The organism is Pseudooceanicola sp. NS-SX8 (assembly GCF_057380755.1).
The window spans coordinates 3,663,258-3,776,159 of the sequence record NZ_CM170819.1; the positions used below are offsets into that span (position 1 = coordinate 3,663,258).

Below are 112,902 nucleotides of genomic sequence, written 5' to 3' on the forward strand. Positions count from 1 at the left end.
CTTGCCGGTGGCCTGATGGCCTCGATGGACCCACTGGCAGGTGCAGAGCGGATGCAATGGACCGCCTCGGGCGAGGTCGTCCTGATGACGATCCTCGGCGGCGCGGGCACCCTGATCGGCCCGGTGCTGGGTGCGGGCTTCATCAAGTACTTCGAGAACATTTTCTCCAAGATCAACGAACAGGTCCTGCACTCCTGGTTCCACGCCCTGCCCGACGGGATCGAAAACGCGATCGTCTGGGTGGCGGAACACTTCGTCGGCTCCGGCTGGCACCTGACGCTCGGCCTGCTGTTCATGCTGGTCGTCACCTTCCTGCCCGGCGGCCTTGTCGAAGGCGGGCAGAGGATCGGCCGATTGCTCCGACGCAAACCCTCGGAGAAGACCGCCACGCAATCCACCCCGGCCGAGTAAGGAGGCGACGATGGGTATCCTTGAAGTCAAGAATGTCGGCAAGCGCTTCGGCGGCCTCCAGGCCCTGGGTGACGTGAACCTCTCCGTGCAGGAGAACACCGTCCACGCCATCATCGGCCCCAACGGCGCGGGAAAGTCGACCCTGCTGAACTGCCTGGTGGGCAAGCTGATCCCCGACACCGGGTCGGTCATGTTCGACGGCCAGTCGGTGCTGGGCCGCACGCCCTATGAGATCAACCAGATGGGCATTTCCCGCGTCTTCCAGACGCCGGAGATCTTCGGCGACCTCACGGTGATGGAGAACATGATGATCCCCTGCTTCGCCAAGCGCGACGGGATCTTCAAGCTGAACGCGCTCAGCTCCGTCGAAAGCCAGAAGGACATCCGTGAAAAGGCCGAGGCGATGCTGGAAGACATGAACATGATCGACAAGCGCCACATGCACACCGCCTCCATGTCGCGGGGCGACAAGCGGCGGCTGGAAATCGGCATGTGCCTGGCGCAGGAACCGCGCCTGCTGCTGCTGGATGAACCCACCGCAGGCATGGCGCGGGCAGACACCAACAACACCATCGACCTGCTGAAGCAGATCAAGGCCGAACGCGACATCACCATCGCCATCATCGAACACGACATGCACGTCGTCTTCAGCCTCGCCGACCGGATCACCGTGCTGGCCCAGGGCACCCCCCTGGTCGAGGACGTGCCGGAAAACATCAAGGGCAATCCCAAGGTGCGCGAAGCCTACCTTGGCGAAAGCGCAGCGGCGTAAGGAGGTCTTCCCATGAACGTCAAACCCGACTTCTCCAAGGGCCACAACCTGGCCGAAACCGCCCCCGCCTTCCTCTCCGTCTGGAACATGGAGAGCTACTACGGCGAGAGCTACATCGTGCAGAACATCTCCTTCAACGTCCACGAAGGGGAGATCCTGGCCCTGCTGGGCCGCAATGGCGCAGGCAAGACCTCTACCCTGCGCTCCATCGCGCGGATGAACGCGCCCCAGGTCACCCACGGGGAAATCTGGCTGGATCACCAGCCGCTGCACAAGATGACCAGCTACCAGGCCGCCCAGGCGGGCATCGGGCTGGTGCCTGAAGACCGCTCGATCATCCCCGGCCTGACGGTGGAGGAAAACATCCAGCTCGCCCAGATCGCCCCGCCCATCGGCTGGTCGGCGGAGCGGCTCTACGATCTCTTCCCCCGCCTCGGCGAGCGGCGGAAGCAGGAGGGCGTGACCCTATCGGGCGGCGAACAGCAGATGCTGGCCATCGCCCGGGCGCTGGCCCGCGACATCAAGGTGCTGCTGCTCGACGAACCCTACGAAGGGCTGGCTCCCGTCATCGTCGACGAGATCGAAAAGACCCTCCGCATCATCAAGGAACAGGGCATCACAACCGTCATCGTCGAACAGAACGCCGTGCGCGCGCTGGAACTCGCGGACCGCTCCGTCATCCTCGACACCGGCTCCATCGTCTTCGACGGCTCGGCCGCCGAGGTGCTGGGGAACGAGGAGCTGCGCGCGGAATATCTCGCGATCTGACTCGCTTCTGAGCCACTCTCCGCCGGGCATCGCTTGCAGCTTCCCCGGCGGAAGTCCTAGAACTGTCCGTGAAACTATCACGCGATGAGGAGCACGTGATGACCGAGACGACCTATCCCCCTTCCGCCGATTTCATCGCTGGTGCCCATGTGGACGCCAAGGGATACGCGGCGAAATACAAGGCATCGGTGGAGGATCCCGATGCCTTCTGGGGCGCCGAAGCGCGCGAAAGGCTGGACTGGATCGAACCCTTCACCCGGGTGAAGGACACCGATTTCACCCTCGGCAAGGTGAAGATCAAGTGGTTCGAGGACGGCGTGATCAACGTTGCCCACAACTGCATCGACCGGCACCTGCCCGCGCGGGCCAACCAGACCGCAATCATCTTCGAACCCGATAACCCGGAGGACCCCGCGCAGCACATCACCTACCGGGAGCTGCACGAGAAGGTCTGCCGCATGGCCAACGTCCTGCTGGCCCAGGGCGTGATGCGCGGCGACCGGGTGGTGATCTACCTGCCGATGATCCCCGAAGCCGCGGTGACCATGCTCGCCTGCGCCCGCATCGGCGCGATCCATTCCGTCGTCTTCGCGGGCTTCTCGCCCGATGCGCTCGCCAACCGGATCAACGATTGCCAGGCCAAGGTCGTCGTGACCGCCGACAGCGCGCCCCGGGGCGGCAGGCGAACGCCGCTGAAATCCAACACCGACGCCGCCCTGCTGCACTGCTCCGACAAGGTGCGCTGCCTCGTGGTGAAGCATACCGGCGACCAGACCACCTGGATCCAGGACCGCGACGTCGACGTGAAGGCGATGATGGAGCAGGTCGCCCCCGATTGCCCGATCCGCCCGATGAATGCCGAAGATCCGCTCTTCATCCTCTATACCTCCGGCTCCACCGGGAAGCCCAAGGGCGTGGTGCACAGCTCCGCCGGCTACCTGCTCTATGCCGCGATGACCCAGCAGATCACCTTCGACTACCACGATGGCGACATCTACTGGTGCTCCGCTGACGTGGGCTGGGTGACCGGGCACACCTACATCGTCTACGGCCCGCTCGCCAACGGCGGCACCACGCTGATGTTCGAAGGCGTGCCGACCTGGCCCGATGCCTCCCGTTTCTGGCAGGTCTGCGAGAAGCACAAGGTCAACCAGTTCTACACCGCCCCCACCGCCATCCGCGCGCTGATGGGCCAGGGTGACCAGTTCGTCGAGGGCATCGACCTTTCGGACCTCAAGGTGCTGGGCACCGTGGGCGAACCGATCAACCCCGAGGCCTGGAACTGGTACAACGACAAGATCGGCAAGGGGAAGCTGCCCATCGTCGACACCTGGTGGCAGACGGAAACCGGCGGCCACATGATCACCCCCCTGCCCGGCGCCACGCCCACCAAGCCCGGCTCGGCCACCACGCCCTTCTTCGGCGTGCAGCCCGTCGTGCTCGACCCGACCGCGGGCACCATCATCGAGGACACCGCCTGCGAAGGCGTCCTGGCCATCGCCGACAGCTGGCCCGGCCAGATGCGCACCGTCTGGGGCGATCACGAGCGGTTCGAGAAGACCTATTTCTCCGACTACAAGGGCTACTACTTCGCAGGCGACGGCTGCCGCCGCGATGCCGACGGCTACTACTGGATCACCGGCCGCGTCGATGACGTCATCAACGTCTCCGGTCACCGCATGGGCACGGCGGAGGTCGAGTCGGCCCTCGTCGCCCATGCCAAGGTGGCCGAGGCCGCCGTCGTGGGCTACCCGCACGCGGTCAAGGGCCAGGGCATCTACGCCTATGTCACCCTGATGAACGACCAGACGCCGTCGGACGAACTGCGCAAGGAACTGGAAGCCTGGGTCAGGAACGAGATCGGCCCGATCGCGAAACCCGACCTGATCCAGTGGGCACCGGGCCTTCCCAAGACCCGTTCGGGCAAGATCATGCGCCGGATCCTGCGCAAGATCGCGGAAAACGACTACGGCGCGCTCGGCGACACCTCCACCCTTGCGGATCCTTCCGTGGTGGATGAGCTGATCGAGAACCGGATGAACCGCGCCTAAACCGCTGCGAGCGCCCGTTTTTCAACGGCCCCCGGGGTGACCTGCGGGGCCGTTTCACGTTCCAGCGCTTTGGTTCCAAACATTTTTTCAGGAACCCCCGGCAGGGGCACCCGGTTGTGTCGGCAGGAAACGGAATGACGGAAAAGGAGATCCGACATGACCAATATCAAGACCCTCATGACCGGCGTTGCAGCCATCGCACTTGCCACCGCCACCCCCGTTCTGGCGCAGACCGCCGACACCGAAGCAGACAGCCAGGTCGTCATCACCGACGGCAACAGCGAAGCAACGGCGAATGCCGACGTGGATGCAGGTATCGACCTGGACAACGACGGTCAGAACCTGACAGACGAGGTCGCAGACGCTGCTGAAAGCACCGGCGAGTTCGTCTCCGACACCGCCTCCGACGTGGCCGAAAACGTCGAGGACACGGTGGACGGCATGACCCCTTCCACCATGACCGCAGGCGCGCTGGTGGGCTATGACGTTGCCGCTGACGACGGCGAAGTCATCGGCGAAGTCGACAGCGTGGTGCTGGTGAACGGTGAAGAGATGGCCGTTGTCGGCATCGGTGGCTTCCTGGGCCTTGGCGAACATGACGTCGCCCTGCCGCTGGCCGATCTGTCGACCGCCTCTGCCGACGAGGACATGCTGAACGCCGACGGCTACACCAAGGCACAGCTGGAAGCCATGGCCGAGTTTGACCCCGAGGCCGCCGAAGAAGTCGGCGCCGACGAACCGGTCATGCTGGGTGCCTCCTGACAGGTTTACCAAATCCGCATGCCCGGGCATGCGATCGAAGCCGCCCCTTCCGGGGCGGCTTTTGACGTAGCCGTGACCGCTAGCGTTAGCACAGGGTGATTTCCACGGCTTTCCTCTCCCCCTCCCTTTCTCTATAGAGAGTGCAATATGGGCTTCCGGAGGACCGGGGCCGGCAGATCCGACCGAGGGTGCAATGACCGAAAAGACGCATGATGCAGACGTGGCCTTCATCAAGGCGCTGGCAGAACTGCTGCGTGAGAATGACCTCACCGAACTGGAAGTGAAGCGCGAGTACAGCCAGGATGACCAGCTGAACGTCCGCGTGAGCCGTAAAGTGGAAGTGGCGCCTGCGCCCGTGACCTACGCGGCCCCTGCCGCGCCGGCAGCCCCCGTGGCCGCCCCGGCCGCAGCCGCGCCTGCCGCGGCCCCCGCCGCTTCCGAAGATCCCGCAGATCATCCGGGCGCCGTGACCTCCCCCATGGTCGGCACCATCTACATGCAGCCCGAACCCGGTGCACCGTCCTTCGTGAAGGTCGGCGACCAGGTGTCCGAAGGCGACACGCTCCTCATCGTCGAGGCGATGAAGACCATGAACCACATCCCCGCGCCGCGCTCCGGCACCGTCAAGCGCATCCTGGTCGAGGACAAGGCCGCCGTCGAATACGGTGCCCCGCTCATGATCATCGAGTGAGGCACAGATGTTCGACAAGATTCTCATCGCGAACCGGGGTGAAATCGCCCTTCGCGTGATCCGCGCGGCGCAGGAGATGGGCATCAAGTCCGTCGCCGTGCACTCGACCGCCGACGCCGACGCGATGCACGTGCGCATGGCCGACGAAAGCGTCTGCATCGGCCCGCCCTCTTCCACCGACAGCTACCTGTCGATCCCGGCCATCATCGCGGCCTGCGAAGTGACCGGCGCCCAGGCGATCCACCCGGGCTACGGCTTCCTGTCGGAAAACGCAGGCTTCGTTCAGATCGTCGAAGACCACGGCATCACCTTCATCGGCCCCCGGGCAGAGCACATCCGGGTGATGGGCGACAAGATCACCGCCAAGGACACCATGAAGAAGCTGGGCGTGCCCTGCGTTCCCGGCTCCGATGGTGGCGTGCCGACCCTCGACGCGGCGAAGAAGCTGGGCGATGAGATGGGCTACCCCGTCATCATCAAGGCCACCGCCGGCGGCGGCGGGCGCGGCATGCAGGTCGCCCACACCGCAGCAGAGATGGAGCGCGCCTTCCAGACCGCCCGGTCGGAAGCAAAGGCCGCCTTCGGCAACGATGAAGTCTACATCGAGAAATACCTGACCACGCCTCGCCACATCGAGATCCAGGTCTTCGGCGACGGCAAGGGCAACGCCGTGCACCTGGGCGAGCGTGACTGCTCTCTCCAGCGGCGTCACCAGAAGGTGCTGGAAGAGGCCCCGGGCCCCTGCATCACCGAAGAAGAGCGTGCCCGAATCGGCAAGGTTTGCGCGGACGCCGTCGCGGCCATCAACTATGCCGGCGCCGGCACCATCGAATTCCTCTACGAAAAGGGCGAATTCTACTTCATCGAGATGAACACGCGCCTGCAGGTGGAACACCCGGTGACCGAAGCGATCTTCGGCGTCGATCTCGTGCGGGAACAGATCCGCGTGGCCGAAGGCCTGCCACTGTCCTTCTCCCAGGACGATCTGCAGATCAACGGGCATGCCATCGAAGTGCGGATCAACGCAGAGACGGTTCCCGGCTTTGCACCGCGTCCCGGCACCATCACCGCCTACCACGCCCCCGGCGGGCTGGGCGTGCGGATGGATAGCGCTCTCTATGACGGCTACAAGATCCCGCCCTATTACGACAGCCTCATCGGCAAGCTGATCGTACATGGCCGTGACCGGCGCGAAGCCCTGGCACGCCTTGATCGCGCCCTGGGGGAGTTGATCGTCGACGGGGTCGAGAACACCGTTCCACTGTTCGAGATGCTGCTGGGGGAGGAAGAGATCCTCACCGGCGACTACAACATTCACTGGCTGGAAGCATGGCTGGAGCGCACCTTCCATTCGTGATCTCCCATAAGGCCATTCAGGCTTTGCGCGGGGCCGCCCAGGTGGCCCCGCCCCCCCTTCTGCCCTACCGGAGCCTCGGTGCATGAAAGATGCGGAGGAAGGCATATCGGCAGAACTGCTCTTGCAGGCCTACATGTCCGGTATTTTTCCCATGGCAGAAAGCCGCGATGATCCAGAACTATTCTGGGTCGATCCACGCCGACGCGGCATCTTCCCCCTGGATCACTTTCACATCTCCCGGTCTCTGCGACGCACGCTGCGGCGGATGGACTACCGTGTCAGCGTCAACGAGGATTTCATCGGCGTGCTCGAAGGCTGCGCCGACCGGCCCGAGACATGGATCAACGACGAAATCGCGGCGCTGTATCTTGAGCTTCATGATCGGGGCAACGCCCACTCGCTGGAGGTGCTCTCCCTCGACGGAGAGCTGATAGGCGGCGTCTACGGCGTCAGCCTGGGGGCGGCCTACTTCGGCGAAAGCATGTTCTCGCGACGGGACGATGCCTCGAAAATTGCGCTCGCCTGGCTCATCGACCGGCTGAACCTGGCAGGTTTCAGTCTTTTCGATACGCAGTTCATCACCACCCACCTGGCATCGCTCGGCGCGGTAGAGATCACCCGGGCGGACTACCATTCTCGCCTGGCATCAGCGCTGCGTCAGGGCGCCGATTTCATGGCGCCCGGCCCGCAGGACGTAGAGGGTTTGCTTGCCCGTCACGACGCCCGTCAGAAGACGGGCTGAACGGATCAGTCGACCGGCCGATCCGGGTCCAGCGGTACATCCGCCTGCGGCTCTGCCGGGGCTTCCGTGGTCGGCGCTACACCCTCGGGCAGGTCGCAGCGCAACACCCAGATATCGTAGCGGAAATGGTCCAGCGCATTCAGCGCCGGAGAAGAGGCGATCATCCAGCCAGAGAAAATCGGCCCCGCATCGCCGTCGGCCCGCGTGTCGCGGATCGTCAGGAAGGCGTAGGCATCGCCAGACGGGTTGTCGATCGGGTACCGGCAATCTTCCAGCGTCACCGTGAGGGAGCCGACCTGGCCAGTCGCACCGATCGGCAGATCCAGATCCTGGGTTTCTGCATTGATCTTGTCGAGGCCACGCAGCAGCGCGCCCGCACCAGAGGCGACGTTCTCCTGCGCAACGGCCGAGGTGGTGGTCGCGATCAGGACCGCGGCCAGGGTATTCAAAGTGGTAAGGCGCATTATTGCTCCCCGTCGCCCGAGACGAACTTCAGCAGCAGAGAGATCAGGCTTACAGCCCCTTGGGTATCCAGGATCTCGTCTCCCGCATCGTAGTTGAAGGCGGACCCGCCCGGAAGGATCTCGACGAAGTTGCCGCCCAGAAGCCCTTCGGACGAAATCGCCACCTGGCTGTCGTCGGGGATTTCGATCCCCTGCTTCAGGGTAAACTCCGCCTTGGCCCGAAAGGTTGCAGGGTCCAGCGCGACATTCGTCACGGTGCCGACGCGAACCCCGGCAAGGCGCACATCCGTACCGACGCTGATCCCTTCGGCAGAGCGGAACGAGGCGCTAAGGTCGTAGCTGCCGCCACCAGTGCCACCGAAATCGACGATACGTGCGCCATAGGCCAGGAAACCGGCTGCAACCAGCAGCACCAGGAAACCGGCGGCAATCTCTGTCCTGTTTTCCGTCATTCTAGGCGGGCCTTTCCATTCTGGAGCCCGCGACAGCCCGGGCAGGCCGCGCAGGGCCCGTATCGCCCCGGCTCAGGCGCCGGGGTGTCCTGACGCGTTCGGCGTGTGGCCGATCACTCGGGGCTCCAGGCCTCGTAGTCCTGGCGCGGGGCGGCTTCGGCCCGGCGAATGGACCCAGCGGGTGCATAGGCCTGTGCGGTGCCGGTCAGGTTTTCATGATGGGGCTTTTCCCACGGCTTGTGCTGCAGCGGCTTCTTGTCCGGCGTTTCATCGTAGGTGTGATGCAGCCAGCCATGCCAGTTCGGATCGATACGGCTTGCCTCGGCTTCGCCGTTGAAGATCACCCAGCGGCGCTTGCCGTCAGCCGTTTGATAGAAAGCATTGCCCTGGTCGTCCTCGCCCACCTTCTGCCCCTTGCGTCGGGTATAGATCTGGAAGTTCAGCGTGGAACCGTTCCACCAGGTGGCGGCGCGCAGAAGCGAGTTCAGAATGCTCATCAAAGCCTCCGGTCTGAGTCATCCATGTGTATGCCGTGGTTCAGGCAAAAGGTCCAGTCCGCCGAGCGCCAGAGGCGCGGCGCCTCGCCTAGAATTGTCCGCACCCCTGATCTAGCCCGGCAGCAAGGCCGTCACTTCGATCTCGATCCGGAATTTCCGGTCGATCAGCCCGCATTCCAGCATGGTCGCGGCCGGGGGATTGGCGCCGAAGGTTTCCGCGAGGATCGGCATGCAGGCCTCGAATTCGGAGGCGTCCGGCAGGTAGTAGTGCACGCGCATCACATCCGCGAAGCCTGCGCCGGCCTCTTCCAGGGCCTTGCCGATAACCACCAGTGCGGAACGACATTGCTCTTCGACGGTGGCGCCCTCCCCCACGGTTCCGGAGACATGGACAAATCCGCCCCCCACGGTGGCCCGGCAATAGCCGACCTTCGCCTCGTAGGGACCGCCGGATGAAATACGCCTGATCGTCATCTGATACTCCGTCGCCAAGTTGGGTCATCGTATCTCTGCGCCGCAAACCGGGACCGCGCAACGTTTCAACGCGCGCAGCGATGCGGATCCGGGTCTGCCGGCTGCGCCAAAATGCAAACGGCCGGCCCAAAAGGGCCGGCCGCTCGACTTCGGATCAGGGAAGTTCAACTCGCGTTGGCTTCTTCCTTGCTGGCTTCCGCATAGATCATCAGGGGCGCTGCGTCAGAGGACACCGCCTCTTCGTTCACGACCACCTCGGTGACGTTGTCCATGCCCGGCAGATCGAACATCGTGTCGAGCAGGATGTCTTCCAGGATGGAGCGCAGACCACGGGCGCCGGTCTTCCGCTCGATCGCGCGCTTGGCGATGGCGGTCAGCGCGTCGTCGGTGAAGGTCAGCTGCACGTCTTCAAGCTCGAACAGGCGCTGGTACTGCTTGACCAGGGCGTTCTTCGGCTCCGTCAGGATGGTGACCAGCGCATCATTGTCGAGGTCTTCCAGCGTCGCCAGAACCGGCAGACGACCGACGAATTCCGGGATCAGGCCGAACTTCAGCAGGTCTTCCGGCTCAAGATCCTGGAAGATCTCGCCCACGCCGCGTTCGTCATTGTCACGCACATCGGCGCCGAAGCCCATGGCAGAGCCCTTGCCGCGTGCCGCGATGATCCGGTCAAGACCGGCGAAGGCGCCACCGCAGATGAACAGGATGTTCGTCGTGTCCACCTGCAGGAATTCCTGCTGCGGATGCTTCCGGCCGCCCTGCGGCGGAACGGAGGCGACGGTGCCTTCCATCAGCTTCAGCAGGGCCTGCTGCACGCCCTCGCCCGACACGTCGCGGGTGATCGAGGGGTTCTCGGACTTGCGGGTGATCTTGTCGACCTCGTCAATGTAGACGATGCCGCGCTGCGCCTTCTCGACGTTGTATTCAGATGCCTGAAGCAGCTTGAGGATGATGTTTTCCACGTCCTCGCCCACGTAACCAGCTTCGGTCAGCGTGGTCGCATCGGCCATGGTGAAGGGCACATCGAGGATCCGGGCCAGCGTCTGAGCCAGCAGGGTCTTGCCGCAGCCGGTCGGACCGATCAGCAGGATGTTGGACTTCGCCAGTTCGATATCGCCGCCCTTGGCCGAATGGTTCAGGCGCTTGTAGTGGTTGTGCACGGCGACGGACAGCACGCGCTTGGCCGTTGCCTGGCCGATCACGTAGTCGTCCAGAACGCCGCAGATCTCTTTCGGAGTGGGCACACCTTCGGAAGATTTCAGCCCGGTGGACTTCGTCTCTTCGCGGATGATGTCCATGCAGAGCTCGACACACTCATCACAGATGAACACGGTCGGGCCTGCGATCAGCTTGCGCACTTCGTGTTGGCTCTTGCCGCAGAAGCTGCAGTAGAGCGTATTCTTGCTGTCTCCGCCGGAATTCGTGGCCATGTTATTTACCTTTCGCCCGTCCGGGCCCTGATGCGTTCACCAGTCTTGCCCCCTCATGTTGTACCAGCCTAGGCCAGCACCCGCGGGGCGACAACACTCAAGTTGAACGCAGGCCCCGTCCCGATCACGGATCGGGGCCGAGGCCGATTTACTCGGCAGTCTCATCCTTGCCAGCGCGGCTCTCGACGATCTCGTCGATCAGGCCCCAGTCCTTGGCCTCCTGCGCGCTCATGAAATTGTCGCGCTCCAGCGCGTCGACGACGTTCTCGTAGCTCTGACCGGTGTGCTTCACGTAGATCCGGTTCAGGCGTTCCTTCAGCTTCTCGGTGTGGCGGGCATGGATCAGGATATCCGTCGCCTGGCCCTGGTAGCCACCGGAGGGCTGGTGCACCATCACCTCGGAGTTGGGCAGAGCAAAGCGCATGCCAGCTTCGCCACCGGCCAGCAGCAGCGAGCCCATGGAGGCCGCCTGCCCCACCACCAGGGTGGAAACCTTCGGCTTGATGTATTGCATCGTGTCGTAGATCGACAGGCCGGAGGTCACGACGCCGCCCGGGCTGTTGATGTACATGGAGATTTCCTTGGACGGGTTCTCCGCCTCAAGGTGCAGCAGCTGCGCCACGATGAGGGAGGACATCCCGTCATGCACCGGCCCGGACAGGAAGATGATCCGTTCCTTCAGCAGGCGCGAGAAGATGTCGTATGCCCGTTCGCCGCGGCTGGTCTGTTCGACCACCATCGGCACGAGGTTGTTCATGTAAAATTCAACCGGATCTTTCATCTTCGCGCCCTGCCCTGATGCTCACTTCTGTGGTCTTTTCGATCCCTAGTGATCGAACCCTAACAGAGTCTTAGTGATCGTCCGGATCGGCTGCAAGAGCACCCGCCGAAATTGCGCCGTCAGCCTTAACGTGCCAAGTCAGCGGCGCGGCATCCGCAGCCATCGTCATTCCCTCGTCATCCGCCTTGCTGTAAGAGGAGCGGCACGACCGCGGAGGACCTTATGACGGAATTCAGCCGATACGCCATTTACTACATTCCCGAGCCCGGCCCGCTGGCCGATTTCGGGGCGCACTGGCTGGGATGGGACGTCCAGGCCGGCACGGAAAGGCCGCATCCGGAACTGCCGGATCTGCCCCGCCCCCTGTCGGAAATCACCGCGACACCACGCAAGTACGGCTTCCACGGCACGATCAAGCCACCCTTCCGACTGGCCGCCGATCACGATGCCCGGGGCCTGGAACGCGCAGCGGAGCTTCTGGCCTCACGTCTGGAACCTGTCACGCTGGACGGCCTCAAGCTGACCCGCATCGGCAGCTTCCTGGCCCTGACGCCCGCAGCCGACAAGTCTCAGCTGGCGGCGCTGACCGCCCTCGCCTCGGAATGCGTTCAGGGGCTCGATGCCTTCCGCGCGCCCGCACCGCAAAGTGAACTGGACCGGCGCCGAAAGGCCGGGCTGAGCCCGCGTCAGGATGCTCTGCTGCAGCAATGGGGCTACCCCTACGTGATGGAGGAATTCCGCTTCCACCTGACGCTTTCGGGCAAGCTGTCCGCGATTGACGCCCCCCGGATCGAGGACGCGCTGAAGCCGCTGGTCACGCCGATCCTGCCTGCGCCCTTCGTGATCAACTCCCTTGGTCTTTGTGGCGAAGATGCCGACGGTCGGTTCCACCTCGTACGCCGCCTGCCCCTGGGCGGCTGAGTTGCAGCGGGCGCCGGCTCAGGTGCCCGCGTCCGGGAACCGCATCATCCCTTCCTGCGCGACCGAGGCGACCAGCCGGCGATCCCGTGTGTAGATCTGCCCGAAGGCAAGTCCGCGGGCGCTGCCGGTCCATGGGCTGACAAGCTTGTACAAAAGCCAGTCATCCATGCGGAAATCGCCATGGATCCAGAGCGCATGGTCGAGAGAGGCAACCCGCGCCCCTTCCTCCAGCCAGGTGCGCCCATGCGCCGTCAGCGCACAGTGGATCGGCCCGAGGTCGGAGGTATAGGCAAGCGCTGCGCGATGCAGGACGGGATCATCCCCCAGCGGATAGCAACTGCGGACCCAGCGATATTGCGTTTCGGGGCGCGGCGTCATGTCGAAGGGAGGCGTCAGGCCGACGGGACGGACCTCGATCGGCCGGTTCAGGCGCAGGTACGCCAGGACCTCTTCCGACACGGCTCCGGGATTAGCCTCCGCGATCTGCAACTCGTTCGGCAGGTCTTCCGGATCCGGCACACCGTCCGGAAACGCCTCCTGCAGGTCCAGACCCTGCGCGGGCACCTGGAAAGACGCGGCGAGGTTCAGGATCGGCTTGCCGTTCTGGATCGCCACCACGCGTCGGTTGGAAAAGCTGCGCCCGTCCATGTCCCGCTCCACCTGGTAGAGCACCGGCTCCACCGCCCTGCCGGGCCGCAGGAAGTAAGCGTGCAGTGAGTGGTTGGCCCGATCAGGCTCGACCGTGCGGTTGGCCGCCATCAGGGCCTGGGCAATCACCTGCCCGCCGAAACTGCGCCCGCGCCCACCAGGGGTCGCGATCCCTCGGTAGAAATCCTCTTCGATCCGTTCGACATCGAGGATCGGCGTCAGGATGTCGGACGGCGTTGCGGGAATTTCGGGCGAAGTGGTCATGGCGACGGTCCGGAAACGAAAAGGGGATGGTTCGATCCCGAACCATCCCCAAAGACCGGCAGAATGCAAGGCCGAGGTCAGCCCGCAGCCATGCTCGTCCGGCGCGGCTGCGCGTCAAAAGCGGTCACCGCCAGGACGACCAGCCCCGCGAATGCCAGCCCTGCGCCCACCAGTCCAACCGAGGGCCAGCCCGCCCCGGCGGCCAGCGCCATGCCGCCCAGCCAGGGGCCAATGGCGTTGGCAAGATTGAAGGCCGAGTGGTTGAGTGCCGCAGGCAGGGTCGGCGCATCGCCCGCAAGGGTCATCAGGCGCGCCTGCAAGACAGAGCTCAGCGCACCGGTCGCCCCGAGCACCAGGAGAACGGGCGCGATCAGCCAGACATTTCCGGCCACGGCCCAGAACAGGATCATCATGGCCACGGCAATGGACAAGGCCGTCGCGGCCGCGCCCATCTGGGACTTGTCGGCAAGCCAGCCGAAAATGAATTGCCCGCAGGTCATCCCGATCCCGAAGATCATCAGCAGCAGGGGCACGACCGTCTCCGGCTCACCCGCGTATTCTATGACGACAGACGCCAGGTAGGTGTAGATGCAGAACATCCCACCGGTACCGATCGCACCCACCGCAAGGGTGAGCCAGATCTGGCGGCTGCGCAGCGTCGCCAGTTCGCGCATCGGGCTTGCATCCGCCGTCGCAGCGATCCGGGGCGCAAGGATCTGCACGAAGAAGGCACAGGCGGCGGCAAGCGGCACGACAAAGGCAAAGGTCCACCGCCAGCCGAGTTGCGAGCCGAAGAGGTTCGCGAAGGGCACGCCCACGACATTGGCCACCGTCAAACCTGTCAGAACGGAGGCGACGGCCCTGGCCCGCCTTTCCGGCGGCACGAGAGACGCGGCCATGAGGCCCGCGACGCCGAAGAAGGCACCATGAGGCAGACCGGCGATGAACCGGGATGCGACGAACAGGTCCCAGTTGGGCGCGATTGCCGTCAGGCCGTTGCCGATGGCGTAGATCGTCATCAGCAGCACCAGCAGCGCACGACGAGAGGCCCGGGCAGCCCCGAGAGCGATCAGCGGCGCACCGACGCAGACGCCGATCGCATATGCGGAAATGGCCCGGCCGGCCATGGCCTCCGACACGCCGAACTCTTCCGAGAAATAGGGCAGGATGGACATGGTGGCGAATTCCGCGACACCGATGGCGAAGCCACCCAGTGCGAGCGCTAACGTCACCAGCTTCGGATGAGCCGAGTATTCCTGTTGGATCATTGCAGGGTCTCCCGCAGCGGGCGCGGACCAGTACGTCGCCTCCCGGTCGGCCTGTCAGGGTCGGTAGTCCGGTCGGCGGCGCGGGGCCAGCGGTGATTTCGGATGGTTTCCACTAGGCTTTGCGGCCATGGGATCGCTCCCTTTTCCCTTGCTGCACCGCCGCACGCAAGTCCCCGCATCTGCCAAATCCGCATTTCCGGCATGCATTTGCCGCCCGCCCCGTCCGGACAGGCCACAACGCTCATCGCAGAAGCATAGTCCCCGCCGCCCCCTGGGACAGCAGACCGGCGAGTTCCGCCTTGTCGCGGACGCCAAGCTTTCGATAGGCCTCACGCAGGTAGTGGCGCACGGTGGTCGGGGACAGATCCATGCGCCGTGCGACGTCCTTGTAGGACAGGCCCGCCCCATAGAGCGCTGCCACGCCACGTTCCCTCGGGCTGAGGCTCTCCAGCGGGGACTTTCGACGGGCCTCCAGCAACCAGAGCCCGGACAACGGCGCGCAGCGCACCCTGTGCCCGGGAAGGTCGATCTCGTGCGGCCCGTCCGCGTCCAGACCTTGCCGAAAGATCGTTGGCAGGACCTGTCCGTCTACGGCGGTGCCGCCGGGAACGACCGCCTCGAAGCCCTCGTCGGCCTGGTGCACGTAGCCGTAGGCATCGCAAATCGCGCGCCCGCTGACAGGATGCCCCCCCTGCCGGATCTGGCGCGACCGGTTCAATTCCTGCGCAGCAGTCAGATGCGGTATCGCCAGTTCCATCCGCCGCGCCTCCCGCGAGGTGAAGGGCCGGTCGGGATCCTCACGGTAGATGGACAGAAAGGTGGTCAGCCCGAACTGCCGGTCGCAGGCACTGATCCGCAGCAGGGAGGCCAGGCCGAATCGCGCGGCCCAGGCACGAAATTCGGCAGCAATCGCGGGGTCACTGGCCGATGTCACCATCGCGCGCCCATGTTCATGACACCCCGGGTCCGACAGGGGATCGCAATGCCGGACGTCTTTCCACTGCGTGAAGAAGGAAAGCGGCTGACGATAGAGAAAGCTGTTGTGCGTGATCGGCCCGTCTGATGCCACCAGAGCGCCGCCGATCCAGGCGCTGTCGAAAGACACATAGGCCTGCAGCCGGGTCAGCGCCGCCAGCTCGAACTGTCCGATCTCCGTCTGCCCCGCCAGATCGTAGAGATCGAGAAGCAGCGCCCCCAGATCGCCTGCATCGGACCGCCCGGCAGGGCACAGCCCCGGAAAATCGGCCCGGCGCGATGGAGGAAGCGACCAACTTCCCGGGCTGAGCAGAATCGGGTCCGGCACCTCGTCTATCCGCCACCCCCGGGGATGGAGGCGGGCAATCAGGCCCTCCTGCAGGTCATGCGGCTGTTCCGTCCGCTGCCTCATATCGCGCCCTCCGCCAAGACGTCCAGCCCTCACTAGGCGCCCGATGACCAAGTTCGGCAAGTCCGCAGCGCCCGATCCGCAGAGGCGCCACGCTCAGGACGCCGGCATGCCGAAGCTTTCGGCAAGTTCATCGATAAGACCGCGCTGGAACGCCCGGAAACGGGGCTCCGGTTGCCAGGCCCGGGACCACTCCACCATGGGATCGACCACCTCGGTCCGGTGCCCGGACAGGGTTTCAAGGACCGCGAGCCCGCAGAAGGGAACGTAAGTCTCGGAATAGCCGCCTTCGTGAACGACCAGCAGCCGGCCATCGCAGAGCGCCGCCGCCTCTTCCATCAGGCGCCGGGTCAGTTCCCGGTAGCTTTCACTGTAGAGCTGCATCCGCGCCAAAGGGTCCACGACATTGGCATCAAGACCCGAAGCCACAACGATGAGGTCCGGCTTGAAAGCGCGCAATGCGGGAATGACGATCCTGTCGAAGGCGTGGAAATAGCCATCCTCCCCCCCGCCGGGCTGCATCGGGATGTTGATGTTCGCGCCGAGCCCGGGCCCTGCCCCGCGATCTTCGGCCCCGCTGTAGCCGATCGGGTAGCAGAATTCCTGGTGAAGCGAGATCGTCAGCGTGTCCGGATCCTCGTAGAAGATCGTCTGCGTCCCGTTGCCGTGATGCACGTCCCAATCCACCACGGCCACACGCCCCAGCCCGTGCTTTTCCCGCATCGCCCGGATGGCAACCGGGATATTCGCCAGCAGACAGAACCCCATGGGAAAATCGGGAAGGCAGTGGTGGCCCGGCGGACGGGAGAGCGAAAAGGCATTGTCCGCCTGCCCCGTCAGCACGGCTTCCATCGCGTTGCGGGTCAGCCCGGCAGACAGTTTGGCAATCTCGTAACTGCCCTTGCCGAAGGGTGCGGATTCACCGATCTCTCCGCCGCCCCCATCGCTCATCTCCTTGAATTTCGTCAGATAGCTCTGGGGATGCACCAGTTGCAGTTCTTCTTCGGTCGCAGGTTCGGCGCTGCGAAAATCAAGCTTCGCTGCCAGCCCGGAGACCTGGACCAGTGACAGCAGGCGCCGCTTGGAATCAGGCGACTCCGCATGCCCTGCGCCACTCGGGGGTTGCACCCAGTCTCCGACCGGCAGGAACAGCGATTGCATCCCTCCGCTGTGCCAGAAGGTTCTTTCATCCGTGAAGAAGGCTGTTCCGGACATGCTGCTTGCTCCCTTTCGGCCAGGCCAAAACCATGTCGGGAAGCATGCGCGTCAAAACCCGCGCGCGCGAGCCGTTCAAATGAACGGGGGGAGATCGGCGGTGATCGCCGAACGCGAGAAAGCTCGCTCCCCGCAAGGGGACGAGCATCAGACGACATTGATGTTCGGAAATCTGGTGCGGTCGAGAAGACTCGAACTTCCACGGGTGTTACCCCACAGCGACCTCAACGCTGCGCGTCTACCAATTCCGCCACGACCGCACGTGATCAGGTAGGTAGCGGGCGTATAACGAGGCGCGCGGATGATGTGAAGAGCAAAATCATCCTACCCGACCAATTTTCTCGCGCCCGCGGGCGGCACCCCATCAACCCTTGGAAAAGGCGACAAAATTCATGGCGGCCGATCCATGCCGCCCCAAAGCCCGACGTGCTGCGCCATAACGGTCAGGGCCGCCCCTGTAGGCGGCCCTGGCCGGCGTTGGTGCGCTCAGGCACCTACTCCGAAATCGTGAAGCTCGGCAAAGCAGTCGGGACAGAGGTCGCCCCCCCGAGGCTTTGCGCCGGGTTGGGGGCACCGAGAGCCGCCGCGCGCAACAGCTCCACGCGGTTTGCCATGGCGCTTCCGAAGACCGGCGGTGCGCCGGCCTCTCGTGCCTCGATCGCGACGCGGTACCATTCGCTCGCCGCCATCGGATTCGCGGTAACCCCGAACCCTTCCTTAAGGTGATGGGCGACCAGTTCTGCATAGGGTTTCTGCCCCAGCCCCGCCATCAGGAGCGCAGATCCAAGCGCCACCGGCATGTTGTCGTCATGATAGCCCGAGAACATGCAGATCTTGGCGGTAGAGGCGAGCTGATCCGCCGTCATCCCGGAAACGGCCACGTACTGCGCGACATTGGCCATGACCTGTGCCGCGGGCGTGGTTCCAAGGCTCTGGATATAGGGCGCCAGAACGGGTTCGAAACCTGCGCATTGCTGCGCAGCGACCGCCGGGGTCAGACCGGGAACGCGCTGCATCAGCTGCTCCCCTTCCGCCTTCGAATAGGTCCGGGCAAAACAGAACTGCTCCCCCAGGGCGACCTGGGGATCGGTCATCGTCGCCAGCGTCACGTATCCCCCGTTGGAACTGGTCAGCAGGCTGACCTTTTCGCAATAGCTCGCCAGGGACGGTGCCGCGGGCTGTGGGACCGGCAGGTTGAAGCTGGGCAGGGCCGAAGGTGCCGGGGCCGCCGCATATTGCGGCGCGGCCGGCTGCGGTGCCGCAGGTGCGGGTGCTGCGGCAGCTGCGGGGGCAGCCAACGGGTCGTTCATGCGACAACCGGTGTGATCGCAGGCAAAGTAGCTGACCTGCACCGTGTTGCTGCGCTGCGGGTTGAGGAGGTACTGGAACTGCCGCCGCTGGTAACCGTCATAAGACGACACGAAGAGCATGGTCGTGCACTGAGATGCGCCACACCAGAAGGTCGATCCCGTGACCGAGGTATCGAGGATGTAGTCGTTCTGGCCGTCGCCGTTGAGGTCGGTCGTCTGGATGAACCCGGCCCGCTGCAGCAGCTGTTCGGCAGAGGGTTCCGCGCTTTCCGCGATTTCGTCGACCGCGTCCGAAACTTCGATCGGCAGGCCTGCATAGCCCATGCCGCCGTGGCCCGAACCACCGCCACCGTCGCGGAAGGCGATCAGCAGCCCGCGCATGCCATCATTGGACCTGTTCAGCGCACGGGTGACATCCGGACCACCGATCACGGCGCGATTGTAGGTCCCGACAAGGTAGTCACGCTCATACTGCAGCAGGTTCCCCGTGGCCGGATACTGCATATAGGCCTGATACTGCATGATGGCCGTACGCGACCGCGACCCCATCACCCCATCCGGCGTGCCCGCGTTGAACCCGAAGTAGTTCAACGCTGTCTGGGTCTCCCGATTGTAGGCGCGGGTGGAGGAGCTGGGACCGGTGTAACGGGGCTTGGGCTTTGCCGCACCATTCATGATCGCGCCGCCGATAATGCCGCCGACAATGGCCGCGCCAAGATCGTTCGCCATGGTGGAAACGGGCGCGGATACGAGTAATGCCGCCGCAACTGTGCTGCGCAGAGCCTTCGAGTACATGGATCAATCTCCCCGATGATCGTAAATGGACTTCAACAAATGATTCCATGCTAACCCTGCCAGCACGTAACGGAGAAGTGCTTTTGTCCGGTCCAGCCCCCGTTTCTTCCGAAAACTCGATCGAGTCGCCCGAGTGGATCATTTCCCCGGGGCTAGTCGACTACGAAGATGCCCTCGCCTGGATGGAGGAACGCGTTGCCGCGATTGCCGAGGGGCGCGCACCCGAAGCGATCTGGCTGCTGGAACACCCGCCGCTCTACACCGCCGGCACGTCTGCGCGGCGGGAGGATCTCGTCGATCCGGAGCGCTTCCCGGTCTACGACGCCCGCCGTGGCGGTCAGTATACCTACCATGGCCCTGGACAGCGCGTGGTCTACGTCCTGCTCGACCTCAACCGGCGCGGGCGGGACATCCGACAGTTCGTCGCCGCACTAGAGGGGTGGGTCATCGCGACCCTCCAGGATTTCGGCATCAGCGGAGAGATCCGCGACGGCCGCGTCGGCGTCTGGGTGTCCCGTCCCGACAAACCATTGCTCGCGGACGGCCGAACGAGGGAAGACAAGATCGCCGCGATCGGCATCCGCGTCAGGAAATGGGTCAGCTTCCACGGCATTTCCATCAACGTCGAACCCGATCTGGAACACTTCTCGGGAATCGTCCCCTGCGGGATCAGCGACTTCGGCGTCACCAGCCTGGTCGACCTTGGTCTGCCCGTGACCATGGAAGACCTCGACAGCGCCCTGATGGCCAGTTTCGACGCAGCCTTCCCACCTCGGGGCTGATCCTGCCACGGCGGGCGGGGTGCGACTGCAGGTTTTGCCGGACTGCAGGTTTTCATGTCACCCGAATGTCAGACCGCGGAAAAACCGTTCTGCGACAATCCGTCAGAGGGTTTTCCCCTGTGGCTGGGCCGCCGCTTGCCCTATGGAGGTGGAAGGGAACGCAGCAACCCCGGTTCGGAGGACAGCAAATGACCCGGTTTCTAACCTCGGCAGCAACTATTCTTGCCCTGGCCACCCCAGCCCTCGCCGATGCCGGCGACCCGGCAGTGGGAGAAAAGGAGTTCAGGAAGTGCAAGGCCTGCCACTCCATCGCCTCTGCCGATGAGGTCTTCGTGAAGGGCGGCAAGACCGGCCCGAACCTCTACGGCGTGATCGGCCGTACGGCGGGCACCTTCGAAGGCTTCCGCTATGGCGACTCGATCGTGGCGGCCGGTGAAGCCGGCCTGGTCTGGGATGTCGACAACATCCAGACCTACATGACCGACCCGAACGCCTTCCTGAAGGACATGCTGGACGGCAGCGCGCGGTCCAAGATGACCTTCAAGATGAAATCGGATCAGGCAGATGTCGCCGCCTACCTGGCGACCTTCTCCGACGCGGCCGAGTGACCCGCCCTGCCAAAGCGCTTCAGCAGAGCGTTTCATGACCTGACGAGGCCCGCCAATGGCGGGCCTTTTCGTACCGGCGCCACGCGTCACCCGGGGCGGGACGGACCTCCCGCGATCAAGGGTGCGACACAAAATCTTGATCCAAATCAAACACGGGCATTGTCGGAACCCCGGGCGGCTTATAAAAACAGGACATATGCGCGCCACGTGTCCTGTACCGCGTGGCTTCCGACCAGTCTATGAGGAGGCAAGATATGGCCGACGCAGCACTACAGGACCACGGGCATGAGGATACCCGAGGGTTCTTCACACGCTGGTTCATGTCCACCAACCACAAGGACATCGGGATCCTGTACCTAGTCGTCGCTGCGGTGACTGGTCTGATTTCGGTGCTTTTCACCGTCTACATGCGGATGGAGCTGATGCATCCCGGCGTGCAGTTCATGTGCCTGGAGGGGGCACGGTTCTTCCCGTCGTCCGCGGAATGCACGCCCAACGGCCACCTCTGGAACGTGATGATCACCTATCATGGGGTGCTGATGATGTTCTTCGTCGTCATCCCGGCCCTGTTCGGCGGTTTCGGCAATTACTTCATGCCACTGCAGATCGGCGCGCCCGACATGGCCTTCCCGCGGCTGAACAACCTCAGCTTCTGGATGTATGTCGCGGGCGTCTGCCTTGGCGTTGCCTCGCTTCTGGCGCCAGGCGGCAATGACCAGCTGGGGTCCGGCGTGGGATGGGTGCTCTACCCGCCGTTGTCGACGAACGAAGGCGGATACTCGATGGACCTGGCGATCTTCGCGGTCCACGTGTCCGGCGCCTCGTCGATCCTGGGGGCGATCAACATAATCACCACCTTCCTGAACATGCGCACGCCGGGCATGACCCTGTTCAAGGTGCCGCTGTTTGCCTGGTCGGTTTTCGTCACCGCATGGCTGATCCTGCTGTCCCTGCCCGTCCTTGCAGGCGCCATCACCATGCTGCTGACCGACCGCAACTTCGGCACCACGTTCTTCCAGCCGTCAGGCGGCGGGGATCCGGTGCTTTACCAGCACATCCTGTGGTTCTTCGGTCACCCCGAGGTCTACATCATCGTGCTGCCCGGCTTCGGCATCATCAGCCACGTGATTTCGACCTTCGCGCGCAAGCCCATCTTCGGCTATCTGCCGATGGTCCTGGCGATCATCATGATCGGCGTTCTGGGCTTCGTCGTCTGGGCGCACCACATGTACACCGTGGGCCTCAGCCTGACCCAGCAAAGCTACTTCATGCTGGCCACGATGGTCATCGCGGTGCCCACGGGCGTGAAGGTCTTCAGCTGGATCGCGACGATGTGGCAGGGCTCGGTGGAGTTCAAGACACCGATGCTCTGGGCCTTCGGCTTCCTGTTCCTGTTCACCGTGGGCGGCGTGACCGGCCTCGTCTTGTCGCAGGCGCCCGTCGACCGGGCCTTCCACGATACCTACTACGTGGTCGCGCACTTCCACTACGTGATGTCACTCGGCGCCGTCTTTGCCATCTTCGCGGGGATCTACTTTTACTTCGGGAAGATGACCGGGCGGCAGTACCCGGAATGGGCCGGGAAGCTGCACTTCTGGATGATGTTCATCGGGGCCAACCTGACCTTCTTCCCGCAGCACTTCCTGGGCCGTCAGGGGATGCCGCGCCGCTACATCGATTACCCCGAAGGTTTCGCCCTGTGGAACTTCTGGTCCTCGATCGGGGCCTTCATCTCCTTCGCGTCGTTCCTGTTCTTCTTCGGCATCGTCTTCTACTCGCTCTTCCGCGGGGCAAAGGTGACCAAGGCGAACTACTGGAACGAATACGCCGACACCCTGGAATGGACCCTGCCCTCGCCGCCGCCCGAACACACGTTCGAGCAGCTGCCGAAGCAGGAGGACTGGGACAAGGGCCACGCGCACTGAGCCGCTGGCGCAAGAGATCGAAGGGGCGCCCGACCGGCGCCCCTTCTTCGTGGAGCCCATATGCCCTACCGCTGGACATCAGAGACGGAGCTGGTGCTGTCGCCGCACCGCTCCCTGCCCCCGAAGGGCTTTGCGGTCGTGATCGGCCTGTTCTTCCTGCTGGTCACCATTCCCATATCGGCCTTCCTGGGAACCTCCGCCCTTTGGGGCCTCCTGGCCTTCGCCATGCTTGCGCTCTGGGGCTTGTGGTGGGGGCTGCGGCGCTCCTACGCGGACGGGGCCATCACCGAACGGCTTCGCATCACGCCCGAGGAATGCCACCTGCTCCGGCTCGGCCCCCGGGGCCTGCACCGCGACTGGAGCTGCAACCCCTACTGGGCCCGCGTTTCCTGCCATGTCACCGGCGGCCCGGTGCCCAACTACATCACCCTCTCCGGCAATGGCCGAGAGGTGGAGATCGGCGCCTTCCTGTCGGAAGAGGAACGGCTTCTGCTTTTCCCCGATCTTCAGGATGCCCTGAACGAGGCCCGGGCCGCATCCGCGCCCGAGCCCGAGTGATCCGCCCGAGTGATCCGGTCACGGCCCCGGCTCGTACCTCCCCTGACTCTAGCCAAAGGAGACAGACATGCCTCGCCGACTGATCACTTCCCTCCTGCTTCCCCTGCTTGCCGCCGCGCCGGCCCTGGCCAGCGAAGGCGCGATGCCGTTTGAGCCGCTTTCGGCGGATCGCGCCGATCTGTCCGACATGCGCTGGCAGAAACGCCCGGTACTTGTCTTTGCCCCCTCCGACAGCGACCCGGCCCTGCTGCGGCAACGCGCGCTCTTCGAAGATGCCGCAACCGGGCTGGAGGATCGCGACATCGTCGTGCTGACCGACACCGATCCGGCCGCGGCAGGCCGCCTGCGACGCGAACTCGGGGCCGAGGGCTTCATGGTTTTCCTTGTTGGCAAGGACGGCGGCGTGAAGCTTGAAAGCGACAGCCCGATGACCGTGGAAACGCTGTTCTCCACCATCGACCGCATGCCGATGCGGCAGCGCGAGGTCAGCCAGTAAGCCAAGACAGCCAGTACATGCAAAGGGCCCCCTGCCGGCAAGACAGGGGGCCCTTTGAATTGCGCGAACGGAATGGGCGATCAGGACGCCAGGCGCGCCTTGACCTTTGCCCCGACGGAGCCGAAGTCCATCTGCCCGGTATAGCGGGATTTCAGATGACCCATGATCTTGCCCATGTCGCGGATGGAGTTCGCGCCCGTGGCACTTACGGCCTCGTCCACGGCGGTGTCCACCTCGTCATCCGACAGCTGGCGCGGCAGGAATTCCTCGATCACGCCGATCTCGTCCAGCTCCTGCTGTGCCAGGTCGATGCGGCCGCCTTCTTCGTAGACGCGGGCACTTTCCTGACGCTGCTTGACCATCTTGCCGAGGATCGCGAGAACTTCGTCCTCGCCCACGCCCTCGTCGCTGCCTTCGCCACGCAGGGCGATGTCCCGGTCCTTGATCGCGGCGTTGATCAGTCGAAGGGTACAGAGCCTGTCCCCGGCCCGGTCCTTCATCGCCTGTTTCAGGGCGGTGTTGACCCGTTCCCTCAATTGCATCTCGCTACTACCCTCGCGTTGATTGCAGATGCCCACCATATAGAAACCGCCTGCCAGCGACAAGGTTTCCCGCTTGCCACGATCCGTCACGTCACCGTGCTCCCCGGCGCGCCGCAAATCATGGCGAAAACCTTGCCCGCTGCCCCGCTTTGCAGCGGTACAGGCACTTGACCTTGCCCTCCGCCACCCCTAGCTATGCGCCAATTTGTCCCCAGCTGAAGAGTCGACCCATGCCCCTTTCCCAAGGACCGAAACCGACCGCCTGCCTCGCGCTTGCCGATGGGACGATCTTCTACGGGCGCGGCTTCGGCGCGACCGGCGTGACCGAAGCGGAATTGTGCTTCAACACCGCCATGACCGGCTACCAGGAGATCATGACCGATCCTTCCTACGCCGGACAGATCGTCACCTTCACTTTCCCCCATGTCGGCAACGTCGGCGTGAACCCCGAAGATGACGAAACCGCAGATCCCGTCGCCGCCGGCATGGTGGTGAAGTGGGATCCGACCGAACCTTCCAACTGGCGTTCCGCCGGCGAACTGGGCGACTGGCTGGCCGCCCGCGGCCGCATCGCCATCGGCGGTATCGACACCCGTCGCCTGACCCGGGCCATCCGGGCCCGCGGCGCCCCCCATGCCGCCCTGGCCCACGATCCCGAAGGCAACTTCGACGTCGAAGCCCTGGTCGCGCGCGCGCGTGGTTTCAAGGGCCTGGTCGGTCTCGACCTGGCCAAGGACGTGACCTGCGCCCAGTCCTACCGCTGGGACGAGATGAGATGGGCCTGGCCCGACGGCTTCCCCAAGCAGGAAAACGCCCGTCACAAGGTCGTGGCCGTCGACTATGGCGCCAAGCGCAACATCCTGCGCTGCCTGGCTTCCGCAGGCTGCGACGTCACCGTCCTGCCCGCCACCGCCACCGCGGACGAAGTGCTGGCGCATAATCCCGACGGCCTTTTCCTGTCGAACGGCCCTGGCGACCCCGCCGCCACCGGCGCCTATGCCGTGCCGATGATTCAGGACGTGCTGAAACGCTCCGACATGCCAGTATTCGGCATCTGCCTCGGCCACCAGATGCTGGCCCTGGCCCTTGGCGCGACCACGGTGAAGATGAACCACGGCCACCACGGCGCGAACCACCCGGTGAAGGACCTCGAAACCGGCAAGGTCGAGATCACCTCGATGAACCACGGTTTTGCCGTCGACAGCCAGTCCCTGCCGGAAGGCGTGAAGGAGACCCATGTCAGCCTCTTCGACGGTTCGAACTGCGGCATCCGCATGACCGATCGCCCGGTCTTCTCGGTCCAGTATCACCCGGAGGCCAGCCCGGGCCCGCAGGACAGCTTCTACCTGTTCGAGCGCTTCGTCGCCTCGATGGAAAAGGTCGCCTAAGCCGGCAACGCCCTCTCAGGACCCACTCAAAACCAGAGCCGCCACGCGCACAACGCCGTGGCGGCTCTTTGCTTTTGCCACTTCCCCCCAAATTCTTTCCGCCCCGAAAGGTAATTAACAGCCCATTAACTTTGTGCTGCGAAACAGATTGGCGTTGTTTTCAGGGGTTCCGCACAGATGTCATCGAACCTGCGAAATCTGATCGCGCAGAGCTCGATGTCCCGCGGCGGACCGGGTTCTGAAGGGTTTGGCCCGGACGCCCAGGCGGAACACCTGCCCGGCAAGCCGGGTGGTTTCGCAGAGATGTCGGCGGCCTTCCTGCCCCTGGATGCCCCGCGATCCTGCGCGGTCAGCGGCTTGCGGGCGGAATGCGCCAGCGATGCCCTGGACGAAGGCCACATGCTGGACCTCATGGCGCAGACCTATGGGCTGGAGCGCGTGGACCTTTCCAAGTCCCCGCCGGATCCTGCCCTTCAGGCGCTCGTCGATCCGCAGTTCTGCCTGCACCACCAGATCATCCCATGGCGCTACCATGACGGGCTGCTGATCTGCGCCACGGCCCTGCCGGAACATTACATGGAAGTCGTCAGCAAGCTGGCCTATCGCCTGAGGACGGAAATGCGGCTTGGCCTGCGCCCCGTCGTTGCCACGAGGGAAGAGGTCCAGATGGCGGTTGCCGCTTCCAACCGGGATGCGCTGACACGCAGAATGGCGGCCCGTGTTCCCGCTTCCGAAAGCTGCCGCACCTGGTCTGCCACGCTGGGGCGGCTGCGTGCGACCGCGCTGATCCTTGCCGCCCTCTGCACGTTGATCCTGTTGCAGCCAGCCTGGGCCCTCGCCGTACTAACAGGCTGGGGTGTCGTGACCCTGGCCATCGCGATGGTGCTGAAGGGCGCGGCCGCGACGATGTTCCTCCTGACCCGCCCCCGTAGAGGCCTGCGCGCCGGCCTTCGCACTGGCGCACGCCCCCCACCAGCATCCGACCTGCCTGCCATCTCGGTCCTGGTGCCGCTGTTCCGCGAACGCCGGATCGCCTCGACACTACTCAAGCGGCTGGAAAAGCTGGAATATCCGCGTGACAAGCTGGAAATCGTCCTGGTCCTGGAAGAAACGGACGAGATCACCAGGGATGCCGTCACGCAACAACCGCTGCCCGCCTGGTTCCGCGTGGTGATCGTGCCCTCCGGCGCCCCCCAGACCAAGCCGCGCGCGATGAACTATGCGCTCGACTTCTGCCGGGGAGAGATCATCGGGATCTACGATGCAGAGGACGCGCCGGACCCAGATCAACTGATGAAGGTCGCGCACCGCTTTGATGCCGCCTCGCCGCGCCTTGCCTGTCTGCAGGGGGCGCTGGATTACTACAATCCACGCCAGAACTGGCTATCGCGCTGTTTTACCGTGGAATATTGCACCTGGTTCCGCCTCGTCCTGCCCGGCATGGCCGCGCTCGGCTTTCCTATTCCACTTGGGGGCACCACGCTCTTCATCCGCCGGAACGTGCTCGAAATTCTTGGCGGATGGGACGCCCATAACGTGACCGAAGACGCGGACCTGGGCATGCGGATCGCCCGGCATGGCTTCCGGACTGAGCTTCTGGACACCACCACGCGTGAAGAAGCGAACTGCGTCGCCCTGCCCTGGGTCAAACAACGTTCGCGCTGGCTGAAAGGGTATCTGGTCACCTATCTGGTTCACCTGCGTCAGCCCCGGCGCCTGCATCGGCAACTGGGGCCATGGCGCAGCCTCGGGTTCCACGCCCATTTCCTGACAGCGATCTCCCAGTTCATCCTCGCCCCGCTGCTCTGGAGCTTCTGGCTCATGCTGATCGGACTGCCGCACCCGCTGCTGCATCTTGTCCCCGGTGGCCTTCTGACCACCTGCGCCGTCCTTTTCTTCCTGGCGGAGCTGCAGAATATCGCGCTCGGCCTGATCGCGACGCGCCGGGCCGATCATCGCCACCTTTGGCCCTGGGTGCCGACGATGCACCTCTATTATCCGCTCGGCGTGCTCGCCATCTACAAGGCCCTGTGGGAACTGGTGGTCAACCCGTTCTACTGGGACAAGACCCAGCACGGGCATTCCCTGTCCGAAGATACGACAGAGCAGAGCCGGCCGGAGGCGGGTTAGACCCGATCCTCGTTCCGCTCCGCGTCCAGCTTCAGCCGGGTGACGAAGGCCTTGGAAATATGCTCGCGCAGGGCCGACGTGGCCAGTTGCTCATCCCGCGCGGCGATTGCGCGAACGATGGCCTCATGCTCCGCCAGCGCCAGCTCCCCCCGGCCTTCCGCCGCAAGGGAGGTCGTGGCCAGAAGCGCCATCGACCGATGCACCAGGTCCAGCTGCTGCACCAGGAAACGGTTGTGCGACGCAAGGTGGATCTGGTGGTGGAAACGCTTGTTCGCCCGCGCCAGGGCCGCCGGATCCCCGAGCAGCTGCTTGTCGTGGGCGACCATGTCCTGCAGCACGCGCACCTCTTCCGCGGTGGCATGGCGCGCGGCCAGCCCTGCGGCCAGACCTTCCAGCTCCGCCCGCACGACGTAAAGCTCCGCCAGCTGGTTGTGATCCAGCGAGGCCACGATCAGGGACCGGCCATCGCGGGTCAGCAGGCTCTGTGTCTCAAGCCGTTGCAATGCCTCGCGGATCGGGGTCCGGGACACGCCGAAGCGTTCAGCGAGTTCGCTTTCCACGAGGCGGTCGCCGGGCCTGTAGACGCCCACGTCGATTGCCTCAAGGATCAGCGAATATGCGTCGCCCTGCGGGGGTTTGCTGGCCATGTCTGCGAGTTCCTTTCGTGATCCGGTCACATTAGGCAATGCGAGGCCGGGGTTGCAAGAGCACCCCCCTGCGGCGCTTGTACTCGGGGCGCGACAGGACTAGCTTCGCGCCCATGCCAAAGGCCTCTTTCGAACACGTCACCACCTGGGTCTTCGACCTCGACAACACGCTCTATCCGCCGGAGGCGCGCCTTTTCGACCAGATCGAAAAGCGCATGACCGCCTGGGTGATGGAGGCCCTTCAGGTCGAGGCGGAGGAAGCCGATCACCTGCGCTCCGAGTACTGGCGCGATCACGGCACCACGCTTGCGGGTCTCATGCGACTGCACGATGTGGACCCCGGCCCCTACCTGACCCATGTCCACGACATCGACATGACCCACCTGGAACGCGACCCGGCCCTGGCGGCCAACATCGCCGCCTTGCCCGGCCGGAAGATCGTCTTCACCAACGGCTCCGCCCCCTACGCCGAGAAGGTGCTGGAGGCGCGCGGCCTGGACGGCCTCTTTGACGCCATCTATGGCATTGAAAACGCGGATTTTCACCCCAAGCCGGATCGCGCCGCCTATGACGTGGTCTTCGGGGCTGACGGGCTGGACCCGACCAGAAGTGCCATGTTCGAGGATGACCCCCGCAACCTGGCGCAACCGCATGCCATGGGCCTTGCCTGTGTCCATGTCGCCCCCGCCCCCGTCGAGGCAGAGCATGTGCACTTCCACACCGACGACCTGAGCGCATTCCTGGGTAAACTTCTGTGAGCGACCGCATGTCGCTTTGCCTGAGGCGGGTTTTGCCCCCATCTGTGCCCCAGAGGTAATGCGAGGACACCACATGACGGACACGACCGCCCCGGCGCCCCGACGCGCCTACCATCTCATCCCCCTGCTCGGCTGGATCCTGCGTGATCTTGAGCGGGATTTCCGCGGCAACATCGGCTACGCCCTGGTCATCGTCTTCACCCTTCTGGTGCTGGCGATCAAGACCTGGGGCCTCGTGGCCCTGAGCATGACCGCCCTGGCCTGCGTGCCGGTGATGTTCGCGATCCTGATCCTGATCTCCCGGGGGTGATCCCCGCCGGTCAGGTGCATTTCGGCGAAGGAGGCCGGACCATGGAAGAGCGCTACGATATCGTCATCTCCGGCGGGGGCGTCGCGGGCCTGAGCGCGGCCGCGGTCTTCGGCTCCGACGGGTTCCGCGTGCTCTGCCTCGATCCGGCGCCGCCCGTGACCGACGGCGGGGCCGAGGGCGCCGACCTGCGTACCACGGCCTTCCTGCAGCCCGCCCAGTCCCTGCTGGAAGAAGCGGGCCTGTGGCAGAAGCTCTCCCCCTTCGCGGCGCCTCTGCGGATCATGCGGATTGTCGACGCCGGCGGACCGGAGCCGGAAGCCCGCGTCGTCCGCGACTTCGACTCGACCGAGATTTCGGACCGTCCCTTTGGCTGGAACCTTCCCAACTGGCTGCTGCGGCGGGAAATGGTCGCCCGGCTGCAAGAGCTTGATACGGTTGAATTCCGTCCCGGCACGGGCACCAAGTCCCTGTTCACCCGGGAAGCGGAGGCCATGGTTGGCCTGACGGACGGCACCCGCGTGCGGGCACGGCTGGTCCTTGCGGCGGACGGGCGCAATTCGCCCATGCGTCAAGCCGCCGGGATCGGCGTCACCACCCGGCGCTACGGGCAGAAGGCCCTGGCCTTCTCGGTTTCGCACCCTGTCCCGCACGAGAATATCTCGACCGAAATCCACCGCTCCGGCGGCCCCTTCACCCTGGTCCCGCTTCCGGACCTCGACGGCACGCCCTGCTCTGCCGTGGTCTGGATGGAAGACGGGCCGCGCGTGAAGGAACTGGCGGAGATGGAAGTCGCTGATTTCGAAGCGGAAATGCTGCGCCGAAGCTGTGGCATCCTGGGCCCGTTGACCCTGCGGACACGGCGGTCCGTCTGGCCCATCATCACCCAGGTTGCCGAACGCATGTCGGGCGAAAGGCTTGCCCTGATGGCAGAGGCCGCCCACGTGGTGCCGCCCATCGGCGCTCAGGGGCTGAACATGTCGCTTGGCGACCTGCGGGCGCTGCGGGACCTTGCCCTGGCCGCGCCGGACCGGCTGGGTGATGCGCGCATGATGGAAGACTACCACCACGCCCGCCACCGAGAGGTCCAGATCCGCGCCGCAGGCATCGACGCGCTGAACCGCGCGAGCCAGATTTCTTCCCAGCCTCTCAGGGACTTGCGGGCCGCAGGGCTGAACGCGCTCTACTCCGCCGCGCCCGTGCGCAAGGTCCTGATGCAGATGGGCCTGGGCGCGCGGGGCTGAGCTATCCCAGGGGACCGGGAAGGCGCTCTTCGGAGAGCATGACATTGGCATCGACGCTGCCCACGCCGGGCAGCGTCATGATGCGACGTCGCAGCACACGTTCGAAGTCGGGAATGTCCCGCGCACTGACCCGCAGGCGGTAATCATAGACGCCAAGGATGTGTTCGATCGTCTGCACTTCCGGGATAGCGGAGACGGCGCGTTCGAAATCATCCAATGATGCCCGCCCCTTAGTCGCCAGCTTGATGCCAAGGAAGACGGTCACGCCGAAGCCCAGCCGGGCGAGATCAAGGTCGAGGCGGCGGGCGGCGAGGACGCCTTCGTCCTGCAGGCGGCGAATGCGGCGCCATGTGGCCGGCTGGGACAGACCGAGGCGCCGACCAAGGGCGCCCGCGCTCTGACTGGCGTCCTCGGCCAGGGCACGCAGCAGGGCGCGATCTATATTATCCAGCGAAATCATAGCGGTACAGATTCGTCATACTTGACGCGGGCGACGTGCATCAGGGCGTCGATGTCGGTGATGTGGGGGAGGGTCAGGATCTTTTCGCGGTAAAGCTCACGATAATGGGTCAGATCACGGGCTATAACCCCGAGGCGCGCATCGACCTGACCAAGAAATGTCTGGATTTCAAGGACTTCCGGAATCAGCCGCGCCTGGGCCGCGAACTCTTCGAAGGCACGCGGCTGGCTCTTGTCCAGGGTGATCCGAAGCGAGACTTCGACCTCGTATCCGAGCGCATGCCAGTCGATCACGGCGCGGACTCCGCGAATGATTCCAGAGGCTTGCATCCTCTCGATCCGCCGCCAGCAGGTGGCGGAGGTGAGGCCCGCGCGGTCGGCGATCTGGGCGGTGGAGGCGGCGGGGTCGGCCTGATACTGGCGCAGAATGCGCCGATCCGTGTCATCCAGCATGAAATTTGCAACCATCACAAACTGACGAATAGATTTCTCAGATAATCGCAAATGATCGAGGTTTTTGCAACGCAAACCCCGTCACGCCGGGCGTATGTTGCAGGCATAACAGGGCCGAAACAATGGCCCGGCTGGAAGGAGACTCCGATATGCGCGTTTACTACGACCGCGATTGCGACATCAATCTGATCAAAGACAAGAAAGTGGCCATCCTGGGCTACGGTTCCCAGGGCCATGCCCACGCGCTGAACCTGCGCGACTCGGGCGCCAAGAACCTGGCCGTCGCCCTGCGCGAAGGCTCCGCCTCTGCCAAGAAGGCCGAAGCCGAGGGCCTGACCGTCATGGGCATCGCCGAAGCGGCCGCCTGGTGCGACGTCATCATGTTCACCATGCCCGACGAACTTCAGGCAGAGACCTACAACAAGTACGTCAAGGACAACCTCAAGCCCGGCGCGGCCATCGCCTTTGCCCACGGCCTGAACGTGCACTTCGGCCTGATCGAAGCCCCCAAGGGCGTCGACGTCATCATGATGGCCCCCAAGGGCCCCGGCCACACCGTGCGCGGCGAATACACCAAGGGCGGCGGCGTGCCCTGCCTGGTCGCGGTTGAAAACGACGCCTCCGGCAAGGCCCTGGAAATCGGCCTGTCCTACTGCTCCGCCATCGGTGGCGGCCGTTCGGGCATCATCGAAACCACCTTCCGCGAAGAATGCGAAACCGATCTTTTCGGTGAGCAGGCAGTGCTTTGCGGCGGCCTGGTCGAGCTGATCCGCGCCGGTTTCGAAACCCTGGTCGAAGCCGGTTACGCGCCGGAAATGGCCTACTTCGAATGCCTGCACGAAGTGAAGCTGATCGTCGACCTGATCTACGAAGGCGGCATCGCGAACATGAACTACTCCATCTCCAACACCGCGGAATACGGCGAGTACGTCTCCGGCCCGCGCGTCCTGCCCTACGAGCAGACCAAGAAGGCGATGAAGGAAGTCCTGACCGACATCCAGACCGGCAAGTTCGTGCGTGACTTCATGCAGGAAAACGCCGTCGGCCAGCCGTTCTTCAAGGGCACCCGCCGCCTGAACGACGAGCACCTGATCGAGCAGACCGGCGAGAAGCTGCGCGCCATGATGCCCTGGATCACTGCCGGCAAGATGGTCGACAAGACCAAGAACTGATCCGGGAGGAGGCCGCGGCGCCCCCAAGACCGCCGCAGGTTCCAGATGGACGGAAGGCCCCGCTTTGGCGGGGCCTTTTCTTTTGATCAGATCGGCCAATCGGGCCGCAGTCAGCCCTGCGAAAAGCCACGATTTTTTGATCACAAGGCGCGCCGATACGTGCCTTGAGTTGTTTTTCCAAGCCCTTGGGACGCCCCGAAAAAAACGTCGGTATTACGTCGGTATCGCGTCGGTAACGCATCGGTGCGAAATTTGCGCAAAAGAGCGCGCCGGAACGGATGGATCATGCGCGGCCGGAGGCGCCGGGAGCCTGCCCTGCCCCGCCTTATGCCCCGCCCTATGATCGGGCGTCAGCGTTCGGCGAGGTTGACGATACCGGCGCGCAGCCCGTCGGGCAGTTCGGCCACCAGGCCGAACATCTCTATCACCGAGGCGACATCGAGCTTTTCGAGGATACGCGCGCGGTGGTGATCCACGGTGCGCGGGCTGATGTCGAGGTGGCGCCCGATGTCCTTGGAGGAGATCTCTGCCGGGTGGCGCAGCATGTGTTCGACGATCTCCGCCTCCCGCCGGGTGAGGCGACCGAAGCGTTCGACCAGCTCTGCCTCATGCGCCTGGGCGGCAACCATGGCCAGCGCCGCCGCATGGGCATCCTTGATCCGTTCGATCAGCGTGCCCTGGCGGAAGGGTTTTTCCAGGAAGTCGATGGCCCCGCCCCGGATCGCCTGCACCGCTTCGGTCACGCCGCCATGGCCGGTGATGAAGATGATCGGCACCGGCATGCGTTCGCGCAGCACGTGGTCCTGCAGGTCCAGGCCCGACATGCCGGGCAGGCCGTAATCGAGGATCAGGCAGCCGAGCTCCCCCGGTTCGTAGGCTTCCAGGAAGCTTTCGGCGGTTTCGAAGGTGCGCACGGGCAGCCCGCGGATGGAAATGGCCCGCGACAGAGCGCGGCGCACATCCGGGTCGTCATCCACCAGGAAGACGGTAAAACTGGCCTGGTCTTCGTTCATTGCCCGCCCTCTCCGTTCGGTTTAAACGCCCGGCCGGCCCATTGCGGCACCGGCCCGCCGCCCGCCGCCGGGCTGCCCGGCGGGGCCTCTGCCGAGGGCAGCAGCATCAGGAAGCGCGCGCCGCCTTCGGGCCCCGGTTCATACCAGAGCTTGCCGCCATTGGCGCGCACGATGCTCTGACAGATCGAGAGGCCGAGGCCAAGGCCATCGGGCTTGGTCGTCTGGAACTGGGTGAAGAGCGAGATGGAGCTGTCGACCCCCGGGCCGTTGTCGGCCACGGTCACCAGCCAGTCTCCCTGCAGCCGGATGGCGGAGACTACGATGACGCGGTTGTTGGAGCGCACCTGGGTCAGCGCCTCGATCGCGTTGCGCATGAGGTTGACGAGGACCTGGGCGATCTGCACGCGGTTGCCCAGCAGCCAGGTATCGGCGGGGCAGTCGGTGCGCAGGCTGACGCCGGCCTCTTCCGCTTCGTGCAGGACGAGGCGCTGGACCTTCTCGATCAGCTCGCAGAGGTCGAAGGGGGTGATCTTGCTTTCGTCCTTGTGGACGAGGCCGCGCAGGGCGTTGATGATCTCCCCCGCGCGCAGGGCCTGTTCCTCCACCTCCTGCAGGGTTTCGATCAGGTCGCCGTCGGCGCCGGAGCTTTGCAGCATGTAGAGGGCGGTGCCGGCGTTCTGGGCGATGGCGGCGAGCGGCTGGTTGAGTTCATGGGCCAGGCCCGAGGCGAGCTGCCCCATGGTGTTGTCGCGGGCCAGCGCGGACATTTCGCGGTTGAGGGCGTCGATCTCCGTTTCCTTGTCGTGCGCCTCGGTGACGTCTTCGACGGTGAGGACGGAGTGCAGCGGGCGGCCTGCGGCATCGCGGATCATGATGGCATTGAGCCGGACCCAGGCGATGGCGCCATCGGCACGGCGGATGCGCAGGTCGCGGTCGGTGGAGAAATCGGCGATCTGTTCGCGGCCCAGGAGCTGCACCGCGGTGCGGTCGGCCGGCAGGACCAGTTCGCGCAGGCTGCGTTGGGTGAGCAGGTCCGCCGGCAGGCCGATGATGTCGCACAGGCGGGTGTTGACGCGCAGGAAGCGGCCCGAGACCGGGTCGAGCTGGGCCATGCCGCGCGAGGACATCTCGAAGGTGCGGCCGTATTCGTATTCGGCGGCGCGGCGGGCGGCGATCTGCTGCGTCAGGGCGGTATTGGCGGCCTCGAGCTCCCTGTAGGTGCGGGGCGCGGGGGCGTCGGGGTCGACCTCCCCCTGGGAGATGAGGGCGGAGCGCACGGCAAGCGCGCGGACGGGGCGGTAGATGGCGCGGGCGAGGACGAGGCCGATCAGCCCGGTGCCGAGGGCCACGGCAACCGCGATCCAGATGTTGATGCTGCGGTTTTGCTTGATCTCGGCGATGAAGTCGTCTTCGGGGGCGTAGACGCCGATTGTCCAGGGCAGCTGTTCGGAGAGGATGGGCATGGCCAGGGCGACGTAGCGGCGCCCGTCGTGGGACAGCGTGGAGGCATGTTCGGTCGTGACTTCCGGCTGGCCCGGCGCGAAGAGCCCGGCAAAGGCCGCGCGGGCGATGGGATCGCCGTATTCGTCGATGCGGGTGAAGCGCAGGGAGCCATCACCGGCCGTGGTCTTGAGCAGTTCGGGGTTTTGCCCGGCGATGACATCGCCGTTGCGGTTGATGATCAGCGCCCGCCCCGTCCGGCCGATCTGCAGACGGGAGAGGAAGTTGGAAATCTCCGATATCTCGATATCCACACCGATGACCCCGGCGACCTGCCCCTGCGGAGACAGGACCGGCGCGGCCAGGGTGATGCCCGGCTGGCGGGAGGAGAAGAAGATGTAGGGATCGGCCCAGATCGTTTCCCCCGCCGCCGCCGCGCCCCGGTACCAGGGCCGCTGCCGCGGATCGTAGGTGTCGCCCGGGTCTTCCTCCTGCCGGACGATGTTGAAATCCGCATCCCGCCAGATCAGCACCGTATGCCGCCCCTCCGCATCGCGGGTGATGAACTTGGTCCGGAACAGCTCTGACCCGGTGGAGCCATCCTCGTTCCATTCCCGGGAGGCGGCGTGATCGCGCATGACGAAGACGAAACTGCCGTCTTCGCGGCCCAGGTACATGCCCGAGGCCTGGGTCGCCAGTTGCAGCTGCTGGAACAGAAGCTGTTCCAGGACCTGCGGATCGTCGGAGGCAACGATGCGGTTCTGCGCCAGCCGCACCGCCAGTTCGGCCGAGTCATGCGCCGGCTTCAGGAAACCGCGCGAATGTTCCATCGAGTTGAGCCCGACATTGCGCAGCAGGGCGCGCGCATGGAAGATCAGCACCTTTTCCGAGGTCACGTAGGAGGAAAAGACGATGGCCAGCACCGCCACGAGCTGTAGCCCGGCAAGCCCCAGAAAGAGCGGCAATCCCAATGACTTCTTCACGTCGACCCCCGGGGTAGCATGTTCTTCGGCCAGTCGCGGCCAGGGCCGCGAACCGGTTCGATCAGGCGGGCCGGCCCCCCTATCTGCCATTCGCGGCCCCCCGGAGACCATAGGCAAATCTACCTAGGCAATGATACGCATTTTGCCCTGGCGCGACTCGGGATAGGGTTGAAACATCGTCGACGATTGCCCCTGAACGGCCAACATCCCCAATCTGGTCGTGGCAAAAAGAGTGGAGCAGAGCTTTCGGGCCCGCAACACCTCGGTTACCGGCACTCGGGAAGTCCCGCCCGAGTGCCGGTTTTACCATGCCTGCATGTCAGGAAATGGGGGCAGTTTCACCAGTATCGCGTCATGCGCAGGGTCCTTCGGGGCCCTTTTTCGTGTTTCGGGCAGGCGGATCGGGGCGGTCTGTGCGGGCACGCTGAAAGGGCAAGGTTGATAGGGGGGCGAGCTGCCCCGGGCGATGCACCCGTGGTGGGCGGGGCGGATGGATATTTGGGGCCAGAAAATGGGAGGAGCGCGGCGCGCCGGGGGCGGCGGACCGGGATTCGGGTTCGGGTGGCGAGAGCGCGCGGGCCAGGTCTTGTCACGGCGTCTTGCCACGGCGTCTTGTCATGAGGGGCCACGGCGGCCATCATCCAGCCATTCTACGGCCCCTTTGCACGGCCCCAATGACTTCACCGCGCAGTTTCCTGCGAAAGCCCCGCATTCATCCGGGGCTTCCCCGAATATTGAACCCGGTAATTGAACCAAGTGATTTAACCAGGAGATCATGAATGACCCAGAGGAGCCCCGCGATCGCGCCCGGCATGAAGTTCATCGTCATGGATACGATCAGGAACACCAGGAAGAACGGCCTGGCCGCCGGCAAGGACTGCTTCATCCGCTATGTCGATGGGGCCTTCATCTCGATCTACTTCACCCAGATTGGCCAGATGGATCTGAAGGTGCCGCGCGCGCTCTTCGGGACCAACTTCCAGGCGGATCCTTACAGCCCGAAGATGACGAATTACGTGCTGAAGGAGCATGCCCAGGCGGAGTACAAGTAGGGCGGGATTTATCCCGCCATCCCCCAAGCCATAGCCCGCGCCAGCCCTTACGCCTGCCCCTGCACCACCGCCTGCCAGAGGCGGATCGCCTGCACGGTTTCGGCCACGTCGTGGACGCGGACCATCTGCACCCCCTGGGCGATGCCCGCCAGGGCCACGGCGATGGAGCCGGGCGCGCGGTCCCGGGCCTCTGCCGCGCCGCCGATGGATCCGATGAAACGCTTGCGCGAGACACCCAGCAGGATAGGGCAGCCGTGGCCGTGGAAGAGCGACAGCCGGTTGAGCAGTTCGACGTTGTGCTGCGCGGTCTTGGCAAAGCCGATGCCGGGATCGGCTAGGATGCGGGCGCGCGGGATACCAGCCGCCTCGACCGCGGCGATGCGCGCCTCCAGCTCGTCGTAGACGTCCAGCAGCACGTCGTCGTAGTGCGGATCGAGGTGCATGTCGGCGGGGGCCTTGCGCATGTGCATGACGCAGACCGGCAGGCCGAAAGTGGCGGCGACATCGGCCAGCGCCGGGTCATGGGCAAAACCCGAGACATCGTTGATCAGCCCTGCGCCCGCTTCGGCCGCGGCGCGGCCCACCGGCGCCTTGCGGGTGTCGATGGAGATCGGCAGGCCGAGGGCGGCCATGGCGCGGATCACCGGGGCAGTGCGGTCGATCTCTTCGGGCACGGGCACATCGGCGGCGCCGGGGCGGGTGGATTCGCCGCCCACGTCGATCATGTCGGCGCCGGCCTCGGCCATGGCGCGGGCATGGGCGAGCGCCGCTTCGGGCGCATCGTGGCGGCCCCCGTCGGAGAAGCTGTCGGGGGTGGTGTTGAGGATGCCCATGACCGTGGGCCGGTCCATCGGCAGCCCCGCCAGCGCGGGCCGGGGGCGGCAGAGGCGGCGCTGCCAGTCCTCCGGCAGGTCGGCGGCCGGGGCGTAGCGGGGGGGTGTGCCGCGTTCCAGCACCTCCACCCGATCGAACCAGAGCGGGCCGCCGGCCAGCGGCAGGGCGCCTTCGGGGCGGGGGCCGGATTGCGGCACGGGACGGTAGTAGAGGGTCATCGGATCACTCCGGCAGTGGGGGCAGCGGCAGCGGATGGGTGATGTCGCAGGCGGTGATGCGCAGGACACCCGTGGCGGCGGGCGCGGGCGCGCCGAGGAGCAGCAGGTCGGAGGCCGACATCTGTTCGGCAAACCACAGCGCCAGACCGGTGCCGTCGCCCACGGCATCGGGCCGGTCGCCCACGGCATCCAGCACGATCTTCGACGGCGCCCAGAGGGAGACCTGGCCGTGCTTCATCGCCCAGTCGAGCTCGGTCCGGGTGTTGACGACGACGCAGCGGCGGTCGCGGGCGGCCAGCACCCAGGCGGCCTGTTCGATGGCCAGCAGGTCGATCCGCCGCTGGGTCTGTGGCAGGGCGGTGACGGGACGTTCCCAGAGGCCCGGACCGCAGGTGAGGATCACCGGGCGCCCGGTCCCTTCGAGCTGGTCCAGCCAGGCCGGCAGCAGGTCGGAGCGCGTGGCGGGTTCGGACAGGAAGACCACCAGCGGATGCGGCGTGGCGGAGGCCGGATCGCGCAGCGGGCGGGCGGCGGCACCGTCTTCGCCCTTGGCGCGGACGATCTCCACCCCGAGCGCGCCGGGGCCGCGATCCAGCTTCTCGATCCGGGTGAAGACCTTCAGCGCCAGCGGTTCGGCCAGGATGCGCAGGGACACGCGCTCGGCCAGGGTTTCCAGCAGGTTCAGCCGTTCGGCCGCCAGCTCCGCCGCGATCGCCTCGGTGATCGTGTCGTAGGAGAGGATGCGGTCGACGTCATCTTCGACCGGGTCGTCGTCGTGCCGCACCTCGACCACGATGTTGAAGCGCAGGCGCTGCACGCGGCCGCGTTCCTGCTGGAATGCGCCGATTTCCACCTCCGTGAGGTAGTCGCGCAGGGAAATGCGGTCGGCAGGCGTGTCGCCGGACAGGGCGACGGAACGGGCCAGCGGATGGCCGAATGCCTGGGTGATCTGATCGGACATGGGGCCCCCGGGGTAATCGTGTCGCCTTCATGTCAGAGACTGCAGGGAAAGGCAAAGCAACGCCCCGCGGAAAGCGGCGCATCGGTCGACCCATGCGGCACCCGTTCGATCAGCGCGCGCGGCCCCTGTGGTTTCAACCCGCCGGAAATACTCCGGGGGAGGCTCCGGTACGGAGACGGGGGCAGAGCCCCTGCCCGGCTGGCCCCTGCGCCCGTGGCGGACGGGGCAAGTGAGTATTTGGGGCGGGTTGAAGACAGGGAGCAGCGCGTGGGAGGCGCCGGGGCACGGGGGACCGTGCGTGGCAGGTGCCCCCTTGCGAAAGTCCTGCGCGGAAGGGCCGGATGCGGGGCTGTTTGGCGAGCCGTGAGCCGGGCGCCGGGATCGCAGGCGGAAAGGGCTGGCGTCGGGGACGGGCTTCGCGCTGGATCTTCCGAGGCTGCGGCCAGGCGGCCGCAGGCGGGATCAGTTCTGCGTCAGGCGGGTCGGCATGCGGTAGAACTGGTGCACGCCGATGGTCGCCGTGCGGTCGAACTTGCGCGACCATTTCGGCGAGACGTGGAGGGTGTGGTAGAAGGTGGCGCCATCGGTCAGGGGACGCGGCGCGTCATCCTTGAGCATGATCGCCGCGATCTTGGCCACGCGCGCATAGGCGGAGGGTTCGTGGATCGCCTCGGTCCGGCCATCGCAGGTATAGGTGAACTGGCAGGCGAACTTGCGCCCGGTGCCCTGGTGCACCACGCCGCAGACGGTGCCCGGGAAGCTGGGGCTGTCGACGCGGTTCAGGATCACCTCTGCCACGGCGAACTGACCCTTCACGCTTTCCCCGCGTGCTTCGAAGTAGAGCGCTTCGGCCAGGCACTGGAACTGGTCGCCCCCGGCGCCCGCCGGCTGTTTGGCCAGCCATTCGCGGGAATATTCCACACCTGCCGCCACCGGTTTTGCCGGACGCTTGAGGAAGGCGGCAAGACGCCCCCCGGGAACCGACTTCAGCCCCTGTGCCTCTGCCTCCATCGCGTCCGCCATGGGGTTTGCCCGCGCGGAGGTACCGGCCCCGAAGGCCAGGAGAACTGCAACGGCAGCAAGGGTCAGAGAGGTCGCAATGCGCATCGGGTATACCTTTTGTGGCACGCCCGCAGGCGCCGCAAGGCCGGTTCCGTAACGAAAAGCTGAGGAACCGTCCAGTCCGTAGCGAATTGAACCCGAAAACCTTACCGTGACCTTGCGTGCGAGCCATGTCGCCCGGTCATGACAACCCCCTGTAATCAGGAGGTTTTGAAGGCCCGTGCCGGCAGGGTCGGCCGGATGCGCAATTGTGCCGCAGCCAGCCGTGCAACCGGCACACGAAACGGCGAACAGGACACGTAGTCGAAGCCGGCGTCGCGACAGAAGGCAATTGATTCGGCGTTACCGCCGTGTTCACCACAGATCGACAGGATGAGGTCCGGGCGGGCAGCACGCCCCCGTTCTGCCCCGATCATGAGCAGTTCGCCCACGCCTTCGGTGTCCAGGGTGTGGAAAGGATCCTCCCGGAACACTCCCTGCTTGACATAGTCGGACATGAACTTCCCGGCGTCGTCGCGCGACAGGCCGTAGGTCATCTGCGTCAGGTCGTTGGTGCCGAAGGAGAGGAAGGCGGCGTGGGGCGCGATCTCGCCCGCCTTGAGCGCGGCGCGGGGCGTTTCGACCATGACGCCGAGCCGGTAGGTGAAGGTCTTGCCGGTCTCGTTGCGCACCGCCGCCGCCACGGCGTCGATGCGGGTGCGGACCATTTCGACCTCGCGCTTGGCGGAAACGAGGGGGATCATGATCTCGGGCACCACGGGGGCGCCTTCGCGGGAAGCCTCTATCGTCGCCTCGAAGATGGCGCGGGCCTGCATCTCGTAGATTTCGGGGATGGTGATGCCGAGGCGCACCCCGCGCATGCCGAGCATGGGGTTGTATTCGCTGAGCGATTCCACCCGGCGGGTGACATCGGACAGCGGCAGGGAGAGCGCTTCGGCCAGTTCGCGCAGGCCTGCCCGGTCAGAGGGCAGGAATTCGTGCAGCGGCGGGTCGAAGAGGCGGATGCAGACCGGCTTGCCCTGCATGATGCGGAAGAGCTCGATGAAGTCGGCGCGCTGCATGGGCAGCAGCCGGTCGAGCGCGGTGCGGCGGTCGGCGGGGGCGTCGGCGAAGATCATTTCGCGCATCACCGTCAGGCGACCGGGATCGAAGAACATGTGTTCGGTGCGGCAGAGGCCGATGCCTTCGGCGTCGAAGCGGCGGGCGACCTCCGCATCGGCGGGGGTGTCGGCATTGGCGCGGATGCCGATGTCGCAATATTCATGCGCCCAGGTCATCATCGCCTGGAAGGCATCGTCGCGGGCGCTCTCGATCAGCGGCGCCTCTCCGGCCAGGATGGTGCCGTTGGTGCCGTCCACCGTCACCACGTCGCCCGCGCGCAGGGTGCGGCCGTCGGAGGTCTTCAGCCGTTCGGCCTTCATGTCGAAGGCGAGGCCCGAGCAGGAGACGACGCAGGGCAGGCCCAGGCCGCGGCCGATGACGGCGGCGTGGGAGGTGATCCCGCCGCGTTCGGTCATCACGGCGGCGGCGGCATGCATGCCGCGGATGTCCTCGGGCCCGGTTTCGCGGCGCACCAGGATCGTCGCCTCGCCCCGCGCCTTGGCGGCCTGGGCGGCGGCGGCGGAGAAGACGAGCTTGCCTGTGGCCGCCCCCGGGGAGGCGGCGATGCCGGAGCCCAGCACGTCGCGTTCCGCCTTGGGATCGACCTGCTGGTGCAGCATTTCGTTGAGCGCGCGGCTGTCGACCCGGCAGAGCGCCTCGTCCCGGGGGATCACGCCGTCTTCGGCCAGGGCCACGGCGATGCGGACGGCCGCGCGGGAGGAGCGGGAGACGCGCAGGGCATCGAGGACATGGACATTGCCGTTCTCGATGGTGAATTCGGTCTGCATCTCCTCCCGCAGGCGGAAGCGCATGAGTTCGCAGTATTCCACCAGCCGGTCATAGGCCTCGGGCGCCAGTTCCTGCAGCGAGGGGCCGCGGTCGTCGCGGGCGAGGTAGAGGGCGGAGGAGCCTTCGCGCAGCGCCTCGCGGTGCTGCGACTGGGAGAGGTAGCGGCCGGTGATCCGTGGCAGGCCGGTGGTGGAGGAGACGAGTTGCATCACCCCCGAGCCGCATTCGCCGGACCGCCCGAGGCCGAGCGCCATTTCCTGCACCACCAGGCCCAGCCCGGCATCGGCGGGCGCGCCCTTGGCCTGGCGCAGCAGCCGCGCGGTGGTGCCGCGCCAGGCGCGGGCCATGGATTTCAGCACCGCCGCCAGTTGCACCCCGGCGTCCTGGGGAAACTCCTCCTCCGTCTCCTCGCGATAGGCGCGGAGCATTTCCGTCAGGGCCTGGGGGCCGGAGGCGGGCAGATCCTCGAACATGTCGGGATCGAGGCGTTCGACATGCACCGAGTAGGTGCGCACGAAGCTGCGGTAGAGGGCACAGGCGGCCTCTTCGCCGATCTGCTCGGCCAGGCGGGCGCGGGTGGCGTCGTTCATGCCGATGTTGAGCACGGCGGAGGGACCGCCCCAGTCCGGGTCCTCGGACGAGGGACGGACGCAGAGCAGGGGATTGTCGCCGAAGGGGCTGAGCAGGTCGGACATCGAGGGCAGGCGCCCTTCGGCGATGTCGTTCACGGCCTTGAAGGAGAGCGCGACGGTCTGGGGTACGGGCAGTTGCAGGCGCACGAGGCGCTGCAGGCACTTGGCCCGGCCGCCATGGGTCTGGGTCGCCACGGGCGCGGTTTCCGTGATGCGCGTGATATGCGGATTGTCGTCTTGCACCGCAGCCCCCCCCGATATGGTCCGGGCAGCATAGCGGCGGGGGGATTCGGGGCAAGGGGATTTCCGGGGTGGAATTGGGGGGATGGGGGTTGGGGGCGCTGCCCCCGTCGCCGTGCCGGCGCCTCCCCCGGAGTATTTCCGGCGGGTTGAAGATGGGGGGCGGTCCCCGGAAGGGCGGCCTGCTTTCGGGCTTCGCGGCTGCACGCTCTCCATGCAAAAGGAGGGCGCCCTGCCGGGACCGCCCTCCTCTCTTCAACCCGCGAAAAATACTCCCGCCGGAGGCATCGCGCGCGGCAGGCGTGCGACCATGGCGATCAGCCGTCGATCTGCGTGAGGTCCGCGACCTTGAGCACCGTCGTGCGGATGGTCGAGAGCAGGTTCAGCCGGTTGCGGCGGACGACATCGTTGTCGGTGTTGACCTGGACCGCCTCGAAGAAGGCGTCGATGGGCGCGCGCAGGGCTGCCAGCACTTCCATGGCGGTCGCGAAATCTTCGGCCGCGGTGGCGGTGTCGAGCTTCGGCCTGGCCGCTTCCAGCGCGTCGAAGAGCGCGGTTTCCTCGGGCGCCTCGGCGAACTTGGGATCGGCGCCGAATTCATAGGCCACGCCGTCCTTTTCCTCCGCCTGGGTGAGGATGTTGTTGGCGCGCTTGAAGCCCTGGACGAGGTTGGTGCCGTCTTCGGTCGCCAGCACAGCCTGCAGGGCGCGGGCGCGGGCCACCAGCGAGACGAGATCGTCGTTGCCGGGCATGGCGAGGCAGGCGTCGATGACGTCATGCCGGATGCCTTCGTCGCGCAGGTGCACCTTCAGCCGGTCGTGGAAGAAGGACAGCAGGTCGGCCGCGACCTCGGCCGAGAGGCCGTGGCAGGCGGTGAAGACCGGGGTCAGCGGCAGGGTGGTGCCATGGGTCAGCAGGATGCGGATCACGCCCAGTGCCGCGCGGCGCAGCGCGAAGGGGTCCTTGGAGCCGGTGGGCTTTTCGTCGATGGCCCAGAAACCCGTCAGCGTGTCCAGCTTGTCCGAGAGGGCCACGGTGGCGGAGACCGGTGCCGTCGGCACGTCATCGGTCGGGCCGAGCGGCGAGTAGTGATCCTGGCAGGCTGCCGCCACTTCGGGGGCGAACCCGGCGGCTTCGGCGTAGTAGCGGCCCATCAGGCCCTGAAGTTCGGGGAATTCGTAGACCATTTCCGACGACAGGTCGGCCTTGGCGATGCGGGCGGCTTCTGCCGCCAGGGCGGCATCGGCGCCCAGCGCGGGCGCGATGGTTTCGGCCAGCGAGGCGATACGGTCGATCCGTTCCGCCTGGCTGCCCAGCTTGGCGTGGAAAGTCACATGGGCCAGCTGGTCGCGCCAGGGCTGCATCTTTTCCTTCTGCGCGATGCGCAGGTCGTTTTCCCAGAAGAACTTGGCATCCGACAGCCGGGCCGAGAGCACCTTCTGGTTCCCCGCGAGGATGGTCGCGCCGTTGTCGGCGGTTTCGCGGTTGGCCACAGTGACGAAACGTTCGATGCGGCCCGTCTTCGGGTTCTTCACCGAGAAGAACTTCTGGTGCTCCTTCATCGAGGTCTGCAGGACCTCGGGCGGGAGGTGCAGGAAATCTGCGCCGATCTCGCCCATCAGCACGACGGGCCATTCGACGAGGCCTGCGACCTCGGCCAGCAGGCCGCGATCCTCAACCACTTCAAGGCCCAGGGCGAAGGCCTGGTTGGTGGCCTCGTGCCAGATGGCATCGGCGCGTTCGGCCGCATCGAGCAGGACGAAGCGGGATTTCAGCTGTGCCTGGTAGTCTTCGAAGCTGCGCACCTTCACCTGGCCGGGCGCCATGAAGCGGTGGCCTTCGGTGGTGTCGGAGGCCTGGATGCCGTCGATGTCGAGGGGCACCACGGAGGCGCCTTCCTCTGTCGTCAGGATGCAGAGGATGGAATGCAGCGGGCGCACCCAGCGCAGGGAGCCCGCGCCCCAGCGCATGGACTTGGGCCAGGGGAAGTTGCGGATGATCTTTTCGAGCTCTTCGGCCACGATATCGGCCGCCGGGCGGCCCGGCTTTTCGATCACGGCGTAGAAGACGCGGCCCTTCTTCTCTTCCCGTTCTTCCAGCTGGTCGCGGGTGAGCCCGGCGCCGCGCAGGAAGCCTTCGATCGCCTTTTCGGGCGCATCGACCCGGGGGCCCTTGCGCTCTTCCTTCAGGGTAGGGCTTTCGGCAAGCAGGTCGTGGATGGTCAGCGTCAGGCGGCGCGGCGTGTGGAAGGCGCCGGCGCCTGCGTAGGTCAGACCTGCCTCTACCAGCGCATCGGTCATGCGCTTTTTCAGGTCTTCCGCGGCACGGGCCTGCATCCGTGCGGGAATTTCCTCGGAAAAGAGTTCGATCAGGAGATCGGGCATGTCGGGTCCATCCGGTGCTTGGCGCGCCAGCCCACTGGCAGACGCGCAGGTTGCCGGGAGGGAATAGCGAAGGGGGACGGGGGCGTCCAGAGGGGGAAGGGCCCGAAGCGCCCGGGAGGAGCCTGCAGGGGCAGCTCGGGCACGGGGGGCGAGACACGGGCGATGCGGCAGGCAGCGGCATGGGCGCCGATCCGATCCGTTCCGATCCGGACCGCGCGCCCGATGGTGCGGAGGGGGTGGTTGGCAAGAGAGATGACGTTAGGTAAATTTATTTCGGAACCTTTCCGCCGATGGCGGGTTGGGTTCCTGCCGCATCTCTGCGCTGCGGCGTTAACGGAAACAACATAACAGGTTTCATGACCCTTGCCAGTGAACCCGGCTTCGGCAGCCGGAACATAAAGTCTCCCTCCCCCTCCCCTTCCCCCCGACATCTGCGCAATGCCATTCCACCGGCTGCCCGCCACGTGCGCGGCTGGCGCTATTTCGCGGGGCTGTTCGGCGGCGAACATATCGCGGCCACCGAATTCATCATCGGCGTGACCTTCGTGACCATGGGTGTCGGCACCCGGGAAGTTCTGCTGGGCCTTCTGATGGGCAATCTGATGGCCGTGCTGAGCTGGACCCTTGTCACCGCGCCGATCGCGGTGGAAACGCGGCGGTCGCTGTTTGCCTACCTCGAACAGATCGCCGGGCCCTACTTCAGCAAGATCTACAACCTGGCGATCCTGCTGTTCTACGGCTCGCTTGCGGCGGCGATGATCACCGTCTCGGCCTATGCGCTGCGCTTCGCGCTTGGCATCCCGGTGCAGCTGGAATGGTATCCGACCTCGGCCAGCTTCGTGCTGGTGACGCTGGTGCTGGCGGCCGTGGTGGTCGTGGTGGCCGCCAACGGGTTCGAGATGATGGCGAATTTCGCGACGATCTGCGCGCCCTGGATGCTGGCCTGCTTCATCTGCGGGGCGGCGGTGGCGCTGCCGGTGCTGGCGATCGGGGCGACCGGGTCCACGGGCTTTGGCGGCTGGGCCGGGTTCCTGGACGCGGCGGACCGGACGATCTGGACCGGGGTGACGCCTGCGGGCGATCCAGGCATTTCCGTCTGGGAGGTCGCGGCCTTTGCCTGGGCCAATGGCGCCATGGTGCACCTCGGCCTGATCGACATGGCGATCTTCCGCTTCGCACGGAAGAAGGCCTACGGGCTCTTCTCCGGCGTGGGGATGTTCCTTGGCCACTACGTGGGCTGGATCGCGGCCGGGCTGATGGGTGCGGGTGCCGCGCTGCTGGTGGGTGTGCCGCTGGCCGGGCTGGACAGTGCCGACGTGGCCTTCGCCACCCTGGGCTACGTGGGCGTGATCGTGGTGATCTGCGCCGGCTGGACCACGGCGAACGCCTGTCTCTACCGGGCGGGTCTGGCGGCGAGCACGCTGATGCCGTCGATGTCGCGCGGCAAGGTGACGGCCATCGTCGGCGTGATCATCGCCGTCGGCGCCTGCTTCCCCTTCGTGGCACGTTCGGTCATGCCGCTGACGGTCTATGGCGCCATGCTGCTGTCGCCGGTGGGCGCCATCGTCCTGGCGGAGCACTACCTGATGCCGAAGCTGGGGATGACCCGCTACTGGTCGCGCTACCACGGCCATAACGTGAACCCGGCAGCCCTGCTGACCTGGGGCATCGCCCTGGCCTTTGCCATCGCGAGCCATACCAGCGGCCTGATCAGCTTCTACGTGGTCTTCCTGCCGGAATACCTGCTGGCCTTCGCGCTTTATCCGGCGCTGGCCTGGGTGATGGGCGCGCAGAAGAACTGGCCCAAGCGGGAGGCCCAGCAGGCCGAACGCGAAGAGGCGCTGGAAGCCTTCGAGGAACGCCGGGAGGCCAAGGAAGCCGCCGCGCAGGAAGAAGCCGAGGAGGAAGACGATCCTTCGGCAGAACATACGGCGCGGCTGGCCAAGTGGCTTCTGGGCGGGGCGGCGGTGATGCTGTTCACCATGATCGCCATGGCGGTGCGCCTGGCCTGGCTGACCCCCACCGAGGAAACGCTGGTCGCCCTGCGCGAAAGCTTCCAGGTGATCGCGATGGCCTGCACCCTGTGCTACTTCGTGCTGGCGGTGCTGGCCATGCGGGTGACCGACGCCAACGAGGGCTGAGCCACACCGGGCAAACCCGAGATCTGGGGCAGAACGCCCCCGACAGAAACGAGAGACGGCGGACCCGGAAAGGTCCGCCGTCTTTCTTTTGGCGGTGGTCTTCTTTTGCCAGTGATCTTCTTTTGCCGGTGGTCCCGGTGCGGCGCTGCGTGCCCTGCCCGGCACCTCTTGCACCACAAAGGGCGCCCTGCCCCTTGGCCGGGTCGGACGGCGGGGCGGCAGGCTGCGGACCGGGGGATATCGCCGCCCGGTGTTCTGGTGCGTTCTGGTGGGTGAATTGGTGGCCCGAGGTTTCCGGCCCGTGCCCAGGGGCCAGCGCTTACTGGCGGGCGATGCCTTCGGGCGGGGGTGGGCAGCCTTCGGGGGCGGGGTGACCGTCGAAGACCTCTGCCCCGCAGGCGTTGATCTGGTGCCAGACCCAGCCGCGCCCGTCGCGGTCGATGGCGACCACGCGGTCGATGCCGTAGCGGATGTTCTTCACCGACAGGAAGGCCTGCGCCCGGCCGCTTTCAAGCTCTGCCCCGATTTCATCCGCGTCATAGCAACGGAACCAGCGCGGCCCTTCCAGCGGTTCGGCATCCGGATAGGGTTCGTAGGCGGACATGTCGGGGGTGGCTGCGGCGTTGAAGAAGCAGGCCCGGTAGCGGATGGGCGAACTGTCGGCGTCGATCGCCTCTATCCCCGTGGCGGGGAAGGAGGTTTCCATGCCCGCCGTGGTGGTGAGGGAGACGCTCGCCCCCTCTACCCGGTCGTAATAGGCATATTCCTGAAGATAGTAGATGGCCCCGCCCGCCACCACGGCGGTGAGCAGAAGCCCCACGATCAGGACGCGCGCCAGCATCCGCGTCAGGCCGCCGTTTCGGCGCTGTCGGCCGTCCAGCCGCCCGCTTCGGTCTGCACGAAGGCATCGGCGCATTGCTTGGCCAGCGCCCGGACACGACCGATGTAGGCCTGGCGTTCGGTGACGGAGATCACGCCGCGCGCATCCAGCAGGTTGAAGAGGTGGGACGCCTTGATGCACTGGTCATAGGCCGGGTGGGCCATGACGATGCGCTTGCCGGTCTTGGGATCGTCATGCGCCTGGCTCAGGATCGCCTCGCATTCGGCCTCTGCCTCTTCGAAGTGCTTCAGCAGCATTTCGGTATTGGCGACGTCGAAGTTCCAGCGGGAGTATTCCTGCTCGGTCTGACGGAAGACATCGCCGTAGGTCAGCGCGATCGGGGCCTGCGGATCGTTGAAGGGCATGTCCATCACGTGGTCGATGCCCAGCACGTACATGGCGAGCCGTTCCAGCCCGTAGGTCAGTTCGCCCGAGACGGGGTGGCAGTCGTGGCCGCCAACCTGCTGGAAGTAGGTGAACTGCGACACTTCCATGCCGTCGCACCAGACTTCCCAGCCCAGGCCCCAGGCGCCGAGCGTGGGGGATTCCCAGTCGTCCTCGACGAAGCGGATGTCGTGCAGCTCCATGTCGATGCCGATGGCTTCGAGGGAGCCGAGGTAGAGGTCCTGCAGGTTCGGCGGGCTGGGTTTGATCAGCACCTGGTACTGGTAGTAGTGCTGCAGGCGGTTGGGGTTTTCGCCGTAGCGGCCATCCGTCGGGCGGCGCGAGGGCTGCACGTAGGCGGCGGCCCAGGGCTTGGACCCGAGGGAGCGCAGGGTGGTGGCCGGGTGGAAGGTGCCCGCCCCCACTTCCATGTCGTAGGGCTGCATCATGGCGCAGCCCTTGGACGTCCAGTAGGTCTGCAGGCGCAGGATGATCTCCTGGAAGGAGCGGGGTTTCTCGATGCGGGTCGCGGACATGTCCATCCCTTTCGCGGCAACGGCAATGGCGCGCCCGGAGCGGCACGCGCAGGTCAGGGGACTGATTACGGGCGGCGACCCGCAGGGTCAATGGTGTGTCACCACCGCGCCCTGCCCGCGCGGCGCCGGGGCCCGGGTTCGGGGTCGGGTTCGGGAGGGGCGGTGCCGGACGGGGCGCAAGCAACTGCGGGTTGCGCGGGTGTCGGCCCGGGCGTGCCGGAACGGCCGGTTCACTTGTCCGGGGGCAACAGTTTGGCCTGCTGGCACGGGCGCCGCCCTCAAACCCCTTGCGGACGGGGGGGCCGCAGGCGGTAGAAGGGGCCTGAGACCCTTTCCCGAGAGGCCATTACATGTCCCGTTTCCTGTTCGCGCCGCTGCTTGCGCTTGTTCTTCTGCTTGCCGCGCCGCCCCTGCCCGTCAGCGCCCAGACCTCGGGGCAGACCTCGGGGCAGGTCTACGTGCAGATCGAATCCCAGCCGAGCCAGCCGCAGATGCAGGAGTCGATCAGCTATTACCAGGGCTACCTGTCCGACGTGAACGGCTTCTCCCTTGGCAACGGGTACTACGCCATCGCGCTTGGACCCTATTCGCGTGCCGATGCGGGCGAGGTTCTGCGGGTGCTGCGATCCGAGGGGCGGATCCCGCCGGACAGCTACATCGCCTATCCCAACTGGTTCGCCGAGCAGGTCTATCCGGCCGCCGGCGCCACCCCGGCGCCCGAGGGCGCGCAGGGCGACGACCTGGCACAGGATGATGCCGCGGGGCAAACTGCGGCGGATGAGGCCGAGAGCGGCCTGGCGGCGGCCCTGGGCGCGGGCCTGCCGGACGAGACCCCGGCGGAGGCACGGCGCAGCGAATCCCTGCTGAACCGGGCGGAACGGGACCAGCTGCAGATCGCGCTGCAGTGGGCGGGCTTTTACAACGGCGCCATCGACGGCGCCTTTGGCCGCGGCACCCGCAATTCCATGGCCAGCTGGCAGCAGGCCAACGGCTATGACGTGACGGGCATCCTGACCACGGCGCAGCGCGCTGCCCTGCTGGGACAGTACAATGCCGTGCTGGACGGGCTGGGCCTGGCCTCCAAGACCGATACCAGCGCGGGCATCCGCATGGACATGCCGCTTGGCGCCGTGGCCTTCGACCGCTACCAGGCGCCCTTCGCCTTCTACGCCGCCACCGGCGAGCTGGACGCGCAGGTGATCCTGATCAGCCAGGCGGGCGACCAGGACACGCTTTACGGCCTCTACGACATCCTGCAGACCCTGGCGATCATCCCCGAGGATGGCCCGCGCCAGCGTGGCAGCGCCAGCTTCGAGATCGAGGGCCGCAGTTCCCGCGTCGTCAGCCATGCCGAGGCCAGCCTGCAGGACGGGCAGATCAAGGGCTTCATCCTGACCTGGCCCGCCGGCGACGAGGAGCGGCGCACGCGGCTGCTGGAAGCCATGCAGGCGAGCTTTACCCGCGTGGCCGGTGTCCTGCCGCATGACGCGGGCGCGGCCCAGGGCCAGAGCGTGGACCTGATTTCCGGCCTGGAGGTGCGCAAGCCCGTCCGGGGCCGCTCCGGCGTCTATGTCAGTGACCGGGGGGCCGTGCTGACGCTGGCCTCCGCCGTGGAAAGCTGCGGTCGGGTGACCATCGGCAACGGCGCGCAGGACGGCGTGGAGGCGACGGTCACGGCCAGCGATCCGGCCAGCGGCCTGGCCCTGCTGACCCCCTCGGTCGCCACGGTGCCCATGTCGGTGGCCCGTCTGGCCATGGCCAGCCCGCGCATCGGGTCGGAAGTCGCGGTCGCAGGGTTCAGCTACGAAGGCCTGCTGGGGGCGCCCAGCGTGACCTGGGGCAGCCTTGCCGACGTGCGCGGCCTGGACGGCCAGGACGACGTGACCCGGCTGGACATGAAGACGCTGGCAGGCGACGCGGGCGGCCCGGTCTTCGACCGCAGCGGTGCGCTGATCGGTCTGGCGGCGGATCCCGACGCGGGCGAGCGCCGCCTGCCCGAGGGCGTCAGCTTTGCCGTGCCCGCGCTGACCCTGGCGGACATGATGAGCGCCAACGGCCTGTCCCCCACCGGCGCCACCGGCGCGCCGGAGATGACCCCCGAGGCCCTGACCCGCATGGCCGAAGAGGTCACGGTGCTGGTGGAGTGCTGGGAGTAGCACCCGGATCTCACCGGGGCCGGATGCAATCCCGGCCGGCCCCTGCCCGGCAGCAACCCTGCGCCTGACAGGCCAGATCGAGAAACAGGCCAGATTGAGAACAAGGCAAAAGCGCCCCTTTCGGGGCGCTTTTTCATGCCGTGCGTTTCCGTGCGGTGAACGCGACCGGCGCGATACCGATCTCTACCCCCAACTCTGCCCCCAACTCTGGCCCGACCTGCGCGAGGCTCTTGTCGTGGCGGACCATGAGGATGGCGGGGTTGGCGATGCCCTCCTGCGCGATGGTCTCCGCCAGGGTGGCCAGCTCCGCCTCGGCCCGGCGTTCGCGGGGCGTGGAGGCGTTGGAGACGATCTCCACCCGGGCCCGGGGCGGCACGCCCGCCGCGATCAGGCCCGAGGCGATTTCGCCCGCGCGGGCGACGCCCATGTAGATGCAGAGCGTGGTGCCGGGCCGGGCGAGGCCGGTCCAGTCGGGCGCCGGATCGCCGGGGCGGCAGGTGCCGGTGACGAAGACGCAGGCATCGCTTTGCCCGCGTTCGGTCAGCGGACGGGTCAGCGCGGCGGCCGCGGCGGAGGCGGCGGTGACGCCCGGCACGATTTCAACCGGGATGCCTTCGGCCCGGGCGGCGTCGATTTCCTCTGTCGCGCGACCGAAGACCGAAGGGTCGCCGGACTTGAGCCGCACCACGCGGCGGCCCTTCTTCGCCTCGGCCACGATGACGGCGTCGATGCGATCCTGTGGCCAGGCGCAGGCGCCGACCTCCTTGCCGACGAAAACGCGATCGGCGTCGCGGCGGGCCAGTTCGAGGATGTCGGGATCAACGAGGCGGTCGTAGAAGATCACGTCGGCCTCCTGCAGGTGGCGGACGGCGCGGAGGGTCAGCAAGTCGCGGGCGCCGGGGCCTGCGCCGACCAGCGCGATGCGACCGCCACCTGCGGGCGCCTGCCCTGCGGCGATGGCAGTTTTCAGCATGTCGGCGGCGGCATGTTCATCGCCCGCACGGTGTTTCGCGAAGGCGGGGCCGGTATAGACCCATTCCCAGAAGCGGCGGCGCGCATCGGGGGCGATCCTTTCGGCCACGGCATCGCGCAGGCGGCCCGCGAGGGCGGCGAAGCTGCCCAGGCGGGGATGCAGCATCACCTCGATCTCCGTCTTGATGGAGCGGCCAAGGACGGGCGCGGTGCCTTCGGTGCCGATGGCCACGACGACCGGGTCGCGGTCGACGATGGAGGGGGTCCAGGCGTCGCAGTGTTCGGGCCGGTCGACCACGTTGACCACGGCGCCGGCGGCGCGGGCGTGGCGGGCCAGCATCAGTTCCTCGTCCTCGTCGCCGGTGGCGATGAAGGCCAGGACACAGTTGTCGAAGGTGCCGGCGCTGGCGGCGGGCTGATGCAGCGCGCGCCCCGACGCCACGAGGCCCGCCAGTTCTGGATCGAGCTCGGGGGCGACCAGCAGGATCTCTGCCTCTGTCTTCAGGACAAGGCGGGCCTTGCGGGCGGCTTCGGCCCCGCCACCGCAGATCACCACGCGGCGGCCGGACATCTTCAGGAACATGGGGAAGCTTTTCATCTGCTCACTCCGATCGAAACGCGAAAAAGGTCGCTGCCGGGCGCGTGAGGCGCGCCGGGGAAGCAACCCTGCCAGGGATCCCAATCGTCGGGAGGAGAGCGGCGCCGTTGCCGCTATGGGGGAACTATGGCGCAGGTGGCGGATTCGGGCAAGTTTTACTTGTCGCCGCGGTTTTCCCCTGCGCCGCCCCATCCCCCCTTCGGCGGCCGGGGCGCGAGGCTCGTAGGGCGGGGTTCACCCCGCCTTTGGCGGACGGAAGCACAACACCCGTAGGGCGGGGTTCACCCCGCCGTCGGCGAACGCAAGCGCAACACCCGTAGGGCGGGAGCCATCCCGCCTTTGGCCGCCGTCGGCCGCCCGAGGCGGGGTGAACCCCGCCCTACCCGCGCCAGAAGCGCAGGGTGAGCATGGCGTAGACCACCATCAGCTCCAGCCGCCCGCAAAGCATGCCGATGATCAGCACCCATTTCGCGGTGTCGTTGAGCGGGCCGAAGTTGCCCGCCGGCCCGATGATGGGCCCCAGTCCCGGGCCGATGTTGGCCAGCGCCGTGGCCGCCCCCGAGAGCGAGGTGATGAAGTCGAGCCCGGTCAGCGCCAGCGCCACCGAGAAGACCCCAACGGAGACGGTGAAGAAGACGAAGAAGGACATGACGGAGGCCAGCACGTCCTCGTCCAGGCGCTTGCCGTCGTAGCGCAGGGAGAACACCCCGTGGGGGGAGTGGATGCGGCGGATCTGCGCCTTGATGGAGGCGATCAGGATCTGGTAGCGGAAGATTTTCACCGAGCAGGCCGTGGAGCCGGCGCAGCCGCCGATCAGGCCGATGAAGAAGAACAGCGTGATCAGGAACGGCCCCCACTGCATGTAATCGACCGAGGCATAGCCGGTGCCCGAGATGATCGAGACGATGTTGAAGAGGCTTTCGCGGAAGGCCTGTTCCCAGTGGTGGGGGAAGATCGACAGGAGCACCCCGGAGGAGACCAGCACCAGCGTCAGGATCGTATAGATGAAGCCGCGCACCTGGCTGTCGCGGAACAGCGCGATGCGGTTGCCGTTGAGCATCTGCACGTAGCGCACGAAGGGCAGCGCGGCGGCGATCATGTAGAAGGAGGCGGCGTATTCCATCGGCCCCTGGAAGGCGCCGAAGCTGGCATCCGAGGTGGAAAAGCCCCCGGTGGAGAGCGTGGTCAGCGCATGGACCGTCGCGTTGTAGGGATCCATCCCCAGCAGCAGGTAGGTGATCATGCAGGCCACCGTCAGCCCGACGTAGATGACCGAGATCTGCCCCGCGATGGCGGAGGCCTTGGGCAGGATCTTCCCCATCGTCTCGAAGGCTTCGGAGCGGAAGACCTGCATGCCGCCGACGCGCAGTTCGGGCAGGAAGACCATGGCCACGACGATGATGCCGATACCGCCCAGCCATTGCAGGATCCCGCGCCATAGGTTCAGCCCGCGCGGCAGGTCCTGCAGGTTGGTGAAGACCGTCGATCCGGTGGTGGTCATGCCCGACATCGCCTCGAAATAGGCGTCGGTGAAGGAGGCTTCGGTCGCGCCCAGCATGAAGGGCAGCGCGCCAAAGAGCGGCAGCATGGCCCAGAGCCCGGTCGTCAGGATGAAGGTCTGCTGCAGGGTCAGCCCTTCGCGGGCGCCGTTCTGGCAGGCCAGGCAGGTCAGCCCGCCGATGGTGAAGCTGACCAGGAAGCTTTCGAAGAAGACCGGCCAGTGCCCGTTGCCATCGGCAAGGTCCACCGCCATGGGCACCAGCATGGTGACCGCCAGAACCGTGACCAGCATGCCGACGACATAGCCCACGGGGCGGAAGTCGATCAGCGTCAGGCTTTGCCCCCGGGGCAGATCCCAGTTGCGCATCAGGCGGGCACGGCCAGGCCGCCGATCTCGGCCAGCAGGTCGAGGATGCGGGGCAGGCCTTCACCGGTCTTGAGGTTGGTGAAGACGAAGGGCCGCGCGCCGCGCTGCGCCTTCGCATCGCGTTCCATCACCGACAGGTCGGCGCCGACGTAGGGCGCGAGGTCGGTCTTGTTGATCACAAGGATGTCGGAGCGGGTGACGGCGGGGCCACCCTTGCGGGGGATCTCCTCCCCCCCGGCGACGTCGATCACGTAGATCGTCACATCCGCCAGTTCGGGGGAGAAGGTGGCCGAGAGGTTGTCGCCGCCCGATTCGATGAAGACGGCGTCGAGATCGGGGAAGGCCTTCGTCAGATCGTCGATGGCGGCGAGGTTGATCGAGGCATCCTCGCGGATCGCGGTATGGGGGCAGCCGCCGGTTTCCACGCCGCGGATGCGGTCGGAGGTCAGCGCCTGCATGCGCACCAGCGCCTCGGCATCTTCCTGGGTGTAGATGTCATTGGTGACCACGGCGATGGAGAGGTGATCGCGCAGAGCCCGGCACAGGGACGCCGTGAGCGAGGTCTTTCCGGCGCCGACCGGGCCGCCGAGGCCGATCCGGAGCGGGCCGTGGGGGGAGCTGGTCATGGGGTCACCTCTTTCTTGGTCTTCCCGCGAATGATCTTCCGGGGTGTCAACTTCCGGGGCGCGGTCGTCAGGAGCGGAACAGGCGGGTCGTCAGGACTTCCTGCCGCATCGCCGCAATGTCGGACATTACAGCAGAAGACCCCAGCGCGTCGAGGTCACCCGGTGCCGCCTGCACCGCCAGCGCCTCCAGCCGGGGTTCGAGCGCTGAAAGCAGGCGCTGGCCGTCGGTCTGACCCAGCGGCACCAGCCGGATCGCGGCGGAGGTCAGGTTGGAGGCGAAGGCCAGCAGGAAGAGCCGGAGCGTCATGTCGAGGGGCAGCGACAGGAGCCGCGCCGCCCGGCCAAGCGCCACCGGATAGGGCGCGGGGGCCAGGTCGATGCCCTGCACCGCCGCCGTCGTGCGCGCGAAGGCGGCGCCCTGTGCCTCTGTCTCCAGCCGGCGGCCCGAGGAGGGGGCGAGCGCGGAGGCCAGCTCCGCAAGCTCCGCCACGGCCGGGGCGTCGGGGGCCCGCCATGCGGCGGCCAGCAGGATGGCATCATTGCGCCCTGCCCCATGCTCCATCACGCCGGTGATCCAGCGCACGGCAGAGGGCGTGTCGGTCACCTGCCCCTCGGCCACGGCGGCCTCTATCCCGTGGGAATAGGCGAAGGCACCCACCGGATAGGAGGGCGAGAGCCAGCGATGCAGGATCATCGCCGGGTCGCGCGGGGCGTCGGGGCCGGTTTCGAGGCCGGTTTCGGGGCCAGTTTCGGGGCCAGTTTCAGAGGGTGTCACGCGGGCCTCAGTGGTCGCGGTCATCGTCACCGAAGGGGCCGTGGCCCTTCTGCCGGGGCTGGCCTTCGTCATCCACGCCTTCGGTCAGGGCGCCGAAATCATCGTGGGAGGAATGGTGATGGGTGTGCCCGTGATCATGCCCCCGCCGGTGGGTCAGCGCATGGCGCGCCGCCTCGTCTTCGACCAGCGCATCGGCGTCATCGTGGGAGGAATGGTGGTGCAGGTGCCCGTGATCGTGCACGTGCCCATGATCATGCTCGTGATCGTGGTGCCCGTGATCATGATGATGGTGGTGATCATGCCCGTGATGGTCGTGGGAATGGTCATGCGAGTGACCATGCCCCGCCCCGTCGTGCAGCGTGGCGCCGTGTTCGTGGGAATGGGTGCGGCCATGGCCGTAGGCGCCGCCTTCGGGCAGGAAGGGCGCGGAGACGGAGGCGAAATCGGCGCCGAGGTGGCGCAGCATTTCGGCGATCACACGGTCGTCGCGGATCAGCAGCGCCTCTGCCGTGATCTGGCAGGGCGTGTGCCGGTTGCCGATATGCCAGGCGAGCCGCGGCAGATCGGGGCCGGTGATGCGGATAAGCGGTTCGGCAGCGGCACGGATACCCACCAGCCGGCCATCTTCCAGCTGCAGGGCATCGCCGTCATCGAGCGACAGGGTCTGGGCCAGATCGGCGAGGACACGTTCCCCGCCATCGGTCACCAGCCCCTTGCGGCGCAGGAAACGCTCTTCGTAGTCGAGCGTGACCCAGTCGGCGAAACGGGATGCGTCCGTTTCGGCGGATCTCAGGGCTGTCAGAGCTCTCATAACCGGGGCGCGATCAGACATGACGCGCCTCCTTCACTGGGAAACATTCCCCGACAGCTGCCCGTCCGGGCCGGTACGCGGATGCGGCGCCGGCCGGAGGGAGGGCAATCAGACGTAGAAGAGGTCGCGGAAGACGTAGGCCGGGATCTCGTCGCGGGTGATGCCCAGCTTGGAGAGTTCGGCATCCGACTTGGCGTTCAGCGCCGCGATCTGGTCGGAGCGGGTGCGGCGTTCCATGTAGGCGGCCATTGCATTTACGAAGCTGTCGGCGATCGCGGACAGTTTGCCGGAGAAGCCGGTGGAAGCGGGAATGTGGCTGGAAACGGTAGCCATGGGAGACCTCGTTATGTTCGGTGATGTGCTTTGCTTGACACCGACAATAAGTCAGTTCCTGCGCCCTTACCAATTTCAATCCGGAAGGACTGCCATGCGCATGCCGCAACGCAGAAAGCCTTGTTTTTAAGGCTCGCGCAGACCCCATTTGCGCCAGGCGCATAGCTCCGATCACGGGATTGCTGCGACGCAGCGGTGCCGTCAGGGCCAAAGTACCTTTGAAACAAGGCCCGGGCCGCGGCGCGGTTGTTTTCGGGATCACAAGACTTTTCAAGGATCGCCCCTCAGTTGCCCCATTCCGCCAGAAGGTCGGGGTATGTTGTCATCTTTTCGGTGAAATCCGACTCGTCTTCCGGCGCAAGGGTACGCCGGACGTCGGGAAAGGCCACGCCAAGGACGGGGATGTAGAGCATCTCCAGCCTCTGGGTGCCGAAGGTCCCGCTCTCGGTCGAGATGTCGTAGGGCAGCACGACGTAGTCGCAGCCCCCTATGGTGCGGTCCTCGTCCTCTCCGAAGGTGTAGGTCTGCACCTCCTCCACGGTGTCGTCGCCACGCGCGAGCACCGCGTCGACCTGCCAGTTCACGCCGGGGGCGGGTTCGGGGAAGGCCGACTGCGGCACGGCGTAGTGATAGGAGACGGTCAGCAGCGGGTCGCTGGTGATCGCCGTGAGGGAGAGGGGGTAGACCCCCTTCAGCATCAGGAACTGCTTGGTCAGCCCGTAGTCCCCGAGCTCGTAGTAGGAGGCGAGGTAGGAGGTGGTGCCATAGGCCACGTTGATGCTTTCGCTGCCCTTGAGCGTATTGGCGTAGACGATCCCGTTGGAGATGTCGTCGGAGGTGGGGCAACGGGCCAGCGCCGAGACCGGCGCCAGCAGCAGGAAAGCGAGGAGAGGGCGCATCAGAAGAGGAAGTAGCGCTGCGCCATGGGCAGGACCTCTGCCGGTTCGCAGGTCAAAAGCTTCCCGTCGGCGCGGACCTCGTAGGTTTCGGGGTTCACCTCGACATGGGGCATGGCATCGTTGAGCTTCAGGTCCTTCTTGCCGATGTTGCGGGTGTTGAGGACCGCGATGGTTTCCTTGCCCAGCCCCAGGGTGTTGCGGATCCCTTCGGCCTGGGCGGCGGCGGAGACGAAGGTCACGGCGGAATTTTCCACGGCCTTGCCGAAGGCGCCGAACATCGGGCGGGAATAGACCGGCTGCGGCGTGGGGATGGAGGCGTTCGGGTCGCCCATCTGCGCCGCGACGATGGTGCCGCCGATCAGGACCATTTCCGGTTTCACGCCGAAGAAGGCGGGGTTCCAGAGCACGAGGTCGGCGCGCTTGCCTTCCTCGATGGAGCCGACCTGATGCGACAGCCCATGCGCGATGGCCGGGTTGATGGTGTACTTGGCGATGTAGCGGCGGACGCGGAAGTTGTCGTTGTCACCGGTTTCCTCGGCCAGCTGGCCGCGCTGCTTCTTCATCTTGTCGGCGGTCTGCCAGGTGCGGATCAGCACCTCTCCCACCCGGCCCATGGCCTGGCTGTCGGAGGCGATGATCGAAAACGCACCCATGTCGTGCAGAATGTCTTCGGCGGCGATGGTTTCGCGCCGGATGCGGCTTTCGGCGAAGGCGACGTCTTCGGGGATGGCCTTGTCCAGGTGGTGGCAGACCATCAGCATGTCGAGGTGTTCATCCACCGTGTTGCGCGTGAAGGGGCGCGTGGGGTTGGTGGAGGAAGGCAGCACATGCGCCTCGCCGCAGATCTTGATGATGTCGGGGGCGTGGCCGCCGCCCGCGCCTTCGGTGTGGAAGGCGTGGATGGTGCGGCCCTTCATGGCCTTCACCGTGTTTTCGACGAAGCCCGACTCGTTCAGCGTGTCGGTGTGGATCATCACCTGCACGTCCATGGCATCGGCCACCGAGAGGCAGCAGTCGATCGCGCCGGGGGTGGTGCCCCAGTCCTCGTGCAGCTTGAGGCAGGAGGCGCCGCCGCGCACCTGCTCTTCCAGCGCGGCGGGCAGGGAGGCGTTGCCCTTGCCTGCGAAGGCCAGGTTCATCGGGAAGGCATCCGCGGCCTGCAGCATGCGGGCCATGTGCCAGGGGCCGGGGGTGACGGTGGTGGCCAGCGTGCCATGGGCCGGGCCGGTGCCGCCGCCGATCATGGTGGTCAGGCCGGAATGCAGCGCATCTTCGATCTGCTGCGGGCAGATGAAGTGGATGTGGCTGTCGATGCCACCTGCGGTCAGGATGCGGCCCTCGCCCGCGATGGCCTCGGTCCCGGGGCCGACGATGATATCGACGCCGGGCTGGGTATCGGGGTTGCCCGCCTTGCCGATCTTGGCGATGCGGCCGTCCTTCAGGCCGACGTCGGCCTTGTAGACACCCGTCCAGTCGACGATCAGCGCATTGGTGATGACGGTGTCGACGGCCCCTTCCGCGCGCGTCGTCTGGGCCTGACCCATGCCGTCACGGATCACCTTGCCGCCGCCGAACTTCACCTCTTCGCCGTAACGCGGGCCATTGGCCGAGCTGCCCAGGGCGGCCCGTTCGGCGGTCAGGTCACGCTCGACCTCGATGATCAGGTCCGTGTCGGCAAGGCGGAGACGGTCGCCGGTCGTGGGGCCGAACATCGCGGCATAGTCGGCACGGGAGATCTGGGTGGGCATTCGTGGCTCCTGGAAGTGAAGTCGAGCGTTGGGGGCGGGCCCCGACGCTCAGTCGTCCTTGCGGTCGGGCATGGCCGGCGGCGTGGAGGGCTGGCGCGGGCGCTTGGCCTCTGCCTTTGATTCAGCGGGCTTTGTTTCAGCGGGCTTGGCTTCTGCGGCCTTTGCCTCGGCAGGCTTGGCTGCTGCGGGCTTGGCTGCTGCAGGCTGGGGCGCGGGGGCTGCCGCCGGTTCCGCCTTGGCGGCGGGCTTGGGCGCTTCGGCCTTGGCGGTGGCGCTGGCGGCCGGTTTTGCGGCAGGCTTGGGCGCGGCGCGGCGCGTCGGCGCCTTGCGCGCGGTGGTCTTGCGCGTCGTCGCGGGCTTGCGCGTGGCGGGCTTGGCCGCCGGCTTGGACGCGGGCGCGGCCTCTGCCTTGGTTGCAGGCTTCGTTTCGGGCTTGGCTTCCGCCTTGGCGGTAGCCGGTGCAGCGGCTCCTGCCGGTTTGGCGGCGGGCTTGGGCGCGGCAGGTTTGGGGGCGGCGGCCGGGGTCGCAGCGGGCTTGGGCGCCTCTGCCTTGGCCGCAGGTTTCGGCGCGGCTTTCGCGGCGGGCTTGGCTGCTGGCTTGGGGGCCGCTTTCGCGGCGGGTTTCGGGGCTGCCTTCGCTGCCGGTTTGGCGGCAGGCTTGGCTGCGGGGGCCGGATGCGGCGACACATCCGGCAAGGGGTCATCCAGCATCGCCTTCAGCATGGCCTGCCCGAAACGCATCTGCCATTCGGCGATACGGGCGGTGCCAACGACCATGCCCTGTACGAAGCTGGCCTGGCGGATCATCAGTTCGGTCGCATTCATCATGGGTCAGTCCCTTCTCTGCGTCCTGTTTCCTGGAGCTGCGGACAGGCGCCGCCCCGCGGCACCCCGCCCGCCATGATCCGGCGAGGCAGGGCCCCGCCGCCTTTGATGCACCGGGCGGCCTGCCGCCCGCCACGAAGAGGGCCCGTCAGAGCGCGCCCATGACCTTCTGGTTGAAGCCGTAGATCTTGCGTTCGCCGCCGATCGGGATCAGCTGCACTTCGCGCCGCTGGCCCGGTTCGAAGCGCACCGCCGTGCCCGCCGCGATGTCGAGCCGCAGGCCCATGGCCGCGGCGCGGTCGAAATCGAGCGCCTCGTTCGCTTCGGCGAAATGGTAATGGCTGCCGACCTGCACGGGACGGTCACCGGTGTTGGCCACCATCAGGGTGATCGCCTCTGCCCCTTCGTTGAGGGTCAGGGATCCGTCTGCCGGAAAGAGTTCCCCGGGGATCATCAGCGGCGTTCCCACGGCGCGGGCCGGGGTTTGTCCACGCGCACCGGGATCGGCTGCGGTTGTGCCTTGGGCCCCAGAAGGGCCAGGAGTTTGTCGAGAAAGCTCATGTGCTTGCACTCCTTCGTTCAGGTTCGCTTCGACGGTCCCGGCGGGGACGGCTCAGCGGATCGGGTTGTGGACGGTCACCAGTTTGGTGCCATCCGGAAATGTTGCTTCGACCTGCACTTCGTGGATCATCTCCGGGATGCCTTCCATGCATTGGGCGCGGGTGATGACCTGGGCGCCGGCCTCCATCATCTCGGCCACGGAGCGGCCGTCGCGGGCCCCTTCCACCACGGCATCGGTGATCAGCGCGATGGCTTCCGGGTGGTTCAGCTTCACGCCGCGGGCAAGGCGCTTGCGCGCCACTTCCGCCGCAAGGGCCACCAGGAGTTTGTCTTTTTCGCGGGGGGTCAGCTGCATGTCTTAAAGCGTCCAAGTCTTGGGAATGTCCTGGCCCGAAAGCCGGGTGATGGCCGGGATGAGTCGCTGCCGAAGCATGTAGCCATCTTCGGCGACGATCCGGGCAAAGAGAAGGTCTTCCGCGACGAGACTTGCACCGCCGAGGGGCCCGAGCGCGGCACGCAGGGGGGCCAGCAGGGCCTCGGCCCCCGGCGCGGCATAGAGGATCGCGGCCAGGGCGCGGTTGCCGCCGGTGACCGCAGGCTCCGCAAGCTGCGCCTCGATATCGCCGGAAAGGCGGAAGTTGTCGGCAAAGACCAGCCGCCCGTCGCGGCGCAGGCGCCAGCGGTCGGAGACCATGCCGGAGGTGACGTATTCACCCATAGCCAGCCGCCCCGAGAGCAGCGGTTCCACGGCGAGGAAACGGGCATCGGGGGCCAGATCGACGGAGAAGTCACGGGCCACCCGGGCGCCGTCGAAGAGGATGGTTTCCTGCGGCAGCCAGTCGAGCCGCCCGCCCGCGCCGACGCGCAGGGAGATTTCCATCCGGCCGGTTTCATCGGGCTGGGCCTTGTAGAGCCGTTCGGCGGCCTGGGAGGTCAGCATGAGCTGCGCCCCCTCCTCCGCCTCGGCCTCGATCGAGAACCGGTCGCCGCCGGTGACGCCGCCGGAGGTGTTGAGGAAGACCGCGTTCAGCGTCTGCTGGCGTGAGGCCGGGAAAAGCGCCTTGAGCGAACCGGACTGGTGCAGCCGGCCGATGCGGGCGCCGGGACGGGCGGAAAGACGCAAAACGCCGACGGACCGCGGCTGGCGCGGTGTCAGGGGCCCTTCGGTCGGGCGCAGGTCCTGAACCTCGGCGTTGATGTCCTTCTCCCTTCGTTTGGGGCGAGACTAGCAAGCCCTGAGGGGAGTGTAAGCCGAAATCTCGGGGCGAGCCACAGCCTGCTGCTTCCCGCGTCAATCCGCCCAAGGATTGGGCGCTGCGGTGCAGAAAACCCCTCCGTACACGGAGGGGTTCGGGATCATCCGGCGTGGTGCAGCGTGGCGAAGAAACGCGGGTCCAGGCTGGCTGCGCGGAAGGTGTCGCCCTCCGTCAGGACGGAGACCGCATCATGGGAATGCAGGCTTTCCTGGTGGGAGGCCGCGACGCGGAAGTCACCGATGCGGGCATCCGCCTGCAGCTCTTCGCAGAAGAGGCGCGCGGCGTCTTCGACGAAGATCGGGTTGGCCGCGTTCAGCTCTGCAAAGGCCTGTTCATCCTCGCGTTTCACCATGACCTGCGTCTCTGTCGGCACGGCGGTGCGGGCCATGTCGATCAGGTCTTCGAACCACAGGCAGGCGCCCGGCTGCACCTGGGCGGAAATGCGGGCGACCGAGCGCTGCGAATGCGGCGTGGCCAGCTGGCCGCGTTCACGGCGGGCATGTTCCGACAGTTCCAGCGAACAGGGGCAGGTCGAGGAATAGACGTAGTCGAGGTGGATGATGCGGGTGCGCTGCCCCTCCTCGTCCACCACTTCCAGCGCGATGTCGTAATACTGGTAACCCGAGAGGCCGGAGCGCAGGCTGTCGCGCTTCACCGGGTAGGAGAAGCGCATCATGATGCGGGCATCCAGGCTTTCGAGGTCGGACTTGTAGTCATCCAGCGCGGCCTCGATCACCTCGAAGGAGAAGCGCTTCTCGGCATGGCCGTAGAAGCTGCGCATGATGCGCGACATGTTGATGCCCTTCTTGTCGGCCTCCAGGCTGACGGTGCCGGTGACGGAGCTTTCGAGCATCTGCTCGCCCCCCGCACGGGTGCGGAAGCGGATCGGCAGGCGGAAGTTGGAAATGCCCACGTGCTGGATCTGGGCACGGGCGCCACGGATCAGCGAGGCCGGGCCGTTCTGCAGGTCGGGCAGCGTGGCACGATAGGCGGCATCGACGGCGAAGTCGGCCGGGTAGTCGCGCGACAGCAGAGGGTAGCCCCCCTGCCCCGGCAGCAGCTGGGCGACGGCGGGATCAAGCGCGTTGATCTCTGCATCCGTGGCCTTGGCGGCCCAGTCGCGCAGCAGCGCGAGGGCATCGCGGACGTCGTCCGCCTCTGGTTTCAGATCGTTCGGGTGGATATTCATGCACCGCCCCCCTTTAACATCGCCCGCAGTCGGACGCCCGCGTAACATAGGCGCCTATAGCACGGATTTCCAATCGCACGACGTTTACGCAGTGATAATGATAACGGATCATTAAATCTTTTCGGATGCGAAAAACGGCGCCCCGTCAGGCCGGAGCGCCGTTCCCGCAGGTATCAGCCCCTGCGAGGATCGCTTACGCCTGGTCCAGCGCGGCCAGCCAGTCGGTGATCAGATCTTCCGGATCCTCAAGCCCGACGGAAATCCGCACGAGGCCCCGGGTGATGCCCAGGCCCTGGCGGGCTTCCTCGGTCAGGGAGGAGTGGGTGGTGGTCGCCGGGTGGGTCAGGATCGACTTGGCGTCGCCCAGGTTGTTGGAGATCACCCCGACATTCACCGCGTTGAGGAAGCGGAAGGCCGCCTCCTGCCCGCCTTCCAGGTCGATGGCGATGACGGTACCGCCCTTGCCGGTCTGGCGCTGCACCAGGTCATACTGCGCGTGACTGGGGTGGCCCGGGTAGATCATGCGCGCCAGCTTGGGGTGCTGGTAGAGCGCCTCGGCAATCTTTTCCGACGCCTCGGTCTGGGCGCGGACGCGGAGGTCCATCGTTTCCAGGCCCTTCAGCATCAGCCAGGCGTTGAACGGAGAGATCGAGGCCCCGGTATGCTTGGAGTAGTTGAAGAAATCGCCCTTGATGAACTCCTGCGAGCCGAGGACGACACCGCCGAGTGCCCGGCCCTGGCCGTCGATATGCTTGGTCGCGGAATAGACCACCACGTCGGCGCCCAATTCGATGGCCTTGGAATAGACCGGGGTGGCGAAGACGTTGTCGCAGACCACCAGCGCCCCGACCGCATGGGCCAGTTCGGCCACGGCCTTGATGTCGACCACTTCCAGCGTCGGGTTGGAGGTGGTTTCGAAGAAGACCAGTTTCGTGTCGGGGCGGATCGCCGCCTTCCACTGTTCCAGATCGGTGCCGTCGACCAGCGTCACCTCGACCCCGAAGCGGCCGAGCACGTTGTTGAGGATGAAGAGGCAGGAGCCGAAGAGTGCGCGGGCGGCGACGACGTGGTCACCGGCCTTGACCTGGCTGACCAGCGCGTTGTTGACGGCGGCCATGCCAGAGGCGGTGGCAAAGGCCGCTTCGGCCCCTTCCAGCTGCGCGATGCGGTCCTCGAACATGGCGACGGTCGGGTTGCCGTAGCGGGCATAGATGAATTCGTCCGGGCCGCTTTCCTTGAAGCGTGCCTCTGCCTGCTCGGCATTGTCGTAGACGAAGCCCTGGGTCATGAAGATCGCTTCGGAGACTTCGTTGTACTGCGAGCGGCGGGTGCCGCCGTGGACAAGCTTGGTGCGCGGTTTGTAGTCGTTCGTCATCATCTCACCTCCGGCCGCGGGGGCCGCGCGGCCATGAAAAAACCCCTGACGCGGTCAAGCGAAAGGGGTCTCCTTACCTCGACCTCTTTAGCGGAATGTTTAACGTGGCCCGCAATCCGGTATACAAAGCGCCACTTCGCCCGATTACGCCCCGGCGCGCCCTGGGTCAAGCGGCATTGCGTTACGCCGCCGTCACACCGTCTTCACCGGGTCTTTGCACCTTTCTGATAGCCCTGTTGCGAGGTGAGCAGAGGGCTGCGGCGATGGCCTTGATCAGGATAGACGCGAGCGGGCGCGGCCCGGTCGTGCATGGCAGCGAGACGCCGGCGGAGGCGGCTCTGGCCCGGGCGCTGCGCCGCCCCGGAAAGGGGCCGGTCATCGTGATGGTCCATGGCTACCGCTTCCTGCCGGGTGATCCGGTGCATTGCCCCCACCGGCACATTCTTTCGGATCATGAAAGCCACCCCTGCCGCAGGGCCGTCAGTTGGCCCCGGGGCATGGGCATCGGCCGGGACGACCGGCTTGGCATCGCCTTCGGCTGGCCCGCGCGCGGATCCATCTGGGAGGCCTATGAGGCCGCCCGCCGGGCCGGGCGCTGCCTGGCGCGGGTGATCGAAGCGGTGCAGGCCCTGGCACCGGAGCGGGAGATCCACGCCATCGGCCATTCCCTGGGCGCGCGGGTGCTGCTGACCATGCTGGCGGAGCTGGAGGCCCCCGCCCCCGGCCGGGTGATCCTGCTGGCAGCCGCCGACCATCGGAGCCACCTGGATGCAGCGCTGGCAAGCCCCGCCGGCCGCGCCGCGCGGCTGCTGCATGTCACCAGCGGGGAGAACCGGCTTTTCGACCTCGGCCTGGGCGCCTTCGTCGGGTCCGGCCGGCGGGGCGATCCGGTGCTGGGGCAGCAGGGCCACCCCGGGCTGCCGCAACTGCGGCTGGACGATGTGCGGCAGATCGCGGCCCTGGCCGACATGGGCTTTGCCATCGAGGGCAGGTCGCAGCGCGTCTGCCACTGGTCGAGCTACCTGCGCGAGGGGACCTTCCCGTTCTACCATGCGCTGACCGGGCCGCGCGGGGCTGCGCTTCACGCAGAGGTGACCCGCCGGATCGCGCCAACTCCCCCCGCCGTGGCCCCGGGCTGGCTGCCGGCCTTGCCATGGGGCGCCAATGCGTCATCATGACCGCCGACGAGGCCCGACTGACCCGGGACCCGAGGAGGACATGACATGACCGCTCCCATCGAGCTTTACTACTGGCCCACCCCCAACGGCTGGAAAATCTCCATCGCGCTGGAGGAAATGGGCCTGCCCTACAACGTGAACCTGGTGAACATCGGCGCCGGCGACCAGTTCGCGCCGGAGTTCCTGAAGATTTCCCCCAACAACCGGATGCCCGCGATCATCGATCCCGAGGGGCCGGACGGCGCGCCGATCTCCATCTTCGAGAGCGGGGCGATCCTGCAGTACCTGGCACGCAAGACCGGGCAGTTCTGCGGCCCCACGCAGCGGGACCGGATCGCGGTCGACCAGTGGCTGATGTGGCAGATGGGCGGGCTGGGCCCGATGGCCGGACAGGCGCACCACTTCCTGAAATACGCCCCCCAGATGGGCCACGACCTGCCCTATGCGCAGGACCGCTACCGCAACGAGGTGAACCGGCTGCACCGGGTCCTGGACAAGCAGCTGAGCGAAAATGAATACGTCGCGGGCGATTTCTACTCCATCGCCGACATGGCGATCTGGCCCTGGGCCTGCCTTTGGGAAGGCCAGCAGCAGGACATCAGCGACAAGCCGCATTTCGCCCGCTGGCTGGAGCTTGTGGGCGCGCGCGAGGCGGTGCAGCGGGGGAAAGCCCTGGCGGCGGACAGGCGTGGCGGCACCCGGTCCGAAGAGGAACAGAAGGTCCTGTTCGGCCAGAAGTGAGACCCCGCGCACAACGGCTGCGCTAAGGCAAACAGGCCAGGTGCTTGCCCGGACGGGGGCAGAATGACTAGCTGTGCCTCAACAGGACGGGCGGGCTCGGCCCCTGCCGGGCTGCCCGATCCGCAGGAGACATGACATGAAATCAATCGGATTCCTGTCCTTTGGACATTGGTCGCCGCAACGCGGTTCGGCTACGCGAACCGCATCCGACGCACTGCTGCAAGCCATCGACCTGTCCGTCGCGGCAGAGGATCTGGGCGCCGACGGCGCCTATTTCCGCGTGCACCACTTCGCCCGCCAGCATGCCAGCCCCTTCCCCCTGCTGGCCGCCGTCGGCGCCAAGACCTCGAAGATCGAGATCGGCACCGGCGTGATCGACATGCGCTATGAAAACCCGCTCTACATGGCCGAGGATGCCAGCGCGGCCGACCTGATTTCCGAAGGTCGCCTGCAGCTGGGCATTTCCCGTGGATCGCCGGAGCAGGTGATCGAGGGCTGGCGCTACTTCGGCTACCAGCCCGGCGAGGACGAGACGGATGCGGACATGGGCCGGCGCCACGCGCAGGTCTTGCTGCAGATGCTCGAAGGCCAGGGTTTTGCCGAACCGAACCCGCGCCCGATGTTCCCCAACCCGCCGGGCAAGCTGCGGCTGGAGCCCCACTCCGAAGGGCTGAAGGATCGCATCTGGTGGGGGTCGGGCAGCACCAAAACTGCCGAATGGGCCGCCATGCTGGGCATGAACCTGCAAAGCTCCACCCTGAAGGACGACGAGACGGGCGAGCCGTTCCACGTCCAGCAGGCGCAGCAGATCCGCGCCTACCGCGAGGCCTGGAAGGCCGCCGGTCACAAGCGGACCCCGCGGGTGTCGGTCAGCCGGTCGATCTTTGCGCTGACCAATGACATGGACCGGATGTATTTCGGACAGGGCGGCAAGGAAGATGACAGCGTCGGCTACATCGAGCAGCAACGGTCGATCTTTGGCCGCAGCTATGCGGATGAGCCGGAAAAACTGGTCAAACAGCTGGCCAAGGACGAGGCGATTGCCGAGGCCGATACCCTGCTGCTGACCGTGCCGAACTCCCTTGGCGTCGATTACAACACCCACGTGATCGAAAATATTCTGAAATACGTGGCGCCCGAACTCGGCTGGCGCTAAAGGAGCGGCATAACCACCTTCCCGGTGGGTTTCTCAGTCTGGCGCGCGACCTCAGGGTCGCGCGCTTTTTTCTTTCCCGATGGGATCAGAGCTTCATCGTGCCGGTTTCGACGAAGCGCTGGTGCCAGGAGAGCGCCTCCTTCAGCAGGGTCGGCGCGTGCTTGCCGTAGCTGTCCTTGCGGGCGCGTTCGTAATAGTCGCGCAGCATCGGTCGGTAGTCCGGGTGGGCACATTGCTCGATGATCAGCTCGGCCCGCTGGCGCGGGGCAAGGCCGCGCAGGTCGGCAAGGCCCTGTTCGGTGACGATCACCTGCACGTCCTGGCTGATGTGGTCGACATGGGCCACCTGCGGCACGATGGCGGAGATGGCCCCACCCTTCGCGGTCGAGGGGGTCACGAAGATCGAGCAGTAGCCGTTGCGCGCGAAGTCGCCCGAGCCGCCGATGCCGTTCTGAATCCGCGAGCCCATGATGTGGGTGGAGTTCACGGCGCCGTAGATGTCGGCCTCGATCAGCCCGTTCATGGCGATGCAGCCCAGGCGGCGCACCAGTTCGGGGTTGTTCGAAATGTCCTGCGGACGCAGCAGCAGCTTGTCCTTGAAGAACTTGGCGTTGGCGTTGAAATATTCGGCCTTTTCAGGGCTGAGCGAGAAGGCCGTGGCGGAGGCCATGCGCAGGGTGCCTGCCTCGATCATGTCGAGCATGCCGTCCTGGATCACCTCGGTGAAGGCGGTCATGTTTTCGAACGGGGCCTCGATCAGGCCAGCCATGACGGCGTTCGGCACATTGCCCACGCCCGACTGGATCGGCAGCAGCGACTGCGGCAGGCCCGCGCGCCTTTGTTCCCATTCGAGGAATTCGATGATGTGCGAGGCGATGGTCAGAGAGGTCTGATCGGGCGGGGAGAAGGGCGCGTTGCGGTCCGGGGCGTCGGTTTCGACCACGGCCACGACCTTTTTCGGGTCGATCCGGAAGTGGTGCTGGCCGATGCGATCATCGGATTTGACCAGCGGGATCGGCACCCGGTTCGGCGGCAGGGCCGTGCCGTAGTAGATGTCGTGCATCCCGTTCAGGTGCTCCGACTGCCAGGAGTTGACCTCCAGGATAACCTTGTCCGCCAGTTCCAGCCAGGTCTTGTTGTTGCCGACCGAGGAGGAGGGGATCAGGTCGCCATCCGGCGTGATGCCCGAGATTTCGACCACGGCGACATCCATCTTGCCCAGGAAGCCTTCCCAGGCCATGGGCGCCACCTGGCTGAGGTGCATGTCGAAGTAGTTCATCTCGCCATTGTTGATCTTCTGGCGTGCGATGGGATCGGAGTTGTAGGGCAGCCGGAATTCGATGCCGTCGGCGCGGGCCAGCGCCCCGTCAAGCTCCGGCCCGGTGGAGGCACCGGTCCAGATCTTCACCTTGAAGGGCGTGCCCTCCTGGTGCTTGCCCTCGATCCGGGAGGCCAGCGCCTGGGGCACCGCCTTGGGATAGCCGGACCCGGTGAAGCCGCTCATCCCGATGGTGTCACCGGGAGAGATCAGGGCCGCCGCATCTTCGGCGCTCATGGTACGTGCGCGTAGTGTTTCGTTGGAAATACGCTTGGAATTTGTCAAAGCTTCCTCCTCGACCTTGCGGGGGACGGCGCCCGCCCGCTGGAACGGGATCAATTGAGTACAAAAGTACACCGACCGCCAGAGCGGCCGTTGCGTCCGAACCGAAACGCAGATCAGCCATGCGAATGACGCATGGCTGATCCCGGTTTTTCGCACGTTTCCATCGCCTGGCGGCAGATCCATCTACCCTGGGTAGATAAATGTTACTGACGGTCTCACTTCAGCGTGAAGCGATCGAAGACCTTCACCTCGCCTTCCGGCTTGGACGAGTCGAAGACGTAGGAGGTGATCACCGCCCCCTCCGCCCCGGTTTCGAGGATCGAGAAGGCCGAGAGGGTGTTGGACCCGATGCAGGGCATCGGCGTGCCGTCTTCCAGGGTCTGGGGCGCAAAGACGGTGGGCGCCACCGCATCAAGGCCGAAGGGATCACCGACCAGCGGATAGTTCGCCGCGTCAAAGCGCGGATCGCTGGGGCCGTTGTCCCGTTCCTTGCCGCCTTCGACGTAGCAGCCGTAGCTGTTGCCGACGTTGGAGGTTTCCATCACGTTCATGCCCGCCGGGGTCACGAAACGGTTCCAGAGGTGGGAATGGCCATTGTGCATCAGCTGCACCCCCGCCTTTTCCAGCAACGGTTCGACATCGCGGATGTATTCGTCATCCGCCAGCGGGTATTCATAGCGCACGCCCGTCAGCTTTCCGTCCTCGTCCCGGTCGAGGATCTGCACCGGGTCGGCATAGACCGGGATCGAGTTGTCACCCAGCCCGTGCGAGGGGTTGTGCATCATCGCGATCTTGATCGGCGCCGTCTTGAACGCGTCACTGGCCAGAACCGACTTCAGCCATTCGTACTGGCTCGATCCTTTCTCCATGTCCTCGAAGATGAATTCCCCCCATCCCCATTCGTCGGGCCGGTCGAGGTACTGATCCGCCTCCCGGTACTTGCCGCGCGTCCCGCCCGCCATCGAGGGGCTGCGCCAGATCCGGGTGCCGTAGAGACCGATGAGGAAGATATCTCCGAAACGGGTTGCATAGTAGGTTTCACCGCCCGGGCTGTCGTCCGGCAGGGTGAAGAGCTCTTCATAGCTGATCGTGTTGAACGAGTTGTTAAGGATCCATTCGGCACGGACCTGCGGATCGCCGGTGGGATTGTAGAGGTCTGCATTGGCCTCGTAGAGCGCCTCTGCCACCTCACGCGGGACGGGATCGCCGAACTGCCAGGAAATCCGTTCCTGGGTGTTGAACCGTCCCATCACCTCATGGTTGCCGATGATCGGGAAGAGCGGCGCGTTCTGGATGATGTGGCCTCCGTGGTAATGGGTCGAGGTGGAGGTCGTGATCGCCCCCTCGGTCCGTTCACGTTCCAGCACCATGTCGGCCCGCCCCTGCAGACCCGGGAAGAAGGCCATGCCCCGGTTGTCGTCGAACCAGCCCGACGCCTGATCGGGCACGTTCTGCAGGTCACCGGCATAGAAGACGGCATCGAGGGTGCCGAATTTCTCTTCGATATACTGCATGTTGGCCGGGGTCATCGGCTTCAGCTGGTGATCGGAGGTCAGCAGGATGCGCAGGGGCTGCCCATCCGCCGGCAGCGGCGCCAGCGTGTAATCCCCGCTTTCGACCTGCGTGCCATCCGCATCGGTGGAGACCACGTGGTATCCCCTGCGCTGGCCCGCCGTCAGGCCGGACACCACGGCCTCGTGCCGCCAGATGTCGCGGGGCGTGTAGCCCTTGTAGAGCGTGCCGTCACCGTCCTGGGTGCCGACATGGCTGGTCTGGTCTTCGGCCATGCGCGACAGCTTGGTGGTTTGGGCGGCCACGCGCGTGCCGTCTGCCAGCACGACCTCATGCGCGGTGCCTTCGAATTCGGTCAGCCAGACAACGTGGACGGCATCCGCCGTGGGCAGTTGCAGGTAGGGATCCGTCAGAAGCGCCGGCGCATCCTGGGCCAGTGCGGCAAAGGGGGAGAGGGCGGCAAAGGGGAAAAGGGCGAGCGCGGCGCAGGCGGCCGCGCCCCGCAGGCGGGGAGAGGAGAAGTGCATGTGTCTTCCTGAGCTTGATGATGCCGGAGCCCTACGCCCCGGAAATCACAGCAAGGTGACAATGTTGCAGATCTCAACCGGAGCGGGGGAAACCGCTCAGCCCTGCTGTTCGTCTTCCTCGATCCCATGTTCGGCAAAGACCTTGCCCTGGGTGATGAAGAACAGGAACACCGCCGCCGAAAGCCCGAAGGTCTTGAAATAGACCCAGGTTTCGGTGCTCTGGGTACGCCAGATCACCTCGTTCAGCACGGCGAGGGCCAGGAAGAACCCGCAGAGGCGCCGGGTCAGGATCATCCAGCCCTCGGGCTTCAGCGGCACGGCGTCCTCCATCACCAGCTGCAGCCAGCTTTCACCGCGCAGCAGGCCCAGGCCAAGCGCCCCGCCGAAGAGCAGGTAGATCATCGTCGGCTTCATCTTGAAGAAGCGGTCATCGTTCAGCCAGACGGAAAGCCCGCCGAAGATCACGATCAGCACGGCGGTGATGACCTGCATTTTCGACAGCTTGCCCGTCAGCCGCCAGAGCGCGAAAGTCGACAGCAGTATCAAGGGGATGAAGCCCGCGGTCACGAGGATGAAGCCCTCGTACTCGCGCCCCGCGATCAGGAAGGTGCGATCCTTCACGATCAGGTAGGCGGCGAAGAAGAGCACCACCGGCCCCAGTTCCAGCCCCAGCTTGAGGGCGGGGGAAATCTTCTTGGTCTCAGCGCTCTTCTGAGGGGTCTTCTCGGCCACGGGGCTCTCCTGTTTCATCCACCCAGTTCTACTACCACGGCGCCCACGGCGATCAATGCCATCAGGGCGATACGTCGGGGTCCGACGGTTTCCCTGAGCACGAGCCAGCCGATGAGGGCTGCGAAGACGGTCGAGGTTTCCCTCAGCACCGCCGCCTCCCCCACCTTGTCGAGGCGGGTGGCCAGCATGACGGAGCCGAAGGAGCCGTAGGCCACGATCGCGCCAAGGGCGCCGCCCCGCCACCAGTCGCGGCGGGTGGGTCGTAGGGAGAGATGGCGCCAGCGGAGGGCCAGGACAAGGGGGAAGTCCAGGTTCGTGATCAGGAAGAACCAGGCGAGGAAGGTGAAGGGATCGGGCAGCGCGCGGATGGCATAGGCATCGTAGGTGGTATAGGCGGCGACCAGCGCGCCGGTGCCCACGGCATAGGCCAGCGCGGAAACCAGCGTGTCCCGCGCCACGGTGATGTGGCGCAGGTTGTAGAGCGCCAACCCGAAGATGCCCGACACGAGGATCGCGATGCCAAGCCATTGGGCGGGATGGAAAACCTCCCCGAAGATCACCCAGGCGCCCAGCACGGTGAAGACAGGGCCCGTGCCCCGCACCACCGGGTAGACGACGGTATAGGCCCCCCGGGTGTAGGCCATGGCCATGCCGATCTTGTAGATCATGTGGATCGGCACCGCGCCCAGCACCAGCGCCCATTGCAGGCCCCCTCGGGGGAGAGGCACCACGAAGAGGACGATGGGCAGCGCGATGAGCACCATGAAGACATCCATCACCCCGCGCGAGGTCCAGGGATCGAGCCGCCCCTTCTGGAGCGAGCCGAAGAGCGCATGCAGGAAGGCCGCCGTCAGGGCCAGGATCAACGCGGCCTGATGGCCCGCCTCCGTCCCCTCGATCGAGGTGATCCAGCCGCTCATCTGCGAAAATCCTCGGGGAAAGAAGCGCTTGGCATGGCGGACCTGTGTGGTTGCGGCCCCCCGCTGTCGCCCATCCGGCCCCGATGTGCAAGGGAGACCCCGGGACAGCGGGCAGGCAGGCGGCAGGGGGATCGAGGTGCGTGGCCGGGGTGGCGGGGCGGCAGCTGGGAGAGGCAGCCGGGAGGGCGGCGGGAGGGCGGCGGGGTTAACCCCGCCCTACGGCATCGTTTCGAACGTCGGTACTGCAGTGCGGCGACTCAGGCTGCGCGGGCCTTGGTTAACAGGGGTTTCGGGGCGAATTCGCAGCGTCGGTATCACGTCGGTATTGCGTCGGTATCGCGGCGGTGCAGCATCGCGAAATCGGGCCGGGTTAATGGTGCGTGCGGTGTGGGCGGATGGTGAGAGGATGGCGGGTTGAAACCCGCCCTACGGGATGCCTCCGGCGGGAGTATTTTTTAGCCGTCGAATGGGGGAAGAGGGACGGCGCCCCGGTGGATCGGCCGGGGTGCGGGGGACGGACGGGCCACGCGATGCTTCGGGCGGAGGCCGACCCGAGGCGCCCGTTTTCGCTTCTTCTTGATGAAAATACGCTTGGGCGGCGGACGCTCCGCAAAAGGGGGCCGCAAAGCCCCCTTCCCTGTCATTGGCGCCTTTGGCGTCGGGCGGGCAAAGCCCCCCTTCCCCCCGCGCCCCTGCTGCGAGGCCCGTCAGTCGAGACCCGTCAGGGCGCGGGCGAAATCTTCGGGGTCGAAGGGGGCCAGGTCGTCGATCTGTTCGCCGACGCCGATGGCGTGGATCGGCAGGCCGAACTTGTCCGCCAGCGCCACCAGAACCCCGCCGCGCGCCGTGCCGTCGAGCTTGGTCATCACCAGGCCCGAGACATCGGCGAGCTTCTGGAAGGTCTCGACCTGGGACAGCGCGTTCTGGCCCGTGGTGGCATCCAGCACCAGCAGGGTGTTGTGCGGCGCCGAGGGGTCCTTCTTGCGGATGACACGGACAATCTTGGCCAGTTCCTCCATCAGGTCCTGGCGGTTCTGCAGACGCCCGGCAGTGTCGATCATCAGCAAGTCCGCGCCCTCTGCCTCTGCCCTGGTCATGGCGTCGAAGGCCAGCGAGGCCGGGTCGGAGCCGGTTTCGGCCTTCAGCACCGGCACACCGGCGCGCTTGCCCCAGACCTCCAGCTGTTCCACCGCCGCCGCGCGGAAGGTGTCGCCGGCGGCGATGACCACCGACTTGCCCGCGGCCCGGAATTGCGAGGCCAGCTTGCCGATGGTCGTGGTCTTGCCAGAGCCGTTGACGCCCACCACCAGCACTACCTGCGGTTTCCTGGGGTAGAGCGGCAGCGGGCGCGCCACGGGTTCCATGATCCGGGTGACCTCTGCCGCCAGCAGGCGCTTGATTTCCGTCGTCGAGAGCTTCTGGCCCATCCGCCCCTCGGCCATGTTGGCGGCGACGCGCAGCGCGGTGTCGACGCCCATGTCGGAAGTGATCAGCAGTTCTTCGAGGCTTTCGAGCATCTCGTCATCCAGCACCCGGCGGGGCGCCGTGTCGCCGCGCCCGAACAGGCGGGAGACGAGGCCACCCGACTTCGCCGCCCCGGCGAGGTCTGGGGCGGCGGCGGGCACTTCCTCCGGTCCCGGGGCGGGCAGATCGGGGGCCGGTTCGGGCGTCGGTACCGGAGCAGGTTCCGGTTCCGGCACGATGTCGGGCTGCGGCGCGGGGTCTTCCTGAGGCGTCGCGGCGGGAATCTCCGGCTCTGGCGCGAGTGCGGGTTCCGGCACGGGTGCGGGGGCCGGCTCGGGCTGGGGCGCGGTGTCCGGTGTGCTCTCCTCCGGGGTCGCGGCATCGGGCGCGACGGCGCCTTCTTCCACGATCGCGTCGAGCCCGGCTTCGAGCCGGGACGAGGATTTGAACAGACGATCCTTCAGTTTCGAAAACAGCGCCATGGGGCCTCCGGTCCTGCGTTGGGACCGAGGTAATGCCAAAGCGGCCGCGATGGAAGGGGCCGGAGCCGCTTCATCCCTTCACTTGCGCCCGCCTGATGCCCAGTCAGATATCCCGCCTGATGCCCTGCCCGATGCCAAGGGCCCGCCGGGGCGGCCCGGTGGCACGCAAAGATCGGTTGCCCGCAAAGCGTTGGGTTTGTGCCGCAATGCCACCGCAAAGCCCGCTAGACTGGGGCACGCCCCACCGGAAGGGGCAAACCCGAGCCCTGCCCTAGCCGCGCCGGGCATGACAGAAACCGTATGAGACACCAGATGACCGCATTCATGATTGCCACCCTCGTGCCTGTGCCGCTGCTGTTTCTGGCGGCGATGGCGGGCGGGGTCTGGGGCTGGGTCGCCCTGTTCTATCTGACCGTCTTCACCGCGCTTCTGGATGCCCTGCTGCCGAAGAACTGGCAGAACGGCGATCCGGAGGCGGATTTTTCCGGGGGCATCGGCCTTCAGGTAGCGCTTGGGGTGCTGCACCTGTGGCTGGTGCTCGTGGCGCTGCGGTTTCTCGGCGGTCCCGGGGGCGCGCAGACCTGGGACGAGGTTCTGCCGGGGGCGCTGGCCTACGGGGTCTATTTCGGGCAGGTGTCGCACCCCAATGCCCATGAGCTGATCCACAGGCCCAAGCGCGGGTTGCGGCGGCTGGGGCGGATGATCTACGCGACGATGCTGTTCGGTCATCACGCCAGCGCCCATCCCAAGGTGCATCACGTCTGGGTCGCCTCGCCCTATGACCCCAACAGCGCCATGCTGGGCGAAGGTTTCTGGCGCTACCTGCGGCGCGCCTGGCGGGGCAGTTTCATCGAGGGGTTCCGGATCGAGAGCTATGACCTGCGCCGGGCCGGACGGGCCTGGTGGCGGCATCCCTACATCGGCCATGTCGGCACCGCCGCGATCTGCCTCGGGCTGGCCTGGGGGTTCGGCGGGGCGGCGGGGCTGGCCATCTTCCTGGGGATCTGCCTGCTGGCGCAGGTGCAGATCCTGCTGTCGGACTACGTGCAGCATTACGGGCTGGAGCGCGAAGAGCTGGCCAATGGCAAGCTGGAACCGGTGGGGCCCGCGCATTCGTGGAACGCACCCCATGCGGCGACCCAGGCGATGATGCTGAACGCGCCGCGCCATTCGGATCACCACCTGCATCCCGGGCGGATCTACCCGGGGCTGCAGCTGGACCGGGAGGCGATGCCAATCCTGCCGCGTTCCTTGCCGGTGATGGCGACGGTGGCGCTGTTTCCGCGCTGGTGGCGGCGGGTGATGGACCCGCGGGTGGGCGCGCTGCAGCTGGACCGGGCCAGGGCCGCGCGCGACGGTGCCCGGCCGGGCGGGGAGCAGTAGGCCGGGCTTTCGGGGCGCGCGGCGCTCCGCCGATCGTGAGCGTTTTTGACATTTGCCTGTGCCCCCTGCTCTGCCACAGTGGGGGCATGAAACGCATCCTCTCCCTCACCGCCGCGCTGTCTCTTGGCCTTAGCCTGTCCGCTGGCCGCCCCCTGCACGCGCAGGAGGCCGTGCCCGCGCCCGATGCGCCCCCGGGGGCGCCGCAGCAGTCGCTTCCTCAATCCGGGTCCGGTGGCAGCATTGCCGGGGCGATGAGCGGGGCGGAGTTCGATGCCTATACGCAGGGGCATACCTTCGTCTATGGCGCCGACGGGCAGCCCTACGGGATGGAAGAATACCTGCCGGGCCGCCGGGTGCGCTGGTCCTTCCTGGACGGAAGGTGCCAGGAGGGCGCCTGGTACGAAACCGGTGACCAGATCTGCTTCGACTACGAGGGCGAGATCGGCACCCAATGCTGGAGCTTCGTGAAGGGCGCCGGCGGGCTGACGGCCTATTTCCGCGGCCCGGGATCGGACACCGTGCTCTACGAAATGCAGAGCAGCGGCGAGGAGATGATCTGCCTCGGGCCGGAAGTGGGCGTCTAGGCCGCGATCAGAAGAGCGATCCCTGGTCGGGGGCATCATCCGGCGAGGTCCTGGCCGATGATTTGGCCGATGATTTGGGTTTGGCAGGCTTCTTCGGGGTGGCTGCGGATGCGGGGGGTGTCGCGGGCGCCGAAACGGCGCTGCCCTGCCCCACGGCCAGCCTGCCATCGGCGAATTGCAGTTCCAGCCCCTCGGCCCCGGCGGCCTCTGCCGAGGTGCGCAGCAGGCGGCCCGTGTCATCGCGCACAAGGGCATAGCCCCGCTGCAGGGTGGCTTCGTAGCCCAGGGTCTGGCGCATGCGATCCAGCGCCGAAAGCTGGGTGCGAAGGGTCGCCACCTGCGCCTGGCCCGCGCGGTCGAGCCGCGCCAGAATACCATCGAGATCGGCGCGGGCGCGTTCGGCCTGACGCGTCAGCCGCGCCGGATCCAGCCGCCCCCGGGCCGCCAGCCGTTCCGCCCGGATCGCCACGCCGCGATCCAGCGCAGGCGCCAGGCGCGCGGCGGACTGATCCAGCCCGCGCTTCGCCTCTGCCAGGCGGCCCCGCAGCAGGGCGGGCCGCAGGCCGCCCTTTTCCGAAAGCTCCACCCGGCGCCTTTGCGCCAGGCCGCGCAGGGCCGCAGGCAGCCGGTCGGAGAGGTAATCGAGCCGCTGGGACGCCGGTTCGGTCAGGGTTTCGGGACGCGGCAGCGCACGCGAAAGATCCCGCAGCCAGCGCGAACGGGTCTCCACCGCCTGGGTCTGTGCCCGGGTCAGCCGCGCGCCCTGTTCGGTCACCCAGGCCAGCAGCTCCCCCCGGACCGGCACGGCCAGTTCGGCCGCCGCCGTGGGCGTTGGCGCGCGCCTGTCCGAGACGAAGTCGATCAGCGTGGTGTCGGTTTCATGCCCCACGGCAGAGATCAGCGGGATGTCGGAGGCGGCAGCGGCGCGCGCAACGATTTCCTCGTTGAAGCCCCAGAGATCTTCGAGAGAGCCGCCGCCCCGCGCCACGATCAGCAAGTCGGGACGCGGCATGGCACCGCCGGGCGTCAGCGCGTTGAACCCGGCAATCGCGCGGGAAACTTCGGGCGCGCAGTTCTTGCCCTGCACCGCGACGGGCCAGATCAGCACCTTGCGCGGGAAGCGGTCCCGCAGGCGGTGCAGGATGTCGCGGATCACCGCGCCCGAGGGCGAGGTGACGACGCCGATCACTTCGGGCAGGAAGGGCAGCGCCTTCTTGCGTTCGGCAGCAAAGAGCCCCTCTGCCGCCAGCATCTGCTTGCGCTTTTCCAGCATCGCCATCAGCGCGCCCATGCCCGCCGGCGCCAGATCCTCGATCACCAGCTGGTACTTGGACTGGCCGGGGAAGGTGGTCAGCCGGCCGGTTGCCACGACCTCCAGCCCCTCTTCTGGACGGGTGTCGAGGCGCGAGGCGACGCCTTTCCAGATCACGCCGGAGATGACGGAGCGGTCATCCTTCAGGTCCAGGTAGACATGGCCCGAGCGGGGAAAGGACACGCGGCCGATTTCGCCGCGAATGCGGACATGGGCGAATTCCCCCTCGATCACGCGTTTCACCGCGCCCGAGATTTCGGACACGGTGAATTCGGGCGAATTGCCCGTTCCGTTACCCGGTGCGTCGTCTTCGAACATGTCCATGCGGCGGCCCCTTCTTTGGCGCCAGTCTAGCCTTCGCGCCGGGGAGACAAAAGCCCCGGCGCGGCCATGATGCCTGCCGGATCAGGCCCGCGATTGCAGCAGGCGGCGCAGTTGCGAGGGGAAGAGTTGCAGCAGCAGGGTTTCCGTCATCGCCGTGCCGTCACGATCGACATACAGGCGGATGTCGATCGGGGTGTCGTCGTCTTCGGCCAGGGCCGAGAAATCCAGATCGAAGAGCGCGCGCCAGCTGTCTTCGCCCACCACCTGGTAGACCGCCGCCCCACCCGTCTTCCCGCGCGAGGCGGAGACCTTGACCGAGAGCCCCGGATCGCGGGAAGCCACGCCTTCGAAGCCGCGCCCTTCCAGGTCGCAGACGACCTTGACCACGCCCTTGGGCCGGGGCTGGCCCGGTACGCCCCCGGCGCCGATCCGGGTGGCCAGGAAACGCGCCGCGACCGGGGCCACGGGCGTGTCCTTCACCCAGGACAGCCGGTAGGTGAACCCGTATTCCGACCCCGCGCCCGCCGGGGCGCCCGGGGTCCAGAAGGCGACGATATTGTCGTGGATCTCGTCATCGGTGGGCAGTTCGACGAGGGAGACCGCGCCCTGCCCCCAGTCTTCGCCCGGTTCGATCCAGGCGGAGGCGCGGCGATCGTAGAAAACGCCGTCATCCTGGTACTGATCGAAGTCGCGTTCGCGCTGCATCAGGCCGAACCCGCTGGGAGAGGTCGTCTGGAAGGTGTTTGCCATGACGCGCGGCGGGTTGTTCAGCGGCCGCCAGATACGTTCGCCGGTGCCCATGTGGACCTCCAACCCGTCGGAATCATGCACCTCCGGCCGCCAGTCGGGGGAAACGCCGCGATCATGCTTGCCGTACCAGTACATCGAGGTCAGCGGGGCGATGCCCATGCGATCCACGTCGCCGCGCAGGAAGACCTTGGCCTGGATGTCCTGGATCACCCCGTCTTCGCGGTGGATCGAGGCGATGCGGTAGGCGCCGGTCGCGCGGGGGCTTTCCAGCAGGGCATAGGCCAGGAAGGTGCCGTCCTGCTCCGGTTCGATCCAGAAGCGGGTGAAGCGGGGAAACTCCTCCGGCCCGTCGGCGATCGCCGTGTCGAGGGCCAGCCCCCGGGCGGAGAGGCCGAATTGCCCGGAGTAGCCGGAGGTGCGCCAGTAGGAGGCGCCGAGGAAGGCCATCCAGTCCGCCTTCTGCTCCGGATCCTGCACCGAGAAGCCGGCGAAGCCCTCGGTCGCGGTCAGCCCGCGCGCCGGGCTGTCTTCGGGGATGTCGAAGAAGTCGTTGGAAAAGCGGACCTCCCGCGCCATGTCGCCGTCCAGCGCGTAGATGTGCACCGGTTCCTTGAAGTAGCGCCCCGGGTAGAAGAACTGCACCGGGGAGAGGCCGGGGCGGTCGGCCCAGAGGGCGGTTTCCTTGCGGAAGCGGATCTGGTTGTGGGCGTCGTAGTCGATGCGGTCGAGGGTGGCCGCGTCGGGGATCGCCATGGGCGTGTAGCTTTCGTCGGCCAGGCTGCGGGCCATCTGCTTGAGCCCGTCGAAGGAAAAGGGTTCGGCGGGTCCCATGTGCGGGGCCAGCGGCTGATCCCCGGCACGGGCGAGCGAGGGGGCAAGTTCGGGCAGCAGGAAGAAGGCGCCGCCGGCCAGGGCCTGGCCGAGGAAGGCCCGGCGGGAGGGCGCGGGATTGCGATGCGACATGTCGGGTCTCCGATCGTCTGTAACCGTCACGTGCGGCGCCGCGGATGCGGGCCGGTCCTCTCCCCGGAGCCGAGAGATACCGGATGGGCGCAAAGGTCGAGTGCCAATTCGCGGCACCGGCGTGTCGCTGCCGTATGGTTCATGCGAAACCGGCAAGGCATCGCCCGGAACGGGGGCCGGCGGGGGACCGGGGTGTGGCGGGGCTTGCCATGGCCGCAGGTCGGATCATCTTGCGTCACTTGGCCTGCGGGAATTGGCCTGCCGGAATTGGCTTACCGGAACCTGCCCCCGGGACTGCCGCCCGAACCGGGAACTTGACGCCCGGGCCCCATGCGGCCCGCAGGACGCTTGCCCCGCCGCCGGGGGGCCGGTAAACCCCGGCGAAAGCAACTGCCAGCAGTCCTGCTGCCACTTTTCTGGGGGCTCCACATGAACATCCTGATCCTTGGCGGCGGCGGCCGCGAACATGCGCTGGCCTGGGCCGTGCTGCAGAACCCGAAATGCGACAAGCTGATCGTGGCGCCGGGCAATGCCGGGATCGCGCGGATCGCGGAATGCGCCAGCCTCGACATCCTCGACGGCGGGGCGGTGACCGAGTTCGTGCAGGAAAACGCCATCGACTTCGTCATCGTCGGCCCCGAGGCGCCCCTGGCCGCGGGCGTGGCCGACCGGCTGCGCGAGGCGGGCGTGCTGGTCTTCGGCCCTTCGAAAGCGGCGGCGCAGCTGGAGGCCTCCAAGGGTTTCACCAAGATGATCTGCGACGCGGCGGGCGCGCCCACGGCTGCCTATGCCCGTTTCGACGATGCGCTGGCCGCCAAGGCCTACATCCGTGAACAGGGCGCGCCCATCGTGGTCAAGGCCGACGGGCTGGCCGCCGGCAAGGGCGTGATCGTCGCCATGACCGAGGGGGAGGCGCTGGAAGCCATCGACGACATGTTCGGCGGCGAATTCGGCAGCGCCGGCGCCGAAGTGGTGATCGAGGAATTCATGGAGGGCGAAGAGGCCTCCTATTTCATCCTCTGCGACGGCGAGGACGCCCTGCCCATCGGCACCGCCCAGGACCACAAGCGCGTGGGCGAAGGCGACACCGGCCCCAACACCGGCGGCATGGGCGCCTATTCCCCTGCCCCCGTGCTGACCGATGCCATCGCCGAACGCGCCATGGCCGAGATCATCCGCCCGACGCTTGCAGAGATGGCGAAGCGCGGCACCCCCTACCAGGGCGTCCTCTACGCCGGGTTCATGATCAAGGACGGCCAGGCGCGACTGGTGGAATACAACTGCCGCTTCGGCGATCCGGAATGCCAGGTCCTGATGATGCGCCTGGGTGGCCAGGCGCTGGACCTGCTGCAGGCCGCCGCCGAGGGCCGCCTGGCGGAGGCCAGGGTGAACTGGGCCGACGACCATGCGATGACCGTCGTCATGGCCGCCGAAGGCTATCCCGGCAGCTACAGGAAGGGCACCGTCATCGGCGGGCTGGATGATCTGCCCGAAAGCTCCGAAGCCTATTGCTTCCACGCGGGCACCACGGCCGAGGGGGGCAAGGTAATGGCCTCCGGCGGGCGGGTCCTGAACCTGACGGCCCGCGGGGCAACCCTGGAAGAAGCCCGCGCGCGGGCCTATGCGATGGCCGACACCATCGACTGGCCCGAAGGCTTCCTGCGGCGCGATATCGGCTGGCGGGTTCTGGGCTGAGCCTGGCCTGGTTTCGGGCCTGATGTCGGGCCTCTCCTCGGGCCCGGCTTGATCCGGGACCTGACCTTGAGCCGACCGCCGGGCGGGGCCATCACCCCGCCCTGCCCCGGCGCTCCCTCCGGTCCTTCGGCCTGTCTTTCGTCCAGCCTTTCGTCCAGGCCCCGGCCTCCCCTTCCGGCGGCGCGCGGGCCCGGGCGATGCAGGCGGGTCCGCCGGAGGTTGCGCCAGTTCCCGCACCCCGGCACACGCCCTGATGAAGGCTCTTGATAGGGCCTCTTGATGCGGGCGCGGAAGCAGGTCACCTTCCGGGACACGCCCCGGGCCGGATCCGGTCCATACCCGGGTGAACCCCATCTGTTGCGACGCACAACTGCCCAATTCGCCCCAAGGGGGCAGGCATTTTGCGTCGAAACTTGTCCAAAATACGGCAGAAACAGGGCGAGAGGCCCGTTTTCATTGAGCGCAATAATTTTACCCTTCCCAAGACCGGACGGCACCGGATCTTCCTTGCGCGACTCGGGCAATGCCTTACCGTGCCGCCGCATGACTGCGACGGGCGCGCCTCACAAGGACCAGACCTTTACCTTCCGTCCCGCCGCGCGGCGGCGGCGGCAACGCTGGTCATTGCACCTGGCCCGGCTGACCGGGCCGGGCGGTTCGCTGATCCTGCACAGCGTGCGGCGGGTGCGGCTGGTGCAGATGCGCAGCGGGTCCAGCCGGCAGATGCGCTTCGACATGGAAACCGGCAGCCAGGTGGCCCGGATCGAGATCACGACCACCGCGCGCATCCATAGCGGGGATGCCGATCAGCAGGCCTATCTTGCCCTGCTGTCCACCCTGGCGCAGCGCCTGGCCGAGCTGAAGCCGGAGCTGACCTACCGGATGGAGGAAAACGGCCGCGGCAGCATGGCGATCTTCATGATCGGGATGGCAACGCTGATCACCGGCATCGCGCTGAGCCTGATCCTGACCCTGGCCATCCACAGCTTCCGCAACCAGGTGGTGCTGGCGCTGCCGCTGCTGCTGGCGATGGTCGCTGGCGGGGCCGTGACCAGCTGCCGCTTCTGGCCCTTCCGCCGGCAGGAGGAATACCCGATTTCCAGCCTGCCGTTCATCCTGTGGACCCTGGGCGGGCCCAAGCCGGAGACCCTGCCGGAGGGCCTGAGCGAGGACCAGATCATGCCTCGCCGCCAGGCTTATGGGGGCCAGACTTCGCGAGACCAGGTTTCGGTGGGAGAGACTTCGGGGGACAGACGGACCGGGGACCGGAAAACGCGGCGCCCGAAGGCCGGTGAGAACGTCAGTTAGCGCCTAGTCGCAGCTGTCGCGGGCGGCGTCGAGGCTGCCCGGGCCGCCGTAGGGCCCAAGGCTGCGCCGGGTCAGCCGCCCGTCCGGCTGCAGCTGCATTGACAGGACCTGCGACCAGGCCGCATCTGCCAGGATCATTTCCGGGCCCGCGCCACAGTCACGGATGCCGCCGGGGATATGGGGCCAGCCGATCTGGTGATTGGTCACGCCCGGGGCGCTGGCGACCTCTGCCAGGGTGCGGGCCGCGGGATCGTAGCGCAAGATCCGCAGCGTCCGTGCCAGGTGGGGTCGGTCGACATAGGCCAGTTCGATCCGGCCATCGCCATCCAGGTCGGCGGCGCCGAGGGGGGCCAGCCAGCGGAAACGGCGGCCGATGAAGGGGGTGGCGGCGATGCGTCCCTCCGCCCCCCAGATCGCCAGGCGCGCGCCGCGGTTCCGGTGGCTTTCGACCACGATCACCTCTGGCGCGCCATCGCCGTCCAGGTCGGCCAGGCGGGGGGCCTCATCCTCGAACACCAGGGCGGTATCCAGGGTGACGCGGCCGCTGCTGCCATCGGCAAAGGTCAGCACCATGGCGCCATGTTCGATGTGGTCGCCCAGGGCGCCATGCGGATAGCGGGTGGTGGGATCGGCGAAGTGGGCGGCCGTGATCTGGCGACCGATAGGGCCCCCAATCAGGGCCGTGTCCGCCCGGGCCACGCAGGCCGGCACGGCCGCCGCGACCAGCGTCGCCGCCAGCAGGGCCTGCAGCACGCCCCTCGGGCCAGGCAGGCGACAGGAGGCGCGACAGGGGCGCCGACAGGGGCGCCGCAACAGGAGGCGCCCCGCACTCATCAGATCTGCCGCTCGGGCATCTGGACGACCAGGCCGTCCAGCGCTTCGGTGACCTTGATCTGGCAGGTCAGGCGGGAGCGCGCGGGATCGGGTTCATAGGCGAAGTCGAGCATGTCTTCTTCCATGTCTTCCTTCGCCGGCAGCTTTTCGACCCAGTCGGGGGCGATGTAGACATGGCAGGTGGAGCAGGCGCAGGCGCCGCCGCAGTCGGCTTCGATCCCGGGGATGCCGTTGTCGCGGGCGCCTTCCATCACGGTCAGGCCCGGCTTCACGTCGACGACATGTTCGGTGCCGTCATGTTCGATGTAGGTGATCTTCGCCATGGCTGTCCTCGTTCCTGCTCTGTCGATCCTTCGCGGGGCCTGCCCCGGCGCGGCGCGCGGGGCGCGGGGGCTGTCCGCAACCTGCCGCTTGTCCTATCGCTGCCTGCCCCCCCGTTCCAGCCCCTTTTGCGCCGCGATGGCCAGAGGGGCGCCGCCCGGCACCATCGGCGGGCCCCGGGGCGCGCAGTTGCTGTCCCGATGCTCATTCCGCTGCCCATCCCGCGCGCGGCGGGCGCGGCGGCAAGGCGGGGAACCGCCGGGGGTGCGGGCCGCGTCCGACAGGGGCAGACCCTTGACGGGAAAGGCGCTTCCGGGGGGCGGGGATTGCGATTAGGATGCCGGGACGAGGCAGAAGCAGGAACCGACGGCGAATGACGCGAAAGGGCCCGGAACGCGGCCGCCCGACAGAGGGCCCGACAAAGGTCCCGACAGGGGCGACCCGCCCGGGGGATCAGGACGGCCGCCGCGCGCCCGGGCCGGCATGGCGGCGCCCTGCGGGGGCGCGGCCCTTCGTGCTGCCCTTCCTTCTGGCCACCGGGCTGCTGACGGCGGGCTGCACCCCGCGTCTGCCCGATTTCCCCGCCCTTGGCGGCGCCGAGATCACACGCATCTACGACCGTCCCCCGCCGGGCAGCGACCCGATGGATTGCTGGGGCAAGGAAGTCACCCCGGCGGTGATCGAAACGGTGACGCGCCATGTGCTGATGCAGCCGGCGGAGGTGCATACCGACGGCACCGTCGTCCAGCCCGCGATCTACAAGACCGAGACCCGGCAGGAGATCGTGCAGGAACGGCGCGAGCTGTGGTTCCGCGTCCCCTGCGAGGAGGAGCTGACGCCGGCCTTCATCTCTTCCGTCCAGCGCGCCCTGACCGCCCGGGGGCTCTATTCGGGGTCCATCAACGGGGAGATGACCACCCGCACCCGCCGCGCGATCCGCGCCTACCAGGCGCCGCAGGGGCTGGACAGCGGGATCCTGTCGCTGGCCGCCGCGCGCCAGATGGGCCTGGCGGAGCTGGAAATCGACCAGTGACGCCATGCCCCCGCCCCTGCGTCACGGCCCGCCGCCCAACCTGACCGCCTGAAACGGCCCTGATACGCCCCGGCCGCCAGCGACCTTTCAGTCACCGAAGTAGTCGGGGAAATGATCGAAGGGGTCGCAGTCGATCCGGGGCGGCGCCCAGGGCACCCTTTCCGACAGGAAAACCTCCGCCGCCTTGCCGAACTTCGGCGCCGCGTCGAGCGATCCGGCGGGCACCACCACCCGCTTGCCGTCACGGGTCACGAAGGGCAGGCCCGATCCGCAGATCCGGCAGAAGGCCTTGGTGAAGGCACGGTCGGGATGACGGAAGCGCGCCACCAGATCCCCACCCCGGCGCCAGACGAGGCTGCCCACCTCCGCAAAGAGGTTGGAGGCATGGGTGGAACCGGAAATCCGCCGGCACTGGGCGCAGTGGCAAAACAGGATGAAGGCGAAATCATTCGCAATCTCGTATTCCACGGCGCCGCAGAGGCAGCCCCCGGTGATCGTTCCCGGCCCGCCGCCGGGCGTCTTTTCAACCACGTTGTCAGCCATCTTCCCCCCCCGGCCTTTTGCCGCTTTTCGCCACCCTTCTCCCCGCAAGCATAGCACGGATTGCCCCGGGTCGCCCTGCGGCCCCGGTTTGCACGGCACAGCAGACAGTTTCCCGGCCTGCAGCCTGCCCCCACGCTGGTCCTTCTCTGGCCCCTCTCTGGCCCGCGCTCCGCCCCTGCCCGTTGCGCCGCGCCCGCTTTGCGCTGCCCCTGCCCTGCCGCCGCCGCGCCCCTACAACGCAAAAGGGGCGCCCGAAGGCGCCCCTTTCATCTGATCCCGTTGTCGGAAAATCAGTTGTCTTCGGCCAGCGGCAGCGCGACGAAGCGCGGATCGCCCTGACGACGGATCAGCAGCAGGATCGACTTGCGACCCGCGTCCTTCGCGGCGGCGATCTGATCCTTCAGTTCGGCCACGGAGGAGATCTTCTGCTGGCCCGCATCGGTGATCACGTCACCGGCACGCACGCCCTTTTCGAAGGCATCGGCCATCTCGTCCACGTCGGTGACGACCAGGCCCGCGGCATCGGAGCCGAGCTCCAGCTGTTCGCGCAGTTCCGGCGTCAGTTCGGACAGGGACATGCCCATCAGGTCCAGGACCTCGGGCTTGGCCTCTTCCTGGACCTGTGCGGCCGGGATGGTGCCTTCGGAGGTTTCGCGGCGGCCGAGGGTGACCTTCAGCACTTCGCTCTTGCCGTCGCGCAGCACGGTCACGCGGACGGTCTTGCCGACCTCGGCATTGCCGACCTGACGGACAAGACCGCGGGTATCCTCGACCTCGGTGCCGTCGAAGCTGGTGATCACGTCACCGGCCTTCATGCCTGCGTCCATGGCAGGGCCTTCGGGCACGTCGGTGACCATGGCGCCCTTGGCGTCGGCCAGGCCCATGGCTTCGGCCATGTCGGGGGTCACGTCCTGGATGCGCACGCCGAGCCAGCCGCGACGGGTTTCGCCGTATTGCTGCAGCTGGGCCACCACGCGTTTCACGACGTTGGAGGACATGGAGAAGCCGATGCCGATGGAGCCGCCGTTGGGCGACAGGATCGCGGTGTTCACGCCGATGACCTGGCCGTCGACGTTGAACAGCGGACCACCGGAGTTGCCGCGGTTGATCGCCGCGTCGGTCTGGATGAAGTCGTCATAGGTGCCCTGCAGCGCGCGGTTGCGGGCCGAAACGATCCCGGCGGAGACGGAGAAGCCCTGCCCCAGCGGGTTGCCCATGGCCACGACCCAGTCGCCGACGCGGGCGGTGTCGCTGTCACCGAAGCTGACGAAGGGCAGCGGCTGGTCGGTGTCGACCTTCAGCAGCGCGATGTCGGTCTTCGGATCGGTGCCCACCAGTTCGGCATCCAGGACGTCGCCGTCGAAGAATTCGATCTGGATCTCGTCGGCGTTCTCGATGACGTGGTTGTTGGTGACGATGTAGCCGTCTTCGGAGATCACGAAGCCGGAACCCAGCGCCTGCGAACGGCGCGGGCGGGCCTGTTCACCGCCATTGCCCTGACGGTCCTGGAATTCGCGGAAGAAATCCTCGAACGGGGAGCCTTCGGGGACGATGGGCGAAGGCCCTGCATCCGCGGTGACGGTGGTGGTGGTGGTGATGTTGACGACGGCCGGGCTGATCTTCTCTGCCAGGTCGGCGAAGCTGTCGGGCAGCGCGCTGGCGGTGATCGTCTGGGCCATCAGCATCATCGTCGCCATCAGCCCCAGCCAGAGGCCGCGCAGCGGCTGGCGGGCTGCGGCGCGGTGGCCTTCGGCGGGACGCTCTGCCAGGGGTCGCAGGGCTAATGCCTGTGTGGTCATTCCCGATTCTCCTTCTTCTTGCTGAAGATGCCTTTGGGTGCCCCGGAACGGGCAGGTCCGTACTTGTATTGCAATGTAGGCGCACCCGGTCGCAAGACAAAGCCCGTCGCGCCGCGTCAAGAGGGTGTGAGGGCCTGTTGAGAGCGCGGGAATTCCCTGCGCCCACAGGCCCCGCGGGGTCAGCCTCCGGTCAAATCCCTTATTTTTCGTAAATTTTTCCATTCCGAGCCGCATGGATTCCCCGCCATTCGGCACCGGATGACAAATCACGTCATCGGTGAGGGCTGCCCGGAACCGGGCGCCTGCCCGCGCCGGAGGCGGAACGCCGGGCTGGGCCAGAGCGCAATGGAGGCGCAAAGCAAAAGGGGCCGGCCCAAGGCCAGCCCCTTCGCAAGCTCCGGACAGCCGGGGCCGGCTGGCCCGCGGCTGCCGCGATGGCGATCACTCGGTCGCGGGCACCGTTTCGGTTTCCGTTCCGCCGTCCGCCGCGGGCGCGACGGGATCCGGATCGCCATCGGCCGCATCCGCGCTGTCGTCCATCGTGTCGAGCGGGCTTTCCACCGTCGGCACGATCGCGTCGAGCGACACGCCCGCCGGGTTGTTGGACTTCAGGTAGCTGAAGAACTCGCTGTCAGGCGAAAGCACCATGGTGGAGGTATCGCCCTTCAGCGCCGCGCGATAGGCATCGAGCGAGCGGTAGAAGTCGAAGAACTCCGGATCGGCGCCATAGGCCTGGGCGTAGATCGCCGTGACCTGGGCGTCGGCCTCACCACGGATGACCTCTGCGTCGCGCTGCGCGGCGGAGACGGTTTCCACGCGCTGGCGGTCGGCCTCTGCGCGGATCTCCTGGGCGCGTTCGTTACCGCGGGCGATCTGGTCGGCGGCCTCGCGTTCGCGTTCCGCCCGCATCCGGGCGAAGGTCGCGTCGAGGTTTTCCGACGGCAGGTCGGTCCGCTTCAGGCGCACGTCGATGATCTCGATGCCCAGGCCGCGTGCCTCATTGATGGCATTGTCGCGGATGCGGTTCATCAGGGCCACACGGTCGGCCGAGAGGATCTCGTCCGAGGTGACGGAACCCAGGACCTGGCGGGTCTGCGACCGCAGGATCGAGTCGAGCCGGCTTTCGGCGGCGGCGATGCCACCGGTGCCGTTGGCCTGGCGGAACTGACGCACGTCGGCGATGCGGTAGCGGGCGAAGGCATCGACCACCAGGCGGCGGTCATCCAGCGGCGTGACTTCGAGCGGGTCGATGTCGCGCGACAGGATCCGGTCGTCGTAGCGCACGGTTTCCTGGATCACCGGGATCTTGAAGGTCAGACCGGGGTCTTCCTTCACGTCCACCACACGGCCGAACTGCAGCACCAGCACCTTCTCGCGCTCGTCCACGATGACGAGGGAGGAGAAGCCGATGAAGGCCAGCACGACCACCACGCCGATGAAGATCGGGGTCTTTTTCATGATCTCTCTCCCTTACTTCGTGGCAGTGGTTGCAGCGGCGGAGCCGGCGCCCGGCGCCAGCTGGCCCAGCGGCAGGTAGGGCAGCACGCCCGAACCGTCCTGGCCGTCGATGACCACCTTGTTCACGCCGCCCAGCACGTCTTCCATCGTTTCGATGTAGAGGCGCCGGCGCGTGACCTCGGGCGATTTCTGGTATTCGCCCAGCACGGCGGTGAAGCGGCTGGCGTCACCCTCGGCATCGTTGACGACCTGCGCGCGATAGCCTTCTGCCTCCTGCCGCAGCTGCGCGGCCTGGCCGCGGGCCTCTGCGGTGACGCGGTTGGCGTAGGCATCGGCCTGGTTGGTCAGCTGTTCACGCTTCTGTTCGGCGGCCTGCACTTCGCGGAAGGCGTCGATCACCTCTGAGGGCGGATCGGCCTTGTCGAAGTTGACGCGGATCACGGACATGCCGCTGTCGTAGCTGTCCAGCGTCGACTGGATCAGGTCCTGAAGGCGGGCGGCGATGGCGCCCCGGTCGCGGTTCAGGATCGGCGCCAGCTGCGACTGGGCGATGATCTCGCGCATGGCGGATTCGGACACGGCCGAGATCGTCATCTGCGGATCGCGCAGGTTGAACAGGAACTTCGCCGGGTCGGTGATGTTCCAGACCACCTGGAAGTCGATGTCGACGATGTTCTCGTCCCCGGTCAGCATCAGGCCCGCGTCGGAACCACGGCCGCCCACGCCCACGTCCACCGTGCGTTCACGGGTCACGGCGATCACCTCGTGGGTGACCAGGGGCCAGGGGGCGAAGTTCAGACCGGGGTCGCCGGTGGAGGAATACTTGCCGAGGAACAGTTCCACCGACTTCTCTTCCGGGCGCACCGTGTAGACGGAGGCGAAGAGCCAGGCGATGAAAAGCGCCAGGATGCCCAGCAGCACCATGGACCGGCTGACCAGCGGGCCCGAAGGTCCCCCTGCCCCGCCCATGCCGCCGCCCGAAGGCTGTCGGCCACCGCCGCCGCCCATCAGGACGCGCAGCTGGTCCTGGCCCTTGCGGACCAGTTCGTCGATATCGGGGATGCCGGGCTTGTCGTCTCGGCCGCCGCCACCGTTGTTGCCACGGTTACCGCCGCCGTTGCCTCCCGAGGGCGGTGTCGGTCGGCCATTGCCGCCGCCTCCCCCCCAGGGACCGCCATTCTGTCCAGCCATCGTCTCCCTTTCCGTCAGAACGTAGTGTGCCCCCTAACTGTGCAGCCGGGGGGCCGTTTTCAAGTTTTCGCGATCCGTTTCCGGCCCTCAGCCGAGGGTCCGGGTCGGGTTTCGCATCGTCACGATCTCTTCCGCTGCGGTCGGGTGAACGGCCACGGTGCGGTCGAAGTCCTCTTTCGTCGCGCCCATCTTAACAGCGATCCCGGCGAGCTGGATCATTTCCCCGGCAGAGGGGCCGACAATGTGGCAGCCCAGCACCTTGCGGGAGGTCTTGCCCACCACGAGTTTCATCAGGATCTTCTGCGCCTCGGTGCCGGCAAAGCTCTGCTGCATCGGCTTGAAGGAGGTGGTGTAGATTTCCAGCGGTTCCTTGCAGGTCTCGCGCGCCTCTTCCTCGGACAGGCCGACGGTGCCCATTTCGGGCTGGGTGAAGATGGCGGTCGGGATCAGCTCGTGATCGGGCTTCATCGGCACGCCCTTGAACACGGTGGAGACGAAGGCCATGCCCTCGCGGATCGCCACCGGGGTCAGCTGCACCCGGTCGGTCACGTCGCCGATGGCCCAGATCGAGGGCACGGCGGTCTGGGAGAAATCGTCCACGACCACTTCGCCCTTCCTGCCCAGCGCCACGCCCGCGCCTTCCAGGCCCAGCCCGTCGGTATTCGGCGCGCGGCCGGTGGCGAAGAGCACCTGGTCGAAGACGGCGGAGCCGCCGTTGGTGTCGAAGACGCGGATGCCGTCCGCCTCCTTCTCCAGCTTCTCGACGTCGATGCCGGTCTGCAGGTCGATGCCCGCCTTCTTCATCTCGTCCGCGATCAGCGCGCGGGCCTCTTCATCGAAGCCGCGCAGGATCTGCATGCCACGGTAGTACTGCGTCACGTGGGAGCCGAGGCCGTTCATGATGCCGGCGAATTCGCAGCCGATGTAGCCGCCGCCGACGATCAGGATGCGCTTGGGCAGTTCGGCCACGTGGAAGATGTCGTTGGAGGTGATGCCCAGTTCCGCACCGGGGATTTCCGGCTTCACGGGGCGGCCGCCGACGGCGATCAGGATCGTCTTGGCGGTCTTGCGGGTGCCGTCGGCCAGCTCCACGGTGTGGGCATCCACCACGCTGGCACGCTGGCTGAACTTCTCGACGCCGGAGCCGTCCAGCAGGCGCTGGTAGATGCCTTCCAGCCGGTCCAGCTCCGCTTCCAGCTTGGGCTTGAACACGTTCCAGTCGAAGCCCTTCTCGGAAATGTCCCAGCCGTAGGCGGCGGCCTCTGCGGCCATGCGACCATAGCCGGAGGCGAAGACCATCAGCTTCTTGGGCACGCAGCCACGGATCACGCAGGTGCCGCCGTAACGGCTTTCCTCGGCGATGGCGACCTTTGCGCCGGCCTCGCCCGCCGCAACGCGGGCGGCACGCACGCCGCCGGAACCGGCGCCGATGACGAAGAGATCATAGTCGAATGCAGAGGGTGTATCGGAAGCCATGGGCCGGGTCCTTTGGTTTCGCCGCGCGCAGGTCCGGTCAGGCGGAGGAAGCCCGGGCCGGATGGCGAGCCGGGGGAGCGGCTCGCGGCGGCAGGGGTGTCAGTCGGAGAGGTCCCTGAACAGGTTGTCCTCTTCCACGAAGTCGATCTGGCTGTCTTCGACAGTGCCGTCGTTGATGTCCCGGGTTTCCACCCGGCCGGTGCCGTGGCCGATGACCACGGTATCGCAAATATCGATGAATAGCCCGTTTTCAACCACGCCCGGCATCTGGTTCAGGACCATGGCCAGTTCGCGGGGATTGCCGATGCGGTTGAGGTGCAGGTCCAGGATGTGATTGCCCTCGTCGCTGAGGAAGGGCCGGTCGCCGCTCATCCGCAGGGTCACGTCGCGGCCCAGCACATCCATGGACACCAGCATCTCTTCCACCAGGGCCTGGGTCGTGCGCCAGCCGAAGCGGATCACCTCGATCGGCAGGGGGAAGGCGCCCAGCGTCTCCACCTCCTTGGCGGCATCGGCGATGACGATCATGCGGTCGGAGGCGGTGGCGACGATCTTCTCCTGCAGATGCGCCCCGCCGCCGCCCTTGATCAGGTTCAGGTCGCCGTCGATCTCATCCGCGCCGTCGATGGTCAGGTCCAGCCAGCGCGCCTCGTCCAGGGGGACGACCTTGATGCCCATGTCCCGCGCCAGGGCCGCAGTGCGGGCAGAGGTCGGCACGCCGGTGATCCGCAGCCCCTCGTCGCGCACCCTTTCGCCCAGGCACCGCACCATCCAGGCTGCGGTCGACCCGGTGCCGAGACCCACACGCATGCCGTCCTCGACGAAATCGACCGCGCGCTTTGCAGCGACGAACTTGGCCTTGTCGATCGGGGACAGCTCTGAGCTCATTCCGGGTCTCCTTTGTCTGGAATGCTTATAGGAAAGAGGCGGCCCGGATGCGAGTGGGGAAATGCGCGGCGAATCCCCGCCCCGCACCCCCCGCCTGCCCCGGCGCATGGGCTCCCGCATCGGCCCCGGAATGTCCCGGAATGACCCGGCCACGGCTGCGGAAGCCGAATTCCAAGATTTTTCAAATTTTTTTTCGCAACCCCAGATTGACGCGCCAGGAGACGCGCAGCCCCTATTTTATATGGCCGTATAAACTATGCGGCGAAAGGTCCCGCCCCGGCCCATCAAATTCGCATCGAAAACGCGTCACATTTTGGCCCCATACACTTGTGTACGTGTTCGCGTGGTTCAGCAAAGTGTTGAATCACGGGACAAAAATCGGGACGACATGAAACATCTACTGACGGGCGCCTCTGTTATCGCCCTTTCGACACTTGCCTTCGGCACGGTTGCAAACGCCCAGGCATGCGACACCACCACCCCTTCGGACGGAGACACGGTAACCTGCGACGGCAGCGGATCCGGCGTCGATTTTTCCGGAATCGACAACCTGGACGTGACCGTTTCCGGGACCATCGCAGAGACGACCGGCAATGCCTTCACCGCCGGTGACGGGCTGACGCTGGACAACTCCGGCGCGATGTCGAACACGGCCAATAGCACCTATATCATCGAGGCGGGCGACGATGCCTACGTCACCAACTCCGGCACGATGAGCAGCGAGACGACGACCTATGCCCTTGGCCTCTCGCTGGGGGACGACAGCACCTTCGTGCAGACCGAGACCGGCACGCTCTCCGGCGCTGGCAGCGCCATCGGCGGGCTCCTCGACATGGGGGAAAACGCCACGGTCGTGAACGCGGGCACGATCACCTACTCCAGCTATACGGTCGGCATTGCCATGGACAGCGGCACGGTCACCAACACCGGCACGATCACCGGCTATGGCTCCGTGATCTACAGCTGGGGCACGCTGGATGTCACCAACAGCGGCACGATCCACTCCAATTCAGCGAGCGTCGCAGCCGTCTATGCCAGCGGTGACGTTACCGTGGTCAACGAAGAGGGCGGCGAGATCTCGGCGGACTCCGGCTCTGCTGTAATCTCCATGGGCGGCTCCCTGACCCTGACCAACTACGGGACCATCTCCGGCAACTCCCAGTACACCCTCAGCGGCACTACAGTTGACATCTACAATGGCGCGACCGGCGTCATCTCCGGCTCCGGGGCCTCCGTCATCACTGGCCAAAGCGGCCTGACCCTGGTCAATGACGGCCTGATCGAGGGCGGCGTCACCAGCACCATCCGAGCCGGCGGCAGTGGCACCAGCATCGTGAACAACGGCACGATCAGCAGCACCTCCACCTCCAGCTTCCCCACGATCTATCTTACGGGGACCGATGCCAGCGTCACCAATACCGGCACGATCGAATCCGCCTCCACCTCGGCCGTGATCGCGTTCACCTATGGCGGGACGCTCACCAACACCGGCACGGTCACCAACACCGGTACCGGCGCGGCGGTCCTTGCCAGCTCCGACTACGATATGGAGATCACCAACTACGGCACGATCAGCGGCGATACCGCTTACACAGTCTACAGCACTGGCGATACCACGATCACCAACTACGGCACCCTCATCGGCACCGGCGGCACGGCGATCGAATTTGGCGACGGTGACGACACGCTGGTGCTCTACTCGCTGGATATCCAGGGCGACATCATCTTCGGCGATGGCGACGACACCGTGGTCGTGGGCGCAGGCGCCAGCGCGGGCACGCTGACCTTCGGGTCCGACCTGGAAGACGTCGACCTGTCGGCGGCAGAGGCCGCGATCTATTCCGACGGCACCCTGGTCGTGGCCGACGCGGGCTTCCTCGGCGGCATGGACGAGGTTCAGGCCTGGGGCGGGCTGCTTCTGGGCCGCCAGGTGGCCTCCGGCTTCGGCAGCGGCTGGTGGGGTGAGGTCGGCATCGATGCCGCGGCCTCGTCCAGCCAGGGCACCCTGACCATCGGGCGCGATTTCGATCGCTTCGGCCTCTTCGTCTCCGCCAACCGGGGCATGTCCGAGGGCGACGACGGCCTGAACGCCGCGCACCGCGACAGTTTCCTCGCCGGTCTGCGCATGGGCACCGCCCTGGGCGCCGCCAAGCTGACCGGTGCGGTCTATGCCGGCCAGGGTGAGACCACCTTCTCCGCAGTGGACAGCGGGCTCAGCTACGGGTCCACCGATGATACCGTCCTGGGCCTTGCCGCCGGGATCGAGACGACGCTGTCCAGCGGCCTGGGCCTTGCCGCCCGCGCCGGGGTCGAAGCCCACGACAGCGATGGCTACAGCCTGTCCAGCCTGGACGGCGCCAGCTTCGGCGGCCGCACCATGACCGCCAGCTACCTGGACGTGCAGGCCTCCTACGGCTTCAAGCTGGGCAAGGGCATCTCCGCCCGGCCCTTCATCGGCGCCAGCCTGGTCCACGTCGGCGGCGATGCCACCGACATGAGCTACGACGGCAGCACGATCAGCGTCGACGGCGCCGTGGGCGACACGCTGACCACCCTGAACCTGGGGACGGAGTTCGCGGGCGCCCAGGGCTGGTCCGCCCGGGTCGAGACGCGCTTCGACGAAGACGGCCTGTCCGCCGGTGGCGTCAGCTTCGGCATGACCTTCTGAGGCAGCGCCCGAAACCGCGCGCCCCGCAACGGGGCGTGCCTGCAGGCCATGATCACGGGGGCGGCGTCGAAAGGCGCCGCCCCCAACCCGTTCGCCCCCTGCGCCTTCGCTCCGGTGCGTTGTTCGGCACGCGTCCTGCATGCCCATGACGCGCGCCATGATACGTCACGCCGCCTAAGGCCCGGCGCCGGTCGCTTTCGGCATTGTTGCCACGGCGACAGGCGTTAGTCTCCGGCTCAAACAGGGGTGAAACATGTTCCTTTCCGTCTTCGAGATCTTCAAGATCGGCGTCGGCCCGTCGTCTTCGCACACCATGGGGCCGATGGTGGCCGCGGGCCGGTTCCTCGACCTGCTGCGGACCGGCCCCTTCGAACCGAAGGGCCTGCGCGCCTCGCTGCACGGCTCCCTCGCCTTCACCGGCAAGGGCCATGCGACCGACCGGGCGACGATCCTCGGCCTCGCCGGGTTCCTGCCGGACAGCTACGATGCCCAGGCCGCCGAAACCGCGCTGGCGCAGATCGAAGCGACGGGCATGGTCACCCCCCCGGACCTGCCGCCGCTGGCCTTCGCGCCGTCCAGGGACCTGATCTTCGACTACGATGAACCCCTGCCCGGCCACCCCAACGGGATGCGCCTGATGGCGCTGGACGCCCAGGGCGACGTCATCGCGTCGGAGGTCTACTATTCCGTCGGCGGCGGCTTCGTCCTGACCGAGGGGGAGCTCGCCTCGGGCGAGGACAAGGCGCCGGGCGCGCCGATCCCCTACCCCTTCCACTCCGCCGCCGAGATGCTGGAGATGGCGCGCAACTCCGGCCTGACCATCGCCCAGATGAAGGCCGCCAACGAGGCCGCCCGCGGCCGCCCCGACATCAGCGAGGGCGTGGGCCAGGTCTGGAAGGTCATGTCCGACTGCATCGACCGGGGGCTGACCTCCGAAGGGCTGCTGCCCGGCGGGCTTGCGGTGCGCCGCCGCGCCAAGGCGATCCATGATGCGCTGATCGAGGAAGCGGGCCGCAACCTTGCCCCGCCCCACGTGGTGAACGACTGGATCAGCTGCTACGCCATGGCCGTGAACGAGGAAAACGCCGCCGGGGGCCAGGTGGTGACGGCTCCCACAAACGGCGCGGCAGGGGTGATGCCCGCGGTGATGAAGTACTGGCTGACCCATGTGCCCACCGCCACGCCCTCGAAGATCACCGAATTCATGCTGACCGCCGCCGCCATCGGCGGGCTGGTGAAATACAACGCCTCGATCTCCGGCGCCGAGGCGGGCTGCCAGGCAGAGGTCGGATCGGCCGCCGCCATGGCCGCCGCGGGGCTGGCCGCCGTCATGGGGGGAACGCCGGAGCAGATCGAGAACGCCGCGGAGATCGCCCTGGAACATCACCTCGGCATGACCTGCGATCCGGTCGCGGGCCTGGTGCAGGTGCCCTGCATCGAACGGAACGGGCTGGGCGCGATCAAGGCCGTCTCGGCCGCCAGCCTCGCCCTGCGGGGCGACGGGCGCCACTTCGTGCCGCTGGATGCCTGCATCGAGACCATGCGCCAGACAGGCCGCGACATGCATGAGCACTACAAGGAAACCTCGTTGGGCGGGCTGGCGGTCAACGTGCCCAACTGCTGAGGGCGGGAGGGGGCGCTGCCCCCCGCCTGCGGCTCCCCCCGGAGGCATCGTCCGGAACGGACGATCCTCTGTCAGCCCAGCCCCTGTCAGCCCAGCCCCGTCAGCCCAGCGCGGGCCGGTTTCAGGGTCGTTTTTCTGGCCAGTGCGCCGGGCAGTCCAGCAGGGCCTGCGTCACGGCTTCCAACGCTTCGACCGGCAGGATCACCGCCATGCCGGGCGCGTCGAAGCTGAGCGTCACCGGCCCAGACACCCGGTTCGACGTGCCGATCCGCCCGTCAGGTGCAAAGGCCAGCCCCTCGATCGGCCATTCCAGCCCCTCGGACCGGCCCGTGACCGGCGCCAGCGGGTAGAGAGAGAGCCGCTCCCCCAGGGGGCGGGTCAGCCGCAGTTCGGGCGGGCAGAGGAAAAGCACGTCCTCCTCCCCCGCCAGCAGGCAGCGACGGTCGGGGAAGCGGGCCAGCACCGTCAGTGCCGCCAGCATGTGGTCGATCCGCGCGCCCAGAAACCCGGTGCCCAGCAGCAGCGGCGTTGCGATGCGGGTCAGGCATTTCTCGAAATCGGTGCTTTCCTGTTCGGCCACCCGGTGCAGAACGCCCGGGTCCAGCGCCGCGATGCTGGCAGGGGCCAGGCTGTCCATGTCGCCGATCACCGCCGCGGGCATCCGCCCCCGGGACAACAGGAATTCCGCCCCGCCATCCGCCGCCGCGACAGGCCCCGACAGCGCCATGATCCGGGCCGCGACCGATTCCCCGATCTCTCCGCCTCCAAGCAGAGCAACGGGCCGATCACTCTCCAGTACCGGGTTCAAAGCCATGAAATTTCGCTCGAATTCGATGGAAACCACAATATCGTCACAAAATGAAACCTTCTGCACCTTAGATTCGATCTTCTTATGGCAGATCAAATACCCTGAAACAGGTCGCCGTCCGGCCCGTTCTCCTCTCGGGGTCCATGGTCGGTAACGTCAGAACGAGCGAGAAGTAAAGTGGTTGAGTCGAACAAGATCCTGACGGTCTCCTACGGGACTTTCTCCTGTACTCTCGAAGGATTCGACGACGCTTTCGACACCATGAAGGCCATCGCGGAATACTTCCGCGACCTTGCCGCCGAAGACCGCTATTTCGGCGCCGAACCTCCGACCCCCGATGCCGACATGCTTGCCCGGCTGGCCGAACGCTCGATCGCGCGCCGGGTCAATGCCCGGACCGAAGACGGCAGCATCGTCCTGCGCCCCGATGCGGGACCCGAGGCCGCGACAGGGACGAGCGCAGAGGCGCCCCAACAGGCCCCCGCCAAAGCGCCCGCCACGGCCGGCACCGAAGCTCAACCGCAACAGCCCGTCGCGCAGAGCACCCCGGCAGAGGCCCCCGACGCTGTCTCCGCCTCGGACGAGGCCGTGGTGGAAGCCGAGGACGTGGCGCCCGAGGACATGCCCGCGCGCCCGATGCGCGCCCCCCGGATCGCCGCCGCCCTGGCCGCCGCCGGCGGCGCGGCCCTTCTTGCTTCCGAACCCGCAGCGGCCCGGCCTGCTGCGGCCCAGCCGTCCGACGCCCCCTCTGACGGGACCGCGGCGGCAGGGGGCATCGTGGATGCAGGTGACCCGGCACCTCTTCCGGAGATGTCCGGCCCGGACGCCTTGGATGACGATCTTGGGGAGCCGGGCGACATCGCCATGCCCGCGCAGGATATCGCAGTCGCCCCCACCGATGCAGAGGCAGAGACGCCCGAAACGGTCGAGCCGGAGGTCGAGGCGCCCGAAGCGGATCTCCTGTCCGCGCCCGAAACCGTGCCCGAATCCGTGCCTGAATCTGCGCCTGAATCTGCGCCCGCAATGGCAGCCCCCGAAGCCGACCTGCCCGAAACCGATATGGCGCAGACCTCCGAAAGCCCCCTGCCCGACGCGGCAGAGGTTGCGGCAGAGGTTGCCGAGGTCTCCGCCCATGAGGCCGCGCCCCTTGCGGCAGCGGAGGATACGGTCGCGGCTGACGACGCCGACGATCCCCTTCTCGCCCGCATCGCAGGCGGCGCAGGCCATCTGGCCGAAGATCCCGTTTTCGCAGAACCTGCCGCCCTTGCAGAAGAAGAGCCCGCGCAGGCGCCCCCCGTTGCGGCAGACACGCCCGAAACCGTGATCGACACGGCTGACGTCGAAGTGCCCGAAATCGAAGCGGCCCCCCTGGCCGCCGAGGCAACGGATGACGCCGCCGCAGCCGCCGATACGCCCCTCTCCGACGACACGGCAGAGGATCTTTCCCCGCAGGGCGAAGGCTGGGATTCCATTGCCGAGGCAGAGGAAGCGATCGCCCGCGCCCGGACCGCCGCCGTTGAACTGGCGGTGCAGCCGGCGACCCCCGATGTCACCGACGTGGCGCTGAAACTGCAGCGGATCCGCGACGTGGTGGCCCGCCGCGCCGCCATCGCCGCCGCCACCGAAGCCGCGCCCATCCCCGAAGCGCCCCACTCCGAAGCGCCCCTGGTGCTTGAAGATCCGGCCGAAGAACCGCTGCCCGCCGATACCGATCTCTTTGCCGCCCCCGAAGCGGCGGAAGAAGACGACGACGGGTTCGATCCCGCCGGCGAGGATTCCCTCTTCGCGGAGGGAGAGGACGACACCCCCGCCCCCCGCATCATGGCCCGCGTGATCAAGGTCAAGCGCCGGGATCTCCCGACCGAGGCGCCCGCCAGCACGCTCTCCCCCGAGGCAGAGGCGGAGCTGCAGCGCGAACTGGCGGACCTGGAAGCCGATATCGCCCGGGGCCAGGCCTCGGCAGCGGGTCCCGAGGCCGATCAGGACGCCCCGGCGGAGGCCACTGCAGAGGATGAGCTCGGCGACAGCTGGGGCACCTGGCAGGCCGAAGCCGATACCGAGGAGGCCCCCGCCCCCGAAGCGGAGCGTACCGAAGCCGCCGAAGAAGCGCCCCTCGCAGAGGCGCCCGAAGCCACGCGGACGCGCCCGATCCGCCCCCAGCGTGAGCCCGCGCGCGATACGCTGCACCCCGCCGATCACGGCGCCCAGATGGATCGCATCCTGCGCGAGACGGACAACCAGTTCGAACAGGAAGACAACACCCGCCGCCGCTCGGCCCTGGCGCACCTGCGCGCCGCCGTGGCCGCCAAGAAGGCCGAAAAGGCCGCCGGTTCCGACTTCGCCCCGCGCGAGGACACCACCGACGCCTACCGAGAGGATCTGGCCCAGGTCGTCCGCCCGCGCCGCCCCGCCATCGCCCACCGCAGCGACAGCCCCGCGCGCCCCAGCGCCGACAAGCGTCCCGCGCCGCTGAAGCTGGTGGCGGAGCAGCGCATAGATACCGAGGACGGCCAGCCCCGCACCCCGGTCCGGCCCCGGCGCGTGTCCATCGCGGACCTGGCCCGGCACGACCGCATCGGCCACAGCCGCGACCCGCTGCCCGATCCCGCACCGACCCGCGAACCCGACCAGGGCTTTGACGACTACGCCGACCAGGTCGGCGCAACCACGCTCGGCGAACTGCTGGAGGCCGCGGCCTCCTACATCTCGTTCATGGAAGGGCAGCCGCTCTTCTCCCGGCCGCAGCTGATGGCGCGGGTGAAATCCACCGCGCCCGAAGAGTTCACCCGCGAAGACGGGCTGCGCGCCTTCGGCCAGCTGCTGCGCGAAGGCAAGATCCGCAAGGCCGAGGCCGGGCGTTTCACCGTCTCCGACAGCATCGGCTTCCGCCCCGAGGAACGCGCGGCGGGCTGATCGGCAAGCCACCGGACAAAACAGCGGAGGGGGTCCCCAAAGGGCTCCCTCCTTTTGCATCAGGCGCTTGGACCCTCTCCGGGCGCAGCACCGCCCCCGGATCCCGCCCTCCTTCAGGCTTCAACCCGCCCGAAATACTCCGGGGGTGAATGAAGACGCAGGCTTCAGAGGGGGCAGCGCCCCCTCCCCCCCAACCGAAAGTGGGCCCCAATCCGGAAACCGCCCCCTATCCGAAAACGGGTGCACGCCCCGCCATGTTGGCCGCGATGACCTCCATCTGGTCGCGCCCCCCGATCAGCGCCGCCTGCTCCTTGCTTTCATGGTAAAGCACCGTATCCGCCGCCTCCCCGCTTTCGGCCAGCCCGATCAGGCGCTTGGCCGCGCGGGTGGCGGAGGGGCTCTTGCCCGCGATCATCGCCGCCAGCCGCTCTGCCTCCGCATGGGGATCCTCCGCCAGCCGGGTGACCAGGCCCCAGTCCCGCGCCTGGGGGGCTTCCACCGGCTCTGCGGTATAGGTCAGCAGGCGCAGGACGTCCGACCGGATCAGCTGCGGCAGCAGGACCATGCCCCCCATGTCGGGGACCAGGCCCCACTTTGCTTCCATGATCGCCAGGCGGGTGGCGGGATGGGCGATGCGGATATCGGCGGCAATGGCCAGCTGGAACCCCGCGCCGAAGGCCACGCCGTGCAGCGCTGCGATCACCGGCACCGGCAGATCGCGCCAGACCAGGCAGACCTGCTGGTAGAGGTTGGCATCGCCATGGGTCCGGGGCATCACCCGCGCCTCCGGATCGGTGCCGGCGAATTCCGCGAAACTGGCCACGTCCAGCCCGGCGCAGAACCCCCGCCCCTCCCCCGCCAGGACGACCGCACGGACATCCTCGCGCGGCGCCAGCGCCTCGCCTGCGGCAACGATCGCCTCTGCCATGGCGGTATCGACCGCGTTCATCTTGTCCGCCCGCACCAGCGTCACCCGGGCCACGTGATCGCGAATATCCACCTGCACGCGGGGACTTGCCCCGCCAAAGGTCATCTGGGTCTGTGCCATTTCGCTCCCTCCTGTCTTCGCAGGGATCATCCGGCGCCCCCGCGCCCCTGTCGAGGGCCGCCCCGGCGCCAGTCGCCGCTTCTACGCAACGTCACGGCACCAAAGGGCCAGACGTAGAGCCGGACGCAGGGCCAGCCTGCTCGACCAGACCTCAGGGCCAAACCTCAGGGCCAGACTTCAGCGTCAGACTTCGGGGCCGGGAAGAAGGTCCGCGCCCAGGCGACCGCCATCGTCCAGTTGCCCCCCGATCCCCGCCCCAGAGCCCCTGCCCGCCCGCCTGCTTGCCCGCCTGCCCACCCGCCCCTGGCACGCCCTTCCCCGGCAGGCCCCGGGCGCCCCGGCAGGGCATGGCCCATGGCGTGCAAATTCGCTTGCGCCGCAGTGCAATACGGGAGTAATGCCGCCGCCATGACAACGAATGCCCGCCTGACCGCGCTTGCCGCCGCCCTGCCCTCCACCGTGCCCTTCACCGGCCCGGAAGAGCTGGAGCGCCGCCGCGGTGCCCCCTTCACCGCCCGGCTGGGCGCGAACGAGAACAGCTTCGGCCCCTCCCCCCGCGCGATCCTGGCGATGCAGGAAACCCTCGCGGAAATCTGGAAATACGGCGATCCGGCCAGCCACGACCTGCGCGCAGCACTGGCCGCGCATTGGAACTGCGCGCCCGGCAATATCGTCGTCGGGGGCGGGATCGACGGGTTGCTGGGCGATCTGGTGCGCCTGACCGTGGGCCCGGGCGACGTGGTCGTTACCTCTGCCGGGGCCTATCCGACCTTCAACTATCACGTCGCGGGCTATGGCGGCCGGATCGAGGCCGTACCCTATCGCGACGATGCCGAGGATCTGCCCGCCCTGCTGGCCCGCGCGGCCGAGGTCGATGCAAAGATCGTCTACTTCGCCAACCCCGACAATCCCATGGGCAGCTACCTGCCCGGGGCAGAAATCGCCGCGGCGCTGGACGCCCTGCCCGAAGGCACGCTTCTGCTGCTGGACGAGGCCTATGGCGAATTCGCCCCCGAAGATGCGCTGCTGCCGCTGCCGGTCGAAGATCCGCGCGTGATCCGCATGCGCACCTTCTCCAAGGCCTATGGCATGGCCGGGGCGCGTGTGGGCTATGCCCTTGGCGCGGCAGAGCTGATCACCGCCTTCGACAAGGTGCGCAACCACTTCGGCATGAACCGTGCGGCGCAGGCCGGCGCGCTGGCCGCCCTGGCCGACGCCGACTGGCTGGACAGGACCCGCAGCGCCGTGACCGGCGCGCGTGCGGAAATCGGCCGCATCCTGCGCGCCAACGGGCTGGAGCCCCTGCCCTCCGCCACCAATTTCGTCACCGCCGATTGCGGCGGCGATGGCGACCGCGCGCGCGCGCTGGTCGCGGCCCTGGCCGAGGAAGGCGTCTTCGTGCGCATGCCCTTCGTGGCGCCCCAGGATCGCTGCATCCGCATTTCCTGCGGCACGGCGGAAGAGCTGGCCCGCCTGGAAGAAGCCCTGCCCCGCGCCCTGCAGAAGGTCACGACGGCGGCCTGATCCCGCTGCATGGCAGGCATTCGCCGCGTCGCTCTGGACTTTCCGGACCGGCGCGGTAGCTCTGTGGGCAGGGAGGCGCATGACGAAAGGCCCTCGCCCCGTGACCAATCACGTGTCCAACCGCCTGTCCAATCTCCGGCATGGCTCCGCCACCCGCGACAGCGGCCCCCGCTCCGTTCCCGACTACACCAACGCCGCCCTTGTCATGGGGCTGGTGAACCTTCTATGGATCTTCATCGCGCTCTGGGCCGCCTTCGGCTTCGGCGCGGTCATCCTGGGCGCCTATGCCACCTACATGGGGATCGAGGCCCTGCGTCGCCGCCGCCGCGGCTGACCCCAGGGCGGGGCCAGGCGGCACATCGTCAGAAGGCCACCGCCTCGGGCTGGGCCACCACGGCCGCCGCCGCCTCCAGCGCGCCCGATCCATGCGGGATCTGCAGCGCCTGAAGCCCCGCCTCGATCACCGACACCGCCCCCAGCACCATATGCGCGTTCAGGTGCCCCATGTGGCCGATCCGGAAGAACCCGGTGCCATTGGGATCCTCGGGCGTGGACATCCCCAGGCCAAGGCCCAGCGTCAGCCCCGCGTTCTCCGCCGTCCAGCGGCGCAGCTTCTCGCCATTGCCCAACCCCACGCCCAGCGCGGTCACCGCGTGGCTGCGCAGCCCCCGGTCCGCCACGTTCATCTTCAGCACCCCCGCCTCGGCCCAGCTTTCACAGGCGGCCCAGATCACCCGGGCCAGCGTGGCGTGCCGCGCCCAGACGTGCTCCATCCCCTCGCCATGCAGCAGATCCAGCGAGGCCCGCAGCCCGAACAGGTGATGCGTCGGAGAGGTGCCGCCGAAGTACTGGTAGACCGCCTCCGGCTCCGTCCTGGGCACCCAGTCCCAGTAGCGCGACACCCGCGGGTTCGCCGCACGCAACTCCTTCGCCCGGTCGTTGAAGAAGACAAAGGCCAGCCCCGGCGGCACCATCAGGCCCTTCTGGCTGCCGGTGATCGCCACGTCGACACCCCAGGCATCCATGTGGAATTCGTCACAGGCCATCGAGGCGATGCAATCGGCCATCAGCAGCGCCGGGTGCCCGGCCGCGTCCAGCGCGGCCCGCAGGGGGCGCGGATCGTTGCGGATGGAGGTCGCGGTATCCACGTGGCTGAACATCACCGCCTTGATCTCATGCGCCTTGTCCGCCGCCAGGATCTCCTCGATGCGGGCCGCGTCAATGGTGGAGGCGGTGCCGAATTCCACGATCTGCGGCACGATGCCCAGGCCCACCGCCATGTCGGCCCAGCCATGGGCAAAGCGCCCCGTGGCGGGGATCAGCACCCGGTCACCGGGCTGGAACAGGTTCGACAGGGCCGCTTCCCAGGCGCCATGGCCGTTGCAGATGTAGATCGCGGCCTCGCCCTCGGTCCTGGCCACCCGCTTGAGATCCGGCACGATGCCTTCGACCAGGGTGACGATATCGCCCTCGTAGATGTTCGGCGCCGGCTGGTGCATGGCCTGCAGGACCGCATCGGGCATGACCGACGGGCCGGGAATCGCAAGGTAGGGGCGGCCATGGGCGAGGCTCATCTGGGATATCCTTTTGCAGTGCGGGCTTTTGCAGCACGAGCTTTTGCAGCACGGGCTTTCGCAACACGGGAAACACCGGCAGGGTCGCGAACCCGCCGGAAACCCGCACAGCTTTAGCTCCCGCCCCGGCAAGGTCAATCCGTCGCGTTCCGTGCCGGTGGGCATCAAATGCGCCCGCCCCGGCGGCCCGCTGTGCATTCCGGCACGCTTCCCGCCACGACTGGCCCCCACACCCTACTCGGCGCCCCACCCCGCGCCCTGCCGCCATATCACCCGCGCATTCCCGCTTCGCACGCCCGGGCCATCCGCGCCGCGACCATGGTTCGCTTGCTTCGCTGGGCACTCTCCCCTACATGGGGGCGGATTTTCAGGGGATCATCCCGGGGCGCGCCCCGGACGACCCGGGCAGGATGAAACAGGGGTTCACCGCATGGCTCTGGCCGACAGGATCCGCAAGTGGGAGCGCCGCCTGCGCAACCACTACAACACCGACCTTTCCACCCCGGAACTGCGTCGGCGGGCAAATATCTACAATCTGTGGTTCGATCACGCGATCCTGCGCACCTTCTGGACCAACCTGTTCGAGATCGCGCCGGGCGTCTGGCGGTCCAACCATCCGACCCACAAGCGGTTCGAACAGATGAAGGCCATGGGCATCACCCATGTGCTGAACCTGCGCGGCGCCGCCGGGGCCGCGCACTACCTGACCGAAAAGGAAAGCTGCCGCGAACTGGGCCTGACCCTGGTCGATTGCAACCTCAACGCCCGCCGTGCCGTCCCGGCAGAGGCGATCCTGAAGGTCATCGACGCCTTCCGCACCATCGAACGCCCCTTCGTCATGCATTGCAAGTCCGGGGCCGACCGGGCAGGCTTCGCCTCGGCCATCTACCTCATGGTGATCGAAGGCCGCCCGGTGGAAGAGGCCCGCAAGATGCTGTCGATGAAATACATCCACATCCGGAAATCCAAGACAGGCGTGCTCGACTACATCCTGGATCGCTACGCCGAACGCAACGCCGCCTCCCCCATCGGGTTCGAGGACTGGATCCGGACGGAGTACGATCCCGACGCGCTGAACAAGGACTTCAAGGCCCTGCCCTGGTGGAAACGATGACGGACCAGAAAACGGCGTCCGGGACGCGCTCCCAAACCGGCACCCCGACGGCACCCGAAAAGGCACAGGCCGGCGAAACACCCCGGAGGGCCGCGAAACCGGCGCCCGAAACCAGCCAGGACGAGGCACATGTGCCCGGCCGGATCCTGGCCAGCTGGCTCTGGTCCAACTACCTGAAGAAATTCACCTGGCTGCTGCTGGGGGCCCTGCTGCTGATGTCGCTCGAAGGCTCCATGCTGGGCGCGCTCAGCTGGATGATGAAGCCGATGTTCGACACCGTCTTCATCCAGGGCAACACCGGGGCCATGGGTCTGGTCGGGGCTGCGATCCTGGGCATCTTCATCCTGCGCGCGCTCTCCTCCATCGGGCAGAAGGCGCTGCTGGCCCGGGTGGCACAGCGCAATGCGGCCGACCTGCGGGTGGATCTTCTGGCGAACCTGATGCGCCAGGACGGCACGTTTCACCAGACCCATCCGCCGGGCTTCCTGATCCAGCGGGTGCAGGCGGACGTTGCTGCGGTCAACGGTGTCTGGTCGGCGATCCTGACCGGCGCGGGCCGGGACCTGGTGTCGCTGGTGATCCTGATGGGCGTGGCGATCTCCGTCGACTGGCGCTGGACGCTGGTGGCGCTTGTCGGTGCGCCGATCCTCGTGGCGCCCTCGATGATCATCCAGAAGTTCGTCCGCGCCCGCTCCCGCGAGGCGCGCGACCTTGGCGCGAAGCTGGCGACCCGTCTGGACGAGATCTTTCACGGCATGGTCCCGGTCAAGCTCAACCGGCTGGAAGACTACCAGCTGGACCAGTACCGCCAGCTCACCCGGGAACAGATCCGGGCAGAGATCCGCGCGACCCTGGGCACCGCCGCGATCCCCGGCATGATCGACATGATGGCAGGCGTGGGCTTCCTGGGCGTGCTGATCTTCGGCGGCTCGCAGATCATCGCGGGGGAGAAGACGGTGGGCGAATTCATGTCCTTCTTCACCGCCATCGGCTTTGCCTTCGAACCGCTGCGGCGCCTGGGCTCCGTCTCCGGCACCTGGCAGGTGGCAGCGGCGGCGCTGGAACGGATCCGCGAACTGATGCTGACCGAACCCACGCTCGTCTCGCCCAGCCATCCCGTGGCGCCGCCCCTCGGCATGCCCGGGGTCGAGATCGCGGATGTGCACCTGTCCTACGGCGAAACGCAGGTGCTGAACGGGCTGACCTTCACCGCCAGGGCGGGCCAGACCACGGCGCTGGTCGGGGCGTCCGGCGCGGGCAAGTCGACCGTGTTCAACATCCTCACCCGGCTGGTGGATCCCTCCTCCGGCCGGATAGAGATCGGCGGCGTGCCGGTGTCGGGGATGAAGCTGGAAGACCTGCGCGATCTCTTCTCGGTCGTGTCGCAGGATTCGGCGCTCTTCGATGAAACGCTGCGGGAAAACATCCTGCTGGGCCGCACCGATGTCACCGACGCCCGCCTGCGGGAGGTCCTGGACGCCGCCCATGTCTCCGACTTCGTGGACAAGCTGCCTGCCGGTCTCGAAACCCGCGTGGGCCCGCGCGGCTCCTCCCTCTCCGGCGGTCAGCGTCAGCGCGTGGCCATCGCCCGCGCCCTGCTGCGTGACACGCCGATCCTGCTGCTGGACGAGGCGACCTCGGCCCTGGATGCGAAGTCCGAAGCGGTGGTGCAGGCCGCCCTGGACCGCCTCGCCAAGGGCCGCACCACCCTGGTCATCGCCCACCGCCTGTCCACCGTGCGCGGCGCCGACCAGATCGTCGTGATGGACCGCGGCCAGGCTGTCGACCATGGCACCCACGAAGAGCTGCTGGCGGGGGGCGGGCTCTACGCCCACCTCCATGACCTGCAGTTCCGAACCGATGGCCGCACCGCCGACCAGGCCGCCCTGGCCGATGCCCGCGCCCGCAACGGCGGACGCCTGCCGGGAGAGGCCGCCGACGACACGGGCCTGCTGCGCCGGATCCTCAGGTTCTTCGGTTCCTGACCGGCAGCACGACCGGGCGGCCCTGCCGCCCGGCGCGGAAGTCCGCCGCCCGGATCATCACCGCCCGCCCCCGGGACAGCCGCCCGGCCTTCGCCGCCAGATCCGCCAGCGCGCCTTCGGAAAACACCGCCGGCGCCCGCGACGGCAAATGCGCCGCCGCCGCCTCGGCCCAGTCCTCCCCGGGCTGATCCGCCTGGTCCAGGAACAGCAGCCACTCGCCCTTCGCCAGCGCCGCCCCCGCCTCCCGGCCCGGGCCCGCGACCTCCGCCCCGATCGCCTCTGCGATCTGCAGCGTGTCGTCCCCGGATCCGGCATCGGCAAAGATCAGCTCCCGCACGACACCCTCCTGCACGCCGCGAAACAGCACCGGCACCAGCCGGGGCAGTCGTTCCGCCGCATTTCGCGTCGTCAGGATCACCGATATCGCAGCCCGCATGTCTCACCCTGTCAGTCGCCGTTTCCCGGGGCTATAAGGGACCGCAACGAAAACCGGGAGTCCCCGATGTCCGAAACACAACGCCGCGTGCTCCGCCTGTCCGGCGCCGATACCCGCGATTTCCTGCAAAACCTCGTCACCAACGACGTCTCCCGCCTGTCCGAAGGCGCGGTCTACGCCGCCCTGCTGACGCCCCAGGGCAAGTACCTGGCGGACTTCCTGCTGATCGCCGATGGCGATGACGTGCTGCTGGACGTGGCCGAACCGCTGGCGGCAGGCGTTCTGCAACGGCTGTCGATGTACAAGCTGCGCGCCGACGTCCAGATCGCCGACAGCGGCCTGTCGGTCTTCCGTGGCACCGGCCCCGCCCCCGAAGGCGCCGTGGCCGACCCGCGCCACCCCGCGCTCGGCTGGCGGCTCTACGGTGACACCGCAGGCGATGACGGCACCGACTTCGCCGCGATCCGCACCCAGCACTGCATCCCCGAAACCGGGATCGAACTGACCCCCGACACCTATATCCTCGAAGCGGGCTTCGAACGGCTTCACGGGGTCGACTTCCGCAAGGGCTGCTACGTCGGGCAGGAAGTCACCGCGCGGATGAAACACAAGACAGAGCTGCGCAAGGGCCTCCGCTCCGTCGCCGTCACGGGCGAAGCGCCCGTCGGCACGCCGGTGATGGCCGAGGACAGGCCCGCCGGCACGCTCTTCACCCAGTCCGCCGGACGCGGCATCGCCTTCCTGCGCTTCGACCGCGCGGAAGGGCCGCTCACCGCGGGCGAGGCAACCGTCACCCTTCTGGACAGCACGACAGGGACGGACCGGGACGCATGACCGACTTCGCAGCGCTGCTTTCGGCGGTGGTGGGCCAACCCATCACCGCGATGCGCAGCCTTCAGGGGGGGGACCTCTCCGAACTGAGGGAGCTGACGCTGGCCGATGGCAGCCGGGTCGTCGCCAAGATCGGCGATCACGTCCTGGTGGAGGCAGAGATGCTGCGCGCCCTGGCTGCCGCAGGGGTGCCCACGCCGCGCGTGCTGCATGCAAAGCCCCTGCTGCTGATCCTCGAACACCTGCCCGAAACCCGGCCCGGCGACGGGTCCTGGCCGCAGCTGGGCCAGGTCGTGCGCGCCCTGCATGCCGCGCCCGTGGCCGGGGATGCCCCCTGGGGCTGGTCTGCCGAATATGCCTTCGGCTCCGTCCAGATCCCCTCCGCCCGCACGGCGGCAGAAGACTGGCCGGAATTCTGGGCCCGGGCGCGCCTGCTGCAGGGCCTCGAAGGGCTGCCCATCGGCCTGGCCCGCCGGCTCGAAGCGCTTGCGGTCCGCCTGCCCGACCTGCTGCCCGCCGCGCCCCGCGCCTCGCTGCTGCATGGCGATCTCTGGGCCGGGAACCTGCTCTTTGGCCCGGACGGTGGCGTGCACCTGATCGACCCCGCCTGCAGCATCGGCCATGCCGAGGTCGACCTCGCCATGCTGCATCTCTTCGGACGGCCCGGCCCCGGCTTCGCCGAGGCCTACGGCGCGCTGGAACTCGGCTGGGATGCCCGGCGGCCGATCTATCAGCTCTGGCCCGCGCTTGTGCATCTGCGCCTGTTCGGGGACGGCTACCGCAGCCTCGTCGAAGGGCTGCTGGATTCCCTACCCGGCTGAACCCTTCCGCACCCCTGCCCCTCCGGATCGCCTCCCGAGATCGCCCCCTGTCGCCTTTGCCGATGGCGCCCCGGAGGCTTTCGGGGTGCCCTGTGGCGGCGGTGACAGGTGATATGGATGTTGCCCATACGCAACAGTTCTCTGCGTAAAAATTAATCAAGGCCGCCCAAGCTGAATCCGCACCGTCGCAATACCGATCAAATACCGACGTGATACCGACGTTCCATTCGCGCATTTCGGGCGGTAACGGACGCTGGCGAAGGGAATCCGCAACCTATCGCAGGGTCGCAACCCATGGGGGCGAAGCCATGCAAAAGGATCATGGGGATACGGATCAACTGACTCCTGGGTCAAATTCCCGTTTTTCCGGTCAGCGATCTTTCCCTGCGTCCCGGCAAGTTCCCCCAGGCGCCCGCCGGGCGAATCCGGCCCAGCGGCATCCGGCCTGACACCGCCCGGCGCGCAGGGCACCGGGCGGCGCTGCCTGCGGCCCCCGCCCTGTCGGGCGGCCACCTCCACCAATGCGAAAGGGGCCGCGCAATTGCGCGGCCCCCTGATCTCGCCCCCAATGATCTGGGGTGCACCCCGGGTCCTGTCGGCCCTGGCCGCAGGCCTTGCGGCCCGCGCCTCTCCGGTCAGGCGCGTTCGGCGTATTCCATGGTCTCGGTGTTGACGATGATGTCCTCGTCCTGGCCGACGAAGGGCGGCACCATGACCTTCACGCCGTTGTCCAGGATGGCCGGCTTGAAGGAGTTGGCGGCCGTCTGGCCCTTCACGACAGGCTCGGTCTCCACGATCTTGCAGGTCACTTTCTGCGGCACCGTGGCGTTCAGGGCCTCGGATTCATAGAATTCCACGACGATGGTCATGCCATCCTGCAGGAAGGGGCGACGGTCGCCCAGCAGGTCGGCGGGCACTTCGACCTGGTCGAAGGTTTCCACGTCCATGAAGCTCAGCATGCCGTCGCTTTCGAACAGGAACTGCATGTCCTTCTGTTCCAGGCGGACGCGTTCGACCTTGTCGGCGCTGCGGAAACGTTCGTTCAGCTTGGAGCCGTTGCGAAGGTTCTTCATCTCGACCTGGGCAAAGGCGCCGCCCTTGCCGGGCTTGACGTGGTCGACCTTCACGGCAGCCCAGAGACCGCCGTTATGCTCCAGCACGTAGCCGGGGCGAATTTCGTTTCCGTTGATCTTGGGCATTCGAAAAGCCTGCGCTGGTTGATCCAATTCAGGGCCAGCCTATATATGGCCCTCGGTCTCGTGACAAGCGTTCGCCACGGGCTCCGGGGCGCCCGCCGGGCACCGAAACAGGCATGCGCAAATCGCATAACGGGGATGCGAGTTTGCGCTATCCGAATCGCCTCGTTTTGGTCATAAGGGGCGGCACGCCCGAAACACAAGAGCAATAAGCAAGGACGGATCATGAAAGATTTCGTTGACGGCACCGCCTTCAATAACGAACAGGGCAACCGCGCACGCAAACTCTTCGCCGCTGTCGTACTGGCGGCACTCGACGACGCCATCGCCGACGACAAGAAATACGGCAACGGCCCGGAACAGATCGCCCGCTGGGCACGGTCCCGCGATGGCCGTGAAGTTCTGTCCTGTGCAGGCATCGACCCGAACGAACGCGTTGTCGGTGGCCTGATGGAGTTTGTCTCCAAAGGTGTTCGCACCTCCGTCGCCCTCTCCCGCGAGGAGAGCGAGCGTCGTCACGCAGCGGAGCAGGCAGAAGCTGCCTGAGCCACACAAGATGAAGCCCTCTTGAAAGACGCGCCTCGAAAGGGGCGCGTTTTTCGTTGTCCGCGACCCG

At 66.9% G+C, this 112,902-nt stretch carries 99 protein-coding genes, 1 tRNA gene and 1 riboswitch (1 of these 101 cut by a window edge); of the genes, 41 read left to right on the forward strand and 59 right to left on the reverse strand.

Going from position 1 to position 112,902, the window contains the following annotated elements:
• The 8 genes from AC2IR1_RS16760 to aat form a co-directional block, all read left to right on the forward strand.
• Positions 1-411, forward strand: the final stretch of a protein-coding gene (locus AC2IR1_RS16760) for a branched-chain amino acid ABC transporter permease (protein ID WP_486473109.1). Its footprint begins 786 nt before the window's first position; only the last 411 of its 1,197 coding nucleotides appear in the window; its start codon lies off the left edge, out of view; the stop codon is at positions 409-411.
• Between the two features lie 10 nt (positions 412-421).
• Complete coding sequence (locus AC2IR1_RS16765; protein WP_486473110.1) at positions 422-1,183, forward strand: ABC transporter ATP-binding protein; 762 nt, start codon at positions 422-424, stop codon at positions 1,181-1,183.
• A 12-nt stretch (positions 1,184-1,195) separates the two neighbouring features.
• The gene (locus AC2IR1_RS16770; protein WP_486473111.1) at positions 1,196-1,951 is read left to right on the forward strand and encodes an ABC transporter ATP-binding protein; all 756 of its coding nucleotides are present in this window, start codon (positions 1,196-1,198) and stop codon (positions 1,949-1,951) included.
• A gap of 98 nt (positions 1,952-2,049) precedes the next feature.
• Positions 2,050-4,002, forward strand: coding sequence for an acetate--CoA ligase (gene acs, locus AC2IR1_RS16775; RefSeq protein WP_486473112.1), 1,953 nt, complete (start codon positions 2,050-2,052; stop codon positions 4,000-4,002).
• Positions 4,003-4,158: 156 nt separating this feature from the next.
• On the forward strand, positions 4,159-4,764 hold the full coding sequence (locus AC2IR1_RS16780; RefSeq protein ID WP_486473113.1) for a PRC-barrel domain-containing protein: 606 nt from the start codon (positions 4,159-4,161) through the stop codon (positions 4,762-4,764).
• 193 nt (positions 4,765-4,957) lie between these two features.
• Positions 4,958-5,455, forward strand: a complete 498-nt coding sequence (gene accB, locus AC2IR1_RS16785) for an acetyl-CoA carboxylase biotin carboxyl carrier protein (protein ID WP_486473114.1) — start codon at positions 4,958-4,960, stop codon at positions 5,453-5,455.
• A 7-nt stretch (positions 5,456-5,462) separates the two neighbouring features.
• Positions 5,463-6,812, forward strand: a complete 1,350-nt coding sequence (gene accC / locus AC2IR1_RS16790) for an acetyl-CoA carboxylase biotin carboxylase subunit (RefSeq protein ID WP_486473115.1) — start codon at positions 5,463-5,465, stop codon at positions 6,810-6,812.
• Between the two features lie 82 nt (positions 6,813-6,894).
• Complete coding sequence (aat, locus tag AC2IR1_RS16795; RefSeq protein ID WP_486473116.1) at positions 6,895-7,554, forward strand: leucyl/phenylalanyl-tRNA--protein transferase; 660 nt, start codon at positions 6,895-6,897, stop codon at positions 7,552-7,554.
• Between the two features lie 5 nt (positions 7,555-7,559).
• Here aat and AC2IR1_RS16800 read toward each other — a convergent pair whose 3' ends face one another.
• The 6 genes from AC2IR1_RS16800 to AC2IR1_RS16825 all read right to left on the reverse strand — a co-directional run bounded on the left by AC2IR1_RS16800 (position 7,560) and on the right by AC2IR1_RS16825 (position 11,652).
• Positions 7,560-8,018, reverse strand: coding sequence for a DUF2155 domain-containing protein (locus tag AC2IR1_RS16800; protein WP_486473117.1), 459 nt, complete (start codon positions 8,016-8,018; stop codon positions 7,560-7,562).
• A complete protein-coding gene (mlaD, locus tag AC2IR1_RS16805; protein WP_486473118.1) occupies positions 8,018-8,470 on the reverse strand; it encodes an outer membrane lipid asymmetry maintenance protein MlaD in 453 nt (150 codons plus the stop codon). The genes AC2IR1_RS16800 and mlaD overlap by 1 nt, the downstream gene beginning before the upstream one ends.
• 113 nt (positions 8,471-8,583) lie before the next feature.
• Positions 8,584-8,967 carry an NADH:ubiquinone oxidoreductase subunit NDUFA12 gene (locus AC2IR1_RS16810; RefSeq protein ID WP_486473119.1) on the reverse strand — a complete coding sequence of 128 codons (384 nt, stop codon included), beginning with the start codon at positions 8,965-8,967 and terminating at the stop codon, positions 8,584-8,586.
• Positions 8,968-9,078: 111 nt separating this feature from the next.
• Entirely contained in the window at positions 9,079-9,441 is a 363-nt protein-coding gene (locus tag AC2IR1_RS16815; protein ID WP_486473120.1) for a Rid family hydrolase, read from the reverse strand.
• 164 nt (positions 9,442-9,605) lie between these two features.
• Positions 9,606-10,871 carry an ATP-dependent Clp protease ATP-binding subunit ClpX gene (gene clpX / locus AC2IR1_RS16820; RefSeq protein WP_486473121.1) on the reverse strand — a complete coding sequence of 422 codons (1,266 nt, stop codon included), beginning with the start codon at positions 10,869-10,871 and terminating at the stop codon, positions 9,606-9,608.
• Positions 10,872-11,019: 148 nt separating this feature from the next.
• Positions 11,020-11,652 (reverse strand): ATP-dependent Clp protease proteolytic subunit, encoded by a 633-nt coding sequence (locus tag AC2IR1_RS16825; RefSeq protein ID WP_486473122.1) that lies wholly within the window; start codon positions 11,650-11,652, stop codon positions 11,020-11,022.
• A 222-nt stretch (positions 11,653-11,874) separates the two neighbouring features.
• Between AC2IR1_RS16825 and AC2IR1_RS16830 the strand changes: the two genes are divergently transcribed.
• On the forward strand, positions 11,875-12,573 hold the full coding sequence (locus AC2IR1_RS16830) for a DUF1045 domain-containing protein (RefSeq protein ID WP_486473123.1): 699 nt from the start codon (positions 11,875-11,877) through the stop codon (positions 12,571-12,573).
• A gap of 18 nt (positions 12,574-12,591) precedes the next feature.
• On the opposite strand, the gene AC2IR1_RS16835 is transcribed toward AC2IR1_RS16830, so the two are convergent.
• The 6 genes from AC2IR1_RS16835 to AC2IR1_RS16860 all read right to left on the reverse strand — a co-directional run bounded on the left by AC2IR1_RS16835 (position 12,592) and on the right by AC2IR1_RS16860 (position 19,457).
• The gene (locus AC2IR1_RS16835) at positions 12,592-13,485 is read right to left on the reverse strand and encodes an acyl-CoA thioesterase (protein ID WP_486473124.1); all 894 of its coding nucleotides are present in this window, start codon (positions 13,483-13,485) and stop codon (positions 12,592-12,594) included.
• Between the two features lie 77 nt (positions 13,486-13,562).
• On the reverse strand, positions 13,563-14,753 hold the full coding sequence (locus AC2IR1_RS16840) for an MFS transporter (RefSeq protein WP_486473125.1): 1,191 nt from the start codon (positions 14,751-14,753) through the stop codon (positions 13,563-13,565).
• Positions 14,754-14,994: 241 nt separating this feature from the next.
• Complete coding sequence (locus AC2IR1_RS16845; protein ID WP_486473126.1) at positions 14,995-16,140, reverse strand: response regulator transcription factor; 1,146 nt, start codon at positions 16,138-16,140, stop codon at positions 14,995-14,997.
• Positions 16,141-16,233: 93 nt separating this feature from the next.
• Positions 16,234-17,352: a class II histone deacetylase gene (locus AC2IR1_RS16850; protein ID WP_486473127.1), complete on the reverse strand. Its 1,119-nt coding sequence runs from the start codon at positions 17,350-17,352 to the stop codon at positions 16,234-16,236.
• 173 nt (positions 17,353-17,525) lie between these two features.
• A tRNA-Leu gene (locus AC2IR1_RS16855) sits at positions 17,526-17,612 on the reverse strand.
• A gap of 234 nt (positions 17,613-17,846) precedes the next feature.
• On the reverse strand, positions 17,847-19,457 hold the full coding sequence (locus AC2IR1_RS16860; RefSeq protein ID WP_486473128.1) for a peptidoglycan-binding domain-containing protein: 1,611 nt from the start codon (positions 19,455-19,457) through the stop codon (positions 17,847-17,849).
• A gap of 83 nt (positions 19,458-19,540) precedes the next feature.
• Between AC2IR1_RS16860 and lipB the strand changes: the two genes are divergently transcribed.
• The 5 genes from lipB (at position 19,541) to AC2IR1_RS16885 (ending at position 23,826) form a co-directional block, all read left to right on the forward strand.
• On the forward strand, positions 19,541-20,239 hold the full coding sequence (gene lipB / locus AC2IR1_RS16865; RefSeq protein WP_486473129.1) for a lipoyl(octanoyl) transferase LipB: 699 nt from the start codon (positions 19,541-19,543) through the stop codon (positions 20,237-20,239).
• A gap of 188 nt (positions 20,240-20,427) precedes the next feature.
• On the forward strand, positions 20,428-20,847 hold the full coding sequence (locus AC2IR1_RS16870; protein WP_486473130.1) for a c-type cytochrome: 420 nt from the start codon (positions 20,428-20,430) through the stop codon (positions 20,845-20,847).
• Between the two features lie 254 nt (positions 20,848-21,101).
• Positions 21,102-22,772, forward strand: coding sequence for a cytochrome c oxidase subunit I (gene ctaD / locus AC2IR1_RS16875; RefSeq protein WP_486473131.1), 1,671 nt, complete (start codon positions 21,102-21,104; stop codon positions 22,770-22,772).
• Between the two features lie 60 nt (positions 22,773-22,832).
• Positions 22,833-23,330: a DUF2244 domain-containing protein gene (locus AC2IR1_RS16880; RefSeq protein ID WP_486473132.1), complete on the forward strand. Its 498-nt coding sequence runs from the start codon at positions 22,833-22,835 to the stop codon at positions 23,328-23,330.
• Positions 23,331-23,397: 67 nt separating this feature from the next.
• A complete protein-coding gene (locus AC2IR1_RS16885) occupies positions 23,398-23,826 on the forward strand; it encodes a DUF4174 domain-containing protein (RefSeq protein WP_486473133.1) in 429 nt (142 codons plus the stop codon).
• Positions 23,827-23,906: 80 nt separating this feature from the next.
• On the opposite strand, the gene AC2IR1_RS16890 is transcribed toward AC2IR1_RS16885, so the two are convergent.
• A complete protein-coding gene (locus AC2IR1_RS16890) occupies positions 23,907-24,368 on the reverse strand; it encodes a GatB/YqeY domain-containing protein (RefSeq protein WP_486473134.1) in 462 nt (153 codons plus the stop codon).
• Between the two features lie 230 nt (positions 24,369-24,598).
• Between AC2IR1_RS16890 and carA the strand changes: the two genes are divergently transcribed.
• Positions 24,599-25,756 carry a glutamine-hydrolyzing carbamoyl-phosphate synthase small subunit gene (gene carA, locus AC2IR1_RS16895; RefSeq protein WP_486473135.1) on the forward strand — a complete coding sequence of 386 codons (1,158 nt, stop codon included), beginning with the start codon at positions 24,599-24,601 and terminating at the stop codon, positions 25,754-25,756.
• Positions 25,757-25,933: 177 nt separating this feature from the next.
• Complete coding sequence (locus tag AC2IR1_RS16900) at positions 25,934-27,886, forward strand: glycosyltransferase family 2 protein (protein ID WP_486473136.1); 1,953 nt, start codon at positions 25,934-25,936, stop codon at positions 27,884-27,886.
• Here AC2IR1_RS16900 and AC2IR1_RS16905 read toward each other — a convergent pair.
• Positions 27,883-28,533, reverse strand: a complete 651-nt coding sequence (locus AC2IR1_RS16905; RefSeq protein ID WP_486473137.1) for a GntR family transcriptional regulator — start codon at positions 28,531-28,533, stop codon at positions 27,883-27,885. The genes AC2IR1_RS16900 and AC2IR1_RS16905 overlap by 4 nt on opposite strands.
• Before the next feature lie 113 nt (positions 28,534-28,646).
• Between AC2IR1_RS16905 and AC2IR1_RS16910 the strand changes: the two genes are divergently transcribed.
• The 3 genes from AC2IR1_RS16910 (at position 28,647) to AC2IR1_RS16920 (ending at position 30,842) form a co-directional block, all read left to right on the forward strand.
• Positions 28,647-29,291 carry a pyrimidine 5'-nucleotidase gene (locus AC2IR1_RS16910; protein ID WP_486473138.1) on the forward strand — a complete coding sequence of 215 codons (645 nt, stop codon included), beginning with the start codon at positions 28,647-28,649 and terminating at the stop codon, positions 29,289-29,291.
• Between the two features lie 73 nt (positions 29,292-29,364).
• Positions 29,365-29,601 (forward strand): hypothetical protein, encoded by a 237-nt coding sequence (locus AC2IR1_RS16915; RefSeq protein WP_486473139.1) that lies wholly within the window; start codon positions 29,365-29,367, stop codon positions 29,599-29,601.
• 41 nt (positions 29,602-29,642) lie between these two features.
• Complete coding sequence (locus AC2IR1_RS16920; RefSeq protein ID WP_486473140.1) at positions 29,643-30,842, forward strand: UbiH/UbiF family hydroxylase; 1,200 nt, start codon at positions 29,643-29,645, stop codon at positions 30,840-30,842.
• Between the two features lies 1 nt (position 30,843).
• Here AC2IR1_RS16920 and AC2IR1_RS16925 read toward each other — a convergent pair whose 3' ends face one another.
• Both AC2IR1_RS16925 and AC2IR1_RS16930 read right to left on the reverse strand, forming a co-directional pair.
• Entirely contained in the window at positions 30,844-31,302 is a 459-nt protein-coding gene (locus tag AC2IR1_RS16925) for an Lrp/AsnC family transcriptional regulator (protein WP_486473141.1), read from the reverse strand.
• Positions 31,299-31,754, reverse strand: a complete 456-nt coding sequence (locus AC2IR1_RS16930; RefSeq protein WP_486473142.1) for an Lrp/AsnC family transcriptional regulator — start codon at positions 31,752-31,754, stop codon at positions 31,299-31,301. Before AC2IR1_RS16930 ends, AC2IR1_RS16925 begins: the two co-directional genes overlap by 4 nt.
• 149 nt (positions 31,755-31,903) lie before the next feature.
• On the opposite strand from AC2IR1_RS16930, the gene ilvC reads away from it, so the two are divergent.
• Complete coding sequence (gene ilvC, locus AC2IR1_RS16935; RefSeq protein WP_486473143.1) at positions 31,904-32,926, forward strand: ketol-acid reductoisomerase; 1,023 nt, start codon at positions 31,904-31,906, stop codon at positions 32,924-32,926.
• 350 nt (positions 32,927-33,276) lie between these two features.
• Here ilvC and AC2IR1_RS16940 read toward each other — a convergent pair whose 3' ends face one another.
• Together AC2IR1_RS16940 and AC2IR1_RS16945 are read right to left on the reverse strand one after the other, a co-directional pair.
• A complete protein-coding gene (locus AC2IR1_RS16940) occupies positions 33,277-33,939 on the reverse strand; it encodes a response regulator transcription factor (RefSeq protein ID WP_486473144.1) in 663 nt (220 codons plus the stop codon).
• The gene (locus AC2IR1_RS16945; RefSeq protein ID WP_486473145.1) at positions 33,936-36,362 is read right to left on the reverse strand and encodes a sensor histidine kinase; all 2,427 of its coding nucleotides are present in this window, start codon (positions 36,360-36,362) and stop codon (positions 33,936-33,938) included. Before AC2IR1_RS16945 ends, AC2IR1_RS16940 begins: the two co-directional genes overlap by 4 nt.
• A 779-nt stretch (positions 36,363-37,141) precedes the next feature.
• On the opposite strand from AC2IR1_RS16945, the gene AC2IR1_RS16950 reads away from it, so the two are divergent.
• Positions 37,142-37,414 (forward strand): hypothetical protein, encoded by a 273-nt coding sequence (locus tag AC2IR1_RS16950; protein ID WP_486473146.1) that lies wholly within the window; start codon positions 37,142-37,144, stop codon positions 37,412-37,414.
• Positions 37,415-37,461: 47 nt separating this feature from the next.
• Here AC2IR1_RS16950 and folP read toward each other — a convergent pair whose 3' ends face one another.
• The 5 genes from folP to glyS all read right to left on the reverse strand — a co-directional run bounded on the left by folP (position 37,462) and on the right by glyS (position 45,635).
• Entirely contained in the window at positions 37,462-38,466 is a 1,005-nt protein-coding gene (folP, locus tag AC2IR1_RS16955) for a dihydropteroate synthase (RefSeq protein ID WP_486473147.1), read from the reverse strand.
• 4 nt (positions 38,467-38,470) lie between these two features.
• Positions 38,471-39,427 (reverse strand): dihydroneopterin aldolase, encoded by a 957-nt coding sequence (locus tag AC2IR1_RS16960; protein WP_486473148.1) that lies wholly within the window; start codon positions 39,425-39,427, stop codon positions 38,471-38,473.
• Positions 39,428-39,889: 462 nt separating this feature from the next.
• Positions 39,890-40,534: a cell wall hydrolase gene (locus AC2IR1_RS16965; RefSeq protein ID WP_486473149.1), complete on the reverse strand. Its 645-nt coding sequence runs from the start codon at positions 40,532-40,534 to the stop codon at positions 39,890-39,892.
• Between the two features lie 155 nt (positions 40,535-40,689).
• On the reverse strand, positions 40,690-43,254 hold the full coding sequence (locus AC2IR1_RS16970; protein WP_486473150.1) for a putative PEP-binding protein: 2,565 nt from the start codon (positions 43,252-43,254) through the stop codon (positions 40,690-40,692).
• A gap of 314 nt (positions 43,255-43,568) precedes the next feature.
• Positions 43,569-45,635 (reverse strand): glycine--tRNA ligase subunit beta, encoded by a 2,067-nt coding sequence (gene glyS, locus AC2IR1_RS16975; RefSeq protein ID WP_486473151.1) that lies wholly within the window; start codon positions 45,633-45,635, stop codon positions 43,569-43,571.
• Positions 45,636-45,991: 356 nt separating this feature from the next.
• Here glyS and AC2IR1_RS16980 point away from each other — a divergent pair, with 356 nt between their 5' ends.
• Entirely contained in the window at positions 45,992-47,776 is a 1,785-nt protein-coding gene (locus AC2IR1_RS16980) for a purine-cytosine permease family protein (protein WP_486473152.1), read from the forward strand.
• A 319-nt stretch (positions 47,777-48,095) separates the two neighbouring features.
• On the opposite strand, the gene AC2IR1_RS16985 is transcribed toward AC2IR1_RS16980, so the two are convergent.
• Positions 48,096-48,617 carry a DUF6446 family protein gene (locus AC2IR1_RS16985; RefSeq protein WP_486473153.1) on the reverse strand — a complete coding sequence of 174 codons (522 nt, stop codon included), beginning with the start codon at positions 48,615-48,617 and terminating at the stop codon, positions 48,096-48,098.
• Positions 48,618-48,622: 5 nt separating this feature from the next.
• A complete protein-coding gene (locus tag AC2IR1_RS16990) occupies positions 48,623-49,576 on the reverse strand; it encodes a glycine--tRNA ligase subunit alpha (RefSeq protein ID WP_486473154.1) in 954 nt (317 codons plus the stop codon).
• Positions 49,577-49,926: 350 nt separating this feature from the next.
• Between AC2IR1_RS16990 and AC2IR1_RS16995 the strand changes: the two genes are divergently transcribed.
• Positions 49,927-51,732 carry a serine protease gene (locus tag AC2IR1_RS16995; RefSeq protein WP_486473155.1) on the forward strand — a complete coding sequence of 602 codons (1,806 nt, stop codon included), beginning with the start codon at positions 49,927-49,929 and terminating at the stop codon, positions 51,730-51,732.
• A gap of 133 nt (positions 51,733-51,865) precedes the next feature.
• Here AC2IR1_RS16995 and cysG read toward each other — a convergent pair whose 3' ends face one another.
• The 14 genes from cysG to metZ all read right to left on the reverse strand — a co-directional run bounded on the left by cysG (position 51,866) and on the right by metZ (position 65,567).
• On the reverse strand, positions 51,866-53,302 hold the full coding sequence (gene cysG, locus AC2IR1_RS17000; RefSeq protein ID WP_486473156.1) for a siroheme synthase CysG: 1,437 nt from the start codon (positions 53,300-53,302) through the stop codon (positions 51,866-51,868).
• A 379-nt stretch (positions 53,303-53,681) separates the two neighbouring features.
• On the reverse strand, positions 53,682-55,130 hold the full coding sequence (locus AC2IR1_RS17005; RefSeq protein WP_486476431.1) for a TrkH family potassium uptake protein: 1,449 nt from the start codon (positions 55,128-55,130) through the stop codon (positions 53,682-53,684).
• A 38-nt stretch (positions 55,131-55,168) separates the two neighbouring features.
• Positions 55,169-55,795 (reverse strand): urease accessory protein UreG, encoded by a 627-nt coding sequence (ureG, locus tag AC2IR1_RS17010; protein ID WP_486473157.1) that lies wholly within the window; start codon positions 55,793-55,795, stop codon positions 55,169-55,171.
• Between the two features lie 67 nt (positions 55,796-55,862).
• Positions 55,863-56,489, reverse strand: coding sequence for an urease accessory protein UreF (locus AC2IR1_RS17015; RefSeq protein ID WP_486476432.1), 627 nt, complete (start codon positions 56,487-56,489; stop codon positions 55,863-55,865).
• 88 nt (positions 56,490-56,577) lie between these two features.
• The gene (locus tag AC2IR1_RS17020) at positions 56,578-57,402 is read right to left on the reverse strand and encodes an urease accessory protein UreE (protein ID WP_486473158.1); all 825 of its coding nucleotides are present in this window, start codon (positions 57,400-57,402) and stop codon (positions 56,578-56,580) included.
• Between the two features lie 87 nt (positions 57,403-57,489).
• A complete protein-coding gene (locus tag AC2IR1_RS17025) occupies positions 57,490-57,714 on the reverse strand; it encodes a hypothetical protein (RefSeq protein ID WP_486473159.1) in 225 nt (74 codons plus the stop codon).
• A gap of 284 nt (positions 57,715-57,998) precedes the next feature.
• A complete protein-coding gene (locus AC2IR1_RS17030) occupies positions 57,999-58,613 on the reverse strand; it encodes a hypothetical protein (protein ID WP_486473160.1) in 615 nt (204 codons plus the stop codon).
• On the reverse strand, positions 58,613-60,361 hold the full coding sequence (gene ureC, locus AC2IR1_RS17035) for an urease subunit alpha (protein ID WP_486473161.1): 1,749 nt from the start codon (positions 60,359-60,361) through the stop codon (positions 58,613-58,615). The genes AC2IR1_RS17030 and ureC overlap by 1 nt, the downstream gene beginning before the upstream one ends.
• A 48-nt stretch (positions 60,362-60,409) precedes the next feature.
• Positions 60,410-61,189, reverse strand: coding sequence for a hypothetical protein (locus AC2IR1_RS17040; protein ID WP_486473162.1), 780 nt, complete (start codon positions 61,187-61,189; stop codon positions 60,410-60,412).
• A 145-nt stretch (positions 61,190-61,334) separates the two neighbouring features.
• Complete coding sequence (locus tag AC2IR1_RS17045; RefSeq protein WP_486473163.1) at positions 61,335-61,640, reverse strand: urease subunit beta; 306 nt, start codon at positions 61,638-61,640, stop codon at positions 61,335-61,337.
• 159 nt (positions 61,641-61,799) lie between these two features.
• Positions 61,800-62,102, reverse strand: coding sequence for an urease subunit gamma (locus AC2IR1_RS17050; protein ID WP_486473164.1), 303 nt, complete (start codon positions 62,100-62,102; stop codon positions 61,800-61,802).
• Between the two features lie 3 nt (positions 62,103-62,105).
• Positions 62,106-62,870, reverse strand: a complete 765-nt coding sequence (locus AC2IR1_RS17055) for an urease accessory protein UreD (RefSeq protein WP_486473165.1) — start codon at positions 62,868-62,870, stop codon at positions 62,106-62,108.
• A 233-nt stretch (positions 62,871-63,103) separates the two neighbouring features.
• Entirely contained in the window at positions 63,104-64,192 is a 1,089-nt protein-coding gene (gene folE2 / locus AC2IR1_RS17060; protein ID WP_486473166.1) for a GTP cyclohydrolase FolE2, read from the reverse strand.
• Positions 64,193-64,385: 193 nt separating this feature from the next.
• On the reverse strand, positions 64,386-65,567 hold the full coding sequence (gene metZ, locus AC2IR1_RS17065; RefSeq protein ID WP_486476433.1) for an O-succinylhomoserine sulfhydrylase: 1,182 nt from the start codon (positions 65,565-65,567) through the stop codon (positions 64,386-64,388).
• Positions 65,568-65,633: 66 nt separating this feature from the next.
• Positions 65,634-65,712: riboswitch (SAM riboswitch) on the reverse strand.
• Between the two features lie 118 nt (positions 65,713-65,830).
• Between metZ and AC2IR1_RS17070 the strand changes: the two genes are divergently transcribed.
• The 3 genes from AC2IR1_RS17070 to AC2IR1_RS17080 all read left to right on the forward strand — a co-directional run bounded on the left by AC2IR1_RS17070 (position 65,831) and on the right by AC2IR1_RS17080 (position 68,642).
• Complete coding sequence (locus AC2IR1_RS17070; protein WP_486473167.1) at positions 65,831-66,745, forward strand: alpha/beta hydrolase; 915 nt, start codon at positions 65,831-65,833, stop codon at positions 66,743-66,745.
• 45 nt (positions 66,746-66,790) lie between these two features.
• A complete protein-coding gene (locus AC2IR1_RS17075) occupies positions 66,791-67,486 on the forward strand; it encodes a glutathione S-transferase N-terminal domain-containing protein (protein WP_486473168.1) in 696 nt (231 codons plus the stop codon).
• Between the two features lie 136 nt (positions 67,487-67,622).
• Positions 67,623-68,642, forward strand: a complete 1,020-nt coding sequence (locus tag AC2IR1_RS17080) for an LLM class flavin-dependent oxidoreductase (RefSeq protein ID WP_486473169.1) — start codon at positions 67,623-67,625, stop codon at positions 68,640-68,642.
• An 85-nt stretch (positions 68,643-68,727) separates the two neighbouring features.
• On the opposite strand, the gene scpC is transcribed toward AC2IR1_RS17080, so the two are convergent.
• From scpC to ftsY, 5 genes are all read right to left on the reverse strand, one after another.
• On the reverse strand, positions 68,728-70,245 hold the full coding sequence (gene scpC / locus AC2IR1_RS17085) for a succinyl-CoA:acetate CoA-transferase ScpC (RefSeq protein ID WP_486473170.1): 1,518 nt from the start codon (positions 70,243-70,245) through the stop codon (positions 68,728-68,730).
• Between the two features lie 215 nt (positions 70,246-70,460).
• Positions 70,461-72,284: a metallophosphoesterase gene (locus AC2IR1_RS17090; protein WP_486473171.1), complete on the reverse strand. Its 1,824-nt coding sequence runs from the start codon at positions 72,282-72,284 to the stop codon at positions 70,461-70,463.
• A 96-nt stretch (positions 72,285-72,380) separates the two neighbouring features.
• Positions 72,381-73,034: an inner membrane-spanning protein YciB gene (locus tag AC2IR1_RS17095; protein ID WP_486473172.1), complete on the reverse strand. Its 654-nt coding sequence runs from the start codon at positions 73,032-73,034 to the stop codon at positions 72,381-72,383.
• Positions 73,031-73,936, reverse strand: coding sequence for a DMT family transporter (locus tag AC2IR1_RS17100; protein WP_486473173.1), 906 nt, complete (start codon positions 73,934-73,936; stop codon positions 73,031-73,033). The genes AC2IR1_RS17095 and AC2IR1_RS17100 overlap by 4 nt, the downstream gene beginning before the upstream one ends.
• A gap of 707 nt (positions 73,937-74,643) precedes the next feature.
• On the reverse strand, positions 74,644-75,882 hold the full coding sequence (gene ftsY, locus AC2IR1_RS17105) for a signal recognition particle-docking protein FtsY (protein WP_486473174.1): 1,239 nt from the start codon (positions 75,880-75,882) through the stop codon (positions 74,644-74,646).
• A 312-nt stretch (positions 75,883-76,194) separates the two neighbouring features.
• Here ftsY and AC2IR1_RS17110 point away from each other — a divergent pair, with 312 nt between their 5' ends.
• Positions 76,195-77,265 carry an alkane 1-monooxygenase gene (locus tag AC2IR1_RS17110; RefSeq protein ID WP_486473175.1) on the forward strand — a complete coding sequence of 357 codons (1,071 nt, stop codon included), beginning with the start codon at positions 76,195-76,197 and terminating at the stop codon, positions 77,263-77,265.
• A gap of 86 nt (positions 77,266-77,351) precedes the next feature.
• Complete coding sequence (locus AC2IR1_RS17115) at positions 77,352-77,849, forward strand: hypothetical protein (RefSeq protein ID WP_486473176.1); 498 nt, start codon at positions 77,352-77,354, stop codon at positions 77,847-77,849.
• A 7-nt stretch (positions 77,850-77,856) separates the two neighbouring features.
• Here AC2IR1_RS17115 and xseA read toward each other — a convergent pair whose 3' ends face one another.
• Both xseA and AC2IR1_RS17125 read right to left on the reverse strand, forming a co-directional pair.
• Entirely contained in the window at positions 77,857-79,485 is a 1,629-nt protein-coding gene (gene xseA, locus AC2IR1_RS17120; protein WP_486473177.1) for an exodeoxyribonuclease VII large subunit, read from the reverse strand.
• Positions 79,486-79,566: 81 nt separating this feature from the next.
• Positions 79,567-81,198, reverse strand: coding sequence for an OpgD/OpgG family glucan biosynthesis protein (locus tag AC2IR1_RS17125; RefSeq protein WP_486473178.1), 1,632 nt, complete (start codon positions 81,196-81,198; stop codon positions 79,567-79,569).
• A 429-nt stretch (positions 81,199-81,627) separates the two neighbouring features.
• On the opposite strand from AC2IR1_RS17125, the gene purD reads away from it, so the two are divergent.
• Together purD and AC2IR1_RS17135 are read left to right on the forward strand one after the other, a co-directional pair.
• On the forward strand, positions 81,628-82,893 hold the full coding sequence (gene purD, locus AC2IR1_RS17130) for a phosphoribosylamine--glycine ligase (protein ID WP_486473179.1): 1,266 nt from the start codon (positions 81,628-81,630) through the stop codon (positions 82,891-82,893).
• A gap of 543 nt (positions 82,894-83,436) precedes the next feature.
• Positions 83,437-84,201, forward strand: a complete 765-nt coding sequence (locus AC2IR1_RS17135; protein ID WP_486473180.1) for a hypothetical protein — start codon at positions 83,437-83,439, stop codon at positions 84,199-84,201.
• 3 nt (positions 84,202-84,204) lie between these two features.
• Here AC2IR1_RS17135 and AC2IR1_RS17140 read toward each other — a convergent pair whose 3' ends face one another.
• Entirely contained in the window at positions 84,205-84,954 is a 750-nt protein-coding gene (locus AC2IR1_RS17140; RefSeq protein ID WP_486473181.1) for an FG-GAP repeat domain-containing protein, read from the reverse strand.
• Positions 84,955-85,034: 80 nt separating this feature from the next.
• A complete protein-coding gene (locus AC2IR1_RS17145) occupies positions 85,035-85,358 on the reverse strand; it encodes a 2Fe-2S iron-sulfur cluster-binding protein (protein ID WP_486473182.1) in 324 nt (107 codons plus the stop codon).
• 371 nt (positions 85,359-85,729) lie between these two features.
• Between AC2IR1_RS17145 and AC2IR1_RS17150 the strand changes: the two genes are divergently transcribed.
• Positions 85,730-86,389, forward strand: coding sequence for a peptidoglycan-binding domain-containing protein (locus AC2IR1_RS17150; protein WP_486473183.1), 660 nt, complete (start codon positions 85,730-85,732; stop codon positions 86,387-86,389).
• Positions 86,390-86,476: 87 nt separating this feature from the next.
• On the opposite strand, the gene AC2IR1_RS17155 is transcribed toward AC2IR1_RS17150, so the two are convergent.
• The 6 genes from AC2IR1_RS17155 to rpiA all read right to left on the reverse strand — a co-directional run bounded on the left by AC2IR1_RS17155 (position 86,477) and on the right by rpiA (position 93,744).
• Positions 86,477-86,932, reverse strand: a complete 456-nt coding sequence (locus AC2IR1_RS17155) for a GFA family protein (RefSeq protein ID WP_486473184.1) — start codon at positions 86,930-86,932, stop codon at positions 86,477-86,479.
• Positions 86,933-87,222: 290 nt separating this feature from the next.
• Positions 87,223-88,731: a DegQ family serine endoprotease gene (locus AC2IR1_RS17160; RefSeq protein WP_486473185.1), complete on the reverse strand. Its 1,509-nt coding sequence runs from the start codon at positions 88,729-88,731 to the stop codon at positions 87,223-87,225.
• 441 nt (positions 88,732-89,172) lie between these two features.
• Positions 89,173-90,189, reverse strand: coding sequence for a protease modulator HflC (gene hflC, locus AC2IR1_RS17165; RefSeq protein WP_486473186.1), 1,017 nt, complete (start codon positions 90,187-90,189; stop codon positions 89,173-89,175).
• Positions 90,190-90,201: 12 nt separating this feature from the next.
• Positions 90,202-91,380, reverse strand: coding sequence for an FtsH protease activity modulator HflK (gene hflK, locus AC2IR1_RS17170; protein ID WP_486473187.1), 1,179 nt, complete (start codon positions 91,378-91,380; stop codon positions 90,202-90,204).
• Between the two features lie 87 nt (positions 91,381-91,467).
• Positions 91,468-92,856 carry a glutathione-disulfide reductase gene (gene gor / locus AC2IR1_RS17175; protein ID WP_486473188.1) on the reverse strand — a complete coding sequence of 463 codons (1,389 nt, stop codon included), beginning with the start codon at positions 92,854-92,856 and terminating at the stop codon, positions 91,468-91,470.
• A 99-nt stretch (positions 92,857-92,955) separates the two neighbouring features.
• The gene (gene rpiA / locus AC2IR1_RS17180; RefSeq protein WP_486473189.1) at positions 92,956-93,744 is read right to left on the reverse strand and encodes a ribose-5-phosphate isomerase RpiA; all 789 of its coding nucleotides are present in this window, start codon (positions 93,742-93,744) and stop codon (positions 92,956-92,958) included.
• Positions 93,745-94,132: 388 nt separating this feature from the next.
• Between rpiA and AC2IR1_RS17185 the strand changes: the two genes are divergently transcribed.
• Together AC2IR1_RS17185 and AC2IR1_RS17190 are read left to right on the forward strand one after the other, a co-directional pair.
• Positions 94,133-96,412, forward strand: a complete 2,280-nt coding sequence (locus tag AC2IR1_RS17185) for a beta strand repeat-containing protein (RefSeq protein ID WP_486473190.1) — start codon at positions 94,133-94,135, stop codon at positions 96,410-96,412.
• 253 nt (positions 96,413-96,665) lie between these two features.
• On the forward strand, positions 96,666-98,036 hold the full coding sequence (locus AC2IR1_RS17190) for an L-serine ammonia-lyase (protein WP_486473191.1): 1,371 nt from the start codon (positions 96,666-96,668) through the stop codon (positions 98,034-98,036).
• A gap of 121 nt (positions 98,037-98,157) precedes the next feature.
• On the opposite strand, the gene AC2IR1_RS17195 is transcribed toward AC2IR1_RS17190, so the two are convergent.
• Complete coding sequence (locus AC2IR1_RS17195) at positions 98,158-98,850, reverse strand: thiamine diphosphokinase (RefSeq protein WP_486473192.1); 693 nt, start codon at positions 98,848-98,850, stop codon at positions 98,158-98,160.
• 171 nt (positions 98,851-99,021) lie between these two features.
• Between AC2IR1_RS17195 and AC2IR1_RS17200 the strand changes: the two genes are divergently transcribed.
• Positions 99,022-101,757, forward strand: a complete 2,736-nt coding sequence (locus AC2IR1_RS17200; protein ID WP_486473193.1) for a hypothetical protein — start codon at positions 99,022-99,024, stop codon at positions 101,755-101,757.
• 226 nt (positions 101,758-101,983) lie between these two features.
• Here the strand turns inward: AC2IR1_RS17200 and AC2IR1_RS17205 are convergent, their stop codons facing one another.
• On the reverse strand, positions 101,984-102,805 hold the full coding sequence (locus tag AC2IR1_RS17205) for a crotonase/enoyl-CoA hydratase family protein (protein WP_486473194.1): 822 nt from the start codon (positions 102,803-102,805) through the stop codon (positions 101,984-101,986).
• A gap of 408 nt (positions 102,806-103,213) precedes the next feature.
• Between AC2IR1_RS17205 and AC2IR1_RS17210 the strand changes: the two genes are divergently transcribed.
• Together AC2IR1_RS17210 and AC2IR1_RS17215 are read left to right on the forward strand one after the other, a co-directional pair.
• A complete protein-coding gene (locus tag AC2IR1_RS17210; protein WP_486473195.1) occupies positions 103,214-104,329 on the forward strand; it encodes a pyridoxal phosphate-dependent aminotransferase in 1,116 nt (371 codons plus the stop codon).
• Between the two features lie 79 nt (positions 104,330-104,408).
• Positions 104,409-104,663, forward strand: coding sequence for a hypothetical protein (locus AC2IR1_RS17215; RefSeq protein WP_486473196.1), 255 nt, complete (start codon positions 104,409-104,411; stop codon positions 104,661-104,663).
• A gap of 28 nt (positions 104,664-104,691) precedes the next feature.
• Here AC2IR1_RS17215 and AC2IR1_RS17220 read toward each other — a convergent pair whose 3' ends face one another.
• Entirely contained in the window at positions 104,692-105,903 is a 1,212-nt protein-coding gene (locus AC2IR1_RS17220) for a pyridoxal-phosphate-dependent aminotransferase family protein (RefSeq protein ID WP_486473197.1), read from the reverse strand.
• A gap of 430 nt (positions 105,904-106,333) precedes the next feature.
• On the opposite strand from AC2IR1_RS17220, the gene AC2IR1_RS17225 reads away from it, so the two are divergent.
• Both AC2IR1_RS17225 and AC2IR1_RS17230 read left to right on the forward strand, forming a co-directional pair.
• The gene (locus AC2IR1_RS17225) at positions 106,334-107,017 is read left to right on the forward strand and encodes a phosphatase domain-containing protein (protein WP_486473198.1); all 684 of its coding nucleotides are present in this window, start codon (positions 106,334-106,336) and stop codon (positions 107,015-107,017) included.
• Complete coding sequence (locus AC2IR1_RS17230) at positions 107,014-109,002, forward strand: ABC transporter ATP-binding protein (RefSeq protein ID WP_486473199.1); 1,989 nt, start codon at positions 107,014-107,016, stop codon at positions 109,000-109,002. The genes AC2IR1_RS17225 and AC2IR1_RS17230 overlap by 4 nt, the downstream gene beginning before the upstream one ends.
• On the opposite strand, the gene AC2IR1_RS17235 is transcribed toward AC2IR1_RS17230, so the two are convergent.
• Positions 108,983-109,438 (reverse strand): glycosyltransferase, encoded by a 456-nt coding sequence (locus AC2IR1_RS17235; protein WP_486473200.1) that lies wholly within the window; start codon positions 109,436-109,438, stop codon positions 108,983-108,985. The two genes, AC2IR1_RS17230 and AC2IR1_RS17235, sit on opposite strands and share 20 nt — an antisense overlap.
• A gap of 66 nt (positions 109,439-109,504) precedes the next feature.
• Between AC2IR1_RS17235 and ygfZ the strand changes: the two genes are divergently transcribed.
• The gene (gene ygfZ / locus AC2IR1_RS17240; RefSeq protein WP_486473201.1) at positions 109,505-110,272 is read left to right on the forward strand and encodes a CAF17-like 4Fe-4S cluster assembly/insertion protein YgfZ; all 768 of its coding nucleotides are present in this window, start codon (positions 109,505-109,507) and stop codon (positions 110,270-110,272) included.
• Positions 110,269-111,090: a fructosamine kinase family protein gene (locus AC2IR1_RS17245; RefSeq protein WP_486473202.1), complete on the forward strand. Its 822-nt coding sequence runs from the start codon at positions 110,269-110,271 to the stop codon at positions 111,088-111,090. The genes ygfZ and AC2IR1_RS17245 overlap by 4 nt, the downstream gene beginning before the upstream one ends.
• 635 nt (positions 111,091-111,725) lie before the next feature.
• Here AC2IR1_RS17245 and efp read toward each other — a convergent pair.
• On the reverse strand, positions 111,726-112,289 hold the full coding sequence (gene efp, locus AC2IR1_RS17250) for an elongation factor P (protein WP_486473203.1): 564 nt from the start codon (positions 112,287-112,289) through the stop codon (positions 111,726-111,728).
• Positions 112,290-112,511: 222 nt separating this feature from the next.
• Between efp and AC2IR1_RS17255 the strand changes: the two genes are divergently transcribed.
• Positions 112,512-112,832 carry a DUF6280 family protein gene (locus AC2IR1_RS17255; protein ID WP_097145801.1) on the forward strand — a complete coding sequence of 107 codons (321 nt, stop codon included), beginning with the start codon at positions 112,512-112,514 and terminating at the stop codon, positions 112,830-112,832.
• Positions 112,833-112,902: the final 70 nt, after the last annotated feature.

What these genes read in the sequence shown, in the direction of transcription:
- AC2IR1_RS16765 (WP_486473110.1), top strand. Translation starts at nt 422, where the DNA reads ATGGGTATCCTTGAAGTCAAGAATGTCGGCAAGCGCTTCGGCGGCCTC.
- AC2IR1_RS16770 (WP_486473111.1), top strand. Translation starts at nt 1,196, where the DNA reads ATGAACGTCAAACCCGACTTCTCCAAGGGCCACAACCTGGCCGAAACC.
- acs (WP_486473112.1), top strand. Translation starts at nt 2,050, where the DNA reads ATGACCGAGACGACCTATCCCCCTTCCGCCGATTTCATCGCTGGTGCC.
- AC2IR1_RS16780 (WP_486473113.1), top strand. Translation starts at nt 4,159, where the DNA reads ATGACCAATATCAAGACCCTCATGACCGGCGTTGCAGCCATCGCACTT.
- accB (WP_486473114.1), top strand. Translation starts at nt 4,958, where the DNA reads ATGACCGAAAAGACGCATGATGCAGACGTGGCCTTCATCAAGGCGCTG.
- accC (WP_486473115.1), top strand. Translation starts at nt 5,463, where the DNA reads ATGTTCGACAAGATTCTCATCGCGAACCGGGGTGAAATCGCCCTTCGC.
- aat (WP_486473116.1), top strand. Translation starts at nt 6,895, where the DNA reads ATGAAAGATGCGGAGGAAGGCATATCGGCAGAACTGCTCTTGCAGGCC.
- AC2IR1_RS16800 (WP_486473117.1), bottom strand. Translation starts at nt 8,018, where the DNA reads ATGCGCCTTACCACTTTGAATACCCTGGCCGCGGTCCTGATCGCGACC.
- mlaD (WP_486473118.1), bottom strand. Translation starts at nt 8,470, where the DNA reads ATGACGGAAAACAGGACAGAGATTGCCGCCGGTTTCCTGGTGCTGCTG.
- AC2IR1_RS16810 (WP_486473119.1), bottom strand. Translation starts at nt 8,967, where the DNA reads ATGAGCATTCTGAACTCGCTTCTGCGCGCCGCCACCTGGTGGAACGGT.
- AC2IR1_RS16815 (WP_486473120.1), bottom strand. Translation starts at nt 9,441, where the DNA reads ATGACGATCAGGCGTATTTCATCCGGCGGTCCCTACGAGGCGAAGGTC.
- clpX (WP_486473121.1), bottom strand. Translation starts at nt 10,871, where the DNA reads ATGGCCACGAATTCCGGCGGAGACAGCAAGAATACGCTCTACTGCAGC.
- AC2IR1_RS16825 (WP_486473122.1), bottom strand. Translation starts at nt 11,652, where the DNA reads ATGAAAGATCCGGTTGAATTTTACATGAACAACCTCGTGCCGATGGTG.
- AC2IR1_RS16830 (WP_486473123.1), top strand. Translation starts at nt 11,875, where the DNA reads ATGACGGAATTCAGCCGATACGCCATTTACTACATTCCCGAGCCCGGC.
- AC2IR1_RS16835 (WP_486473124.1), bottom strand. Translation starts at nt 13,485, where the DNA reads ATGACCACTTCGCCCGAAATTCCCGCAACGCCGTCCGACATCCTGACG.
- AC2IR1_RS16840 (WP_486473125.1), bottom strand. Translation starts at nt 14,753, where the DNA reads ATGATCCAACAGGAATACTCGGCTCATCCGAAGCTGGTGACGTTAGCG.
- AC2IR1_RS16845 (WP_486473126.1), bottom strand. Translation starts at nt 16,140, where the DNA reads ATGAGGCAGCGGACGGAACAGCCGCATGACCTGCAGGAGGGCCTGATT.
- AC2IR1_RS16850 (WP_486473127.1), bottom strand. Translation starts at nt 17,352, where the DNA reads ATGTCCGGAACAGCCTTCTTCACGGATGAAAGAACCTTCTGGCACAGC.
- AC2IR1_RS16860 (WP_486473128.1), bottom strand. Translation starts at nt 19,457, where the DNA reads ATGTACTCGAAGGCTCTGCGCAGCACAGTTGCGGCGGCATTACTCGTA.
- AC2IR1_RS16870 (WP_486473130.1), top strand. Translation starts at nt 20,428, where the DNA reads ATGACCCGGTTTCTAACCTCGGCAGCAACTATTCTTGCCCTGGCCACC.
- ctaD (WP_486473131.1), top strand. Translation starts at nt 21,102, where the DNA reads ATGGCCGACGCAGCACTACAGGACCACGGGCATGAGGATACCCGAGGG.
- AC2IR1_RS16880 (WP_486473132.1), top strand. Translation starts at nt 22,833, where the DNA reads ATGCCCTACCGCTGGACATCAGAGACGGAGCTGGTGCTGTCGCCGCAC.
- AC2IR1_RS16885 (WP_486473133.1), top strand. Translation starts at nt 23,398, where the DNA reads ATGCCTCGCCGACTGATCACTTCCCTCCTGCTTCCCCTGCTTGCCGCC.
- AC2IR1_RS16890 (WP_486473134.1), bottom strand. Translation starts at nt 24,368, where the DNA reads ATGCAATTGAGGGAACGGGTCAACACCGCCCTGAAACAGGCGATGAAG.
- carA (WP_486473135.1), top strand. Translation starts at nt 24,599, where the DNA reads ATGCCCCTTTCCCAAGGACCGAAACCGACCGCCTGCCTCGCGCTTGCC.
- AC2IR1_RS16900 (WP_486473136.1), top strand. Translation starts at nt 25,934, where the DNA reads ATGTCATCGAACCTGCGAAATCTGATCGCGCAGAGCTCGATGTCCCGC.
- AC2IR1_RS16905 (WP_486473137.1), bottom strand. Translation starts at nt 28,533, where the DNA reads ATGGCCAGCAAACCCCCGCAGGGCGACGCATATTCGCTGATCCTTGAG.
- AC2IR1_RS16910 (WP_486473138.1), top strand. Translation starts at nt 28,647, where the DNA reads ATGCCAAAGGCCTCTTTCGAACACGTCACCACCTGGGTCTTCGACCTC.
- AC2IR1_RS16915 (WP_486473139.1), top strand. Translation starts at nt 29,365, where the DNA reads ATGACGGACACGACCGCCCCGGCGCCCCGACGCGCCTACCATCTCATC.
- AC2IR1_RS16920 (WP_486473140.1), top strand. Translation starts at nt 29,643, where the DNA reads ATGGAAGAGCGCTACGATATCGTCATCTCCGGCGGGGGCGTCGCGGGC.
- AC2IR1_RS16925 (WP_486473141.1), bottom strand. Translation starts at nt 31,302, where the DNA reads ATGATTTCGCTGGATAATATAGATCGCGCCCTGCTGCGTGCCCTGGCC.
- AC2IR1_RS16930 (WP_486473142.1), bottom strand. Translation starts at nt 31,754, where the DNA reads ATGCTGGATGACACGGATCGGCGCATTCTGCGCCAGTATCAGGCCGAC.
- ilvC (WP_486473143.1), top strand. Translation starts at nt 31,904, where the DNA reads ATGCGCGTTTACTACGACCGCGATTGCGACATCAATCTGATCAAAGAC.
- AC2IR1_RS16940 (WP_486473144.1), bottom strand. Translation starts at nt 33,939, where the DNA reads ATGAACGAAGACCAGGCCAGTTTTACCGTCTTCCTGGTGGATGACGAC.
- AC2IR1_RS16950 (WP_486473146.1), top strand. Translation starts at nt 37,142, where the DNA reads ATGACCCAGAGGAGCCCCGCGATCGCGCCCGGCATGAAGTTCATCGTC.
- folP (WP_486473147.1), bottom strand. Translation starts at nt 38,466, where the DNA reads ATGACCCTCTACTACCGTCCCGTGCCGCAATCCGGCCCCCGCCCCGAA.
- AC2IR1_RS16960 (WP_486473148.1), bottom strand. Translation starts at nt 39,427, where the DNA reads ATGTCCGATCAGATCACCCAGGCATTCGGCCATCCGCTGGCCCGTTCC.
- AC2IR1_RS16965 (WP_486473149.1), bottom strand. Translation starts at nt 40,534, where the DNA reads ATGCGCATTGCGACCTCTCTGACCCTTGCTGCCGTTGCAGTTCTCCTG.
- glyS (WP_486473151.1), bottom strand. Translation starts at nt 45,635, where the DNA reads ATGCCCGATCTCCTGATCGAACTCTTTTCCGAGGAAATTCCCGCACGG.
- AC2IR1_RS16980 (WP_486473152.1), top strand. Translation starts at nt 45,992, where the DNA reads ATGACCCTTGCCAGTGAACCCGGCTTCGGCAGCCGGAACATAAAGTCT.
- AC2IR1_RS16985 (WP_486473153.1), bottom strand. Translation starts at nt 48,617, where the DNA reads ATGCTGGCGCGCGTCCTGATCGTGGGGCTTCTGCTCACCGCCGTGGTG.
- AC2IR1_RS16990 (WP_486473154.1), bottom strand. Translation starts at nt 49,576, where the DNA reads ATGTCCGCGACCCGCATCGAGAAACCCCGCTCCTTCCAGGAGATCATC.
- AC2IR1_RS16995 (WP_486473155.1), top strand. Translation starts at nt 49,927, where the DNA reads ATGTCCCGTTTCCTGTTCGCGCCGCTGCTTGCGCTTGTTCTTCTGCTT.
- cysG (WP_486473156.1), bottom strand. Translation starts at nt 53,302, where the DNA reads ATGAAAAGCTTCCCCATGTTCCTGAAGATGTCCGGCCGCCGCGTGGTG.
- ureG (WP_486473157.1), bottom strand. Translation starts at nt 55,795, where the DNA reads ATGACCAGCTCCCCCCACGGCCCGCTCCGGATCGGCCTCGGCGGCCCG.
- AC2IR1_RS17015 (WP_486476432.1), bottom strand. Translation starts at nt 56,489, where the DNA reads ATGATCCTGCATCGCTGGCTCTCGCCCTCCTATCCGGTGGGTGCCTTC.
- AC2IR1_RS17020 (WP_486473158.1), bottom strand. Translation starts at nt 57,402, where the DNA reads ATGTCTGATCGCGCCCCGGTTATGAGAGCTCTGACAGCCCTGAGATCC.
- AC2IR1_RS17025 (WP_486473159.1), bottom strand. Translation starts at nt 57,714, where the DNA reads ATGGCTACCGTTTCCAGCCACATTCCCGCTTCCACCGGCTTCTCCGGC.
- AC2IR1_RS17030 (WP_486473160.1), bottom strand. Translation starts at nt 58,613, where the DNA reads ATGCGCCCTCTCCTCGCTTTCCTGCTGCTGGCGCCGGTCTCGGCGCTG.
- ureC (WP_486473161.1), bottom strand. Translation starts at nt 60,361, where the DNA reads ATGCCCACCCAGATCTCCCGTGCCGACTATGCCGCGATGTTCGGCCCC.
- AC2IR1_RS17040 (WP_486473162.1), bottom strand. Translation starts at nt 61,189, where the DNA reads ATGATGAATGCGACCGAACTGATGATCCGCCAGGCCAGCTTCGTACAG.
- AC2IR1_RS17045 (WP_486473163.1), bottom strand. Translation starts at nt 61,640, where the DNA reads ATGATCCCCGGGGAACTCTTTCCGGCAGACGGATCCCTGACCCTCAAC.
- AC2IR1_RS17050 (WP_486473164.1), bottom strand. Translation starts at nt 62,102, where the DNA reads ATGCAGCTGACCCCCCGCGAAAAAGACAAACTCCTGGTGGCCCTTGCG.
- folE2 (WP_486473166.1), bottom strand. Translation starts at nt 64,192, where the DNA reads ATGAATATCCACCCGAACGATCTGAAACCAGAGGCGGACGACGTCCGC.
- metZ (WP_486476433.1), bottom strand. Translation starts at nt 65,567, where the DNA reads ATGACGAACGACTACAAACCGCGCACCAAGCTTGTCCACGGCGGCACC.
- AC2IR1_RS17070 (WP_486473167.1), top strand. Translation starts at nt 65,831, where the DNA reads ATGGCCTTGATCAGGATAGACGCGAGCGGGCGCGGCCCGGTCGTGCAT.
- AC2IR1_RS17075 (WP_486473168.1), top strand. Translation starts at nt 66,791, where the DNA reads ATGACCGCTCCCATCGAGCTTTACTACTGGCCCACCCCCAACGGCTGG.
- AC2IR1_RS17080 (WP_486473169.1), top strand. Translation starts at nt 67,623, where the DNA reads ATGAAATCAATCGGATTCCTGTCCTTTGGACATTGGTCGCCGCAACGC.
- AC2IR1_RS17090 (WP_486473171.1), bottom strand. Translation starts at nt 72,284, where the DNA reads ATGCACTTCTCCTCTCCCCGCCTGCGGGGCGCGGCCGCCTGCGCCGCG.
- AC2IR1_RS17095 (WP_486473172.1), bottom strand. Translation starts at nt 73,034, where the DNA reads ATGAAACAGGAGAGCCCCGTGGCCGAGAAGACCCCTCAGAAGAGCGCT.
- AC2IR1_RS17100 (WP_486473173.1), bottom strand. Translation starts at nt 73,936, where the DNA reads ATGAGCGGCTGGATCACCTCGATCGAGGGGACGGAGGCGGGCCATCAG.
- ftsY (WP_486473174.1), bottom strand. Translation starts at nt 75,882, where the DNA reads ATGGCGCTGTTTTCGAAACTGAAGGATCGTCTGTTCAAATCCTCGTCC.
- AC2IR1_RS17110 (WP_486473175.1), top strand. Translation starts at nt 76,195, where the DNA reads ATGACCGCATTCATGATTGCCACCCTCGTGCCTGTGCCGCTGCTGTTT.
- AC2IR1_RS17115 (WP_486473176.1), top strand. Translation starts at nt 77,352, where the DNA reads ATGAAACGCATCCTCTCCCTCACCGCCGCGCTGTCTCTTGGCCTTAGC.
- xseA (WP_486473177.1), bottom strand. Translation starts at nt 79,485, where the DNA reads ATGGACATGTTCGAAGACGACGCACCGGGTAACGGAACGGGCAATTCG.
- AC2IR1_RS17125 (WP_486473178.1), bottom strand. Translation starts at nt 81,198, where the DNA reads ATGTCGCATCGCAATCCCGCGCCCTCCCGCCGGGCCTTCCTCGGCCAG.
- purD (WP_486473179.1), top strand. Translation starts at nt 81,628, where the DNA reads ATGAACATCCTGATCCTTGGCGGCGGCGGCCGCGAACATGCGCTGGCC.
- AC2IR1_RS17135 (WP_486473180.1), top strand. Translation starts at nt 83,437, where the DNA reads ATGACTGCGACGGGCGCGCCTCACAAGGACCAGACCTTTACCTTCCGT.
- AC2IR1_RS17145 (WP_486473182.1), bottom strand. Translation starts at nt 85,358, where the DNA reads ATGGCGAAGATCACCTACATCGAACATGACGGCACCGAACATGTCGTC.
- AC2IR1_RS17150 (WP_486473183.1), top strand. Translation starts at nt 85,730, where the DNA reads ATGACGCGAAAGGGCCCGGAACGCGGCCGCCCGACAGAGGGCCCGACA.
- AC2IR1_RS17155 (WP_486473184.1), bottom strand. Translation starts at nt 86,932, where the DNA reads ATGGCTGACAACGTGGTTGAAAAGACGCCCGGCGGCGGGCCGGGAACG.
- AC2IR1_RS17160 (WP_486473185.1), bottom strand. Translation starts at nt 88,731, where the DNA reads ATGACCACACAGGCATTAGCCCTGCGACCCCTGGCAGAGCGTCCCGCC.
- hflC (WP_486473186.1), bottom strand. Translation starts at nt 90,189, where the DNA reads ATGAAAAAGACCCCGATCTTCATCGGCGTGGTGGTCGTGCTGGCCTTC.
- hflK (WP_486473187.1), bottom strand. Translation starts at nt 91,380, where the DNA reads ATGGCTGGACAGAATGGCGGTCCCTGGGGGGGAGGCGGCGGCAATGGC.
- gor (WP_486473188.1), bottom strand. Translation starts at nt 92,856, where the DNA reads ATGGCTTCCGATACACCCTCTGCATTCGACTATGATCTCTTCGTCATC.
- rpiA (WP_486473189.1), bottom strand. Translation starts at nt 93,744, where the DNA reads ATGAGCTCAGAGCTGTCCCCGATCGACAAGGCCAAGTTCGTCGCTGCA.
- AC2IR1_RS17185 (WP_486473190.1), top strand. Translation starts at nt 94,133, where the DNA reads ATGAAACATCTACTGACGGGCGCCTCTGTTATCGCCCTTTCGACACTT.
- AC2IR1_RS17190 (WP_486473191.1), top strand. Translation starts at nt 96,666, where the DNA reads ATGTTCCTTTCCGTCTTCGAGATCTTCAAGATCGGCGTCGGCCCGTCG.
- AC2IR1_RS17195 (WP_486473192.1), bottom strand. Translation starts at nt 98,850, where the DNA reads ATGGCTTTGAACCCGGTACTGGAGAGTGATCGGCCCGTTGCTCTGCTT.
- AC2IR1_RS17205 (WP_486473194.1), bottom strand. Translation starts at nt 102,805, where the DNA reads ATGGCACAGACCCAGATGACCTTTGGCGGGGCAAGTCCCCGCGTGCAG.
- AC2IR1_RS17210 (WP_486473195.1), top strand. Translation starts at nt 103,214, where the DNA reads ATGACAACGAATGCCCGCCTGACCGCGCTTGCCGCCGCCCTGCCCTCC.
- AC2IR1_RS17215 (WP_486473196.1), top strand. Translation starts at nt 104,409, where the DNA reads ATGACGAAAGGCCCTCGCCCCGTGACCAATCACGTGTCCAACCGCCTG.
- AC2IR1_RS17220 (WP_486473197.1), bottom strand. Translation starts at nt 105,903, where the DNA reads ATGAGCCTCGCCCATGGCCGCCCCTACCTTGCGATTCCCGGCCCGTCG.
- AC2IR1_RS17225 (WP_486473198.1), top strand. Translation starts at nt 106,334, where the DNA reads ATGGCTCTGGCCGACAGGATCCGCAAGTGGGAGCGCCGCCTGCGCAAC.
- AC2IR1_RS17230 (WP_486473199.1), top strand. Translation starts at nt 107,014, where the DNA reads ATGACGGACCAGAAAACGGCGTCCGGGACGCGCTCCCAAACCGGCACC.
- AC2IR1_RS17235 (WP_486473200.1), bottom strand. Translation starts at nt 109,438, where the DNA reads ATGCGGGCTGCGATATCGGTGATCCTGACGACGCGAAATGCGGCGGAA.
- ygfZ (WP_486473201.1), top strand. Translation starts at nt 109,505, where the DNA reads ATGTCCGAAACACAACGCCGCGTGCTCCGCCTGTCCGGCGCCGATACC.
- AC2IR1_RS17245 (WP_486473202.1), top strand. Translation starts at nt 110,269, where the DNA reads ATGACCGACTTCGCAGCGCTGCTTTCGGCGGTGGTGGGCCAACCCATC.
- efp (WP_486473203.1), bottom strand. Translation starts at nt 112,289, where the DNA reads ATGCCCAAGATCAACGGAAACGAAATTCGCCCCGGCTACGTGCTGGAG.
- AC2IR1_RS17255 (WP_097145801.1), top strand. Translation starts at nt 112,512, where the DNA reads ATGAAAGATTTCGTTGACGGCACCGCCTTCAATAACGAACAGGGCAAC.